Raw genomic sequence first — 110,265 nt, forward strand, 5'->3', positions numbered from 1 at the left:
CGACAACGCCGTGGTGGTGGTCGAGAGCATCTACCAGGAGCGCGAGAAGATGCCGGACCAGCCGCGGCTGGCCTCGGTGATCGGCACTCGCCACGTCGCCATCGCCCTGTCGGCAGGCACGCTGTGCCACTGCATCGTGTTCGTGCCGAATCTGTTCGGCGAGACCAACCAGATCAAGATCTTCATGTCGCAGCTCGCGATCACGATCTCGGTCTCGCTGCTGGCCTCGTGGCTGGTCGCGGTGAGCCTGATTCCGATGATCTCGGCGCGGCTCAAGACGCCGCCGACCATCAACCGCAGCACGGGCCTGATTCCTTACCTGCAGCGCAATTATGCCCGGCTGTTGCGCTGGAGCCTGGAGCACCGCGGCTGGAGCGTGTTCGGCATCCTGCTGATCATCGCGATCAGCATCTGGCCGATGACCCAGACCAAGTACGACATGTTCGGCGGCGAGGGCGGCGACAGCGCCCGCGTCTACTACCAGTGGAAGGGCAGCTACACCAAGGAGCAGATGTCGGACGAGGTCAAGCGGATCGAGGACTATCTCGACGCCAACCGCAAGAAATTCCACATCACCCAGGTCTATTCGTATTACAGCGAGGACGGCGACGCCAACACGGTCATCACCTTCGACAAGGAACTGGTCAAGAAGACCAAGCCGATCACCGACGAGATCAGCAAGGGCCTGCCGAAATCGGCGCGCGCCGGCATCGGCATCGGCGACGAGGGCGATCAGGGCCAGCAGAATCAGGTCCAGGTGCAATTGGTCGGCGATTCCAGCGCCATGCTGGAACGGCTGGGCCAGGACATCGTGCCGATCCTGGCGCGCAGCCCGCGCTTTCGCGACGTGCGGGTCGAAGCCGGCGACCGCAACAACGAGCTGCGCATCCGGGTCGACCGCGAACGCGCCGCCGCGTTCGGTTTCAGCGCCGACGAGGTGTCCAAGTTCGTCGGACTGGCCTTGCGCGGCGCCACCCTGCGCGAGTTCCGTCGCGGCGACAGCGAGGTGCAGGTATGGGCGCGCTTCGCCGGCGCCGATCAGTTCAGCACCGCCGAGATCGCGTCCTTCACCGTGCGCGCGCCCGACGGCCGCAGCGTGCCGCTGTTGAGCATGGTCGAGGTCGACGTGCATCCCTCGGCGACCCAGATCAGCCGGGTCAACCGCCAGACCACCTTGACCATCAAGTCCAACCTCGGCGACAAGGTCACGGTGCCGGAGGCGCGCAAGGAAATGGAAGCGATCCTCAAGCGGGTCGCGTTCCCGCCCGGTTATAGCTATTCCTTCGACGGCAGCGCGTTCCAGCGCGACGACGAGGCCAACCAGCAGATGCTGTTCAATCTGCTGATCGCCCTGATCATGATCTATGTGGTGATGGCGGCCGTGTTCGAATCGCTGTTGTTCCCTTCGGCGATCATGAGCGGCGTGCTGTTCTCGGTGTTCGGGGTGTTCTGGCTGTTCTGGATCACCGGCACCACCTTCGGGATCATGTCCTTCATCGGCGTGCTGGTGCTGATGGGCGTGGTGGTGAACAACGGCATCGTCATGATCGAGCACATCAACAACCTGCGCCGTCGGGGCCTGTCGCGCACCGAAGCACTGGTCGAAGGCAGCCGCGAGCGCCTGCGCCCGATCCTGATGACGATGGGCACGGCGATCCTGGCGATGGTGCCGATCGCGTTGTCGACCAAGACCAGCGGCAATATGCCGCCGTACTTCCCGATGGCGCGCGCGATCGCCGGCGGCCTGGCGTTCTCGACCGTAGTCAGCCTGCTGTTCCTGCCGACCATCTACGCCATCCTCGACGACCTGCGCAGCGGCAGCGCCAAGCTGGTGCGGCGCGCCCGCGGCGTGCCGACCGAGGCGGGCACTGCGTCACAACAGGTTTGAGCCGTGCGTTGACGCCGCTATTGCGGGTCGCTAACTCGGTGGCGCACGGCGATGGAGCCGTGCGCCACATCTCATGCAGGAAAGATGCGCAAGAAGACCTGGGCGGTTCTGACCCTGGCGGCGATGCTGACCGGTTTCGCGAGTTCGGCGTTCGCCGGCGATGGCGGTATCGGCCTGTGCCGACGCGTCAACGAAGTTTGTCGATTATCACCCTGCCTTGCGGCTGACGCGGCGAGCACCCGCCCGAAGCGTCCCCCGGCTGGTCGGGGCGCTGGTATATCCCTTCCACGGGGGGCGTGGGCGCTTCAGAGGCCGAAACCGGCCGGAACGCACGTTCCTTTTGTGCCGCGCGCAGTCCCGGCGAGGGCAGGGCGCGCGCCAATACGATTTCGTGGCAGGCTAGGCGCCTCAAAGCCACGACGACGCGCATGTACCTCGAGCACTATGGCCTGAAGGAGCCGCCGTTCTCGATCACGCCCGATCCGCGCTTCGTGTTTCTCAGCGAGCGCCACCGGGATGCGCTCGCGCACCTGCTGTTCGGTATCGGCCAGGGCGGGGGCGGCGGTTTCGTCCAGCTCACCGGCGAAGTCGGCACCGGCAAGACCACCCTGTGCCGGCTGCTGCTCGAACAACTGCCCGAGAAGACCCACGTCGCCCTGGTGCTGAACCCGCGCCTGAGCCCGGTCGAGCTGCTCGAAACGATCTGCGAGGAACTGCACCTCGATCTGGCCGGCAAGCGCGGCAGCGTCAAGGCCCTGGTCGACGCCCTCAATGCCTACCTGCTCGGCGCCTATGCGCAGGGCCTGCGGGTGGTGTTGATCATCGACGAGGCGCAAAACCTCTCGTTGGAAGCGCTGGAGCAGGTGCGGCTGCTGACCAACCTGGAAACCGACACCCAGAAGCTGCTGCAGATCATCCTGCTCGGCCAGCCCGAGCTGCGCGTCATGCTCGCGCGCCCGGACATGCGCCAACTCTCGCAGCGCATCACCGCACGTTTCCACTTGACCCCGTTGAGCGCAGACGAAACCACGGCCTTTCTGCGCCATCGCTATCGCATCGCGGGCGGCCAGCGCTTGCCGTTCACGCCCGGCGCGATCAAGCGCATTCACGCGCATTCCGGCGGCGTGCCGAGACTGATCAACGTGATCGCCGAACGCGCTTTGCTCGGCGGTTACGCTCACGACAACATCCAGGTCGACGAGAGCACCGTAAACCGGGCCGCGGCCGAAGCGCTGGCGCCGAGCCAGCGAGGCGTTTCGCACCAGCGCCTCGCCATTCTTTCTGCCGCGGCCTTAGTCGCGTTGGCGCTTGGAGCGCTGTGGTGGTGGACGCAGCCGCCACCGGCCACGGCGAACGCATCGGCGGGCCAGGCCGGGGCGGGGAACAGCGCGCTCATCGCGAAGACGCCGGCGAAGCCGGGCGGCCAGGCCGGCGCCACGGATGCGGATAAGACGCCATCGGCAGCGAAGACCGAAGCGGGCGCGGAACGGGCGGCTGTAGCGAACGACCCGACTGCAACGCCGCAGCTGGACGAGACCGCTTTCGCGCAGCGTGTCGCTGCGGCCGAGGTCGCTTCGCTGCCGGCATGGCGGCAGTTGCTGAGCGCGTGGCAGCTGCCGACGGATGAGGTCGCCGTCGCCGCAGCGTCGCGATGTGTCCCCCCTATCGCTCCCGGAGTCTATTGCCTGCGCGGTGAGGCGAGTCTGGAAAAACTGATCGAGTTCGGCCGTCCGGTGCTGCTGCATCTGCGTCTCGGCGTGCGTGATCCCTGGGTGCTGCTGAGCGGGGTGGATGCGAACAAGGTGCGTTTGTCGCTGGACGGGACTTCATTCGACACCGAGCGCGCCGCACTCGAACGTTTATGGACCGGCGAATATGCCGCTGTATGGCGCGGCCCCGAGGGCTTGGGGTCGTCGTTGTCGCCCCGCGCCGGCGGTGTGCGCGGCGAGTGGTTGCGCCAGCGGCTCGGCGCCACCGCGGCCGGCGGCGCGAGCATCGAGGACGTGCGCCGTTTCCAGACCGCACGCGGTTTGCTCAGCGACGGCGTCGTCGGTCCGGAGACCATGCTCGCGCTGTCGTCAGGCGACGAAGGCCCGCGTCTGCAGCCGGTGCTGGAGTAAACGATGTCGTTGATTCTCGAAGCCCTGCGCAAATCCGAGGCCGAACGCCGACGCGGCGAGTCGCCCGATTTGTACGCGGAACTGCCGCCGGTGACCCGCGTGCAGCCTCAAACCAAGCCGATCTGGTGGTGGCTGGTGCTCGCTGCGGTCGTCGTCGCGGCGCTCGCCTGGTGGCTCGGCAGTCGGCAGAGCCCGCCCGTCGAACCCCTCGCCGATAGCACGGGCGAAGTGGGCCAGCGCGATCGGATCGCCGATGCCGGGCCGCCTCGGATCGAAGCGCCCGCGATCGCCGAGTCGCCTGCTGCTCCGGTCGAGCCGTTGCCAGAATCAGAATCGGAACCAGAGCCAAGGCCGGCAGCACCCGCACCGGTGCCGGCGAGCCCGGCCGTCGTCGCGGCGCCAGCGCCCCTGGCGCCTGCGGATACGAAGCCGGAGAGGGAGACGAATAAAGACACTGTCGCGGTCGCGCCGCGCGCGCCGCCGGCGCCGGCGCCGGCGCCGGAGCCGGAGCTGGAGCCTCGGCCGGCGCCGCCCATCGCGGTGCCGGAACCGTTGCCGCTAGCACCGCCCGCGCCGCCGGCGCCGGTGGCCGTCGAGCGCAACGAAGGCCTGTTGCTACTCGCCGACCTTCCGGTCGCCGAGCGCAAACAGCTGCCGCCGCTCAAACTGAGCATGCACATGTGGAACGACGCACCGGCGCAGCGGTTCGTGATCATCGACGGCCAGCGCCTGTCCGAAGGCGGCCGCATCGGCGATGCCGTGCTGGTGGCGATCAGGACCGACGGTGTGGTCCTGGACTGGAACGGACGGCGCCTGAAGCTGCCGATTCGTTGAGCCTTAGCGATACGGAAGCTTCTTCATTCCGATAGCCGCTCTTCTGCCTCGATCGCCTCGTCACATTTTCCCCTTGTAATCAGGGGGCAAGGGGAGCTTGCTCTTCCACGCAGCGTCATCGGTGCAGAGGCGCCCCCGCGCTCGGTCTTCTCGTCTGCAACGATCCTGCGCCGGGCGCTTGCCCCCTTCTCAAAAGGGGGCGATAGGGTGTGACGGCGAAGCTGCGCGGCGTAAATCCGGCCCCTTAACCGACCAGCTTGCTCGCGATGCGGAACCCGGCCAGCCACACGCCGATGCCGGTGCCGATGTTGGTCAGCATGAAGTTCAGCACCACGCGGGCGACGCGGTTGCGGTACCAGCCTTTGAGCGTCTGCGCGTCGTCGCGCAGCGCCATGAAGTCGCCGTAGGCCGGCTTGCGCCGATGCACTTCGACCAGGGCGCTGAGCGCGCCGGTCGGTACGCCGGGGCGGAACGGTTTCAACGGCGCGACCACCGCGGCGGTGATGATGCTGAAGGGATGGCCGCCGGCGAGCAGGCAGCCCAGCGCGGCCAGGCCGCCGGTGAACAGCACCCATTGCAGCAGCAGGTCGGCGCCCATCGCCGCGCCGCCCTTCCAGAAGCCCCAGGCGATGCCGGCGATGATCAGCGAGGTGATCACGATCATCACCCACGGCACCTTGCTCTTGGTGGTGACCTGTTCGAGCGCGGTGCGTTGGGCGACCGGGTCTTCGGTGTCTTCGCGCAGATGCCGGGCCAGACCTTGCAGGTGGCCGGCGCCGACCACGGCCAGCACTTCGCGCGCATCGCCGTGGGTCTCGCGCAGGCGTGCGGCCATGTAGCGGTCGCGTTCGGCGATCACGGTCTCGTACAGCTCCGGGCTTTCGGCGGCGAATTCGCCGAAGCTCGATTCGAGCATGTCGCCTTGCTTGAGTTTCTCGATCTCTTCTTCGCCGACCTCGTCGGCGGCGAACAGGCCGCTGATCAGGCCGACGCCGAGTTTGGCGCGGCCCCAGAAACCGAGCTTGGAGGAGGCGCGTTTGAAGGTCAGGCCGACTTCGCGATCGATCAGGTGCACCGGCAGGTCGCGTTGCCGCGCTTCCAGCACCGCACGCTTGAGCTCGGCGCCGGGTTCGATGCCGAGCTGTTCGGCGAGCCGGCGCTGGTATGCGGCCAAGGCCAGATTGGCGGCGAACAGTGCGGTCTTGCCGGAACGGATCACCTGGATCAGGTCGAGCTTGGCCAGCGCGTCCGGATCGGTCAGGGCCTGCAGGCGCTGCGGGTCGAGTTCGACCGCGACCGCATCGAAGGCGCCGCTGCCGACCGCATCGCGCACCGCATCGACGCTGGCCTGCGATACGTGGGCGGTACCGAGCAGGGTGTAGCGCACGCCGTCGCGTTCGACCACTGCGTGCGGCTGCGTGGCGAGCACGTCCTGCAGGCCGGTGCCCGCCGGCGCCAACAACGACTCGCTCATGCGCGCAGCCCGCGCAGTCGACGGATGGACGAACTCGAGAACGGATGCATGCAGCGGCCCGGTGGCGGCCCCGGCAAACACAACGGCGCCCAAAGGCGCCGTCTTGTGCCGAAGCGGGTGGAATCGATGGGGTGAAGCCGCTCCGTTGCCGGACGGCGACTCCTACCGTATGGGGGCAGAGCTTAGAGCCTGCAACCGGGGCCGGCAATGAACGCGGTCGCGTTCACGAAACGGCCGGGAGGGCATTGCAGCGTGCCCGCCGCGGCGGCTCTCCGCGGCGGCTCTCCCCGCGAGCGATTTCCCATCGAGTCGCGGCGGCCGGTGTTCGCGGGCGCCGCTGGGCCGGGTTCAGGCGAAGCCGTAGGGCAGGTTCTCGCTGGACACCACTTTGTCGCCGACCTGTTCGCCGTGCAGGAAACGCAGGGCGGCGACGATCACGTTGCCGTCGTCGGCGATGCGGTTGTGGCCCAGTCCCTGGGTGCTGAGCAGACGCGAATCGGGCCAGTAACGCGCATAACGTTCGCCCTCGGCCCAGGGCACTTCGCGGTCGTCCAGGTCGTGCACGATCAGGGCCGGGCTGGCGATGCCGGGCGCGTTGCGGTGCGCCTGCTGCGAATCGAAGCTGATGCCGATATGCGCCTCGTAATAGGCGAACAGGCGCCGGCAGATGTCTTCGCCGACCCACAGGAAGCGGGCGAAACGCTTCACCGCCGCCACCGGGTCGGCCGCGGGCGCGATCAGCACCGCGCGTTCGGCGCGCATGCCGCGCGCCATCGCCAACAACGCCGCGGCGCCGCCGAGCGAATGACCGATCACCACCGCAGCCGGGCCGTAGTGCTGGCCGACGGCGAACAGGTGGCGGGTGAAGTCGGGCAGGGTGGCGAGGCGGCCGGCGCTCTTGCCGTGAGCGGGCTGGTCGAACGCCACCACCGCGTAGCCGGCAGCGGACAGCGCCGGTAACCACTTGGCGATGCGGGTGCCATGGCTCGACCAGCCATGGGCGAACAACACATAAGGCTGGCGCTGCGGGTCGCCCCAGACATAGGTGGCGATGCGCTGGCCGTCGACCTCCAGCGACTCCTCACGGGCGCCGTGGGTCGGCGCGGCGAGCGCGCGCGTGCGGGTCGAAGCGAACGGCGTGCAGAACAAGGTCGCCACCCGGTGCATGGTGGCGTCGGGCGCGAACCAGGCGCCGACCAGGAAACCCAAGCGCAGGCCGTACAATTTCAACATGTTACGAACGGTCGTGCTAATTTTGGCGATAAGCGGATACATGACGAACCTCGTCGGTCGCTCAGGCGGTGGGGGAGGAAGCGTAGGAACGGATCAGGCGCTCGTAGGCGCGGTGCCCGCGTTCGGTCGCGGAGTCGTAGCCGAACAGGCCGGAGTCGTGGTGCACGACCAGGGCCACGCCGTAGATTTCGAAGGCGAGTTGGGCGGTGTCGGTGTCGGCGCCGAGTTCGCCGGTGTCGATGGCCAGTTGCACGGCCTTGCCCAGCACCTGGTGCCAGCGCTTTTGCTGGTCGACCACGGCATCGCGCAGCGTGCCGGGGCGGTCGTCGTACTCGCTGACCGCGCCGAGCAGGACGCAGCCGCCTTCGGTGTGGCGCGCCCAATCGAACCAGGCATCGACGATGGCGCGCAGGCGCGGCAGGCCGCGCGGGTGTTGCAGTGCCGGCAACAGCACATATTCGACGAAACGCTGGCTGGCCATGTCCAGCACCGCCAGCTGCAAGTCTTCGCGCGAACCGAAGTGGGCGAACACGCCGCTCTTCGACATGCCGACCGCGGCTGCCAGCGGGCCGATCGACAAGCCTTCCAGCCCGGCCGACGAGGCGATGCCGTAGGCCTGTTCGAGGATCGCGTCGCGGGTGGCGGCGCCTTTGACGGTAGCGGTCAGCATCGACATGAATTCAAAATAGCACGTCCGTTCGTTTTATTGCGACCGTTCGTCGGCAATCGCTGTTCAGCTTACCGGACGAAGCCGGCCTTGCCACGGGCCTGGGTCGCAGTGCGATCCCGAGCGCTCTGCTACTGCACGTAATGAGAACTGGGACCGCGGCTATCGGCGGTCACGACCGGTCGCCCGGAGTCCGGCATGGGCATCGGCTGCGAGAGGGTTCAGACGGAGGGAACGCCAAGACCTCGATGACGGCGTGACGCGTCGAAGCCCATCGCCGGATGGCGATCAGCGCAGGCCCGGCACGCCTTCGTCGGGCTCGCCCTGGTCGCCGTCGCCGAGCGCGCGTACCAACTGCACGGTATCGAGCCAGCGGCCGTGCTTGCGGCCCAGGCCGGGGAATACGCCGCCGGGCTTGAAACCCAGGCGTTCGTGCAAAGCCACCGAGGCCTGGTTGCTGCCGTCGCCGATCACCGCGACCATCTGTCGGAAGCCGAGCGCGGTGCAATCCTCGATCAAGCGCTGCATCAGGGCGCGGCCGATGCCGCGGCCGTGGAAGTCCGGGGCGACGTAGACCGAGTTCTCGACCGTCCAGCGATAGCCGATGCGGCTGCGGTAGGCCGTCGCATAGGCATAGCCGGCGAAAGCGCCGTCGTGCTCGGCGACCAGGTAGGGATAGCCGGCGTCGACGATCGTGCGCCAGCGTCGGCGCATCTCGGCGGCATCGGGTTCGTCGTACTCGTAGGTCGCCAGGCCCTCACGCACTTCCCGCGCATACAGCGCGGTGATCGCGTCGAGGTCGGCGTCGACCGCAGGACGCAGCAAGGGCGAGGGACGAGCGTCCGCGTTCAATCGCGGTACCGCTTGAGCAGGTCGGCGTAGGCGTCGATGCGGCGGTCGCGCAGGAACGGCCAGATCCGCCGCACGTGCTCGCTGCGGCCGAGGTCGACTTCGGCCATCACGATTTCCGGCTCCTGGGTCTTGGCCTCGGCCAGGAACTCGCCCTGCGGCCCGAGCACGTGGCTGGAACCCCAGAACTGGATGCCGGAGGCGCCGATCGGTGAGGGTTCGTGGCCGACCCGGTTGACGCTGAGCACCGGCAGGCCGTTGGCGACCGCGTGGCCGCGATGGCTGAGGATCCAGGCGTTGCGCTGGCGGTCCTTCTCGTCCTGCTGGTCGTCCGGGTCCCAGCCGATGGCGGTCGGATACAGCAGCAGCTCGGCGCCGGCCAGGGCCATCAGACGGGCGCCTTCCGGGTACCACTGGTCCCAGCACACCAGTACGCCGAGGCGGCCGACCGAGGTGTCGATCGGCTCGAAGCCGATGTCGCCCGGGGTGAAGTAGAACTTCTCGTAGAAGCCCGGATCGTCGGGGATATGCATCTTGCGGTACTTGCCGGCGATCGAGCCGTCGGCCTCATAGACCACCGCAGTGTTGTGGTACAGCCCGGCCGCGCGACGCTCGAACAGCGAACTGACCAGGACCACACCGTGTTGCTTGGCCAGGGCGGCCAGGCGCTCGGTGCTCGGGCCGGGAATCGGCTCGGCCAGGTCGAACTCGGCGACCGACTCGTGCTGGCAGAAGTACGGCCCGTTATGCAGTTCCTGCAGCAGCACCAGGCGCGCGCCGCGCTTGGCCGCTTCGCCGACGCGGGCTTCGATGTTGGCCAGGTTGGCCTCGCGCGAGCCGTGGTCGCGGTCCTGGATCAGGGCGACGGGCAGGGTGGTCTTCTTCATGGGTAAGCGGTCCAGACGAGGTGCGATGTCATTGTAGACGGGACGCGTCGGACGTCCGCGCGGTGGCGGCGTCGATCACCTTCAATCGCGATTTCTTTCCTGATCGATCGCGGCGTCGCAGGCCCAGATTGCGAAGGTGGCTACGCCGCTGATGAGAAAGCCGGTAAAAGTCCATTTGAACGCATGGTCCCAACCGATCGATTTGGTCGCGATCATCAGTACCAGGCATTGCAGGCTAAGCGCTTACGCAGTCATGCCCCAAGGGCCTGTGCGCACACCGTCCTGCCAACGCGGACGGAACGGCATCAGCCGCCGCAATGACGGCGCCCACCATGCGGCCGCGATCAGGCCGAGGCAATACAGGCTGATCGCCACAGCGGTGGCGATCAGCAAGGCGATGCGCATGTCCTGCATGGAGCGGGCTCAGTCGCCCGCCACCAGCCCCTGCGGCAACTGCATGGTCACGCAATGCAGGCTGCCGTTCTGCCAGATCAGGGCGCGGCAGGGCACCGGCACGATGTCGCGATCCGGGAAGGCCTGGGCCAGCACGGCCTGGGCTTCGGTGTCGGCGGCATCGCCGTAAGCCGGCATCAGCACGGCGCCGTTGATGATGAGGAAGTTGGCGTAACTAGCCGCCAGCCTTCGGTTTTCATCGATCACCGGCTGCGCCCATGGCAACGCGAACAAACGATAGGGTTGGCCGTCGCGGGTGCGCAACGCCGCCAGTTCGGCGGCCATGGCCTGCAGTTCGGTGTAGTGCGAATCGGCCGGGTCGTCGCAGCCCTGGTAAACGATGGCGTCGGGCGCGGCGAAGCGGGCCAGGGTGTCGATGTGGGCGTCGGTGTCGTCGCCCTCGAGATAACCGTGGTCCAGCCACAGCACCCGGTTCTGCTGCAGCCAGCCGGCCAGCTTGGCGGTGATGTCCTCGCGGCTGGCCTGCGGGTGGCGCTCGTGCAGGCACTGCCAGGTACTCAGCAAGGTGCCGGCGCCGTCGGTCTCGATTGCGCCGCCTTCCAAGGCAAAATCAATGCTTTGCCGCACACTGTTCGAGAAGGTTCCCATCTCGGTGAGGCGTTCGACCAGCAGGTCGTCCTGGCTGGCGTCGAACTTGCCGCCCCAGCCGGTGAAGCGGAAGTCGAGCAGGCGGAAGCCATCGCCGTCGCGCAGGCTGATCGGACCGGAGTCGCGCAGCCAGGTGTCGTCGTAGGGCGCTTCGATGAAGCGCACCCGGGCCATGTCGATGCGCGCCGAGGACAGGCGCGCGCGGGCATAGGCCTGGACGTCGTCGTCAGCCACGCAGATCAGCACGGGCTGGTAGCGGACGATGGCCGCGACCAGGGCGATATAGGTTTCCTCGACCTCGCCCAGGCGCTCGGCCCAGTCGGTGTCGGCGTTCGGCCAAGCGATAAGCACCGCGGACTGGGGTTCCCACTCCGCGGGGAAGCGCAATACGTTTTTATTCATAGCCTCAAAGGATAGGCGGTTTCGGCCCGATTTCCTCGGCGTCGGCCTTGTTGGCGACCACGTCGATCACCCGGCTCTTTTCGAAGTAGACGGTGAAAGCCGGGTAGACCCAACGGTTGATCTGCGGCCACTGGCGCTTCTGGCCGCCGCGCGGGTCCATGCGCTGGGTCGGCTCGCCGTAGCGCGCCTTGACCTGGTCCATGCTCTGGCCACGGGCCGGCAGCAAAGCCTTGCCTTCCTCCTGCACGCGCTGGATCAGCAGAGTCTCGGCAGAGACGGCGCCGGAAAAGGCGAGCAGGGCGAGCAACAGCGGGGCAACGGCGATACGCGATTTCATGGAAGAGCCACCTCGTCAAAGGACGCGGGGATTCTAGTCACAAGCTGACGCTTAACGGCAGCGTGCGGCCGTCACGGTTTGGCGAAGCCGAGGGGTGGGCGGCAATAAGAATGAAGAAAGCCGCCTTGCGGCGGCTTTCTACTTCGAACCTCGGGCGGCGGGAGCCGCCGGCGAGCTTCAGCGCTGACGCGCTTTGACCCGGCTGGTTCGTTTCAGCGCTGACGCGCTTTGAAACGGGGGTTCGACTTGCAAATCACGAAGACCTTGCCGCGGCGGCGGACGACTTTGCAGTCGCGGTGACGGGCCTTCGCCGACTTCAGGGAGGACAGGACCTTCATGAGAGACCTCGGCAAAAATTAGGTGAAAGAAGCGGGGTGGAAAAGTTAGCCCGCGATTGTAGCGGACAAATCTTCGTCCGATCAAGTGCTTGCGTGAAAAAAATCCAGCCGGCGCCGACGAAGGGCGAAATCGCCGCGTTGGCGACGATGCGCTATGAGCCCATGGCCGCAAGGTGCAGGCTCGGGCTTGCCGGCCCGATTCGGTGGCGGCCCCGGGCCTGCGCCCTGCGGCGCCTGGCGCCGATCGGCCGCGATCGCGAGCCGAAAACCCCTGCTGCCGTCGCATAATGATACGCATGAACAGCGCATCCTCAGACAACAGCAGTATCCCGGTCCTCACCATCGACGGGCCTTCGGGCTCGGGCAAGGGCACCATCAGCCGCCTGGTCGCGCAGCGCCTGGGCTGGCATTACCTCGATTCCGGCGCCCTCTACCGTGCGGTCGGCGTCGCCGCGGGCTGGGCCGATCTCGACCTGGCCGACCCGGCGGCCCTGGTCCGCTGCGCCTTCGACACCCACATCGGCTTCCGCGACGACGAGCGCGGCGAGCTGAGGGTCCTGGTCAACGAGGTCGACGCCACCGACGAGCTGCGCACCGAAACCGCCGGCGCCGCGGCCTCGGCGATCGCCGCGATCCCGGAAGTCCGGGCCGCCCTCAAGGACCGCCAACGCGCGTTCAGGCAGGCGCCGGGGCTGGTCGCGGACGGCCGCGACATGGGCACGGTGATCTTCCCGGACGCCCCGTTCAAGGTCTTCCTGACCGCCAGCGCCGACGAAAGGGCCGAAAGGCGCTATAAGCAGTTGAAAGACAAAGGGGTTTCGGTTACTTTAGATGGTCTGCTGCGGGAGATTCTTGCCCGCGACGCCCGCGACGCCCAGCGTTCGGTGGCGCCGTTGCGTCCGGCTGAAGATGCCGTCCGCATCGATACCACCGGTCTGGGCATCGACACGGTAGTCGAACAGGTGCTGGCTTTGTTGCCTGCGCGCTGAACGGCACGAGCGCACGCGATGCATCCGCAGCGGAGGCAGTTTTAAGCAGGTGCAGTCGTAAGCAGGTTTGTAGTAGCAGGTTTTGGTTACAGATCGCTTTCGTTGCAAGAAGTTCCGTTGCAAACGTTGTTTCACAGCCCCGTCGCAATCCTGCGCCGGATCAACCAATAACACATGGTGCAGCTCCATCGCGCCACATAACGGGTGGGTCGACCACGTACTGCTTGCGTTGCCAGTCCGGCAACGATGTCAGACGGTGCGGCCCGTGTGTTTAACCGAGATATCCAATCCAATGACCGAATCATTTGCCGAACTGTTCGAGCAGAGTCAGCAATACCTCGCCAAGCTGAAGCCCGGCGCCATCGTCACCGGTACCGTCGTGGAAGTCCGCGGCGACGTGGTGGTGATCAACGCCGGCCTGAAGTCCGAAGGCATTGTGCCGATCGAACAGTTCCGTAACGACGCCGGCGAGATCGACGTTGCCGTGGGCGACGAGGTCAAGGTCGCACTCGACTCGATCGAGAACGGCTTTGGCGAAACCGTGCTGTCGCGCGAGAAAGCCAAGCGCGCAATGGTGTGGGACGAGCTCGAAGAGGCGCTCGAAAAGAACGAGACCATCACCGGCCGCATCAGCGGCAAGGTCAAGGGTGGTTTCACCGTCGACATCAAGGATGTCCGCGGCTTCCTGCCGGGTTCGTTGGTGGACGTGCGCCCCGTGCGCGACTCCGCCTACCTGGAAGGCAAGGAACTCGAGTTCAAGCTGATCAAGCTGGACCGCAAGCGCAATAACATCGTCGTCTCCCGCCGCGCGGTGGTCGAGAGCGAGTACAGCGTCGAGCGCGAACAGCTGATGGAGAAGCTGCAGGAAGGCGCGATCCTCAAGGGCGTCGTCAAGAACCTCACCGATTACGGTGCGTTCGTCGACCTCGGCGGCATCGATGGCCTGCTGCACATCACCGACATGGCGTGGAAGCGCGTGCGTCACCCGTCGGAAGTCGTGGAAGTCGGTCAGGAACTCGACGTCCGCGTGCTCAAGTACGACCGCGAGCGCAACCGCGTCAGCCTCGGCCTCAAGCAGCTGGGCGAGGACCCGTGGGACAACATCGCCCGCCGCTACCCGGCCAACACCCGCGTGTTCGGCAAGGTCAGCAACGTCACCGATTACGGCGCGTTCGTCGAGATCGAGCCGGGCGTCGAAGGCCTGGTGCACGTGTCCGAGATGGATTGGACCAACAAGAACGTCAACCCGTCCAAGATCGTGCAGGTCGGCGACGAAGTTCAGGTCATGGTCCTCGACGTCGATGAAGAGCGTCGTCGTATCTCGCTGGGCATGAAGCAGGTCACCTCGAACCCGTGGGAGACCTTCGCGGCCATCCACAAGAAGGGCGACAAGGTCGAAGGCCAGATCAAGTCGATCACCGACTTCGGCATCTTCATCGGCCTGGACGGCGGTATCGATGGCCTGGTCCACCTGTCGGACATCAGCTGGAACACCACCGGCGAAGACGTGGTCCGCAACTACAAGAAGGGCGACACGCTGGAAGCCGTGGTCCTGGCCGTGGATCCGGAGCGCGAGCGCATCAGCCTCGGCGTGAAGCAGCTCGAGCAGGACCCGATGGGTCAGTACGTGGCTTCCAACGCCAAGGGCTCGATCGTCAAGGGCACGGTCAAGGAAGTCGACGCCAAGGGTGCGACGATCGAACTGGCCGACGGCATCGAAGGCTACGTCGCCGCGCGCGACATCGCCAAGGAGCGCGTCGAAGACGCTTCGCAGTACCTCAAGGTCGGCCAGGAAGTCGAAGCCAAGATCATCGGCACCGACCGCAAGGGCCGCAGCATGCAGCTGTCGATCAAGGCCAAGGACGAGCACGAGCAGCAGGAAGCGATGGCCGATTACAACCGCCAGACCTCCGAAGCCGCCAGCGGCACCACCAGCCTCGGCGCGTTGCTGCGCGAGCGTCTGGGCGGCAAGTCCGAGTAATCGCTGCACGCGTCACGCTACAGGCAATACGGCCCGGTCGATCCGGGCCGGCAACACCGAAGTATCCGCCGAGGCGGCCCGGCATGGCCGGGTCGCCTTCGGTCTGCGGTAGGGGATCGCAGCCGATCGCGACGTCCGCACGACTCTCTCACGACCTTCCTAAGGCAAGGCCACGCTTCGTCCATGACCAAGTCCGAACTCATCGAGATCCTTTCGCAGCGTCAGGCCCACCTCAAGGGCGACGATGTGGATCTGGCGGTGAAGGCTTTGCTGGAAATGATGGGCGGCGCCCTGTCGGCCGGCGAGCGGATCGAAATCCGCGGCTTCGGCAGCTTTTCGCTGCACTACCGTCCGCCACGCCTGGGCCGCAACCCGAAGACCGGCGAGTCGGTCGCATTGCCCGGCAAGCACGTCCCGCATTTCAAGCCCGGCAAGGAACTGCGCGAACGCGTCAGCGGCGTGACGCCGCTCGACGAAGAGGCCTGAGCGCCCGCGTTCGGCCAGGTTTGTCCCGGCATCCCGCGATGCCGCCTTCCTTATATACCGTCCCGACCGCACCACCGACCTCCGGGCCGGCTTCAGGGCGGGCCATCCTCGTCCTTTCCCTTAATCCCAGCCCGCCCGGCGTCTACGCTGCGGCCGCGCCTGTCCGTTAAGCTAGGCGCGACACGCACGAGATCGTGCACGACCTCCGGAACTCTCCCATGCGCGTGATCCGTCTCCTCATCGCCCTGGCCTGCCTCGCGGCAGGGGCGATCCTCGGCGCTTTGAACCGCCAGATCGTCAGCATCGACCTCGGCATCGGTTTCGTCCCGGCGACCTCGCTCGGCATCGCCCTGATCGTCGCCCTGTTGCTCGGCGCCCTGATCGGCGGCCTGGCCATCAGCGCCAGCGTGGTCCTGCCGTTGCGTCGCCGCCTCGGCCGCGCCGAGCGCGCGGCGAACGCCGCGCCGGCGCCTGCGCTCACCGGCCCCGAGGTCTGAGCATGGAATTCATCAGCCAGTGGTTCTGGTTCTTCCTGTTGCTGCCGGTCGCGGCCGTGAGCGGCTGGGTGATCGGGCGGCGAGGGGGCGAGCGGCACAGCGACAACCAGGTCAGCCGGTTGTCGACCACCTATTTCCGCGGCCTCAACTACCTGCTCAACGAACAGCCCGACAAGGCGATCGAGTTGTTCCTGCACATCGCCGAGCTCGACAAGGACACCTTCGAGACCCAGGTCGCGCTCGGCCATTTGTTCCGCCGCCGCGGCGAAGTCGACCGCGCGATCCGCCTGCACCAGGCCCTGGTGCAACGGCCGGGCCTGAGCGATCAGCAGAAGGTCCAGGCCTTGCTCGCGCTCGGCGAGGACTACATGCGTTCGGGCTTGCTCGACCGCGCCGAGACGGTATTCAGCGATCTGGTCGCGCTGGACATGCGCGCGCCGCTGGCGCTGCGTCATTTGATCGGCATCTATCAGTCCGAACGCGACTGGGACAAGGCGATCGAGAACGCCCAGCGCTACGAAGCCGCGACCGGCGAGCCGATGGGCAAGCTGATCGCCCAGTTCGAGTGCGAGCTGGCCGACCGCTACCGCGCCGCCGGCGACACCGATGCCGCGCGCGCGGCGGTCAAGCGCGCCTACGAGGCCGATGCCAACTCGGTCCGCGCCGGCATGCTGGAAGGCCGCATCGAAGTGGAAACCGGCAACGATGCCGCGGCGATCCGCGCCTTCGAGCGCGTCGCCCGCGCCGACCCCGATTACCTGCCGGAAGTACTGCCGGCGTTGCTGAGCTGCTACGAACGCGACGGCGACGCCACCGGCGCGCGCGCCTTCCTGGCCGAGATGTGCGAGCACTATCGCGGCATCGCCCCGGTGCTGGCGCTGACCCGCATGGTCGAAGCCGAAGACGGCGTGCCGGCCGCGCGCGCCTATCTGGCGCGCCAGCTCAAGGATCGGCCCTCGGTGCGCGGCGAAGCGGCGCTGATCGACCTGACCATCGCCGAGAACGCCGACCCGCTGGCGACCCTGCACGACCTCAAGCACATTACCGACCAGTTGCTGGTGCGCAATCCGAGTTACCGCTGCAACCGCTGCGGCTTCGGCGCCCGTAGTCACCACTGGCAATGTCCGAGCTGCAAGGAATGGGGTTCGGTCAAGCCGCTGCTGAACTACGCGGTGGTCTGAGCGATGTGGCAATGGATCGCGATCTACGCGGCGCTCGGCGCCGCCGGTACTTGGCTGGCGCGCGTCTATGCGCTGCACAGCCGGCTCATCGACGAGCCCGGCGAACGCCGCAGCCATAGCGTCGCCACGCCGCGCGGCGGCGGCATCGCCATCGTCGCCGCGGTGTTGATCGCCACGGCCGCGCTCGGCATTCGCTTCCCCTCGCACGCACCGCTCGCGTTGGCGTTCGGCATCGGCCTGTTGGCGATCGCCGGCATCGGCTGGGTCGACGACCACCGCCCGCTGTCGCCGTGGCTCCGCCTGGGGGTGCATGCCTTCGCGGCGGCCTTGCTGGCGTTCGCGGTCTGGTACGTCCTGGGCAATGTCTGGCTGGCGCTGGCGGCGTTCGCCCTGGCGGTCGGACTGACCAACGTCTGGAACTTCATGGACGGCATCAACGGCATGGCCGCTTCGCAGGCGGCTTTGGTCGCGCTGGCCCTGGTCTGGCTCGGCGGGCCGGTCTGGAGCTGGCTGGCGCTGGCCTTGCTGGCGGCCTGCGTCGGGTTCCTGCCGTTCAATTTCCCGCGCGCGCGCATCTTCATGGGCGACGTCGGCAGCGGCGCAATCGGCTATGCCGTGGCTGCATTGTGTGTGCTCGCCGCGAGCGGGCTCGGCCTGCGTTCAGGCCTGTTGCTGCTGCCGCTGACCGCATTCATGGTCGACTCCGGCTTGACCCTGCTGCGGCGGGTCCGACGTGGCGAACGCTGGTGGACGCCGCATACTCAGCATGCTTACCAGGTTTGGGCCAGACGCATCGGTCACACCCGGGTGACCCTCGCCTATGCGGTTTTCACGCTGCTGTCCGTAGTCTGCGTGCGCTATGTGACCGAAGTCCGAACCGGTTTCATCTTATGTATGGGAGGCGCGTGGTATATGTCCGGCGCTTTTTTCTGGTGGTTGATCCAGAAGACCGGACGCGAAACCGGCGACCCGATCAGCTTGGACGAACCGAGCGGCCGAGCGGGCCGAACCGATTGATTTTCTTCAGTAGGGGCAGGGAATGAGTTCATTGCGCGATCGTCTGAAAAGCGGCCTGCCCCGGTTGGCGGTGGTTGCGCACGATCTCGCGATGGTCTGGCTGGTCTGGCAGGCGCTGCACAAGCTGCGCTTCGGCATCACCGCGACCCCTCCGACCCTGCCGCTGTGGTCAACCGAGATCGCCCTGGTCCTGGCCGCGCAAGGATTGGTGTTCTGGCAGGTCGGCCTGTACCGCGGCCTGTGGCGTTTCGCCGGCGTGCCCGACCTGTGGAACATCTTCAAGGCCTGCATGCTGGGCCTGTTCGCGATCGTCCTGGGTCTGTTCCTGTATAACCGCGTCGATGCCGTGCCGCGCACCGTGCTGGTGCTGTACCCGCTGGTGCTGATGGGCATGCTGGGCGCGCCGCGCCTGCTGTACCGGGCCTGGAAGGACAGCCGCATCGACAGCGCCAATGCGGTCTCGGTGAGAATTTTGATCCTCGGCGCCGGCCGCGCCGGCGAGGCCCTGGTCCGCGACCTGCGCCGCTTCGGCACCTACCACCCGATCGGTTTCCTCGACGACGCTGCGCGCTTGCGCGGCAGCAAAGTCCAGGGCGTGCCGGTGCTCGGCAACGTCGACGACGTCGCCGAGATCGCCCGCGAGACCGCAGCCAAGCTGCTGGTCATCGCCATGCCCTCGGCCGATGCCAATGCGATGCAGCGCGTGGTCATGGCCTGCGAACGCACCGGCGTGCCGTTCCGCATGGTGCCGCGCCTGCAAGATGTGCTCGAAGGGCGCTCGCTGCCCGGCGAGCTCAAGGAAGTCGCGATCGAGGACTTGCTCGGCCGCAAGCCGGTGCTGCCGGATTGGAAGGCGATTCGCGCCTGGCTCGGCGCGCGTTCGGTCCTGGTCACCGGCGCCGGCGGCTCGATCGGTTCTGAGCTGTGCCGCCAATGCGCGCGCCACGGCGCCGGGCGCATCGCCCTGATCGAGATCGACGAGCTGGCCCTGGTCACCACCGAGACCGCGCTGCGCCGCGATTTCCCCGACGTCGAATTCATTCCGATCCTCGGCGACTGCGGCGACAAGGCGCTCATCGAGTACGCCCTCAAGCTCGCCGCACCCGACGCCGCTTTCCATGCCGCCGCCTACAAGCAGGTGCCGTTGCTGGAAGCGCAGTTGCGCGAGGCGGTGCGCAACAACGTGTTGACCACCGAAACGGTGGCGCGCGCCTGCCGCGCGGCCGGCGTCGGCACCTTCGTACTGATCTCCACCGACAAGGCGGTCGACCCGGTCAACGTGCTCGGCGCGACCAAGCGTCTGGCCGAGATGACCTGCCAGTCGCTGGCCGACCAGCGCGCCACTCGTTTCGTCACCGTGCGCTTCGGCAATGTGCTCGACTCGGCCGGCAGCGTGGTGCCGCTGTTCCGCGAACAGATCCGCAGCGGCGGCCCGGTCACGGTCACCGATCCGGAGGTCACGCGTTTCTTCATGACCATTCCGGAAGCCTGCCAGTTGATCCTGCAGGCTTCGGCGATCGGCACCCACGAAGCGATCTACACCCTCGACATGGGCGAGCCGGTGCCGATCCGCCTGCTGGCCGAGCAGATGATCCGCCTGGCCGGCAAGACCCCGGGCCGCGATGTCGCCATCGTCTACACCGGCCTGCGCCCGGGCGAGAAGCTGCACGAGACCTTGTTCCACGCCGACGAGCGTTATCGCCCGACGGTGCATCCGAAGATCCTCCAGGCCGAGCCGCGCGACGTCGCGTCGGTGGCGCTGGAAAATTCCTTGCAGCAACTGCGCGAGGCGTCGATCCGCTACGACCGCGAGGCGCTCAGCACGCTGTTGCGCATCGCCGTGCCGGAGTTCCGTCCGGTCGGTGAACATCCTGATTACAAGGAATCGGCTACGGTGGTGGCATTCCCCGCCCGCAACGCCAGGAAGATTTGATGGCCGCACGTATTCGCAAGGCTGTTTTTCCGGTCGCCGGCCTCGGCACCCGTTTTCTCCCCGCGACCAAGACCGTGCCGAAGGAGATGCTGCCGATCATCGATCGGCCGCTGATCCAGTACGCCGTGGATGAGGCGATCGAAGCCGGTTGCGACACCCTGGTGTTCATCACCAACCGCTACAAGCACGCGGTCGCCGACTACTTCGACAAGGCCTACGAGCTCGAACACAAGCTCGAACGCTCCGGCAAGACCGAACAGCTCGAACTGATCCGCAACGTGTTGCCCGAGGGCGTGCGTGCGGTGTTCGTGACCCAGGCCGAAGCGCTGGGCCTGGGCCATGCGGTGCTGTGCGCCAAGGAAGTGATCGGCAACGAACCCTTCGCGGTGTTGCTGCCCGACGACGTGATCTGGAATCGCGGCCCGGGCGCGCTCAAGCAGATGGCCGACGCCGCGCAGAGCAGCGGCGCCAGTGTGATCGCCGTGCAGGACGTGCCGCGCGAACAGACCGCCAGCTACGGCATCGTCGCCACCGACGCCTTCCAGGCCCGACAGGGGCGGATTCGCGCCATCGTCGAGAAACCCGAGCCGGACGTGGCGCCGAGCACGCTCGCCGTGGTCGGCCGTTACGTGCTCAATCCGGGCATCTTCGAATTGCTCGAAACCACCACGCCCGGCGCCGGCGGCGAGATCCAGCTCACCGACGCCATTGCGACCCTGCTCGAACGCGAGACGGTCAACGCCTACCGTTTCCAGGGCACGCGCTTCGACTGCGGTACCCACCTGGGCCTGATCGAAGCCACGATCCGTTACGCCCTCGACCACGAAAAGCTCAGCGACTCGGCGCGCCAGTTGATGCAGAACGCACTCAACGAACTCGGCGTCGAAGATCTCGAGTAGTTCCGCCCGGGGGCACGATCGTACGACTCGTGGGCCGCGAATGCGGCCCACTTCGTTATCGAGCGCTGGCTGCGCTCAGCTGAGCCAGATCCAGGCCGCTACGGCCGCCGCCGCGAATGCTCCGGCGGCGCCTTGCGCGATACGGCCCAGGCGCTCGCTGCGCCGCGACCATTGCAATGCGGCCTGTTCGCGCAGTACCCGGACGTCGCGGTAGGTCTTCCAGGCGCGCGGCGGAAACCGGCCCTCCTCGCGCGCGGCCCGGCCGAGCCGGCGCAGGCTGCGCCCCCACAGGGCGCTCGGCAAGGCCGGCATGATCAGCATCGCGGCGATCGCGCCGCGCAGCCAGCGCCGCGCTTCCTGTGGCGTGCTGGCCAGCGCATGCGCCTGTACCGTCTGCAGCCAGCCGTGCAACAGCCACAACCCGATCGCGCAAACGCCCAGGAGCGCGGCCAGCAGCCACAGGCTGCGTCTGCGGTAGGCTAGGTCGGCGCGGTGGATGTCCATCGTCTGCGTCTCGGCGTTCGGTGTGGCGGCGCGGTCAGGCACCGGTCGCCGCGACGGCCGACCGGCATCATCAAACCCGTTGCGACCCGCTCATGTCCATACCCGCCGAAAGCTATTACCGCGCCAGTCTCGAACGCCAGCCTTCCTGGCCCGTGTTCGAAGGAAAGCGGCAAACGCAGGTGTGCGTGATCGGCGGCGGTTTCGCCGGGCTCAACACCGCCTTGGGCTTGGCCGAGCGCGGCCTGAGCGAAGTGACCCTGATCGAAGCGCAGGAGATCGGCCATGGCGCCTCGGGCCGCAACGGCGGCTTCGTGTTCGGCGGTTTTTCGCGCGGCGAGGACGCCTTGCTGCGCGAACTCGGTCCGCAGCGCGCCCGCGCGCTGTACGCCGGCACCACCGACGCGGTCGAACTGATCCGTTCGCGCATCCATCGCCACGGCATCGCTTGCGATGCCATCGAGGCCGGGGTGATCTGGGCCAACTGGTTTCGCGACCCCGAGGTGCTGCGCTCGCGCCAGGCCTTGTTGGCCGGCCACTACGGCGTCGACTGGCAATGGTGGTCGCGCGAACGCCTGCGCGAGCAGGTGCGCAGCGAGCGCTACCACGAGGCCTTGTTCGAGCCGCAGGCCTTGCATTTTCATCCGCTCAAGTACGCCCATGGCTTGGCGTCCTTGGCCGAAGTTCTCGGTGTCGCCGTGCACGAACGCAGCCCGGCGCTCGCGCTGGAGCGTCAGGGCTCGGCCTGGCGGATCAAGACCGAACGCGGCGAGATCGAGGCCGAGCAAGTCGTGTTGGCCTGCGGCGGTTACCTGGCCGGTCTGCGCCGCGAGGTCGATGCGGGGGTGATGCCGATCGCGACCTATGTGATGGTGACCGAGCCGCTCGGCGACCGACTCGGCGATGCCTTGCATACGCGCGCCGCGGTGTACGACACGCGTTTCGCCTTCGACTACTATCGGCCGCTGCCGGACACGCGCCTGCTCTGGGGCGGGCGCATCTCGGTGCTGGATCGCTCGCCTGAAGCGGTCAAGCGCTTGCTCTACCGCGACCTGCTCAAGGTATTCCCGCAATTGGCCGGTATCCGGATCGACTACGCCTGGTCGGGGCTGATGAGCTATGCGCGCCATCAGATGCCGCAGGTCGGACGCATCGGCGACGGCCTGTGGCTGGCCCAGGCGTTCGGCGGTCACGGCGTCGCGCCGACGACCTTCGCCGGCGAGACCGTCGCTGCGGCGATCGCCCAAGGCGACGAGCGCTGGCGCGAGCTGTCCGATTACGGCCTGGTCTCGGCGATGAAGCCCGCCGGCCTGCTGGCGGCGCAACTGAGCTACACCTGGGCGCAACTCAAGGACGCCTACAAAGAACGCAGCGAAGGAAGGGCAGGATGAGCGATACGAACGGCAACGAGACGGGCCTGATCGCGTGGAGCGACTTCGAGAAAGTCGTGATCTGCGCCGGTACCGTCACCCAGGTCGAGGAATTTCCGCAGGCGCGCAAGCCGGCCTGGAAGCTGTGGGTCGATTTCGGCCCGCACGGCCTGCGCAAGACCAGCGCGCAGATCCGTCAGCTGTATTCGGCCGAGGAACTGGTCGGGCGGCAGATCGTCGGGGTGATCAATTTCCCGCCGAAGCAGATCGGGCCGTTCGTGTCCGAATTCCTGCTGACCGGTTTCCCGACCGAGGACGGCGTGGTCATCACCACCCTCGAACGGCCGGTGCCTAACGGTACGCGGCTGGCGTAAACGCCGGCGTTCTCACGTAGTAATCCGGCTTCAAGCAAAGGTGCGGCACCTAAAACGAAAAACCCCGGATCGCTCCGGGGTTTTTCGTGCCTGGGACCCGCGTGCGGGCCGCGGCCGTTTACAGCGCTTCGAACACGCCGGCCGCGCCCATGCCGGTGCCGATGCACATCGTCACCAGGCCGTACTTCTGCTTACGGCGCTGCAGGCCATGCACGATGGTCGCGGTGCGCACCGCACCGGTCGCGCCGAGCGGGTGGCCGAGCGCGATCGCGCCGCCGAGCGGGTTGACCTTGGACGGGTCGAGATCGCTGTCGCGGATCACCGCCAGCGCCTGCGCGGCGAAGGCTTCGTTGAGCTCGATCCAGTCGATCTGGTCCTTGGTCAGGCCGGCCTGCTTGAGCGCCTTCGGAATCGCGGCGATCGGGCCGATGCCCATCACTTCCGGACGCACGCCGGCGACCGAGAAGCTGACGAAGCGGGCGAGCGGGGTCAGGCCGTAGTCCTTGACCGCCTGGCCGGAGGCCAGCAACACCGCCGCGGCGCCGTCGCTCATCTGCGAACTGGTGCCGGCGGTGACGCTGCCGCCGAACTGGCCGTTGCGGAACACCGGCTTGAGCTTGGCCAGCGCTTCCAGCGAGGCGTCCGGACGCGGGCCTTCGTCGAGTTCGATCAGGCTCTTGCGCAGCTTGATGGTATTGCCCGACAGATCCGGCACGTGCGAGACGACTTCGAGCGGGCTGATCTCGTTCTTGAACTCGCCGGCCTGGATCGCGGCGATGGCCTTCTGGTGCGAGGCCAGCGCGAACGCATCCTGGTCTTCGCGCGAGATCTTCCACTCCTCGGCGACCTTCTCGGCGGTGATGCCCATGCCGTAGGCGATGGCGACGTGGTCGTCGTTGAACACCGATGGGCTCAGGGCGACCTTGTTGCCCATCATCGGCACCATCGACATCGACTCGGTGCCGCCGGCCAGCATCAGGTCGGCGTTGCCCAGGCGGATTTCGTTGGCCGCCAGCGCCACGGCCTGCAGGCCGGACGAGCAGAAGCGGTTGATGGTCTGCGCGGCGATGGTGTTCGGCAGGCCGGCCAGCAACACGCCGATGCGCGCCACGTTCATGCCTTGCTCGCCCTCGGGCATGGCGCAGCCGATGATCGCGTCGTCGATGCGGTTGACGTCGATGCCCGGGGCCTGCGCGACCACGGACCTGAGCACGTGGGCGAGCATGTCGTCGGGACGGGTATTGCGGAACACGCCGCGCGGGGCCTTGCCGACCGGAGTACGGGTGGCGGCGACGATGTAGGCTTCCTGGATCTGTTTCATGGCTTTCTCCGAAAGCCGGGAATCGGGAATCGAAAATCGGGAATCGTCGAGGCAAAGGCCCGGCGGCATTCCGATTCGATTCTTGCTCCCGGTTTTTTCAATATGGGGACAGGAGAGGGGAGGCGGGAGAAGAAGCCGAGCTTCTTCGATTCCCGATTCCCCATTCCCGATTCTCAGTTCCGCAGCGGCTTGCCGGTCTTGAGCATGTGCGCGATGCGCTCTTGCGTCTTCGGCATCTGCGCCAGGGCGACGAAATGCTCGCGTTCGAGCTTGAGCAGCCATTCCTCGTCGACCAGGGCGCCGCGGTCGACTTCGCCGCCGCAGATCACCGTGGCGATGCGGCTGGCGATTTCGTAGTCGTGCGGCGAGATGAAGCGGCCTTCGAGCATGTTGACCAGCAGCATCTTGAAGGTCGCGATGCCGACGTCGCCGGCGACCTGGATGCGGCGGCCGGGCAGGGGCGGGCGGTAGCCGCTTTCGGCCAGCGCGCGCGCCTGCGCCTTGGCCACGTGCAGCAGCTCGAAGGCGTTGAAGACGACGCGATCGCCGTCGCGGGCGAGCTTGAGTTCGCGCGCTTCGAAGGCCGAGGTGGAGACCTTGCCCATCGCCACGCTCTCGAACGCGGTCTTGAGCTCGGCGAACACGTCGCCGCCCGGACCGGCCGCGTCGGAGGCGCGCACCGCGAACTCCTTCAGGCCGCCGCCGGCCGGCAGCAGGCCGACGCCGGCCTCGACCAGGCCGATGTAGCTTTCCAGCGCGAACACCGTACGCGCCGAATGCATCTGGAACTCGCAACCGCCGCCGAGCGCGAGACCGCGCACCGCCGCGACCACCGGCACCAGCGAGTACTTGATGCGCTGGCTGGTGGCCTGGAAGTTGGCGACCATCGCCTCGAAGCCCTTGAGGTCGCCGGCCTGCAACAGGCCCAGCGCGCCGGACAGGTCGGCGCCGGCCGAGAACGGTTCCTTCGGCTGCCAGATCACCACGCCCTTGAACTTCTGCTCGGCGATGGCGATGGCTTCCTGGATGCCGTTGAGCACGTGGTCGTTGACCGTGTGCATCTTGGTCTTGAAGCTGATCACGGCGATGTCGTCGCCGTCGTCGGCCCACAGGCGGATGCCGTCGTTCTCGAACACGGTCTGGCCCTGCGAGAAACGCTCGCCGAGCAGCGCGTCGGGGAAGCGCTGGCGCGCATATACCGGGTTGGACGAGCGCGGCACCTGGGCGTTACGGCCCGGGCTGTAGCTGCCGTCCTTGCCGTGCACGCCGTCGCGGCCGTCGAACACCCAGTTCGGCAGCGGCGCGCTGGCCATGGCCTTGCCGGCGACGATGTCCTCGGCGATCCAATCGGCGACCTGCTTCCAGCCGGCGGCCTGCCAGGTCTCGAACGGGCCGAGCGACCAGCCGTAGCCCCAGCGCATGGCGAAATCGACGTCGCGCGCGGTGTCGGCGATGGTTTCCAGGTGGAAGGCGCTGTAGTGGAAGCTGTCGCGGAACACCGCCCACAGGAACTGCGCCTGCGGATGCTCGCTGGCGCGCAGCGCGGCGAACTTCTTGGCCGGGTCCTTTTCCTTGAGCAGGGCGGCGATGTCGGCATCGAGCTCGCCGGCCGAGGCGCGGTAATCCTGCGCCTTCAGGTCGAGCACCAGGATGTCCTTGCCGCGCTTGGTGTAGACGCCGGCGCCGGTCTTCTGGCCGAGCGCACCCTTGCCGATCAGCGCCGACAGCCACTTGGGCGCCTGGAAGTACGAGTGCCACGGGTCGTCGGGCAGGGTGTCGGCCATGGTCTTGATGACGTGGGCCATCGTGTCCAGGCCGACCACGTCGGCGGTGCGGAAGGTCGCCGACTTCGGCCGGCCGATGGCCGGGCCGGTCAGCGCATCGACGGTGTCGAAGCCCAGGCCGAACTGTTCGGTGTGGTGCATGGCGGCCAGCATCGAGAACACGCCGATGCGGTTGCCGATGAAGTTCGGGGTGTCCTTGGCGATCACCACGCCCTTGCCGAGGGTGGTGGTCAGGAAGGTTTCCAGGCCTTCCAGCACCGACGCGTCGGTGGTCTTGGCCGGGATCAGCTCGGCCAGGTGCATGTAGCGCGGCGGGTTGAAGAAGTGCACGCCGAGGAAGCGGTGGCGCAGTTGCTCGGGCAGCACTTCGGCGAGCTTGTTGATGCCCAGGCCGGAGGTGTTGGAGGCCAGCACGGCGTGATCGGGCACGTAGTCGGCGATCTTCTTGTACAGGTCCTGCTTCCAGTCCATGCGTTCGGCGATGGCCTCGATGACCAGGTCGCAACCGCGCAGCTGTTCCAGGCCGGTGTCGTAGTTGGCGGCGGTCAGGCGCTCGGCCAGGGCCTTGCTGGCCAGCGGCGCCGGGCTCAGCTTGGCCAGGTTGGCGATGGCCTTGTTGACGATACCGTTGGGGTCGCCTTCCTTCGCGGCCAGGTCGAACAACACCGTGTCGACACCGGCATTGGTGAGGTGCGCGGCGATCTGGGCGCCCATGACGCCGGCCCCGAGGACCGCGGCACGGCGGACAAGCAATTGCTTAGACATCGTCTACAACTCCTTGAAGAAAAACGAGAATCTTGGATGTGGGCGAGGGGAGAGGGCGGGAGTCCAGAGGGAAATCCTGGAGGCAATCCAGGAACGACCGGCGGCGCGGGGCCGTCCGGCGATGCCGGTCCCCGCCGGGACCGGCATCTGGCGCCGCTCAGCTCTTGAAGCCGGCGGCGGCGAAACGGATCAGTTCGCGGGCGGCACGCTCACGGTGCGCCGCTTCGGTGACACCGGCGGGTCGCTTGATCAGGCCGAAATCGGCCATGGCGTAGGTCAGCGAACCGGCCAGGAAGTCCAGGCGCCAGTACAGCTCTTCCTTGCTCAGGTTCGGCACCGCGCCGGCGATGGCCTTGGCGAATTCGCGCAGGACATGGCCGTAGTGGTCGGAGAGGAACTTGCGCAGGCTGTCGTTCTTCTCGGCGTAGGCGCGGGCGATCACCCGCACGAAGGCGCCGCCGCCGTTGCGGTCCTGGGCCAGCGCCAGCGCGGGCTCGACGAAGGCGGCCAGGATCGGTTCGAGCTCGCCGGGGTGCTGTTCGACCGCGGTCTTGAGCGCACCCATGCGCTGCTCGGTCATCTCGTCCATGCGCCGGCGGAACACCTCGTTGACGAGGTTTTCCTTGCTGCCGAAGTGGTAATTGACCGCGGCGATGTTGACGTCGGCGCGGCTGGTGACCTGGCGCAACGAGGTGCCGGTGAAGCCGAACTGGGCGAACAGCTCTTCGGCGGCGCCGAGGATGCGGTCCTTGGTCGAAAAATGGGCGGTCGTGGTCATGGGGCGCGGGCTACTCCTGGACGACCGTCGCGACGGCCTGAATCAAACGCTTGTTTGATGCTAGTCCCGGTCCCCGGAATCGTCAATCTCGGTGCCGCGAAGACCCGTCGGCCGGCCGGCGGGAGGATGTAAACCAAGTGATTATTCCGTTAGAATTACCGCAGCCATATCGGCTAAACCCGCGTCCCGTCGCGGGTTTTCTGTTATTCTCGGGCCGACCGTAAAGCGGCCCGCCTACCCGGAGACTTTCCATGGCGCTGGAGCGCACCCTGTCCATCATCAAGCCCGACGCCGTTGCCAAGAACGTGGTCGGCGAGATCTACACCCGTTTCGAGAAGGCCGGCCTGAAGGTCGTCGCCGCCAAGATGAAGCACCTCTCGAAGCAGGAAGCCGAAGGTTTCTACGCCGTGCATCGCGAGCGTCCGTTCTTCGCCGCCCTGGTCGAGTTCATGATCAGCGGTCCGGTGATGATCCAGGCGCTGCAAGGCGACAATGCCGTGCTCAAGAACCGCGAGCTGATGGGCGCCACCAATCCGAAGGACGCAGCGCCGGGCACGATCCGCGCCGACTTCGCCGACAGCATCGACGCCAACGCCGTGCACGGTTCGGACAGCCTGGAGAACGCCGCGATCGAAATCGCGTACTTCTTCCCGGCCACCGACGTCTACGCGCGCTAAGCGAAACCTTAGAGCACGACAGTGAACGACATTCGCGACAACGCCAACGATCTTCCTCTTGCCGGCACCGCGCAGGCGACGGAAACCGCGGCCGCGCGCGCGGATGTCGCCGGCACCCCGGGCGCGATCCCGAGCGTGCTGATCGGTAACGCGGCGGCGCCGGCTTCGGCCGGCACCGCCGTTCCCGACAACGGCAAGACCAACCTGTTCGATTTCGACCGCGTGCAACTCGAGGATTTCTTCGAGCAGACGCTGGGCGAAAAGCGCTATCGCGCGCACCAGGTGATGAAGTGGATCCACCACCGCTACGTCACCGACTTCAACGACATGACCGACCTGGGCAAGGCCCTGCGCGGCAAGCTCGAGGCGCATGCGCAAGTGCGCGCGCCGATGGTCATCTTCGACAAGCCCTCCACCGACGGCACCCACAAGTGGCTGCTCGGCATGGACGCGAAAAACGCCATCGAGGCGGTCTACATTCCCGACAAGGGCCGCGGCACGCTGTGCGTGTCCTCGCAGGTCGGCTGCGCGCTGAACTGCCAGTTCTGCTCCACCGCGACCCAGGGCTTCAACCGCAACCTGTCGACCGCCGAGATCATCGGCCAGGTCTGGGTGGCGGCGCGTCACCTCGGCAACGTCCCGCACCAGCAGCGCAAGCTCACCAACGTGGTGATGATGGGCATGGGCGAGCCGCTGATGAATTTCGACAACGTCGTGCGCGCCATGAGCATCATGCGCGACGACCTCGGCTACGGCCTGGCCAACAAGCGGGTGACGCTGTCGACCGCCGGCATGGTGCCGATGATCGACAAGCTCGGCGAAGTCAGCGACGTCTCGCTGGCGGTGTCGCTGCATGCGCCCAACGACGAGCTGCGCACCGAGCTGGTGCCGCTCAACAAGAAGTACCCGATCGAGCAGTTGATGGACGCCTGCGTGCGCTACGCGCTGCGCAAGCGCGGCACCTCGGTGACCTTCGAGTACACCCTGATGAAGGGCGTCAACGATCAGCCGACCCACGCGCGTCAGTTGGTCCGCCTGCTGCGCCAGTTCGACAACGCGGTGCAGATGAAGGACGCCGCCAAGGTCAACCTGATTCCGTTCAACCCGTTCCCGGGCACCCGCTTCGAACGGCCGGACGAGACTGCGATCCGCGCCTTCCAGAAACTGCTCAACGACGCCGGCATGATCGCGCCGGTGCGCCGCACCCGCGGCGACGACATCGACGCGGCCTGCGGCCAGCTCAAGGGCCAGGTCATGGACCGGACCCGGCGCCAGGCCGAGTTCCGCAAACAACTGCAAGCCCAAGGCCTCGACCAGGATGTCGGCGATGCTGCTGCCTGAGTTTCCGCGCTCCACCGTATCCAACCGCCGTCCCGCTGCGCCGCGCGTCCGCGCCGCACGCACCATCGCCCTGCTCACCGTCGTCGTCCTGGCGGCCAGCGCCTGCAACCGGCTCAGCTTCATCCGCCCGAACATGGAGCGCAAAGGCTTCAAGCAGACGGCGGTGGAATACGACATCGGCGACAAGCGCGGCGGCGGCTCCGGCGGCGAAGCCAGCGCTTTGGGACGCATCCAGTCCGCGCAAAGCCATCTGATGGCCGGCGACCGCGACAAGGCCCGCTCGGAGATCAAGCAGGCCCTGCAGTTCGACCCGAAATCGGCCGAGGCCTACAGCCTGCTGGCGGTGATGGCCGAGCAGGACGGCAACAACGCCCAGGCCGGCGCCCATTACCGCAAGGCCGCCGAGCTGGCGCCCGACCGCGGCGCCGCGCTCAACAACTACGGCGTCTGGCTGTGCGCGAACCACCGCGCCAGCGAGGGCCTGACCTGGTTCGACAAGGCCCTGGCGGATCCGCGCTACGGGACTCCGGCGGTGGTGCTGGCCAACAGCGGCGCCTGCGCCGACACGCTGGGGCAGGGCGATCGCGCCGATCGCGACCTGCGTCTGGCGATCTCGCTCGATCCGACCAATGCCATGGCGCTCGGCGCGATGGCCAAGCGGCAGTTGCGTTTGGGCAATGCCTTCGAGGCGAGGGCCTTTTCTGAACGCCGGCTGGCCGTTGAGCCAATCACAGCTGAAGCGCTGATGACTGCGTCACAGATCGAACAAAAACTCGGCGACACGGCTGCCGCCGCAAGATACGTTCAGCGAATGAGGGCGGAGTTCCCTGACGCGCAGGGCTCCGGAACGGGGGATGGCGGTAGGTGAAGATGCAGTCGAACGAATTCGCGCCTGAAGGCGGCGGAAGCTGTGGCGCGCGTCTGAAACAGGCCCGCGAGGCAGCGGGGCTGTCCATCGAAGACGTCGCGGCACGGCTGAAAATGCCGTCGCGGGTAGTGCAGTCGCTGGAAAACGACGACACCGGCAGCGCCGGTGCGCCGGTCTTCGTGCGCGGCCAATTGCGCAGCTACGCGCGCCTGGTCGGCATCGACCTGGAAGACCTGCTCAGCGGCACCCCGCTCGCATCGACCGCACCGTCGGAACTCATCAGCCATACCCACACGCCGCGCTATCGCCGCGTGTTCGAACAGACCACCCGCCGCGCCATCTACATCGTGATGACCGCGGCGATCGCGGTACCGGTGATCCTGGCGACGCGGCCGCACCTGAGCAACAGCGGCAACGTGCAATCGCTGGAAATGCCCGCCAATTTGGTCGGCGCCGAGCATGCTGTGGCGCAGGCCGCAGCGCGATCGGCCACGGCCGCGGCCACGCCGCCGCAGCGCACGCCCCTGGTCGCCTCGATGGCGCCGGCGCTGTCGCAGATCCAGGCCAGCAAGACCCTGACCCTGAATTTCACCGGCGAAAGCTGGATGCAAGTGCGCGGAACCGGCGGCCAGGTGCTCGACGAGGGCACCGTCCAGGCCGGCCAGGTGCGCAGCTACAACCTCGGCGAAGTCGGCTACGTCAAGCTCGGCAACGCCTCCGGCGTGGAAGTCCGCAAGACCGGCGAGTCGGTCGATCTGGCGCCGTTCAGCCGCGGAAGCGTGGCCCGCTTTACGCTATCCTCTGACGGTTCCCTCGCGCCAGCGTCTAATTGATCCGCGCTGCGGGTTCGCGACCATCACCGGCCCGCGTTGCGGGCCGGTCCTCATTGACTTCGGCTTCGCCCTCGCGGGCGAGGACCTAGCACGGCGGCCTACGGCGTACTCATGGCGATAGACGATCTGCTCGACGAACACGAACAAAGCGAACGGGTACTGGCCTGGTTGCGCGCCAACGGTGCCGGCCTGATCGGCGGCATTGCCCTCGGTCTGGCCGCGATCGGCGGCTGGAAGTGGTGGGGCAACCACCAGCTCGAAACCCACGGCAAGGCCGCCACCGAATTCCAGACCGCGGTCGATGCGGTCCAGGCGAAGGACAAGGCCGCCGCGGCCAAGGTCAAGGCGCTGCCCCCGGGCATGTACCAGACCCTGGCCTCGCTCGACCTGGCCAAGTCGCAGGTCGACGCCGACCAGCGCGACGCCGCGATCGCCACCCTGCGCGGGATCAAGACCGAGGACGCGGCCATCGCCGAGATCGTCAAGCAGCGCCTGGCGCGCTTGCTGATCGACGCCAAGCAGCCGGCCGAAGCGATCAAGTTGCTCGACAAGTCGACCTCGCCGATGGCGATCGAAGTGCGCGGCGACGCCCAGTTCGCGCTCGGCAAGGCCGATCTCGCCCGGGCCGATTACGGCACCGCGCTCGCCAAGCTCGACGAGGCCTCGCCGCGTCGCCGCCTGCTCGAACTCAAGCTCACCGAAGCCGGCGGCACGCCGGCCAAGCCCGAGGCCAAGTCTTGATGAAGTCCGCTGAAAACAGGTTCTCCGGCCGCCCCGCCGTCCGCAATACCGCCGCGATCGTGCTGTGCGCGTTCGCGCTCAGCGGTTGCACGACCATCAAGGGTTGGTTCGGCGGCGGCAAGAAGGACGACGGCAAGCCCAACGAGCCGACCGAGCTCACCGACATCACCCCGAGCGTCAAGGTCGACAAGATCTGGTCGGCCAACGCCGGCAAGGGCGAGGAGCGCATCGGCATTCGCCAGGGCCCGGCCGTGGCCGACGGCCGCGTCTATGCCGCGGCGGTCAAGGGCGGTGTGCATGCCTACGACCTGCAGACCGGCAAGCAGGTCTGGCACTTCCAGCCCATGCGCACCGACAAGGACAAGAAGGACAAGGACATCCGTCTGTCCGGCGGTCCGGGAGCGGGCGATGGTCTGGTCGTGGTCGGCGGGCTCGACGGCGAAGTGATCGCGCTCGACGCGGCCACCGGCGCGCAGAAGTGGACCGCGAAGGTCTCCAACGAAGTGATCGCCGCGCCGACCATCGGCTTGGGCATGGTGTTCGTGCGTTCCAACGACGGCCGCGTCACCGCTTTCGACGCCGCCAGCGGCGAGCGCCGCTGGTTCTGGGTGCATGAAGTGCCGATGCTGACGGTGCGCGGCAACGGTTCGCCGACCCTCGGCCCGGGCTTCGTCTTCGTCGGCAACGACGACGGCACCGTCAGCGCCCTGTCGGCGACCGACGGCCGCCCGACCTGGGACCTGCCGGTCGCACAGCCGGAAGGCCGCAGCGAACTCGACCGCATGGCCGACGTCGACGGCACGCCGATCCTGGAAGGCACCACCCTGTACGCCAGCAGCTTCAAGAAGCAGACCATCGCCATCGACGCCCCGAGCGGCCGGCCGATGTGGGTCAGCGAACACGGCAGCGTGGGCCGTCTCGGCGTCGCCAGCGACCGCCTGGTCGTCAGCGATCCGACCGGCCTGGTGTTCGGCCTCGACAAGTCCGGCGGCAGCGCGCTGTGGCAGCAGCCTGGCCTGGCGCGTCGCAGCCTGACCGGCGCGGCGGTGCAGGGCGATTACGCCGTGGTCGGCGATTTCGACGGCTACGTGCACTGGCTCAAGCTCGACAACGGCGAGTTCGCCGCGCGTGCGCGCGTCGGCGGCAAGCTGCTGCGCGCCGCTCCGGTGGTCGCCGACGGCGTGCTGATCGTGCAGAACGTCGAAGGCGAGCTGACGGCGTTCAAGCTGCAATAAGACCGGGAATAGGGAGTCGGGAACAGGGAATCGGTGGTTCCGCGCGGTTTGCCGCTGCCGTGCCTCCGGCTAGATTCCCGGCCCTCGTTTCTTGAGTTATCGCGGCCCGGGTGGCGATCAGCCGTCCCGGGCCGTTTGTTTGAGCGGTTTCGCCCATCGTCCGCGCCCGTTCCGGCAGGCCCGGCTCCAGAGTCCGGCCCCGACCGCTCGCCGCGCCGTTTCGAGTCGCGAAAGCGCCGTCGCGGCCGGTCTGGCACTATGGCGCCCTGCTGGACGGCTTGTTTAAGGCTCGTCCCGGGGCAATCCGAAGGCCGGCGCCGCACCAGGCGGCTGCGTTGCCTGCGATTCCCGAATCCCCATTCTCCATTCCCGGCTCCAAACACATGCTTCCCTTAGTCGCCCTCGTTGGCCGCCCCAACGTCGGAAAATCCACCCTCTTCAATGCGCTCACGCGCAGCCGCGACGCGCTCGTCCACGACGAACCCGGCGTCACCCGCGATCGTCACTACGGTGTGTGCCGGCCCGAGGGCCAGCGCCCGTTCGCGGTCGTGGACACCGGTGGCATCGCCGGCGAAGACGAGGGCCTGGCCGGCGCGACCGCGCGCCAGGCGCGCGCCGCCGCCGAGGAAGCCGATCTGGTGCTGTTCCTGGTCGACGGCCGCGAAGGCGCCTCGGCGCTCGACGACGAGATCCTGGCCTGGCTGCGCAAGACCGCGCGCCCGACCTTGCTGGTGGTCAACAAGACCGACGGCCTCGACGCCCGCGCGGCGGTCAACGATTTCGCCCGCTACGGCATCCGCGATGCGGTCGCCGTGTCGTCCGCGCACCGCCAGGGCATCGACGAGTTGCTCGCCGAAGTGTTCGCGCGCTTGCCGGAAGAGGGCACCACCAGCGAACTCGATAACGACCCCTCGCGCGTGCGCGTGGCCTTCATCGGCCGCCCGAACGTCGGCAAGTCGACCCTGGTCAATCGCCTGCTCGGCGAAGAACGCATGATCGCCTCGGAAGTGCCGGGCACCACGCGCGACTCGGTCGCCGTCGACATGGAGCGCGACGGCCGTCTGTATCGCCTGGTCGACACTGCCGGCGTGCGCCGCAAGTCCAAGGTCGAGGAAGCGGTCGAGAAGTTCTCGATCATCAAGACCCTGCAGGCGATCGAGAACTGCCAGGTCGCGGTGGTCATGCTCGACGCCGGCGAAGGCGTCACCGACCAGGACGCCAGCGTGCTCGGTTATGCGCTCGACTCCGGCCGCGCCCTCGTGGTCGCGGTCAACAAGTGGGACGGGCAAACCGAATACCAGCGTCAGCAGACCGAAAACCTGCTGATGCGCAAGCTGGCGTTCGTGGAATGGGCCGAGAAGGTGCGGATCAGCGCCAAGCACGGTTCCGGCCTGCGCGAGCTGTTCAGCGCGATCCATCGCGCGCACGCCTCGGCGACCACCGAAATCGGCACCAGCGAAGTCACCAAGGCCATGGAAGTGGCCTACGAGACCAACCCGCCGCCGGTGGTGCGCGGGCACGTGGCCAAGCTGCGCTTCGCCCATCCAGCTGGCCTCAATCCGCCGACCTTCGTCGTCCACGGCACGCGCCTGCGCACGCTCGGCGATACCTACAAGCGCTATCTGGAAAACTTCTTCCGCAAGCGCTTCAAGCTGGTCGGCACGCCGATCCGCTTCGTCTTCAAGGACAGCAGCAATCCTTACGAAGGCAAGAAGAACGTGCTGACCGAACGCCAGGTGGCGAAGAAGAAGCGCCTGATCCGTCACGTCAAGCGCGGCAAGTAAGTCCACAGCCGGCGAGAGCGCCCAGGACACGCGAGGAGAGGCCATGCAGTGCATACGCGCCGACCTCAGCCTGGGTATCCTCGCTGGCGGCCGCGCCTCGCGCCTGGGCGGTATCGACAAGGCCTGGCTTCGCCGCGACGGCGAAGCGCAGGTGCTGCGCCTGGCGCGTGTGTATCGAGAGCAGGCCGCACAGGTGTGGGTCAGCGCCAATCGCGACCTCGCGCGCTATCGGGGCCATGGCTTGCAGGCGGTGAGCGATTCCACGCCCGACCTCGGGCCGCTCGGCGGCCTCGCGGCCCTGGCCGCGGCCTGTACCACGCCCTGGTTGTTCACGCTGCCGGTCGATGCGGTCGCGCTCGACGGGCGACTGTTGCCGGCGCTGATCGAAGCGCAGGACGGGCAGGGCGCCTATGCGGTCGACGACGATGGCGTGCAGCCCTTGTTCGCCTTGTGGCCTGTAGCGGCCCTGCGCACGGCCTTGGCCCAGGCCTTCGCGCAACGGCGCCTGGCGGTGCGCGAGTTGCAGGCCGGACTCGGCATGGCGGCGCTGCGCCTGGATGGCCTACGCTTCGGCAACCTCAACAGCCCCGAGGATCTGCTTGCCCACGGTTTCGTCGCCGACGACGCGCCGGGCCGCTGATCCGCCCCTCCCTGCGAGCGATACCCCATGAGCGATTTCCCGAGCGGCCTGTTGTTCGACGAGGCGATGGCGATCGTCGCCGAAGTCGCCGCCGCGCACCGGCTCGAAACCGAAACCTTGGCTTTGTCGCGTTGCCACGGACGCGTGCTCGCCAGCGACGTCGATGCGCCGCTGTCCTTGCCGCCGTTCGACAACAGCGCGATGGACGGCTTCGCCTTTCGCCATGCCGACCTGACCGGCGAGCAGACCGTACTGAGGTTGATCGGCGAGCAGTTCGCCGGCCTCGACGGCGCTTGGTCGCTCGGCGCCGGCGAATGCCTGCGCATCACCACCGGCGCGCCGCTGCCGGCCGGCGCCGATACGGTCGCGATCAAGGAGAACGTCGTCGTCGACGGCGAGCGGGTGAGCGTGCCGCGCGTCGCGCTGGGCCAGAACGTGCGCTACGCCGGCGAAGACGTGCGCGAAGGCGAACGCGTCCTGCACGCTGGACAATTGCTGACTCCGGCGCGGGTGTCGCTGGCGGCCTCGCTCGGCCTGTCCTCGTTGCGGGTGCGGCGCAAGCCGACCGTGGCGGTGTTCACCAGCGGCGATGAGCTGGTCGAGCCCGGCATGAGCCTGCAGCCGGGGCAGATCTACGACAGCAACCGCGATCTGTTGATGGGGCTGTTGCGCGCCGACGGCCTGGAGCCGACTGCGTGGCCGCGCCTGCCCGACGACCCGAAACAGGTCGAGATCGCCCTGCGCGATGCCGCCTGCGCCTTCGATCTGGTGTTCACCTGCGGCGCGGTGTCGGCCGGCGAAAAGGACCATATCCCGGCGGTGCTGCGCGAGTTCGGCCGCATCCACCTGTGGAAGGTGAAGATGCGCCCGGGCATGCCGCTGCTGTTCGGCAGCATGGACCAGGCGCGCATGCTGGGGCTGCCCGGCAACCCGGTCTCGGTGATGGCGACCTACATGACCTTCGGCCGTGCCCTCATCGACGGCCTGCAAGGCCGCAGCGAGGCGCGCCCGCGTTTCCGCGCGCGCCTGGTCGGCTCGATCGACAAGACCCATCCGCGCCGCGAATTCATCCGCGCGCGGTTGTTCAGCGACGACCAGGGCGTGCTGCGGGTCGACCCGAACCCGGCCACCGGTTCGCACCGTTTGCGCGCCGCGGCCGATTCCGATGCCCTGATGGTGGTGGCGGAAGGGCCGCAGGCGCTGGCCGAGGGGGCGGTGATGGAGGTCCTGCCGTACTGACGGCCGGCGCAACACAGCATCGCCGCAGGCGCGACCGATCCGCCTGCGCGCGAGCATCCGAAAGCGGATAATCCGCGCATGAGCATCGAACAGATTTCCCCGGCGCAGGCGCGCCGGCGGCAACAGGCCGGCGCGGTCCTGATCGACGTGCGCGAGGCCCACGAACGTGCCGGCGGCCAGGCCGAACACGCGCGCGGTATCGCCAAGGACGCGCTCGAATCCGAGCCCACGGCGTTCTTGCCCGACCGCGACACCGAGATCCTGCTGATCTGCCAATCCGGCGCGCGTTCGTTGCGCGCCGCGCAAACCTTGATCGAAGCCGGCTATGCGCGCGTGGCCTCGGTCGAGGGCGGCACTTCGCGATGGATCGCCGAGCGCTTGCCGCTCGCGGTGCTGGAGCAGTCCGACGAAGAGCGCGATTTCTACGACCGCTATTCGCGCCATCTGCGCTTGCCCGAAGTCGGCGAGGCCGGGCAGCGCAAGCTGCAGGCCGCGCGCGTGGCGATGGTCGGCGCCGGCGGCCTCGGCTCGCCGGCGGCGTTCTATCTCGCCGCGGCCGGCATCGGCACCCTGGTGCTCGCCGACGACGACGTGGTCGATCGCAGCAACTTGCAGCGGCAGATCCTGCACACCGAGGACCGCATCGGCGTGTCCAAGGTCGAATCGGCGCGGATCGCGCTGGCGGCCTTGAACCCGCGCGTACGCGTGGAAACTTTCGCCGAGCGCATCGGCGCCGACAACGTCGAGCGGCTGATCGAGGGGGCCGACGTGGTCTTCGACGGCGCCGACAATTTTCCGGTGCGCTATCTGCTCAACGATGCCTGCGTGAAACTGGCCAAGCCTCTGGTCTACGGCGCGATCCATCGCTTCGAAGGGCAGGTCAGCGTGTTCGACGCCGGCCGTCGGCGCGGCGTGCGTCCCTGTTATCGCTGCCTGTTCCCCGAGCCGCCGCCGCCGGAAGCGGCGCCGAACTGCGCCGAGGCCGGCGTGCTCGGCGTGTTGCCGGGCGTGGTCGGGCTGGTCCAGGCCACCGAAGTCATCAAGTTGATCCTCGGGCTGGGCGAATCCCTGGCCGGGCGCCTGCTGCATTTCGACGCCCTGGGCATGCGCTTCCGCGAAACCCGGCTGGCGCCCGACCCGGACTGTCCGGTGTGCGCGGCGGGTCGCGAGTTCCCGGGTTACATCGACTATCAGGCGTTTTGCAGTGCGCACTGAGCTCGCCGCGATCGCCCTGGTCCTGGCGGCGTGTTCGGGCGCCGTCGGCGCGAAGCAACCGACCCTGCCGGCCTTGACCCGCTTGGCCGAGCTCAGCGCCCAACGCCTGCTGCTCGCCGATACGGTGGCGGCGAGCAAGCGCCAGTCCGGCAAGCCGGTCGAGGACGCCGCACGCGAGAGCGAGCAACTCGAACGCCTCGGCGCGCAAGCCGCCGCGCATGGCCTGACCCAGGCCCAGGCCACGGCGTTCTTCAAGGCGCAGATGGAAGCCAACAAACTGATCCAGTACCGCTTGCTGGCCGAGCCCCGTTTCGTGCGTCGAGCGTCCGCCGCGGTCGACCTGGGACCGGTGCGCGAGCGCCTGGACCGTATCAACGTCGAGCTGTTGGATACGCTCGCACCGGCCGTGCGCGAAGCGCAAGGCGAGGGCTGCGTGGTGCGCGCCGACCGCGCGCAGCGGCTGGCGGCGCGGCGTCATCGACTGGATGCCTTGCACCGCACCGCGCTGGTACGGGCCTTCGGCGATCTGTGCCGGATGCCGTAAGGCTCAGTCGGCTGCGATCGCCTCGATCTCGACCAGCCAGCCTTCTTCGTACAGACCGGTGATGATCACGGTCAGCGCCGGCGAATGTTCGCCGAGCAGCTCGTGGCGAATCTCGTAGTTGCGTTGGCGATGGCGGCGATCGGTCAGAAAGGTCGTGACCTTGACCAGATGGCTGTAGTCCATGCCGGCAGCCGCCAATTGGCGCGCGACATTGGCCCAGGCCTGGCGGCATTGGCCGTCGAAATCGTCTGCGAGCGCGCCGTCGTCGCTTTGCGGAATCTGGCCGCTGACGAACAGCATCCGCTTGAAGTCGCCGATCTCGTACGCCTGTGCGTACGAGACCGCGGTCGGGTGAATGGCGCGTCGCTGCATGGCCGCGTCCTCAGTCCATGAACTCGCGCAGCGAGTCGCCGTAGGCCGGGTAGGTGCCGATGTTGTGGTGATCGGCGCCTTCCAGTTGCACCACGTCGACGCCTTGCGGCCGGGTCTGCAGCGAATGGATCAGGCGTTGGGTGTTCGGCGCCGGAATCACGTCGTCGGCGGTCGCGCGCACCACCAGGACCGGGCCGAAATAGCTGCGCAGGTGGGTCACCGAGTCGTAGCGGTCCTTGACCAGCCAACGCGTCGGCAGCCAGCGGTAGTGCGCCTGCGCGGTCTCGCGCAGGCTGTCGAACGGCGTCACCAGCGCCAGGCGTTCGACCGGGCGATGGCCGGCCACGTAGCTGGCGACGCCGCTGCCGAGACTGCGGCCGACGATGGCGACCGGCTGCCCCGGGTGTTCGCGCGCGACCTGATCGAACACCGCCAGCGCATCGGCGAACAGCGCCGATTCCTCGGGGCGGCCGTCGCTGGCGCCGAAACCGCGGTACGAGATCAGGTAAATGGTGCGGTCGGGAAACCACTGCGCCAGGGACTCGCGCATGTTCTCGATGCGTTCGGCGTTGCCGCCGAAATAGATCAGCGCCTTGCCCTGACCGGAATTAAGCCGCCAACCGCGCAGCACGACGCTGCCGTGCTTGACCGTGTAGTCGGTCATCGCCGCGCCCAGGCGCGTGTTCTGCGGGAAATACAGCAAATCGCGCTGCTTGAAGTAGAGCCAGCCGCAGACGCTGAGATAACCGGCCGCGGCGACGCCGGCGAGCATGGTGAAGGACTGGAGCAGACGCGGATTACGAGCCATCGATGCGGAGCCTTCCAAGGCGGGCAAGGGAGCGCGGGCGTTGGATTGCGCGCGCGCGGTGCGATCCGGAGGACGATAACCCGCGGCGTCGGTTTCTCGCCAGCGCTGCCGCTATCACACGACTTGCACAGACGATCCATAGGCTGGGCAAGGGCGGCCGATTGATCGATCATGCCGCCACCCCACGCGGCGTCGTCGTTCGACGGACCGTACCGTCGTTTCGCCGTGCCGCACGGCACCGCCTTGGAGAAGTGCCGATGTTCCGTTCGCTCGTGTTCGCCTGTCTGTGGCTGTCGGCGGGCGCCGCCGTCGCCGCCGATGCCTGTCCGGCATTGCGCGGGCAGACCGCGGCGCCGGATGCGGCGACCCGCATCGCCGCGGCCGCCTGCACCGAGAACCTGCAGTGGTTCCGCCCCTTCATCGACGTGCAGGGGCGGCTGGCCAGCGCGACCCTCAGCGAAGCCGAGACCAGCCGGCTCGAGGACGGCGCCACCGAGACCTGGCGCCGCACCGTCAGTTACTGGCGCGATACCGGCCTGCTGCAGCGCATGGCCGGTTTCGCCGGCGCCAACCAATGCAGCGATCCCTACGGCGGCAGCTATCCGGCGGTCGCCTGCCGCGCCTTCCTGGTCGACAACCCCTGGTCGGCGGCGTTCGTGTCTTACGTGATGATGAAAGCCGCGGTCCCGGGGTTCCGGCCGTCGGCCAGCCATTACGACTATGTCCGCGATGCCTACCGCACGCCCGACCAGAGTCCGTTCCAATACCTGGACCCGAGCACCGCGCGCCCGGCAGCGGGCGACCTGCTGTGCGCGGTGCGTTCGGGCAACCGCGTCTACGGCTACGAAGGCCTGGTTGCCGCGCTCGATGGCGCCAGCGGCGCGCTCAACATGCATTGCGACATCGTCGTTGCGGTCAATCCCAACAACGACGGCAAGGCCTATCTGATCGGCGGCAACGTCCAGCAGGGCGCGACGATGCGGATCATGGCGGTCAACCGCAACGGCGAATTCTGGCCCTTGCCGCGTCGCAGCGAGACCCAGGTCGAGTGTTCGCCCGACACGGCTTCGGCCTGCGACATGAACAAGTTGGACTGGGCGGCACTGCTGAAGCTCAAGCCCGAGGCCTCGCTGGCCCAGCTCGCGCCTGCGATTCCCTTGTATGCCCCGCAGATGGCGCCGCCGGCGTCGACCCCGCAGGGCTGCTGCGTGCAATGCGTGGTGGGCTCGGGCGTGCCGCGTTGCCCGAATCCGAATGCGCCCGGGGTGCGGCCGCAGCAGCAATAAGCGCCAATGCCCCTATAGGAGCGGCGTGAGCCGCGACCGCGGGGCTCCAAGTCGGCGCGGTCTATTTCTTTGTCACGGCCTTGGCTGTTGCTGTTGCTGTGCGCAGCTTCGCACTAGCGAAGGCGATAGAAGACCCGGAGGGCGGCGCGCAAGGATGCGCGCCGTTTTTCATCGGGACAGGGATGTCCCGTATGAAAAAGCCCCGCGTATGCACCGCTCGCGCGGGCTTGTGATTCAAAGCAAAAGCATTTTTCTTTGGTGACTTTCTTTTGTTGCTTTAGACAAAAGAAAGTTACCCGCCGCTTTAGTGGCGGAAGCTTTTATCGTTTGATCTTGCTTGTATGAAAGCCACAAGCAAGTGCAGAGCTTCCGTCCGCTACGCGGCCGGGTTACTTTCTTTTGCTGGCCCAAAAGAAAAGTAACCAAAGAAAAGGGCTCTCCTTGCAAGGGCACAGGCCACGAGTGCGATGCCGGCGCCGGGATTTTTCGATAAGACGTCCCTGTCTTATCGAAAAACGGCGCACGTCCTGTGCGCCGCCCTCCGGGTCTCCATTGGACCGGTAAAGCGGCAAAGCAGATCAAAATCTCTGCAACTGCAACTGCAACTGCAACTGCAACGACGACGCCGCTCTTGGGTAGGCGCGGCGCAAGCCGCGACCAAACGAAGAGGTTTAATGCCACGTCGCTGTCCGAAGCCCTGCTGCGCAGTGCGGAGCCGGAAAGTCTCGGCCCCGGTCATTGCGCTTGCGTTCGTCGCTTCGTTTGGTCGCGGCTTGCGCCGCTCCTACCCCTAAAGGCAACGCCGCCCAAGCCGGCGGCCCGGAGCCGCCGATCGGGATCAGCCGTGCTGCTTCTGCGCGGCCTCGAATGCGGCCAACTGCTCCGGGGTGGTGTCCTTCTGATGCTGGGCCTTCCACTGCGCGAACGGCATGCCGTACACGGCCTCGCGGGCTTCGTCCTTGCTCATGGCGATGCCGCGCGCGTCGGCGGCTTCGCGGTACCAGTCGGCCAGGCAGTTGCGGCAGAAGCCGGCCAGGATCATCAGGTCGATGTTCTGCACGTCGCTGCGCTCGTGCATCAGGTGGGCGATCAGGCGCCGGAAGGCGGCCGCCTCGATCGCCAGGGTTTCGTGGTCCTGAGGGGGATGGTCGGGGGGCAGGGTGTGGCTCATGGCGGCGCTCGCGGTGACCCGGCAAAAAACGCGGGTGGGAATAGGGGATAATGCGCGGCCTCGACTCTACCGCAGCGCATCCGACCTCGCATGACGTCCACACCCCATTCGGCGCATCCGGCCCGCATCCTCGACGGCAAGCGCATCGCCGAGGATCTGCTCGACAATCTCAAGGCCCAGGTCGATGCGCGCATCGTCGCGGGCCAGTCGCGGCCGGGTCTGGCAGTGGTGCTGGTCGGCAACGACCCGGCGTCCAGCGTCTACGTGCGCAATAAGCGCCGCGCCGCGCAGAAGGTCGGGATCCGCGCGATCGACTACGACCTGCCGGCCGATACCAGCGACGAGCAGTTGCTGGCCCTGATCGACCGTTTGAACGCCGATCCCGAGGTCCACGGCATCCTGGTCCAGCTGCCGCTGCCGGACCGCCGCGACGCCACCGCATTGATCCACCGCATCGACCCGCGCAAGGACGTCGACGGCTTCCACCCGGAAAACGTCGGCCACCTGGTCCTGCGCCAGTTCGGCCTGCGCCCGTGCACGCCGCGCGGCATCACCACCTTGCTGGGCTATACCGACCGCCCGGTGCGCGGGCAGAGCGCGACCATCGTCGGGGTCAGCAATCATGTCGGCCGGCCGATGGCGCTGGAGCTGATGATCGCCGGCTGCACCGTCACCAGCTGCCACAAATTCACCCCGCCGCAGGTCCTGGAGGCCTCGGTGCGCGGCGCCGACATCCTGGTGGTCGCGGTCGGGCGTCCGCAGCTGATCCCGGGCGAATGGGTCAAGCCGGGCGCGGTGGTCATCGACGTAGGCATCAACCGGCTCGACGACGGCCGCCTGGTCGGCGACGTCGGCTTCGATGCCGCGGCCCAGCGCGCCAGCTGGATCACCCCGGTGCCGGGCGGGGTCGGGCCGATGACGGTCGCGACCCTGATGCAGAACACCCTGGAAGCGGCCGAGGCCGCCGATAAGGTCGGTTGAAGGCACTGCTTCGCAGGCACCGGACGGGCCGGAGCTCCACTCCAAGGCGTCATTCCCACGAAGGCGGGAATCCAGAGACTTCAGCTGGCGGTTTCCGGAGGCCTGCAGTCGAAACGGCCGGACCTTAGTGGTTCTTGCTCGAGAGCCCTGGATTCCGCCTGCGCGGGAATGACGGTTGCAGACCGCCTCGCCCGGTCTCAAGCGAGGCTTAATGGCCACCTTCCCCCCACCCGCAGAACGCCTCTTTCTGCTGGCGCAGCGGGCAGGCAGGGGGTGTTTCGGGTTAGAATGGCGCGCTTCATCCTCCCGGGCCCGCCCATGCTGCGCATCCAGGCTGAAGCGCTTACTTACGACGATGTGTCCCTCGTCCCCGCGCATTCGATCGTCCTGCCTAAGGACGTAAACCTCTCGACCCGCCTGACCCGCGACCTGTCGATCCGCCTGCCGATCCTGTCGGCGGCGATGGACACCGTCAGCGAGGCCCGCCTCGCGATCGCGTTGGCCCAGCTCGGCGGCATCAGCATCATCCACAAGAACATGAGCCTGGAAGCGCAGGCCGCGCAGGTCGCCCAGGTCAAGAAGTTCGAGGCTGGGGTGATCCGCGAGCCGTTCACCGTCGGTCCGGAAACGACCATCGGCGAAGTGCTCAAGCTGACCCGTGCGCGCAACATCTCCGGCGTGCCGGTGGTCGACGGCGGCCAGTTGGTCGGCATCGTCACCAGCCGCGACATGCGATTCGAGACCAAGCTCGACGACCCGGTGCGCCACATCATGACCAAGCGCGACCGCTTGATCACGGTGCAGGAAGGCGCCAGCGACGACGAAGTGCTGCAACTGCTGCACCGTCACCGCATCGAGAAGATCCTGGTGGTCAACGACGGCTTCGAGCTGCGCGGCCTGATCACGGTCAAGGACATCCAGAAGAAGACCGACAACCCCAACGCCGCCAAGGACAGCGCCGAACGGCTGCTGGTCGGCGCGGCGGTCGGCGTCGGCGGCGACACCGAAGCGCGCGTCGAAGCCCTGGCCGCGGCCGGCGTCGACGTGGTCGTGGTCGATACCGCCCATGGCCATTCGCAGGGCGTGCTCGACCGGGTCAAGTGGGTCAAGACCCGATTCCCGCAGTTGCAGGTCATCGGCGGCAACATCGTCACCGGCGACGCCGCATTGGCGCTGATGGATCACGGCGCGGACGCGGTCAAGGTCGGCGTCGGCCCCGGTTCGATCTGCACCACGCGCGTGGTCGCCGGCGTCGGCGTGCCCCAGGTCACCGCGGTGGCGATGGTCGCCGAGGCCCTGCAGGACCGCATCCCGCTGATCGCCGACGGCGGCATCCGCTATTCGGGCGACATCGGCAAGGCGCTGGTCGCCGGCGCCTCCACGGTGATGGTCGGCGGCCTGTTCGCCGGCACCGAAGAAGCCCCGGGCGATATCGAACTGTTCCAGGGCCGCAGCTACAAGAGCTATCGCGGCATGGGCAGCCTCGGCGCGATGGAGCAGGGCTCCAAGGACCGCTATTTCCAGGACGCTTCCGACGCCGACAAGCTCGTGCCCGAAGGCATCGAAGGCCGCGTGCCGTACCGCGGCCCGCTGCACGGCGTGGTGCACCAGTTGGCCGGCGGTCTGCGCGCGACCATGGGTTACGTCGGCTGCGCGACCATCGAGGACATGCGCAAGAAGCCCAGCTTCGTGCGCATCACCAACGCCGGTGCGCGCGAAAGCCACGTCCACGATGTGCAGATCACCAAGGAACCGCCGAACTATCGCGCCGGCTGATGCCGGCGCGCGGGATTCGGGAGTAGGGATTAGGGATTTGTCGTAATCCGCTCGTATCGCCGCCGCTTCGCTTTGGCTTTAACCGAATCCCGAATCCCCCCTCCCGAATCCCGGCACCATGACCGACATCCATAGCGACAAGATCCTGATCCTCGACTTCGGCGCGCAGTACACCCAGCTGATCGCCCGCCGCATCCGCGAACTCGGCGTGTACTGCGAAATCTGGGCCTGGGACCACGATCCGGCCGAAATCGCCGCGTACGGCGCCAAGGGCATCATTCTTTCCGGCGGCCCCGAATCGACCACCGAGCACGGCTCGCCGCGCGCGCCGCAGCAGGTCTTCGACGCCGGTCTGCCGATCCTCGGCATCTGCTACGGCATGCAGACCATGGCCAAGCAGCTCGGCGGCGACACCGAGGCCGCCGACCAACGCGAATTCGGCCATGCCGAAGTGTCGCTGGTCGCGCACTGCCGTTTGTTCGACGGCCTGAAGGATCACCCGGGTTCGCCGCCGCGCCTGGATGTGTGGATGAGCCACGGCGACCACGTCTCCAAGGCCCCGGACGGCTTTACCGTCACCGCCAAGACCGACCGCATCCCGGTCGCCGCCTTCGCCGACGACGCGCGCCGCTGGTACGGCGTGCAGTTCCATCCCGAGGTTACCCACACCAAGCAGGGCCAGACCCTGCTGCGCCGCTTCGTGGTCGACATCTGCGGCTGCCAGACCCTGTGGACGGCCGCGCACATCATCGAAGACCAGATCGAGCGCGTGCGCGCCCTGGTCGGCAGCGACGAGGTCATCCTCGGCCTGTCCGGCGGTGTCGATTCCTCGGTCGTGGCCGCACTGTTGCACAAGGCGATCGGCGACCAGCTGACCTGCGTCTTCGTCGACACCGGCCTGCTGCGCTACAACGAAGGCGACCAGGTCATGGCGATGTTCGCCGAGCACATGGGCGTCAAGGTCGTGCGCGTCAACGCCGCCGACCGCTACTTCGACAAGCTCGCCGGCGTCAGCGACCCGGAAGCCAAGCGCAAGATCATCGGCAACCTGTTCGTCGACATCTTCGACGAAGAGTCGAACAAGCTCGCCAATGCCAAGTGGCTGGCGCAGGGCACGATCTACCCCGACGTGATCGAGTCGGCCGGCAGCAAGACCGGCAAGGCCCACGTCATCAAGAGCCATCACAACGTCGGCGGCCTGCCCGAGCACATGAAGCTCGGCCTGGTCGAGCCGCTGCGCGAGCTGTTCAAGGACGAAGTGCGCCGCCTCGGCGTCGAACTCGGCCTGCCGCGCGAGATGGTCTATCGCCATCCGTTCCCGGGCCCGGGCCTGGGCGTGCGCATCCTCGGCGAAGTGAAGCGCGAATACGCCGATCTGCTGGCCAAGGCCGACCACATTTTCATCGACGAACTGCGCAAGGCCGGCCTGTACGACAAGACCAGCCAGGCCTTCGCGGTGTTCCTGCCGGTGAAATCGGTCGGCGTGGTCGGCGACGCGCGCGCCTACGAGTGGGTGATCGCGCTGCGCGCGGTCGAGACCATCGACTTCATGACCGCGCATTGGGCGCACCTGCCGTACGATTTCCTCGGCACGGTCTCCAACCGCATCATCAACGAACTGCGCGGCGTCTCGCGCGTGGTCTACGACATCAGCGGCAAGCCGCCGGCGACGATCGAGTGGGAATGAGTCGTCGCTGAGTCCGTCGGGGCCGTCGCCCCGACGACCGGGGTCTTGCCGCAAGCGCGGCAAGGTCCCGACGCGGTCTTATCGGTCGAGGCATGCGCGGGCCACGTCCGCGCCGGCTGGGTAAAGCCGAGTCGACTCTTGCAGGAACGGGTGGCGTTGGCCGCAGTTCGCGCATCTTCCTGTTTACTCCCAACCTGTTTACTCCCAAGAGCGTCTCGAAGAGAGCGGCAGCGAAGCATCGTGCCGGCGCCTGCCGTTCGGTTTCTAAGCGGCTGTCCGAGCGCGAGCCATCCTATCGGCGACGCATCAACCCAAGCTTTGATAGTGCTGCCTTCCGACGCTGGCGTCGGGGCAGGCAGCCCGCGCCCATTCCCGAGTGCGGTTGTGTGATTCGCAACGCGTTTCCGCGGGCCTGACGCCGCTAGGGTGCGAACGGCATCCGGGTATCGGCCCGGGCCGCCAGGGGACACAAGGATGTCCGCACCCGCTTGGATGGGCTGCCTCATTACCGTCGTGTTTCGCGAAGCCGACGCGCGGCCGGGGTGGTCGTCGCGCCGCCGCGAACCGCCATGTTCCTGTTTTCGGGCGCCGGCGCCGACCGGGCCCGCAGCTGGTCTGTCCGCCATTGAATCTTCGACATCGCCGGTCTGCACGACCGATGCGCATGAGCGTCATCCGCCTGCTCAGGGCTTGAAGACTGTTGCGACGAAGCGCGTGCCGCCGTTGGTGCGCGCTCGCTCCGTCGAGGAGCGAGGCGAGCAAGCACTGCGAAATACGAGCTCGCGACGGCGAAACGCCGCATCGCGGGACCGATTGGCTGCGGAAGGAGTCGCGGCGAACCCGCGCTGGACGGCATCCGCCGTCGGCGTCCGAGACGGCGGGGAAGGAGAGCTCCGGTCGTCCCATCACCATAGGAGAAGGCGATGAATAGGAAGTCCCGTACCAAGGTATTGCTGGCCTGCTTCGCGTTCGGCTTGGGTCTCAGTGTCAGCCTCAGCGCGTTCGCGCGGCCCTGCTGCAGCAGCTGCGACCCGGACGATCCGGATTCGCGTTGCTGGGCGATCTGCACGCCGGGCTGCTGATTCCGGCACAGGGAAGGGGCGGGTTCACCGCCCCTTCCTTCGATCCACGAGGACCGCGGCTTTGGCCGCTGTTCGCAGCCGATGCCGGCCTCGGCAAGCGAAGCTCCCCACCACAGATCCCAGAGCCGAGCCCGGCGCACTCGCCGGCGCCGCCGAGTGCCTGCGACACCCAGTCACGTCCGATGGATAACTGCGTCTCGGATCATGACATCGCCGCAGTGGCGTCTTCGATTTAGGACAAAGCCAGTCCGGAATGGGGCGTAGTTTCGCCGCATGACGATGTGTCCCGGGGCCCCGATTCGGGCGGCTCACGGGCATCCGTTTGCGCGCAGAAGCCGGGTACGTCGAGCCGCCTTTCGCGTTTGCGCGTGATCGCTGTCGATTTTGGAGTGCTCGACTCGTCGTTTCTTCAGTGCCGGCCGATCCAGGCAACCGCCGTGGCCGACCTGCATGAGGAACGACCTTGATAAGGAGAGGTTCGATGTCGAGATATCTGCCGGTGGTGGCGGCCTTGCTGGCCTTGCCGCATCTGATCGCGGCCGCGTCTGCGCGGACCGAATCGGATGCGGCGCGCAGCGAACATGCGATCGAGCTGGAACGGGCCCGCTGCGACGCGCTTTACCGGAAACACCCCGTGGCGACACCCAGAAAGACCGCGAAGCCAATCGTGGCCTCGCCGCGATCGCTCGGTGCGCACTGAGCGCGCCAGCGCGCTTGCTTCAGGCTGAGGGCCAGGCGCGCATCGCGATGCGCACGACCTGCGCCAGCTGCGCCGTCGTCGCACCGTCGCGTGCCTGGATCGACAGGCCCTGGGTCAGGGCGGTGAGGAACTTGGCCAACGCTGCCGCATCGGTATCGGCCGGCAAGTCGCCCACGCGCATACCGCGTTCGATGCGCAGCAGGAATTGGCTCTCGAGCGCGCTGCGATAGCGCGCGAGCTCTTCGCGCAGTTCGGCCGGCAGGCCGCCGGCCTCGGCCGCGATCAACATGCAGCCGGAGCGCTGTTCGGACTCGACGAAACTCTGCCCGATCGCCTCGAAGAAGGCCTCGAAGGCCTGGCGTGTGCTCATGCTTTCGTCGGCGAGCACGCTTCCGCCGTTGCAGCGGTAGCCGTCGATGTAGCGGGCGATGGCGGCGCGGAACAATTGCTCCTTGCTGCCGAACGCGGCGTACAGGCTGGGGGCGGCGATGCCCATCGCGGCGGTGAGCTCGCTCAGCGACGTCGCTTCGTAACCCTGGCACCAGAACAAGCGCATCGCCGTTTCCAAGGCCTGCTCGCGGTCGAACACCCGCGGCCGGCCGCGTGGGCGGGGCGCTTGCTTGCAGCTGTCCGAGGCCTCGGCGAGGGGCTCGGGTTTCGCAACGGGTATTTCCATAGCGATCGATAATAAAATCGTTGACCCGGCCGGGGCAAGCGGCCAGAATCCCGCTCGCATTCCTTAGCGGTCGCTACATTAAGCTTCCGGCCGGGGATCGCCACCGCTTATGTGGCGCGAGCTGGCGCCGTGCAGTCGGTTCCGATCCATCCGCAAGCAGCTCACCGGCGCGCCGTCCGACGGCGGCGCGTTCGCCACCACGCCACCCAGAGAATCCCCATGAATCTATCCTTGTACGACATCTCGGTACCGAGCCTGTTGCGCGGTCTCGACACGCTCTCGCACTTGCTCGACAAGGGTGCGGCGCATGCGCAGGAGCAGGGCATCGAGGTCGGGCAGTTGCTGGGCGGCCGTCTCGCCCCCGACATGTACACGCTGACCCGCCAGGTGCAGGCGGCCAGCGATGCGGCCAAGTTCGGCGCCGCGCGCCTGGGCGGCATCGCGCCGCCGAGCTTCCCCGATACCGAAACCACCCTGGACGAGCTGCGCGAGCGTATCGCCCGCACCCAGGAGTTCGTACGCAGCGTGCCGCGCGAGAGCATCGAGGGCCAGGAGCAGCGCGAGATCGTGATCCGTCCGCCCAACGCACCGGAGCTCAAGTTCGTCGCCGCCGACTACATCCGCTTCTTCGTGCTGCCGAACTTCTATTTCCACCTGACCACCGCCTACGGGATCCTGCGTCACCAGGGCGTGGCCCTGCGCAAGCCGGACTTCCTCGCCGCCGGCTCGATCTGAGCCGCAGCGACCCCGCACGCAGGCGCACCGGCACGGCCGGTGCGCCGCCGCCGCGCGTCGGCGATAATCGCCGCTTTCCACGAGCGGGACCCGCGCCGAGTGAGCGAGCTGGCCGACATCGACGAACGCTGGATGCGGCATGCGCTGGCGCTGGCCGAACGCGCCGAACGCGAAGACGACGAAATCCCGGTCGGGGCGGTGTTGGTCTCGGCCGGCGGCGAGGTGCTCGGAGAGGGCTGGAACCGCAACATCGGCAGCCACGACCCCAGCGCGCACGCCGAGATCGTCGCCCTGCGCGAAGGCGGCCGGCGGCTCGCCAATCACCGTCTGATCGGCACGACCCTGTACGTGACCCTGGAGCCTTGCGCGATGTGCGCGATGGCGATGGTGCATGCGCGCGTTGCGCGCGTGGTGTTCGGCGCCGGCGACCCCAAGACCGGCGCGGCCGGCAGCGTGTTCGACCTGTTGACCGATCCGCGCCACAACCATCGCATCGAGGTGCGCGGCGGGGTGCTCGGCGAAGAGGCCGGCGCGCGTCTGACCGCGTATTTCCGCCGCAAGCGCGGCAAGCCGATCGCAGGGGCGTAGCTCGCATCCAGCGAGTTTCTGGCGCGGGCCGGGTAAACGCCGACTTGTGCGAGGCCTTCGCTCTCAACGCGTGTCGTCGCGCATCAGCGCCGCTTCTGGCGCCCGTTGTCGCGGTCGAATTCGCGCTTCACTTCGGCATCGAGCATGCTCACGCTCATGCGCGCTTCCCGGCCCATGTTGATCGACGCGGCGAGTACCAATAGCACGCCGCACATCGCCAGGCCGGTCGGCACGCCGCGCAGCCGGTAGTCGGTGAACTGGTCGATGCCGATCGCCAGGCTGGTGGCGACGAAGGCGGTCATGGCGCCGTACAGCAACTGCAGGCAGATCAGGATCAGGCGCACGCGTCGGCGGTGCAGGATGATGCGCGCTTCCAGATAATCGCGGGCCTGCTCGTCGACGGTGTCTTCGAGCTGGTTCAGTTGCTGGCGCATGCGGTCGACCACGCGCGCCAGGCGGTTGTTCGAGGACACCAGCAGCGAGGCGGTGGCGGTCAGGAAGAACGCCGGCGTGATCATCGCCGAGACCACGGTGTAATGGCTGCTCAGTTGCAGCAGAGGGTCGGCCATGACGGGCTCCAGGATCGATGCGCGCGAAACCCGATGATGCCGCAAGCCGGGCCGCAGCGGTTCATGCGCGCGGCTTGGACCAGCGCTTCATCGCGGTGATGTGGCCGTGGTCCATTTCCTCGTTGACCGCCTCGACCGCCAGCGAGGATTCGCGCGCGAGCAGCAGGCTGGCGGCGAACATCGCCAGCACCCCGAGCGCGGCGAGGATCGTCGGCACCGCGCCGAGCCGGTAGCCGAGGAAGGCGTCGCCGGCCACGCTCAGGCTGGTGCCGACGAAGAAGCTGATCGCGGTGTAGAGCAACTGGCTGCCGCGCAGGATGATCTTGCTGCGCTTCTTCTGGCGCAGGATGTGGCGTTCGAGCTGGTCGCGCTCCTCGGCGTCCTCGGTCTCGGCCAGTTCCTTCAGCAGGACCCGGGCGCGGTCGATCACCCGCGCCAGGCGGTTGTTGGCCGACAGCAGCAGCGAGGCGGTCGCGGTCAGGAAGAACGCGGGGGCCAGCATCGCGGTGAGGATCGCGTAGTGGGCGAAAGAGGCGGCGTTCTGGCTCATTGCGGTACGGCAGCGGGGAAGGGGGCTGGGCTATCATGCCGCGACACGGGCACGACGGCGAGGCTATGAGCGACAAGACAGGGCAGGAGCACCGGCTGATCTGGATCGATCTGGAGATGACCGGGCTGGATACCGACCGCGATTCGATCCTGGAAATCGCCACCGTCGTCACCGATGCGCAGCTGCAGGTCCTGGCCGAGGGGCCGGAACTGGCCATCGCCCATCCGCTCGAACGCCTGCAGGCGATGGACGAGTGGAACCGCCATCAGCACGGCAAGTCCGGCCTGTGGAAGCGCGTGCTCGAACAGGGCGTGGCGATGGAAGAGGCCGAAACCCGGACCCTGGAATTCCTCGCCCAGTGGGTGTCGCCGAACACCTCGCCGATCTGCGGCAATTCGATCTGCCAGGACCGCCGTTTCCTGCACCGTTGCATGCCGCGGCTGGAGAAGTACTTCCACTATCGCAACCTCGACGTCAGCACGATCAAGGAGCTGGCGCGGCGCTGGGCCCCGGACGTGCTGGCCGGGTTGAGCAAGGACAGCAAACACACCGCCCTGAGCGACGTCATGGACTCGATCGCCGAGCTCAAGCATTACCGCGCGGCGATGGGCAAGTTGGGCGGCTTGGGCTGAGGCTGCCCTGACACCGCGCGGCCTTTTGTAGGAGCGGCGTAAGCCGCGACCAACCGAAGAGGCCGAATACCACGCCATCGTCCGAAAGTCCGCTGCCCGCCGGTCCAGGCCCGGATATCGGGGCTTCGGTTCCTGGCGCTTGCGTACACCATTTCGGTTGGTCGCGGCTTACGCCGCTCCTACCCTAAGGCACCGCCTCGGGGATCGGCGAAGCGGCTGCGGTCAAGCCTTCGGCTTGACCACCGGCTGGGCCACATCGCCGTCGTCGGCGATGGCCTTGGTCAGCACTTCGGTCAGCGGGCGGCCGTCGGCGTCGTGGTGATACACGTGCAGATCGCGCTGCGGGTAGGGGATGTTGAGGCCCTTGCCGATCAGCTCGTTGCGGATGCCCTCGACCAGGTCGCTCTTGGTCCGCATCAGGTTCGCGGTCTTGACCCAGGAGCGCAGCTCCAGGTTGACGCTGCTCTCGGCCAGGGCCGTCACCAACACTTCCGGCGCCGGGTCCTGCAGCACGTTCGGATGCGCGGTGGCCAAGGCCAGCAGGGTTTCCTTGGCGACCTTGAGGTCGTCGTCGTAGCCCACGCCGACGGTCAGGTCGATGCGGCGCTTGGGGTTGGCGGTGAAGTTGATGATCGCCGCGGTGGTGATCAGGCTGTTCGGCAGCACGATCACGCGGTTGTCGATGGTGCGCAGGCGGGTCTGGAACACGCGGATCTGTTCGACCGTGCCCTCGATGCCGGCGGCCTGGACATGGTCGCCGGCCCGGAACGGGCGCAGCACGATCAGCATCACGCCCGAGGCGATGTTGGACAGCGAGTCCTTCAGCGCCAGGCCGATGGCCAGGCCGGCGGCGCCGAGCACGGCGAGCACCGAGGTCATCGGCACGCCGAGCTGCTGCAGGGCCGCGACCGCGACGATCACGATCATCGCCGCGTAGGCGATGTTGCGCAGGAAGCCACGCAGGGTGACTTCCATGTTGGCGCGGGTCATGACCCGCTCCAACGCGCGCGACAGCCACTTGGCCAGCCACAGGCCGATCAGCAGGATCGCCAGGGCGCTGATCAGGACCAGGCCCTTGGTCTGCGCCCAGGCGAGCAGCTTGTCGATGTCGAAGCCGGCCTCAAGCCCCAGCAGGGACTTGGGGACCAGCGCCTGCACCGCGTCCTTTTCCGTCATCGTGCGCTCAGGCCTGGGCCTTGGCTTTCGCCTTGGCCAGACGCAGCCAAGTGTCGACCACGGTGTCCGGGTTCAGCGATACCGACTCGATGCCCTGATCCATCAGCCATTCGGCCAGGTCGGGGTGATCGCTCGGGCCCTGGCCGCAGATGCCGACGTACTTGCCCTTGGCGCGCGCCGCCGAGATCGCCATCGCCAGCAGCTTCTTGACCGCCGGATCGCGTTCGTCGAACAGGTGGGCGACGATCGCCGAGTCGCGGTCCAGGCCCAGGCTGAGCTGGGTCAGGTCGTTGGAGCCGATCGAGAAGCCGTCGAAGATCTCGAGGAACTCGTCGGCCAGCAAGGCGTTCGAGGGCACCTCGCACATCATGATGATCTTCAGGCCATTCTCGCCCTTGCGCAGGCCGTTCTTCTCGAGCACTTCCAGCACGCGGCGGCCCTCGTCGAGGGTGCGCACGAACGGGATCATGATCCAGCAGTTGGTCAGGCCCATTTCCTCGCGCACCTTCAACACCGCCTGGCATTCCAGGGCGAAGGCGTCGGAGAAGCTCGGATCGACGTAACGGCTGGCGCCGCGGAAGCCGATCATCGGGTTCTCTTCGTGCGGTTCGTAGCGGGTGCCGCCGATCAGGTTGGCGTATTCGTTCGACTTGAAGTCCGACAGGCGCACGATCACCGGATGCGGCGCGAACGATGCGGTGATGGTGGCGATGCCTTCGGCCAGGCGGTCGACGTAGAACTGCACCGGGTCGTTGCCGTAGCCGGCGATCTTGGCGTCGATCTTCTTCTTGGTATCGGCGTCCTGCGAGGCGTATTCGAGCAGCGCCTTGGGATGGATGCCGATGTGGCTGGCGATGATCATCTCCAGGCGCGCCAGACCGACGCCGGCGTTCGGCAGCATCGCGAAATCGAACGCGCGCTCCGGGTTGGCGACGTTCATCATCACCTTGAGCGGCGCCGGCGGCATCTTGTCGAGGTCGGCGACGTGCCGCTCGAAGGGCAAGCTGCCGTCGTAGATGAAACCGGTGTCGCCTTCGGCGCAGCTGACCGTGACGACCTGGCCGTCCTTGATCGTCTCCAGGCCGTTGCTGGTGCCGACGACCGCCGGCACGCCGAGTTCGCGGGCGATGATCGCCGCGTGGCAGGTGCGGCCGCCGCGGTTGGTCACGATCGCCGCGGCGCGCTTCATCACCGGCTCCCAATCGGGGTCGGTCATGTCGGCGACGAGCACGTCGCCCGGCTGCACGCGGCTCATGTCGTCGAGGTTACGCACCACGCGCGCCACGCCGCTGCCGATCTTCTGGCCGATGGCGCGGCCTTCGGTGATGATCTCGCCGCGCTTTTCGAGCTGGTAGCGCTCGATCTGGGTGGCCTTGCCGCGCGACTTCACCGTCTCCGGACGCGCCTGGACGATGAACAGCTTGCCGCTGACGCCGTCCTTCGCCCACTCCACGTCCATCGGACGGCCGTAATGCTTTTCGATGACCAGCGCCTGCTTGGCGAGCTCGTGCACGTCGGCATCGTTGATCGAGAACGTCGCGCGCAGTTCGGCCGGGGTGTTCTCGGTGCGCACGCGCTCGCCGGGCTGGTCGGAATAGACCATGCGCAGCTGCTTGGCGCCGACCGAGCGGCGCAGGATCGCCGGCTTGCCCTGTTGCAGAGTGGGCTTGTAGACGTAGAACTCGTCGGGGTTGACCGCGCCTTGCACCACCATCTCGCCCAGGCCGTAGCTGGAAGTGATGAAGACCACGTCGCGGAAGCCCGACTCGGTGTCGAGGGTGAACAACACGCCGGAGGCGCCGACGTCGGAGCGCACCATCAACTGCACGCCGGCCGACAGGAACACGTCCTCGTGCTTGAAGCCGTGGTGCACGCGATAAGCGATCGCGCGGTCGTTGTAGAGGCTGGCGAAGACTTCCTTGACCTTGCGCACCACGTCGTCTTCGCCGGTGACGTTCAGGAAGGTTTCCTGCTGGCCGGCGAAGGACGCGTCGGGAAGGTCTTCGGCGGTGGCCGAGGAGCGCACCGCGACGGCGACGTCGCCGCCGCCGTTCTCGTTACAGAGCTTGCGGTAGGCGGTGCGGATGTCCTGGTCGAGATCGTCCTGCAGCGGCGACTCGATGACCCAGCCGCGGATCTCGGCGCCGGCGGCGTTCAGCGCCGGCACGTCTTCCACGTCCAGCGTCGCCAGCTTGTCGAAGATGCGCTGGTGCAGGTTGTTATGGGCGATGAAGGCCTTGAAGGCTTCCGAGGTGGTGGCGTAGCCGCCTGGCACCGATACGCCGAGGTTGGCGAGGTTGCCGATCATCTCGCCGAGCGAAGAATTCTTGCCGCCTACGCGGGCGAGATCGTTGAGGCGTAACGCGTGCAGCCAGAGGATGTTCTCGTTCAAGACACACAATCTCCGAGGGGGGAGGACACGTCAGGGGCGCGGCCAAGCGGCTATGATCGCCCGGGCGTCGGGTGCATACAAGCTTGATCCGACGGGCTTTTTCGTATTGGTGCAGCTTCGAGACGGGGTGGGCGATGGCAGGAACAAGACCGGTTTTCTACGTTTCCGACGGTACCGGCATCACCGCCGAGACCATCGGTCACAGTTTGCTGACCCAGTTCACCGAGACCCGGTTCGTCACCGATCGCATCGCTTTCGTGGACAGCGTCGAGCGCGCCCAGGACGCCGCGGCCAAGATCCGCGAGGCCGCGGTGGTCCACGGGGTGCGGCCGGTGGTGATCAATTCCTGCATGGACGGGGAGGTCGGCGCGGCCCTGGCCGAGAGCGGGGCCCTGATGCTGGACGTATTCGCGCCGTTCATAGAACCGCTGGAGCGCGAGCTGCACGAGACCCGCCAGCGCCGGGTCGGCCAAGCCCACGGCATCGCCGACTTCGAGACCTACCACCGCCGCATCAACGCGATGAATTTCGCCCTGACCCACGACGACGGGGCCAGCGTCGACTACGCCGAGGCCGACCTGATCCTGGTCGCGGTATCCCGGGCCGGCAAGACCCCGACCTGCGTTTATCTGGCGCTGCATTACGGCGTGCGCGCGGCCAACTATCCGCTGACCGAGGAAGACCTCGAGCACGACCGCCTGCCGCCGCGCCTGCGGCCCTACCGCAACAAGCTGTTCGGCCTGACCATCGATCCGATCCGGCTGCAGCAGATTCGCCAGGAGCGACGGCCGAACTCGCGCTACGCCCAGTTCGAGACCTGCAAGCGCGAGGTCGCCGCGGCCGAGATGATGTTCCGGGCCGAGCGCATCCCGACCCTGAGCACCACCCACACCTCGATCGAGGAAATCTCGAGCAAGGTGCTGACCACCCTGGGCATCCATCGCGAAATGTTCTGAGCACGGACCTGCGCCGCGCCGCCGTGCGCGGCGCGGGTGCGGACGCGCGAATGCGCGAGCACGGATGGGGCAGGGCGGGCCCTGAATGCGATGCGGAGCAGGGAAGGCGGCGAGGCGATGGCTCGCGGATGAGCGCATGAACCGGGGCGTAGGACCACGCGCCGCAGTGGGGTTCGGGGCTTGAATTCCGGAGCGCGTTCCCCAGCGTGTTTCCGGTCCCGTTCGCCTTGGCGAAGAGCCTACAAATTAAGGCTTTTTCGCCATTGCGTCAATGCTGCCGCGCGCTGCGCAAGGCGTGTAGGATCGCGAACATGAGCACCGCCGCCTCCCGCTTCGCGCGCCTTCCCAAACTCAGCCGTTTCGGCTGGTTGATGGGCTTGTACGCGGAGAATCACGATCGTCTGTCGCGCCTGTTTTCTCCGGCCGAGCTCGCGCGCGGCGTGTACCTGTCCGATGTCGGCGACGGCCTCGACCTGCGCCTGGACGTGATCGAGCAGCATCGCTATACGACCGAAATGCGCTTGACGTATGCGCTGCAGGACCCCCTGACCGGCGAGCCCGACCCTTCCGCGTATCTGCGCCTGTATCACGACGCGCACCAGGTCGAAGCCACCCATTGCTATGTCGGCCGGCGCTGGCAGGACGTCATCGGCATGTACCCGCCGCCGGCGGAGGTGATCGGCCACCGCATGCGCATGAATACTTTTTTAGGAAAGTGGCTCGAGTATCTAGCGGAACGGGGTCATGGCATGGCAACATTGCGCCCGGTCGAACACGACCCCGCGCAGCCCGATCCATTCGGCCCAGGCGACGCGGGACCGGGAAAAAATTTAGCGATGAATGCTTGACGACATCGCTGAACGCCCGCTAAGATGTTCGTCTTTCCAGCACGTGGGGCCATAGCTCAGCTGGGAGAGCGCTACAATGGCATTGTAGAGGTCGCCGGTTCGATCCCGGCTGGCTCCACCACTCTTCGGAACTGAAAGGGTTTCCGGACGAGTTAGCTGCAAGAACAACAAGTTTTGTCCCCATCGTCTAGAGGCCTAGGACATTACCCTTTCACGGTAGCGACCGGGGTTCGAATCCCCGTGGGGACGCCAAACACGAATCAGGGCTCGGGAAACCGGGCCCTGATTTGTTTTGCGTGTCTGTCGTTCGCACGCGCCGAATCGGCCGGCGAATCACTTAGAGAATCTCCCTTCCGAGTTACGAAGCTAAGTCGCTCGATCTCGATGATCGAACGCATGTCGAAGCATTCGCCATATACGCATCGCGTTTCGATCGCGCGATGCCCAGCGGTCGATATGCGATGGCAACGGCGGCGATCGCGCGTCGCCGCACACGAACTTACTCCGCGCTCTTCTTCAACATGCCGTCGGTAACCACATCGATGACGTCGGCGTAGCTGCCGGTTAGCCACGGCTGGCCGTTGCCGCCGTAGAGATTGAGCACGCCGTCGATCTCGCGCGTGCCGGCGGCGGTTTCGAACGAGCGACGGTAGCGGTCGAAACCGTCGACCAGGAAGTCGGTGGTGACGGCTTTCGGATCGTCGTTTTCGCTCGCCAGCAATTGCTCGATGCTCTGGTCGAGCACCGGCACTTTGCAGCGATAGGCGACTTTGGCGATGCGTTGGTTCTCGACCGCGTCGTTCGCAGTTTCCTCGCGCGACAGCGCGCGGCATTCGGCGCCGGCGACGGCGGCATGCTGGGCCAGCATCGCGGCGACGATCGCCGGTTTGGCGCGCGCCGGGTCGACCTTGGGCAAGGATTTGAGCAGGGTGTCGGCGTACTCCTCGTACATCGGCTGCATGAGGCCGGGCACGGTCGCCAGGTATTCGATGTTCAGCGCTTCCTTGCCGTCGAATGCGGGCTGCAGGTAGTCGTTGAGTCGCTTGCCGGCCTCGACGTCGTTGCGCAGGGCGAGGCGCAGATAGAGTTCGGCCACCCGTTCGGGTGTCATCTCGGCGTTGGCCGAGGCCGGCGCCGCGTAAACAGGGGTAGCGAGGACGGCTGCCGCGAGTGCGGCGGCGAGGGCGAGCTTCGAGGTCCATCGTGACGGCATGGCGCTTCCTTTGCGTGGATCGGGCGGATGGGTCAGGCCGGCCGTGCGACACCGAAACCACGGGGCGAGCCCGCGAATGCGGGAATGCGTTCGAGCACGCCGCCGGCGTAGTCGCGCTGGAACGGCAGGTCGGGGCGATGCGCGTAGCCGATGTAACAGTCGCAACGCGAGTTCGGACAGCTGCGGGCGCGCAGTTGCGCGGCGTAGCTGCCGTCGTACAGGTTGCCGAGCGGTTCGGCGACGAAGTGGCAGCGCTTGACGTTGCCGTCGCCGTCGACCGAGACCACGCTTTCGCCGGTCAGGCAGGGCGCGCCGAGACTCGGCGCCGGGTCGAGGTTGTAGCGGAAGTGCGGGTCGATGCATTGCAGGCGCTCGATCTGAGCCTCGTCGTAGTAACCCGGCGGACGCTCGTCATAGGCGTTGAGCCACAGCGGCGTGTGCGCCGGTAGTTCGGCCCGCAGCGCTTCGATTTCGTCCAGGTGCTCGTGCAGGGCGACCATGCCGACGCTGTGGCGCACGCCGCGGCGCGCGAGTTCGCGGCAGCGGGCGAGGAAGGCCGCGCGGCTGACCTGGGTCGGGTGATAGGTGCACCACAAGGCGAGCGTGCGGGTATCGACGTCGTCGAGCCAACGCATGCCGACGCACAGGTTGGTCTGGATGGCGACCCGGCGCACCTGCGGCAGGTGGCTCAAGCGGGTCATCGCGTCGCGGTAGTGGCGGCGCACCAGGCCTTCGCCCCAGGGCGTGAACAGGATCGACAGGTCCATGCGCTGCTGCGTCGCCCAATCGACGAAACGCGCCAGGTCGTCGGCGTCGCGACGCAGGGCGGCGCGGCTGTCGTAGGTCTTCGCGAACGGGCAGTAAGCGCACTCGTAGTTGCAACTGCTGAGCCGGCCGCGATAGAGCAGGGACAGGTGCATGCGCTCAGCCGAGACGGTAGTCGTGCATGCGCTCGGCGATGCGCGCCGAGGTCAGCCAGGGGCCGATGGTGTCGGCGCGGGCGAGGCCGGCGTCGGTGAGGGCGAGCATCGTCTCGTCGCCGTGGGCCAGGTCGAGGTCGAGCAGATCGCGCAGCTGCGGCAAGTCGTCGAGGCAGTCGGCGCCGAAACGGCGGCGGTAGTCGTCGCGGTCCAGGCCCGGGCGGATCAGCAGGGATTGGATGACGTGGCGGCGCCGGCGTTCGTCGTCGTCGAGCTCGATGCCGTAGTCGGCATAGGCGAACGAGGCCGGGTCGCGGGCGAGGTAGTGGTCGAGGATCTCGGCGACGCTGCGCCGGGCTACACCGTACTCGCTGGAGTAGTGCAGGGTGCCGGTGTACGAGCGCGCACCGCAGCCGACCCCGACCATGCCGTCGCTCTGGCAGCAATAAACCGGCGCGGCGATGTCCGGCGAATGCGGGGCGCGGAACATGCGCATCGAGACCTGGGTGTAGCCGGCTGCGAGCAGATGGTCGCGGCCGGCCTCGTACAGCGCCAGGCGCGTGTCCAAGGGTTCGGGTTGCAGGGCGAACCCGGGCTTGGCGCCGGCCTTGGCCTCGATCCGGCCCAGGCCGGTCAGCGGCCGCACGTACAGCGGATACAGATAGATCTCCTCGGGCTGATGCGCCAGGGCACTGTCGATCGAGGCGAGAAAACTCGTCACCGTCTGCCCGGCGATGCCGTAGATCAGGTCTAGGTTGAGGATCGGGAAGGCCTCGGCGCGGATCGTCGCGATCGCGCGCTCGACCACCTCTCGCTGTTGCGGCCGCACCAGCGAGCGCACCTCGGCATCGCTGAAGCTCTGGATGCCCATGCTGACCCGGTCGATGCCGGCTTCGCGGCAGACCCGCAGCTTGTCGGCATCGACGGTTTCCGGCGACACCTCAATGCCGGCCGGCGTGGTCTTCAAGTCGATCGAGGCGTGGCGCTCGACCATCGCGAATACCCTGCGCAACTGGTCGACGTCGAGGTAGGTCGGGGTGCCGCCGCCGAGCGCGAAACGCACGAAACGGTGATCGCCGAGCGCCCGCGCGGTGGCCTGCAGCTGCCGCTCCATCTGGTCGAGATAGGCGTCGACCTTGGCCGGTTCCGGCCGCGCCAGCGCGAACAGATTACAGAAGCCGCAGCGGTAGGAGCAGAACGGGATGTGCAGGTACAGAAACAGCGCATCGCGGCGTTCGCCGGCCCACAACTGCGACAAGGGCTGCGCCGGTTGGATCGGGCGATAGGCGGTCTTGTGCGGGTAGGAATACGAGTACGCCTGGTAGGGCGGCAAGTTGAGCAGGTCGGCGAGGCCGGGCGAAGCAAGGGGAGCGGTCATGGCGTGAGTATGAAATGCGCGTAGGGCACGGTCATCACCACTTCGTGGGCGAGGCGATGGCCGTGGTAGCCGTCCTCGCCGTAGGCGGTGCCGTGGTCGGAGCAGGCGATGACGAAGGCGCGTCCGCGTTCGCGCAAGGCGGCGAACAAAGGCGCGAGCGCGGCGTCGACGTAGCGCAGGGCGGCGCAATGGCTGTCGTAGCCGTCGTGCTCGGCGCCGGCGAGGTAATGGCGATTGGGCTGGTGCAGGGCGGAGACGTTGATGAAGACGAAGCAGCGGGTATCGCGCAGTTCCTCGCTGAGCAAGCGTGCGCAGGCCAGCGCGACCTGGCGCTCGGTGGAGTCCACCGCGGTGACGCCGAAACCCGGCTCCCAGTGGCTCTCGTCGAACAAGCCCGGCAGTTGCGAACCGAGCGGGTTGCGCTTGTTGAAGAAGCCGACCCCGCCGATGCAGATCGTGCGATAGCCGGCGTCGCGCAGGCCGGAGACGATGTCGGCGCGGTCGCGGAACACGTAGGTGTGGGCGGCGGTGGTTTCGCTGCCTTCGAAGTCGAGCGCGAACAAGCGCGGATGCGGGCCGGGCGAGGCCGGGGTCGGCAGGAAGCCGGCGAAGAACGCCGCGTGCGCGGCATAAGTGAAGCTGCCCGGCGTGTGCCGGCGCTCCCACCCGCCCGGAGGCAAATGCGGTCCGAGCACCGGCAGTTCGCCGCGCTCGAAGCAGGCTTGGGCGGCGTCGTAGCGCAAGGTGTCGAGGGTGATCAGGACCAGGTCGTGATCGCCGACGATGGCGCGCATGTCGGGCAGGGCATCAGGCATGGGCGAGGCTTCGTTGCGGGCCGGTCGTGGTGTGCGGCGAGGGCGTCAGCGCGGCCTGATCGTCGTAGGTGCCGCGACCCTGCCACAGCAGGTTGGGCAGCAGGTCGCCGAAGGCATTGGCTTCGAGCAGCCAACTGCGGTGGCCGCGCAGGATCAGGTCGAAGCCGATCATGCGGCTGCGCGGGAACACGCCGGCGGCACGCTCGCTCGCGCTTTCCAGCGCCTGCATCGAGTCCGTATCGAGCCAGGCCTCCAGCGCGCCGCGGCGGTTGCCCAAGTGCAGATTGGTCAACGGCCTTCGGCTGACCCGGGCGACGCGTTGCCGTGGCTGGCCGTCGAGAGCGACTACGCGCAGGTCGTAGTGTCCGCCGAGGGCATCGGGCGCGCGCGGCTTCGGTATCCAGCGCTCGGCGTATGCGTCTTGTGCGGCGAGGCGGTCGACAAGGCGGGCGATGTCGCGCGTGGCGGTGTAACGACGCGGGCGCAGCGAATTGAACACGCGGACATGCCCGCCGCTTTCGACCAGTTCGGCCGAGCCGTAGGCGATCTCGCGGCCGGCGCGGTTGCGCCGATACGCCAACACGCCGGCGCCCGAGGAACCGTAGCGCGCCTTGACGAAGGCCTGGTCGCAGCCGGTATCGCGCAAACGTTCGCGCAGTTGCTCGTAACCGGCGATCGGACCGAGCAGCGGCGGCACCTCGATCCCGGCCGCGATCAAGCGCTGCTGGCAGGCCAGTTTGTCGCTCATGCAGGCGATGTCGTCGGGCGGGTTGAGGTAGGCGGCCTCGGCCGGCAGCGAGCGCAGCAGATCGGCGAAGCCGGCGTACCAGTAATGCTGATAGGCGAGTTCGCCATGTTCGAGCGGTTGCGGCGCCGGGCCGGGCGCGCCGAGCCGATGCCAGCCGCGTTCGATCAGGGCGGCGTGCAGGGTCGGCGTTTCGCCGGGCGATTCCAGCTTGACCATAGCGCCGCGATGGCCGCCGATCGCCTCGGCGGCGCGTTCCGGCGCGCTCAGCAGGGTCTGGTAGTCGACGACCTCGGCCGCAGGCAGGCCGCGCTCGCGTAAGGCCTGCTGCAATCCCTGGACCCGGCGGCTGGTGCGCGGGCCGAACAGCAGCCAGGGGGTGGCGGACACGTCTTACTCGGCGACTGCGACGTAGCGCTCGCCGTCGTCCTCGTCTTCATGCTCGTCGAGCACCACTTCGCAGGGCAGGCTGGCGAGTTTCTGCTGCCATTCCGGCGAGATGTAGTGGTGGCTCAGGTTGATGCGTTCGATGCCGCCGAGGTTCGGGCTTTCGAACAGGGCCTGCGCACCGACGTCGCCGATGGTGCCCAGTGACAGGTCGAGGGTCTGCAAGCCGCCCAGCCAGGGCTGCGCGGCCAGCCATACGGCAAGCTCGTCGCTGATGCTGGCGTTGCGCAGGCCCAGGTAACGCAGGCGCTCGGGCTGGATCGCGGTGAACAGGCGCTGATAGGTCGCTAGGTCGCCGTCGTAGCCGTAGTTGTCGTCGCCGAGCCACAGTTCGAGGTGGTGCAGCGCGGGCAGCTTGGAGCCGGCGAGGGCGTCGACGATCTTCGACGGCAGGCCGCCGCATTCGATCGCCAGTTCCTGCAGGTGCTCATGCTCGAAGGCCTGCAGTTCCAGGCCGCTGGAACCGCGGATGCGCAGGGATTCCAGCGCCGGATAGGCGGCGAGCAGGGCGTTGTACGAGGTCTGGATGATCCAGGAGATCTCGCAGTCTTCGTACGTCATGTCGCCCACGAACAGCCCCTTGAGCGCGGGCAGTTCGGCGCGGCGTTCGATCAGCAGGTCGAGATAGCCTGACGGGCCTTCGTCGTGGGCTTCGCTCCAGGGGCCGATGACCAGTGCATCGAGCGTGCCCGGGTCGACCTGCGACAGCAGACTGCCGAGCAGATCGCCCTGGCTTTCGGCGCTGTCGTAGTCCTGGTGCAGGCGGTAGACGACGTCGCCGCCGGCGGGCGTCTCGCCCATGCTGAAGTTGACGATGCGCTTGCCGCGGTAGATCTGCGAATACTCGCCAATGGCCACGAGTGGCTCCTTGCCTGAATGTGCCGCAAGCATACCCAAGCCCGGGCCGACCGCGTAGCCGCGCGCAGTTTGCGCATCGCGGCGGTCGGCACAGCATCGGCGCATCGACCGGCCCTCATCGCGCGGCCGTGCTGCCGACACAGCGCGCAGCAACAGGCCGTTGCTATGATCGGATCAAATCATGGAGGCGGCGATGGCGAATTTCGGTTTCGGCTCGACTAATCCCGGCGATTTCGGCGCCGGCCCCGATCTGGATGCACTGGCGCGACAGTACTGGAGCGCATGGGGGCAGATGATGCGCGGTGCCGGCGCGCAGCCGTCGCAGCCGTCGGTTCCGGGTTGGAACGAGGCCGTGAACTGGTGGTCGCAACTGGCCAAGGGCGCAAGCCCGCAAGCCGACGAAACCCTGGACCGCTTCAACAGCCAGGCGCGCGGCTGGTTCGGCGAAATCCAGAAGTTGGCGGCGCAGTTCGCCGGCAGCGACGCCTCGGCCGGCGACATCGCCGGGGCCTGGAAACGCGCGCTCGGCGGCAATGCCGCCAATCCCTTCGCCGACGTGTTCGGGGCGATGCGCGGCCCGGGCCAGCAGGATCTGTCGCGTTGGGTCGAGCAGGTCGCGCCGTTTCTGGAGCGCCTGCAAGGCCAGGGCCCATCGATCCTCGGCCTGCCCGCGTTCGGTTTCGCGCGCGAGCACCAGGAGCGCCTGCAGGCGCTGGCCCAGGCGCACGTCGATTACCAGAAGCAAAGCCAGGCCTACCACGCCTTGATGGCCGAAGCCGGCCAGGATGCGTTCTCGCGTTTCGAGGACAAGCTGGCCGAGCGCAGCGAGCCCGGTCGTCAGCTCTCCAGCGCACGCGCGCTGTTCGATCTGTGGATCGATGCGGCCGAGGAAGCCTATGCGCAGATCGCCTTGTCGCCGCGTTTCCGCGACGCGTATGCGGCTCTGGTGAATTCGCAGATGCGCCTGCGCGCCGGCGTGCAGAAGGAAGTCGAGCAGGCCAGCGGCGGCTTCGGCATCCCGACCCGCACCGAGATCGACGCCGCGCACCGCAAGATCGCGCAACTCGAACGCGAATTGCGGCGCCTGCGCGATGAAGTGCAGCAGGCGCGGTCCGCCGGCGCGAACGAGGCGCCGCGCCGGGCCGCGGAAGCGCCGCCCGCATCGGCCCAGCCGGCGGCGAAGCCCGCAGCAAAATCAGCGGCAAAGTCGGCCAAGCCCGCGCCGAAGAAAACCGTCAAGCCGCGCCCGGCCCAGGCCGCGGCGGCCGCCGCCAGCAAGTCGGGCGTTGTGTCGCCGGGCAAGCCCAAGCCGGCGAAGAAGACCGCGATCGCCCGTCCGCAACCGCCGGCCCGGCCCAGCGCCGCCGCCGCGGTGAAGCCGGCCAAGACCACGAAGAAGGCGCGCTGACATGACCTCACCGATCAATTTCAGCGCCGAATACCTGGCCCAGGAAGCGATGCAGGCGCAGAACAAATTGCGCGCCGGGCTGGACTCGCTGCACCAGGTCGGCAACATCGACTACGGCGCGACCGAGCGCGAGGAAGTCTGGCGCGACGGCAAGGTCGTGTTGTATCGCTTCCGCGGCGACAAGGCGCCGACCGCGAAAGTCCCGCTGCTGATCGCCTACGCCCTGGTCAATCGCCCCTACATGGTCGATCTGCAGGCCGACAAGTCGATCGTGCGCGGCCTGCTCGAACGCGGCGAAGACGTCTACATCCTCGACTGGGGTTATCCGGACCGCTCCGACCGCTATCTCGAACTCGAGGACTACATCCAGCGGTTCCTCGGCGGCGCGGTCGACCACCTGCGCCGCGAGTACCGCATGGACGCGATCAACCTGCTCGGCATCTGCCAGGGCGGCGCGTTCTCGCTGTGCTATTCGGCCTTGAACCCGGGCAAGGTGCGCAACCTGATCACCATGGTCACGCCGGTGGATTTCCACACCGACGACAACATGTTGTCGAACTGGACCCGCGGCCTGGACATCGACCAGTTCGTCGACACGCTCGGCAACGTCCCGGCCGACGTCATGAACTGGTGCTACCTCACCTTGAAGCCATGGCGCTTGTTCGTGCAGAAGTACGTCGGCCTGATCGACATCCTCGACGACAAGCGCGCGCTGGAAGACTTCCTGCGCATGGAAAAGTGGATCTTCGACTCGCCCGACCAGGCCGGCGAAGCCTTCCGCCAGTTCATCAAGCAGTTCTACCAGGGCAACGGCTTCGTCAACGGCGGCATCGACATCGGCGGCCGCGCAGTCGACCTGGCCTACATCGGCATGCCGGTGCTGAACATCTTCGCCGAGCAGGACCATCTGGTGCCGCCGGCCGCGTCGCGGGCGCTGGCCAAGTTGGTCGGCACCGAGGATTATTCGGAGCTGTCGTTCCGCGGCGGCCACATCGGCATCTACGTGTCCGGCCGCGCCCAGCGCGAAGTGCCCCAGGCGATCCACGACTGGCTGGCGCAGCGCTCGCGCTGAGGCAGTCGAAAGAACGACAGCGCCCTCGCTACGCGTCGCGAACCGCTCCCTCTCCCGCTGGCGGGAGAGGGCCGGGGTGAGGGCAGGCGAGTCCTGCGCATCGGCCGCCAAGATGCATCGTCCCGCCGGGACGTTTAGTCTCGGCAACTCGTCAGTCAGAGAACGCCCATGCGCCGCATCCTGTTTCCCTTGCTGCTGGCCCTGCTTTGCGCCTGCGCCAGCACCGCGCCGACACCCGAGGCCGCAACGACGCCCGCAGCGGTTCCGGCTGCTGCAGAAACCGCTCCGGCCAGCACCGATTCCAGCCGCTGGGAAACCGACATCCAGGCTTTCGAGCGCGAGGACGCGGTGGTCCGCCGCCGACCCGGCAGCATCGTCTTCGTCGGTAGTTCGTCGATCCGTTACTGGCAAAGCCTGGATACGGATTTCCCCGGCGTGGCCATCATCAATCGCGGCTTCGGCGGGTCGCGCGTCTACGATTCGCTCTACTACGCCGACCGCATCGTCACCCCGTACCAGCCGCGCGCGGTCGTGTTCTATGCCGGCGACAACGACTTGTCCGAAGGCCGCACGCCGGTGCAGGTGCGCGACGACTTCGCCGCTTTCGTCGAGCGCGTGCGTGCCGCCGCGCCGCAGGCGCGGATCGGCTTCATCTCGATCAAGCCCAGCCCCTCGCGCGCGGCCTTGCTGCCGCAGGTGCGCGAAGCGAACGCCCTGGTGCGTGCTTATGCGCAACAAGCCAAGGGCGTGGACTATCTCGACGTCTATACGCCGATGATGCAGGCCTCCGGCGCGCCGCGTCCCGAGCTGTTCCTCGAAGACGCTCTGCACATGAACCGCGGCGGCTACGAAATCTGGACCGACGTGGTCGGCGCCTGGCTGCGTACGATCTAATGTGCCGCATGGACATCGCCCGCACCCGCTTCCGCCTTCCCTTGATCCGCGCCCTGGCCACGGTCGCCTTGCTCGTCGGCTTCGGTGCCGCCCAGGCTGCGCCATCGGCCCAGGCCGAGCGCGAGATCGAGCAGCTGATCCAGGCGCTCGGCAGTTCCTCCTGCCAGTTCGAACGCAACGGCAGCTGGCACGACGCCAAGGCGGCGCAGGCGCATCTGCGCAAGAAGCTGGCCTACCTGCGCAAGCGCGACCTGGCCGACACCGCCGAGCAGTTCATCGAACGCGCGGCCAGCGAAAGCAGCCTCAGCGGCCAGGCCTACCGGGTCCGCTGCGGCGGCGCCCCGCCGGTCGCTTCGGCCGCCTGGCTCAAGGCCCGCCTCGTTCAGCTGCGCGCCAAGCCGGCGACGACGCCATCACCCTGACGCGCTAGACTGATTCCGGGCCCGCAGGAACCCGGAGCACGCCCGGATGAGCAGTACCACGCGAACGTTCTGCCGCTCGCGCCACGATCGCATGATCGCCGGCGTCTGCGGTGGCATCGCCTTGCGGATGCATTGGAATCCGGTGCTGGTGCGCGGCGCTTTCGTCGTCCTGGCCCTGGCCACCTTCCTGCTGCCGGTCGCGCTGCTATACCTGATCCTGTGGCTGTTGATGTCGGAAGAGGGCTGCTGACTGGCTGGCCTGTTGCGAATCGCCGGCGGCACGCTCGGCATGCTCTGGACCTCGCCGATCACGGCGCTGGGTCTGCTCGCCGGCGTCGTCGGCATGCCGTTCGGCGCGCGCCTGCGTTTGCGCCGCAGCGACCTGGCCCTGGTGTTCCAGCATTGGCCGTGGGGGCCGGGCGGGGCGATCACCCTGGGCAACGTCATCCTGCACACCGGCGACAGCCTCGATTCGCCGTGCTTCACCTATGCCCACGACGCCGGCCATGGCGACGAGCCGCCGATCCTGCTCGCCGATCACGAGCGTGCCCATGTCTATCAGTACATGGTGCTGGGGTTGTTGTTCGTGCCGCTGTATCTGATTTGCGGCGGCATCAGCGTGCGCAATCCGTTCGAGCGCGCCGCCGATCGCTACGCCCAGACCGGCCGCGGTTGGTGGCCTTGGTCGAAGTGAATCAGGCGAGGAACGAGTGGTCAGGAGCGAGGAATGAGTAGGTGCCCAGGCTGCGGGCGATCTCTCTCACTCCTGGTTCCTAGCTATTCGTCCCGACTGCTGAACGCGCCGCCGAGCGTCCTGAACAGGTGCGCGTCAGATTTCGCTTACGAAAATTTGATCGGCCGGTAACGCCGGCGGCGGTAACTTACGCCCATCGGAGAACAACCAACGGACGAAAGTCCGATGCAATCGCTCCGATACGGAAGGCCCGGACACCCGAGGAAATCTCGAAGGCCCGGGTCTTCTCATTGCGCGTTTGGTCAGTGCGCGCGCCCGCAACTCAGCTGCGCGGCGACAACGGCAACAGCGTCGCCGATTCGCCGCCGGCCGCGCCATTCGGGCCGAAGCGACGCTCGACGAAGGCGATCGAATCGGCATCGATCAACACCACCGTGCTGCAACGCGTGCCGTAACGCTCGCCCAGCACGAACGGCGGCGACAGCATGCGTTCGAGTTCCAGCCCCACGCCGGTATCGGGCAGAGCCTCGTCGGGCGCGGGCGTGGAGTCGGCAAGCGCCGACAACAGCATTTCCAATTGGTCGGTGCCCGATTGCGGCAGGGTCGATGCCGACGAGTCCAGCCATGACGACAAGGCACGGGTGGCGTGAGTGCTCTTCGGCCACGGTGCGTCGAAGGCGCCGTTCGACATCGCATGCACGCCGGGCGCGACCGGCCCGGCGACGAAATGCGGATGATTGCTGGCGAACATCAAGGCCTCGCCGTCCCATAGCAGCAGATTGAAACGGCCGAACTCGGCCGCGTCGGGACGCAATGCCTCGAGATAATCGGCTGCGCCGATGCGGTCGCGCACGAACTCGCGCACCAGTCCGCCGCGCGATCGCGGTGCGGCCTCGGGATTGAGCCCGGCGCGCACGTTGGTGACCGCGGCGAAGCGGCCCGCGCTCGATGCCATCAGCCAACTGCCGCCCTGGAGCAGGTCGCGGCCGCCGTAGACCTCGGGACTGTCGGGGTCGGGCCCCGCGGCCGCGGTCGGGCGTTGATGGGCCTCGTCGCGATTGGCGATCAAGGCCAGGCGATAGCGGGGGTGATGTTGCCAGGCGAGGGCGATCAGACACATAGCGCCATTCTAGCCGTGCCCGCGCCGCCGCATCGCTCACGGTCGGGGGCGATGCGCAAGCGGCAAGCGTCGCAGCGCCGCCAAGACGAATGGCAGGGGCGTCGCGGCGGACCTGGCCATATTCTGGCCATCGTCTCATCGGCTGAGATCGCTCCGCGTTCTGCTAGCTGGCGCAGAAGGGGAGACGTGTCGATGAATCGTGGTGCCAGGATGTTGCTGCAGTTGTTCGCGCCGGCCTTGGTGATCGCCGCCGGCGGCATCGCGGCCGGTACGGTACTGCTGGAACTGGGCGATACGCCCGCCGGTGCGGCGTTCGCACCGATCGCACGATCGTTGCAGCTCGGCAGCGTATGCGCCGGCTTCACGATGATGATGTATTCATTCTGGCGTCTGTGGCGCTGGGAACGCGGCTTGGAGCCGCAATGCCCTTGTGGCGGTCTGTTGTCGCGGCCCGCGTCGGGCCGTCGTGGCCACACCCGGCGATGCCTGGGCTGTCGTCGAACTCATTCAGAAAACTGATCCCCATGCTCGCAACCGCCGCCGCCATCCGATGCACCGTGACCGCCTGGCAGGCGGCGGCGCGGATGAGCACGGCGGAGCGCGCGGAGTCGGTGGCGGAGCCGCAAGAAACCGGCGATGCCGCGGCCGCTTCGATGACCGCGGCGTTCGGCGCCGAGGACGATGCCGGCGAGCCGAACTGAGTCTCGGTCTGGCGTCGCGATTGGGTGAGCAAGGCAAATTCGCCCGCCTTCTTTCAAAGGGGAGGCTTCAGTGGAGGTCATCGCCGCGAACAGACCTGTGCTGTTCCCCCCTTGATAAAGTGGGGCAGGGGGATTTGCTGTTGTTGTTTGGCTCGCGTGGAAGACGACGGCGAAGCCGAAGCCGGCCCCTTGCCACCCGAGCGGCCGTCGCGCTCCGCGCCCCTTGCCGAACGCGTGTCGGGCTTTGCGGCATCCAACCTCATCAAGACGTGCAGACGCGGAGCGTTTGCCTGGGTATACTGCGCAGCCGCTGCCGGAGTGGCGGAATCGGTAGACGCAGCGGACTCAAAATCCGCCGCCCTTAAAAGCGTGTGGGTTCGAGTCCCACCTCCGGCACCATGAAAAACAAGGGCTTAGCCGCAAGGCTAGGCCCTTTGTTTTTGCCCGCCCCTCGCGCATCGACGGCGGTGCCTAGGCCGATGCCCATGCCGATCCGGCTGCAGTGTCGGGCCCGACGTGGCCCGCCTGCGAGGTGCATCGGGATCGGCAGCCGCGGTGAGGCTGTAGCGGTCTTCAGAAGCCGCCGTAGCGCGCCATTGCCGCGGCCAGCACGAAGATCGTCGCGATCAGGACCAACTCGAAGCGCACGATGCCGCGCATCTTCGCCACTTCGCCGGCATCCGGCAGATAGCCCGGGTCGAGCGACCAGGCCTTGCGCCAGCGCAGGAAACGCACGGTCGGCAGGATCGACAGCAGGCCGACCAGGACGTAGGCGCCGAGCTTGGCGTGGAACCACGGGTTGTGCAGATAGAAATCGTGACCCTTGACGCCGTACCACACGCGCGCCAGGCCGATCAGCAGCAACAGGCCGGCGCAGCCGCCATAGGCGGAGTCGAGACGGGCCAGGCGTTGCAGCACGCCGCCGTCGATGGGGCCGCGCAACAGGATCGATTCGGCGACGAGCATCGACACCAGGGCGAAGATCAGCAGGTGGTGCGAGGCGGCGAGCAACAGGTCGGTCAGCATCGTCTGATCTCCGGGCGGCGGCTGAGAGAGGCAAGAAGCGAACGCGCGAATGCTACCCGGTGCCGGGCGCGCCGGCATGGGCCATCAGCAGGTTGTGTGCGGCGCCGTGAGGGGCCGATGGCGCGTGTGCGCGCCGCTATCAGGCCTGCGGGCGATGCGGTGGTGCGGCGCCGCGGTGCGGCGCACGGCGGCTCAGGCCGCTTCGTCGGTTTCCAGCGATTTGTCGACGCGGCGGAACCACTCGCCGTCGCGCGGCACGAACATCGAGCAGGCTTCCATCGGCGCCTTGTAGATGTGCAGGGACACGGCAACCGAGTCGTTACTGGCGTTGCGGATGGTGTGGTACTCGTGCGGCGGGATCAGGCTGCCGGCGCTGCCCGGGCCGGCGTGCATGCCGCCGGCGGCGCGGAAACGGAAGTTTTCGCCGTTGCGTTCGAGCAATTCGAACTGAGTGATTTCGAGCTCGCCGTCCCACACGCCTTCGACGCACCACAGGCCGCTGTGGTCGTGCATCGGCGTGCCCTGGCCTGGGCCCCAGGTCATCGCCACGACGCTGTAGCCGAGCTGCGGGCTGCGGTAGATCTCGCGCCGGGCGTAGTGATCGTCGATCGGATCGAACACGCAGTCGGGCAGGTGTACGTCGCGGTCGCGGATCATCTTGCACAGGGTGTTGCGCAAGGCGGCGGTGACCGCGTGTTCGTCGCCGGAAGCGACGGCATCGTCGATGGCGGCGACCAGTTTGTCGTGGCCGGGGAAGTCGAGGTCGGGCAGGGCGTCGGTGGCGTTCATGCGGTCCATTCTACGTCTGTCCTAGCGTCCCCGCAGCTCGGCCAGAAATCCTGCGATGGCCGGCCCAAAACGGCCGATGTCGACCAGGAAGGCATCGTGCCCCTGCGGCGATTCCAGCGGCAGGAAGCGCGAATCGGCGCCGCCGGCGCGCAGGCCCTCGGCGATTTCCTGCTGTTGCTGCAAGGGGAACAGGATGTCGGTCTGGACGCCGATCGCCAGGGCTTTCTCGACCCGGATCGCGGCCAGGCCGAGCCGCACCTGTTCATCATTGTCGGCGAGGGTCTGGCCGCAGTAATCGCCCAGGTCGAACCAGTCCATCGAGCGGCTGAGATACAGATAGCAGTTGGGGTCGAAACGGCGGACGAAGCGGCGGGCGTGGCCTTCGAGGTAGCTTTCGACTTCGAATTCGAGCCCGAACGGTTCGTCGTCGGCGCGGTCCGATTCCAGGCGCACGCGGCCGAAGCGGCCGTCCCATTCCAGCGCCGAACGATAGGTGATGACGCCGAGCTTGCGCGCCATGCGCATGCCCGACTCCGGGTAATGCTCGTCGTCGTAGCGGCCCTGGTTCCACTGCGGGTCCAGGCGGATCGCCTCGCGCTGCAGCGAGCGGATCGCGATCGAGAACGGCAAGGCGCGGGCGGCGCCGGAGATATTGATGTGGTTGCGCGCCAGGCCCGGATGACGGATCAACAAGGCCAGCGCGGTCATGCCGCCCATCGAATTGCCGATCACGCAGGCCAGGTGCTCGATGCCGAGCGCGCGCACGACATGGGCGGCCGCATCGGCGCCGTCTTCGACCGACAGCTCGGGGAATTCGAGGCGGTACAGCTCGCCGGTGACCGGGTCGACCGAAGCCGGGCCGGTCGAGCCCTTGCAACTGCCCAGCGAGTTCACGCAGATCACGAACCAGTGCTCGCTGTCGATCGGCTTGCCCGGGCCGAGCATGGCTTCCCACCAGCCCGGTTCCGGATTGCCGGCATTGGCCGCGGCATGCGCGTCGGGCGACAGGCCGGTGACGATCAGGATGGCGTTGTCGCGGGCGGCGTTGAGCTCGCCCCAGGTTTCGTAAGCGATGCGGGCGCCGTGCAGCGCGCCGCCGCGCTTCATCGGGAACGGCGACGGCAGGTCGATGTGGCGGGTGCCGGGCGGTATGAATTCGGTCATGCCTTGCGCTCGTCTGGCCGGCCGTGGGCCGGTGTCCTTGGGGTCGGAGGGGAAGGGCGGAGCGGGAAGCGGAGGCTGGCGAAGTTCGTTTCCTCCGCTCGCCCGCATCGATCGCCGTGCAGCCTAAACCATTGTTTCGGCGTCCGTGGCAGCATCATCCGTTCTGTCGTCATGCGCCCGTTCCGGGGGCGAAACAGGCCTCGTTTCGAGGCCGGGTCCGGACAGGCCCGGCCGCGATCATTCGACCACGCGATCGATCACGATCTCGACCGTACCGCTGTCGGCCACACGCACAGTCGTCGGCGCGGAGGCGAGGTCGCCGGGCTGCGGAATCGCATTGCCCGACGCCGAGACGCGGGCGAGCACCTGAACCTCGCTGAGCTGGGACAGTTTCATGGTCGGCATCGGGCTGTCGCCGTCGTCGAGCCGGACTTCGATCGGGAAATCCTTGGCCGCATGTTTCTCGACCGCGACCGGCATCGGCGCGCCGTTGGTCTGGCGGGCCAGCACGAACAAGCTGGCGTTGGCCGGCAGCTTGGCCGCCAGGGTCGGCGCCAGGCTGACCTTGATCGCGATGCCGGGGCCCGCGCTTGCGGCCACGGCCGTCTTGGCCGGCGCTTGCATCGGTTCCAGCCCGGCCTCCAGGCGCGCGCCGTTGATCTGTTCGAGCAGGCTCGCGGCGGTGCGAGCATCGACCACGGCGAGCAGCGGCTCCCAGGTCTTCGCCGCTTCGGCCGGTTGCTCGGCCTGGCGCTGGGCGATGCCGAGGAACCAACGTGCGCGCTGGTGCATCGGCTGCTGTTGCAAGGCGTGTTGCAGCATGGCCACGGCTTCGGTGTCGAAACGCCGGTCCGGCATCGCCAGCGCACGCGCCTCGGCGGCTTCGGCGAGCAGGTCGGGGTTGTCGGGGGCCAGCTTGACCGCGCGCGCATAGGCATCGCGCGCTTTCGCGCTCAAGCCTTCGGCGGTGTAGGCGCTGGCGAGCAGGCGCCAGCCTTCGATCTGGTTCGGATCGCGTTCCAGCTCGGCTTCGAGCTGGGTCACCGCTTCGGCGAGGGTCTGGGGTGCCTTGACCTGCTGCGGATTGAGCGCGGCCGGCGTGCCGATCGCGAGGTACAGCGCCGCGGTCACCGCCGCCAGCGCCAGGCCGACGCCGGCACCGAGCCACGGTCGCGAGCGCCACAGCGGATACAGGGCGAATCCGAGCGCGAACACGACCAGGGTCGTGCCCGCCACCACGAACATCGTCATCGAGGTCGAACCCATCGCCACGGCCATCACCACTCTTGCTCGTCGTCGTTCGGCGCGGGCGTCGACGCCGCGCTGCGCTGGCGCACGATGCGCGCGACCACGAAGCCGCCGGCCAGCAGCACCAGGGCCGGGCCGAACCATAGCAACCAGGTCTTGGATTCGACCTGCGGCCGGTAGAGCACGAACTCGCCGTAACGCGCGACCAGGAAGTCCTTGATTTGCGCGTCGTCCTTGCCTTGGCGCATCAGGTCCAGCACTTCGCGGCGCAGATCGTGGGCGATCTGCGCGTTGGAATCGGCCAGCGACTGGTTCTGGCACATCACACAGCGCAGCTCGGCGACGAGGGCATGGAAGCGCCGTTCTTCGACGCTGTCGTTGAAGCTCAACGGCACCGGGTCGTTGGCGGGCTGCGCCGTCAGTGGAGCGGCAAGGGCCAGGGTCAGCAGCAGTGCGAGCGAGAGGGGGCGTGCGATTTGGCGCAGCGAGCGGGCGAGGACGGCAAATCCCCCCCGGCCCCCCTTTTTCAAAGGGGGGAGATCTTCGGTGGAGAGCGTCGTCACGGGCGAGACAGGAATGCGTCGGGAGACTGAGTCGGCACCAACGAACCCGTGCTGTCCCCCCCTTTGAAAAAGGGGGGCCGGGGGGGATTTGCTCTTGCGCTCGAAACTCATCGCGCCTTCTCGACTTCCGCCAGCTTCGGCAGCAATTCGTCGCGGATGGTGGCGTCGGTCAGCGGGCCGACGAACTTCCAGCGCACGATGCCCTTACCGTCGACCAGGAAGGTTTCCGGCGCGCCGTAAATGCCCCAATCGATCGCCGACTTGCCTTCGAAATCGGTGACCACGACCCAGTAGGGATTGCCGAACTGCTCCAGCCAACGCAGGGCGTCGGCGTGTTCGTCCTTCCAGTTGAAGCCGATCACGCGCACGCGCTTGGTCTCGGCGAAACGGGTCAGCACCGGATGTTCGTCGCGGCAGGCCGGGCACCAACTGCCCCAGACGTTGAGCAGGTAGGGCTCGCCGCGCAGGTCGTCGGACGAGAGCAGGCGGCCGGCTTCGTGCAGCACCGGCAGCGAGAATGCCGGCGCCGGCTTGCCGATCAGCGGCGACGGCAGCGCTTCGCGGTTCGGCTTGCGGCTCAGCCAAACGCCGGCGGCGAGCAGCACGGCCAACGCAGCGAATACCGCCAACGGCAACCAGCGGCTGTTGTTGCCGCGCGGGGTGGGGGTATTCATGCCTGTTCTCCTGCAATGGATCCTGCGACCGCGGCGGTCGCAGTGGACACGGCCGGACGCGGTTCGGGCGAACGTTCGCCCCCCTCGCGCGCATCGGCCTTGACTCGGAAACGCCGGTCGGCCGCTGCGACGAAACCGCCGAGCATCATCAGCAAGGCGCCCAGCCAGACCCAGCGTACGAAGGGTTTGATGTGCACGCGTACCGCCCAGGCGCCGTCGCCCAGCGACTCGCCGAGGGCGACATACAGATCGCGGGTGATGCCGCGTTCGATCGCCGCTTCGGTCATGACCTGGCCGCCGCTGGCGTAGGCGCGTTTTTCCGGGTGCATGACCGCGAGCACTCGCTCGCCGTCGAACACGGTGACGGTGCCGTAATCGGCTTCGTAGTTGGGCCCGACACGATGGTCGACGCTGTCGAAGCGGAACGCGTAGCGGCCGAGGTCCAGGCTCTTGCCCGGCGTCAGCGCGACTTCGCGCTGCACGCTGAGGCCTTCGACCAGCAGGGCGCCGACCAGGAACACGGCGACGCCGAGGTGGGCCAGGGTCATGCCGAGCATTTCGGCGGTGTAACGGGTGCCGTTGCCGCGCACGCGCGTCCACACGAAGCGCAAAGTGCCGGCCGCGACCCACACCGCGCCGCCGACGCCGGCGGCGACTTTCCACGGCCCCTGCGGCGCGAGGAAATAGGCCGCGATGGCCGCGCCGAGGGCGAGACCGGCCCAGGGCACCAGCATCGCCAAGGGGCGCGAGGGCTGCTCGCGCTGCCAGCGGAACAAGGGGCCGAACGGCAGCAACAACACCAGAGGCGTCATCAGCAGCACGAACATCAGTGAGAAGTACGGCGGGCCGACCGAGATCTTGCCGAGTTCCAGCGCATCGGCCAGCAAGGGATACAAGGTGCCCAGCAGGACCATCGCGCAGGCGGTGGCGAGCAGCAGATTGTTGGCGAGCAACAGGGTCTCGCGCGAACTGAGCTCGAACGGCTTGCCGCCGTCGTCGTCGCCGGACGGCACGCGCAGTGCGTACAGCAGCAGCGAGCCACCGATGACGATGCCGAGGAAGATCAGCACGAACAGGCCGCGCGAAGGATCGGCGGCGAAGGCGTGCACGCTGGTCAGCACGCCGGAGCGGACCAGGAAGGTGCCGAGCAGCGACAGCGAGAACGCGGCGATCGCCAGCAACAGGGTCCAGCCGCGGAAGCTGCCGCGCTTTTCGGTGACCGCCTGCGAATGCAGCAGGGCGGCGCCGGCGAGCCAGGGCATGAAGCTGGCGTTCTCGACCGGGTCCCAGAACCACCAGCCGCCCCAGCCGAGTTCGTAATAGGCCCACCACGAACCCAGGGCGATGCCGAGAGTGAGGAAGGCCCAGGCGATGTTGGTCCACGGCCGCGTCCAGCGCAGCCAGCGCGCGTCGACCTTGCCGTCGAGCAAGGCGGCGATGGCGAAGGCGAACGGCACCGAGAAGCCGACGTAGCCGATGTACAGCATCGGCGGATGGATGATCAGGCCGGGGTCCTGCAGCAGCGGATTGAGATCGCGGCCTTCGGCGACCGCCGGCAGCAGGCGCGCGAACGGATTGCTGGTGAAAATCAGGAACGCGAGGAAGCCGACGCTGATCACGCCCATGACCGCGAGCACGCGCGAGATCACCTCGGGCGGCAGCGCCCTGGAGAAGCGCGCGACCGCCGCGGTCCACAGCGCCAGCACCAGCGCCCACAGCAGCAACGAACCTTCGTGCGCGCCCCACACCGCCGAATAGCGATACGCCATCGGCAGCAGCGAATTGCTGTTCTCGGCGACGTAGCGCAGCGAGAAATCCTGAGTGACGAAGGCTTCGGTCAGGATCAGGAAGGCGAAGCCGACCAGGATCAGCTGCGCGTACGCCGCCGGCCGCGCGATCGCCATCCACGGCGCGATGCCGCGATGCGCGCCGAGCATCGGCAGGCTGGCCTGCACGATGGAGATCAGCAGGGCGAGGATCAGGGCGATCTGGCCGAGTTCAGGCAGCATGGTAGGCGCCCTTGCAGAAAATCAGGGATGGGGCAACAGCAACGGCAAATCCCCCTCGGTCCCCCTTTTTCAAAGGGAGAAGACCAGCGGAGTTATCAAAGCGAGTAGATCCCCGAGAGCCAGTCCGCGCTGTTCCCCCCTTTGAAAAAGGGGGGCAGGGGGGATTTGCTCTCGCTACCGCAACGGTCACTGCGATCAACGCGCCGGCTCCGCGCCGCCGGGGGCAGCGACGTCGTGCTTCTTGTGCGCCGCGCCCATCTTGTCGGCGACTTCCTTCGGCATGTAGGTCTCGTCGTGCTTGGCGAGAATTTCCTCGGCGACGAAGGTGTCGCCCTGCATGCGGCCGGTCGCGACCACCGCCTGCTTCTCGCGGAACAGGTCGGGCAGGATGCCGGTGTAGGCGACCGCCAACTCGGCGTCGCCGTCGGTGACGCGGAACTGCGAATCCAGGGTGCCCTGGGTGCGCTTGAACGAACCCGCCGCGACCATGCCGCCGAGGCGGAAACGCGCGCGCTCGCTGGCTTCGCCGCGCAGGATCTCGCTCGGCGTGTACAGATAGGCGACATTGCGCTGCAAGGCGGTGGCGACCAGGGCGGTCGCGGCGCCGGCGGCGGCGACCAGTCCGACCACCCAGAGCAGGCGGCGACGGCGAGTGGGGTTCATCGGCTCAATTCACTTGTCTGGCTACGCGCTGCGCCGCGGGCCGCGCGCGCGCGCGCCAGGCGCAATTCGCGGCGGATCTGCAACCGGCCGGCGACGAAGTCCCAGCCCAGCACGATGGCGAAAACCGCATACGCGGCGATGATGTATTCCTGGTATTCCATTATCGGCGGCCCTCGCTCGTGGCACCGGCGAGTTCGGCGACCCAGGCCTTGCCCTGTTCGCGGCGCAGGTTGTCGGCGCGCGCCCGGGTCAGCAGGGCGCCGATGAACCACAGCTTGGTGCCGACGATCATCCAGATCAGCGGCGCCATCATGCTCGGGTCCATGCTCGACTTGCCGAGCAGGCTGATGGTCTGGCCCTGGTGCAGCGAGTTCCACCACACCACCGAGTAACGGATCACCGGTAACAGCGCCACCCCGACGATCGCCAGCAAGGCGGCGGCGCGCGCGGCGGCGCGGCGGTCGTCGATGGCGTTGTACAGGCCGATCACGCCGAGATACAGGAACAGCAGGATCAGCTCGGTGGTGAGGCGCGGGTCCCAGTCCCACCAGGTGCCCCACATCGGCTTGCCCCAGATCGAGCCGGTCGCCAGCGTGATGACGGTGAAGCCGGCGCCGATCGGCGCGCAAGCCATGGCCAGGATCTCGCACAGCTTGATCCGCCAGACCAGGGCGATGGCGGCATAGAACGCCATCAGGGCGAATACCGCCATGCTCATCCAGGCGCTGGGCACGTGGATGTAGAGGATGCGGAAGCTGTCCTTCTGTTGGTAGTCGGCCGGCACCAGGAACAGGGCCGAGTACAGGCCCCAGGCCATGACCAGCAGGCCCAGGCCGTAGCCCCAGGGCGCCCAACGCGCGGCGAAGCGGTCGAAGTAGGGCGGCGAGCCGAGTGTGTGGAACCAGCGGACGAGGGGATTCATTCAGTGGTTCGTTCGGGGTCTGGGTGTCTGGGTCGCGAGCGGCCTGGAGCGGTGGGACGCGGCCAAGCGGCGGCCGCGCAGGATCTGTTCGGTGCGATCAGTTCAATGCGATGCGGATCGCCGCGGCGGCCGCCAGCGGCGCCAGCAACAGGGCGACCACCAATCCGGCGGCCAGCAACAGCAATGCGCCAACCGGGTCCAATCCCTGGGCCGAGCGAGCCACGCTGCCCGCCCCGAACACCAGCACCGGGACATACAGCGGCAGCGCCAACAAGGCCACAAGGATACCAGAGCGCCGCATCCCGACCGTCAGCGCGGCCACCACCGCGCCGAGCAGACTCAGCAGCGGCGTGCCCAGCGCGAGCGAGGCCAGCAGCACCGGCAATTGCTCGCGCGGCAGGTACAGCAGCTCGCCGAGGAAGGGGGTGGCGACCAGCAGCGGCAGGGCGGTGGTGGCCCAGTGCATGAAGGTGCGCACCGCGACCAGCCAGCCCAGCGGCACCGGCGCCAGCATCCATTGCTCCAGCGATCCGTCCTCGGCGTCGCCGCGGAACAAGGTGTCGAGGGCGAGCAGGCCGGCCAGCAGCGCCGACAGCCACAGCACCCCGCCGGACACCTTCGCCAAGGCCTGCTTCTCGCCGCCCAGGGCCAGGGCGAACAGCACCACCACCAGCAAGGCGAACAGCGCCGGCTGCAGGGCGTCGCCGCGGCGGCGCCAGAGCAGGCGCAGGTCGCGCGCCATCAGGGCGCGGGCCGAGCCGATCAGGCCGGGCGTGGCGGCGGCCAGGCTGGGATTGCGTTGGCGCGCGCTCATACCGCCTTCTCCATGACCAGCATGCGCGTGCGCACCGGCGGCGCGGCATAGGCGCCGTGGGTGGTGACCAGGGCGGCGCCGCCCTCGCGCAGGTGAGCCTGGACCATGCGATTGACCAGTTCGATGCCTTCCAGGTCGAGATTGGCGTAGGGCTCGTCGAGCAGCCACAACGGCGCCGGCGCCATCCACAGGCGAGCCAGCGACAGGCGTTTCTTCTGTCCGGCCGACAACTGACGGGCGAGGGCATCCTCGTAGCCGGCCAGACCGACGATGGCCAGGGCGTTCTCGGGCAGCTGGCCGCGCCGGCGCCCCTGTAGGCCGCACAGGAAGTTCAGATTTTCCATCGCGCTGAGGTCGGCCTTCAGCCCGGGCAGGTGGCCGAGGTAAGCGATCGCCCGGGCGCGGCGCGCCGGGTCGGACGGTTCGCCGTCGAGTTCGATCTCGCCCCCGTCGGCCCGCAATAGACCGGCCAGCACCCGCAGCAGCGTGGTCTTGCCGGCGCCGTTGTCGCCCTGCACGAGCAAGGCCTCGCCGGCGTCGACCGCGAAGTCGAGCGGCCCGAACACGGGCTCGTCGTTGCGCGCAAAGCGCAGTCCGCGGGCTTGCAACAGCGGCGGGGCAGTACGTTCGTGTGAGGTCATCGGTCGGGTGCGGGCGCCCGGTCGGGCCGCGGAGCGCGCATTTTATGCGAGTCCGCCGCCAATCCCCCATGAGAGAGCAAGGGCGAGAGCGAGGGCGGGGGCGACGACGGCCGCGCCGGCCCGGATCGCGCCCGACTCAATCGCCGAGCCAGTCGGTGTATTCCGAGCGCTCGGCATTGGCCGGGCGCGCGATCAGCATGCGCAAGCGCACCGGCTCGCCACGGCGCCAGGCCAGCACCCCGGCCTGGCCGAAGTCGCGGGCCAGGGCATGGGCGAGGCTTTCGTCGAGGTCGGCCAACAACCAGCCCGGCTCGCGCCATTCGCCGGCGCTGTCTTCGGCCCAGGCAGCGTGGCGTTGCACCCCGGCGGCATCCAGGCGCGCCACCAGTCGTTCGTCGGCGGCGCGGTTGGCGCTGTCGGAGTGCGGTTCGGACGCCGGGTTCCAGGCGGTCACGAACATATAATGAGTCGCCGGCCAGTACGCTTCCAGGTCCCGGGCCGGGCGGCCGACCCGCAAGGGCAGCGCGTCTCCGTCCAGGGCCACCGCATAGTCCGCGGCGGCGTAAGCGACCGCCAGTTCGGCAGCATTGACGACTTGTAGTTCGCGCATGGGCGTCAGTGTCCCGAGCCTGGACGGACAGTGCAATGCCCGTTGATCGGCGGCTGTCCAATGGGTCGGGCGCATATCGATATGTCGACTCGGACGGCTTGCGGCCGGATGCGATCTAACGGCCTGCAACACCGCACCGTTACACTCGATGCCCCGTACGCGATCCGTTCCCGGCCCATGACGCTCGAAACCAAGCTGCCGAAAGTCGGCACCACCATCTTTACCGTGATGTCGCAGCTCGCCCTCGAGCACCAGGCGGTCAATCTGGGCCAGGGCTTTCCCGACTTCGAGGTGCCGGCGCGGCTGGTCGAGTCGCTGGCGCGGGCGATGAAGGACGGCAAGAACCAATACGCGCCGATGACCGGCATCCCGGCCTTGCGCCAGGCGATCGCCGCCAAGACCGAGCGTTGCTACGGCTACCGTCCCGACGCCGACGCCGAGGTCACCGTGGTGTCCGGCGCCAGCGAGGCGATCTTCGACGCGGTCCAGGCGGTGGTCCGCCCGGGCGAAGAAGTGATCGTGCTCGATCCTTGCTACGACAGCTACGAGCCGGCCATCGATCTGGCCGGCGGCCGCGCCGTGCATGTCCCGCTCGACCCGCAGACCTTCGCCGTCGACTGGGACCGGGTGCGCGCCGCGATCACCGCCAAGACCCGGCTGTTGATGATCAACTCGCCGCACAACCCGTCCGGGGCCATGTTCGATGCGAACGACATCGCGCGCCTGAGCGAGCTGTTGCGCGAGCACGATATCTGGCTGTTGTCGGACGAGGTCTACGAACACATCGTGTTCGACGGGCTGCGCCACGAATCGATCCTGCGCTACCCGGAGTTGCGCGCGCGCGCCTTCGTGGTGTCGAGCTTCGGCAAGACCTACCACTGCACCGGCTGGAAGATCGGCTACTGCATCGCGCCGCCGGCGTTGTCGGCCGAATTGCGCAAGGTCCACCAGTACAACAGTTTCTGCAGCTTCGCCCCGGCGCAGTGGGCTTTCGCCGAGATGATCGAGGCCGAGCCGGAGCACTACCTGGGCCTCGGCGATTTCTACCAGGCCAAGCGCGATCGGTTTCGCGAGCAGCTTTCGACCACGCGCCTCAAGCCCCTGCCGGTGCCGGGCGGCTACTTCCAACTGGTCGACTACTCGGCGATCAGCGACCTCGACGACGCGGCCTTCTGCCGTTGGCTGACGATAGAGAAGGGCGTCGCGGCGATTCCGCTGTCGCCGTTCTACGAGTCGCCGCCGACCGGGCAACGATTGGCGCGCCTGTGTTTCGCCAAGAACGAAGCGACCCTGGACGCGGCGATCGAGCGCCTGGCCAGACTTTGAGTCGCAACTCTAGATTGCACTTTTTTCGTCGACCCACTTGCCGAAAGCTTTGACTTCGGTCTAATCTTGGTCTACGAGTGTCGTCAGACACACGTTTAACGGTACTACCGTGCTGTAGGGGAGTTCATGGACAGAACGATGATTACGCGTCGCGCGTCTCGCGCGGCCTTACTTTCGCGACCCGTTGCAGAAAGGGCAGGCGTGTTACGCACTGCCGCTGCAAAGGTGTCCGCCGTCTCATTTTGGCCGGCTTCGGTCCAGCAAATCCGTTACCAACAATGACCGCGGCGGGGCCAGTCGCGACGCACTGGCGAGTCCAGGCGTGGCTGGCGGCCTCAGCGGCGATTTCGTGCGTCAGTTCAATCAAATAAAGCCGGGGAAAGCGTGAGACATACAACTGCAACCAGCCCTCGTTTGTGGGTCGCGATTTTGCTGGCGATTGCGCTGGCAGGCTGCGCCACTCGACCCGCGCCGGATTTCGGCGGCCGCTGGAAGCCGGTCAACCGGTATTCCGAGGCACCGAGCGAAATTCCGCTGCACCAGTCCTACGTGTTCTATCCGTCGCCGATGGACGGCACGTTGAAGAACATGCTGACGCGCTGGGCGACGGATTCGAATATGACCCTGGATTACCAGCATTATTCGGACTTCACCCTGCACCAGGCGGTGTCGCTGATCCACACCACCAGCCTGCCCGATGCGGTTTCGCAGCTGAATTCCGCGTATGCGGCGCAAGGCGTGGTGATCGCCCGCGAAGGCGACAAGATCGTGGTGCGCTCGGCCGTCGCCGCGCCTGCGCCGGGTCCCGCCGCGGCGCTGCCCGAGCCGGAGTCGAAGGCTGCCCATCACGCCAAGACCAAGAGCGAGGCGGCCCCGGCCGAATCGCCCTCCGCGGATGCGGCGCCCTCGTCGGTCTCGACGACGGCGGTCGCGCAAGCCGCAGCTCCGACGCCTTAACCATCGAACGGCTAACGCCGACCCGCCTGAGCGATCCGGTCTGCGTGCGCGAGCACGCCCGGTCGCCGGCAACGATTCCATAGTTATGGATGCAACATAAGATGTTCGGAAAAAAGCCCGTAACTCCGCAGATCGAGAACGCCGTCGCCAAGGCGGCCAACTACGAAGTCACCGTTGCCGACATAGCGCGACGCAGCGAGCGCCGCGCCTGGATGGTGGCGTTCGCCTCGTTGGTGATGTCGCTGATCCTGGCCGGCGGATACTTCTACTTCCTGCCGCTCAAGGAAAAGGTGCCGTATCTGGTCATGGCCGACGCCTACACCGGCACCTCGACCGTGGCCCGCCTGCGCGACGACTTCGTCAACCCCAGCATCAGCACCAGCGAAGCGATCAACAAGAGCAACATCTCGCACTTCGTGATGGCTCGCGAGTCCTACGACCACTCGCAGATCGGCGAGCGCGACTGGAGCACGGTGTTCGCGATGGCCGCCCCGTACGTATCCAGCGGTTATTCGCAGCTGTACGGCAACACCAATCCGAACAATCCGATCACGATTTTCGGCAAGGCCAAGGCGGTTCGGGTCAAGATCCTCAGCATCCAGCTCAACGGCGAGCAGAACACCGGTCCGAAGCCGAAAGTCGCCACGATTCGTTTTCAACGCAGCGTGCTGAACAAGGACACCGGCGGTTCCGAGCCCCTGGACAGCAAGATCGCCACGATCGAGTACCTGTACAAGTCGAATCTCAAGATGGACGAGCGCAATCGCGTGCTCAATCCCTTGGGCTTCCAGGTCACCAGCTACCGAGTCGACAACGATTACGCCGCTTCGCCGCCGATCCAGAGCGAGTATCCGACCACGCCGGGCGCCGCTCCTGCTCCCGCGGCTGCGCCGCAGGGCCAGCTCATGCCCGACGGCACGATGGCGCCGGCGCCCGCTTATCCCGGCGCGGCTCCGGCCGCTCCCGGCGCCGCCCCAGGCTACCCGCCGACGGCACCGGCCCAGCCGGGCCAGCCCGGCGCGCCCGTTCCCCCCAATCCCGCCGCCAATCCGGCAATGACGCCGGCGGCACCCGCACCTGCACCGACTGGCAATGCGAATGGAGTCAGCAACCGATGAACTGCCTGCGTAAACACCGCTTGGCCGCCCTGCTGTTTCTGGCGGTTTCCGGCCTCGCGCTACCTGCCACGGCCCAGGTTATCCAGGAATACGAATACGAAGCCAACCGTATCTATCCGGTGCGTACCGGCCTGGGCATCACCACCCAGATCGAGCTGAGCCCGAGCGAGAACATCCTCGACTACAGCACCGGCTTCAGCACCGGCTGGGATCTGAGCCGCCGCGACAACGTCTTCTACATCAAGCCCAAGAACGTCGACGTCGACACCAACATGATGATCCGTACGAGCACGCACTCGTACATCTTCGAGTTGAAGGTCGTCGCCACCGACTGGCGCGTGCTCGAGCAGGCCAAGCAGGCCGGCGTGCAGTACAAGATCAAGTTCGTCTATCCGAACGGCACCGAGTTTTCCGGCGCTCAGGAGACCAAGGTCGAGCCGGTTCCGGAGTTGAACACGACGCTCGACAAGAACCGCGTCTACAACTTCGACTACCAGTATTCGACCCGCAAGAAGCCGTCCTGGCTGGTGCCGACCAACGTCTACGACGACGGCCAGTTCACCTATATCAAGATCAGTGGACTGAAGAGCCTGCCGACCGGCAATTTCCCGGCTGTGTTCGGTCGCGAACGCGAAGGCAGCGAGGATTTCGTGGTCAACACCACGGTCGAGAACAACACGATCGTCGTCCACGGTACCTATCCCTACTTGATCATCCGGCACGGCAATAACGTCGTCGGTCTGCGCAGGAAGAAGCAGAAATGAGCCAGAACATGCCGCCCAACCCGCCTGGCCGCCCCGAGGACAACCCGGGCACGTCGCAAGAAGGCAACTACGGCTACGCCGGTGCCAATCCCTATTACGGCCAGCAGGCCAGCGGCCCCGCGCCGGACCTGGATGCCGGTACCCCGACCCTGAAGTCGGCCGAAGCGCAGAAGCTCAACCGCAAGGCGCTGCTGTTCCTCGGTGGCATCGTGCTGTTGTTGATCATCGCCGCGCTGTGGATGTTCAACCGCGCGACTTCGGACGAAGACGACACCAAGAAGGTCAAGGAAGAGGAAATCAGCATCCCGGCGCTGCCGAAGCCGATCGAGGCGCCGTTGCCTCCGCCGGAGCCGATGCCGCCGATGCCGCCCTTGCCGATGGCCGAGCCGATGCCGCCGCCGCAGCCGCAGATGAACCAGCAGCCGCAGGAACAGATCGAAGCCGGTCCGCGCGGCCCCAGCCTGATGGAACGCCGCATGGGCGAAATGGCCGGGCAGGGCGGCGGTAGCGGTGGACAAAGCCAAGAGGACCGCGTCGCGGCCCAGATCGCCGCGGCCGAAGCCCGCCTCAACCCGAAGCCGGCCGTCGTCGAGCCGCCGAAGGAAGTCGCCTTCGCCCAGCCGATCTACAACCCCGATACCTTGCTGGTGCGCGGTACGTACATCCGCTGCGTGATGGAAACGCGAATCGTCACCGATCTGCCGGGCTTTACTTCGTGCATCGTCACCGAGCCGACCTACTCGATCAACGGCCGGCGTCTGCTGCTGCCGAAGGGCTCGAAGATCTCCGGTCGCTACCAGAACGAGAACATCAACGGCCCGCGCGTTTCGGTCATCTGGGATCGCATCACCACCCCTAACGGCATCGACGTCAACATGGCCAGCCCGGGTATCGACAACCTCGGCGGTGCCGGCCACCCCGGCGATTTCAACGCGCACTGGGGCAGCCGTATCGCCTCGGCCCTGATGATCAGTCTGATCAGCGACGCGTTCAAATACGCAGCGGCCAAGAACGGTCCGGAAAGCACCACGATCACCAATAGCGGCAACGAGATCCAGCAGCCGTACGAGAGCAACACCGCCCGTGCGATGGAGCGCCTGGCCAACCAGGCCCTGGACAAGAGCATCAACCGTCCGCCGACCGTGACCATCAACCAGGGCACGATCGTGAACGTCTATGTCGCCAAGGACGTCGACTTCTCGTCGGTCCTCAGGTGATATCGACCACAGTGGTTAGTTGAGAGAAATGGATACAGACAATTCACCGATCGCCCAGGTATCCAACGCGTTCCTGGAATACCAGTACCAGGTGCTGGGCATCCACGAGTACATGAGCTCGCCGGATGTGACGGAAATCTGTATCAACCGGCCGGGGGAGCTCTATCTGGAGACCCGGTCGGGCTGGAACCGGATCGAAGTGCCGGGCCTGACGTTCGATCGGGCCCGGCAGTTCTGCACCGCGGTCGTCAACGAGAGCAACACCGGCCAGCGCATCACCGATGCCGACCCGGTGGTCTCGTTGACGTTCCCGACCGGCCAGCGCGCCCAGTTCGTGATCCCGCCGGCCTGCGACGCCGGCAAGGTCTCGATCACGATCCGTTTGCCGTCCAAGCACAGCAAGACCCTCCAGCAGTACGAGGAGGACGGCTTCTTCGCCCAGGTCGTCGAGCAGACGCACGTGCTGAGCGAGCACGATCGCGAGCTGCTGGAGCTGCGCGCGTCGAGGAACTACGCCGAATTCTTCAAGAAAGCCGTCCAGTACAAGAAGAACGTCGTCGTCGCCGGCGCTACCGGCAGCGGCAAGACCACCTTCATGAAGTCGCTCGTCAACCACATTCCGGCCTACGAACGGCTGGTGACGATCGAGGACGCGCGCGAGCTCTTCATCGAGCAGCCGAATGTGGTGCACTTGCTCTACTCAAAAGGTGGACAAAGCACGAGCAACGTCACGGCCAAGAGTTGCATGGAGGCCTGCCTGCGTATGAAGCCCGACCGGATCATCCTGGCCGAGTTGCGTGGCGACGAATCGTTCTACTTCATTCGTAACTGCGCCTCGGGCCACCCGGGATCGATCACCAGCTGCCACGCCGGCAGCATCACCCAGACCTGGGATCAGCTGGCGTTGATGGTGAAGGCTTCGAACGAGGGCTCGGGATTGGAATTCGCGGTCATCAAGCGTTTGTTGATGATGACCATCGACATCGTCGTGCACATCAAGGCCCACGCCGGGCAGCGCTATATCACGGGCATCGATTTCAATCCGGAACGCGCGCACGCCGAATAGGTGCGCTGCGTTCGCGAAATTCGTGAAAAAGTGACGTAAGTGTGCATAGCCATTGACAATCCTGGCTCCAACATGAATCATTGCGGCGCCGTTCCAACTGCTAGCAACCTATTCATTTTTGGTCTGTTTACAGGAGGTCGGCGCCAAGGTCGGCAGGGGGGATCAAGGAATGTTGCCCGGAATTGAGCTGATGAACTGCCCGGGCTTGGCAGTTCCACATGAAGTGATGCACCACGTCGTGCGCGTGGAGTCGTCCTTTAATCCCTACGCCATCGGCGTCGTGGGCGGCCGTCTCGTGCGCCAGCCCAAGAATCTTCCCGAAGCGATCGCCACCGTGCGCATGCTCGAGCGCCGCGGCTACAACTTTTCGCTCGGCGTCGCCCAGGTCAACCGCTACAACCTCGGCAAGTACGGCCTGGACTCCTACGAGAAGGCCTTCGAGGCCTGCCCGAACCTGCAAGCCGGTTCGCGCATCCTGGCCGAGTGCTATAGCCGCTCCAACAACGACTGGGGCAAATCTTTCAGCTGCTACTACTCCGGCAACTTCGTCACCGGTTTCCGGCACGGCTACGTGCAGAAGATCTATGCCTCGATCAACCGGGCCGCGAGCGAAGTCTCCGACGGCCAGGCCATCGCGGTGATCAGCAAATCGCCGCGTGCCGAGCCCGTTGGGGCGAGCGTCGCCGCGGCCGCCAAGCCGGTCTACGCGCCAGGCCGGCAGTCCGGCCCCCAGCGCCTGGCCGCCGCGCTGGCGACTTCGCAGCCGGCCCCGGCCCCGCCGCCGATGGCCGCGCCGATGCCCCAGTTACCGTTATCAGCTACACCAACGCCAATTTCTTCACCGTCTGCGGTCCAACCCGTTTCGATGGGCGTGGCCGCACTGACCCTGCAAGCGTCTCAACCGGTAAGAGTCATGCCGATGAACGCTGCCGCGGGGCCAGCCGCTGCGGCTGCTCCGGCCAAGGAGCCGTCGCCGGGAGACCAGGCCTTCGTTTTCTGACCACCGATCCACCAGCGCCAAACCCCTAGCTCCAATTCCCTAGCTTCAATTCCCTAGCTCCATCCCTAGACCCACGATTCTTCTCCACCACCTTTGTCCACTCGCGAACTAGAAGGGATCTCTTCATGAACAACACCATCCTCAAGAACTTCGTCTCTGCCTTCGGTATGGCGGCTCTCTTCGTCAGCATGCTGGTCCTGCCGGAACTGGCGTTCGCTCAGCCGGGCGGCGGTGCCAATGCGGAAGAGCGCGTCAGCGGCTTCATCAACAACCTGAACTCGCTGCTCAACATCGCTTCGATCGCGGTCGTGACCATCGCCGTGATCTTCGCCGGCTACCAGATCGCCTTCGCTCACAAGCGCATCGCCGACGTCGCTCCGGTCCTGATCGGCGGCTTCCTGATCGGCGCCGCTGCCCAGCTGGCCAACATGGTGATCCCGGAAGACGTCGGCCAGAACGTGATGGTGATGACGGCCCTGTCCTCGTATGCATAAGAACGCGTTGTTTCGTGGCTGTACGCGCCCGCCGATGTTTCTCGGCGTTCCGTACATTCCCTTCGCCTTCGGCGCCGGGACCTCGATGCTGCTGACGTTCTATATCGATATGTGGTGCATCTTGTTGCTGCCGGTGGTGATTTTCATCATGCGGCAGATGACCCGACGAGATGAGCTGATCTTCCGCTTGCTGGGTCTGCGCTTCCAGTTCCGCACCCGTGTGCGGAACCTGGAGCATCACCAGGGCATGTGGGTGTTCACGCCGAACCTGTATCGCAGTCCCAGCGACAAGAAAGCGAAAAAATGAAGTCCCGGACGTCATTGCGGCTTGCCCGCAATGACGTCCGGTTTTGCCGGCGGCGGTTCGCCGCCAACTGCTAGCCCAGTTCGCTGTTAGCCGAGTTCATCGATCGGTCCCGCCGTCCCAGCCGTCCAGCCTCAAAGCCGCTACATCCACCCCAGAAGGCACGTACTCACCCTATGTTGACGCCCGACGCTCCCATCAGCGAGTTCATCCCGCTGTCCACCCACGTATCGCCGACGGTGCTGAAGACGACCGGGGGCGACTTCCTGTTGGTGTGGCATTTGGGTGGGTTGCCTTTCGTCGGGCGCGAGGAGTGGGAGCTGGAGCACCGCCACAACACGTTCAACCGGATGCTGCAGACCTTGCGTGCGCCGGACTTCGTCAACGTGGCGTTCTGGGTGCACGACATCCGTCGTCGCCGCCGCGTCAGCACCAAGAACCAGTTCGACCAGGTCTTCAACCAGGAATTGTCGGACGGCTACTTCGCGTCGCTGTCCAGTCAGAAGCTCATGCAGAACGAGCTGTACCTGACGATGATTTACCGCCCGATCGTGTCGGGCAAGCGCTTCGTCGAGAAGTCGACGAGTGTCGAGCAGCTGAAAGAAGAGCAGGACCAGGCGATCGGCAAGCTCATGGAGCTGGCCAGCAACGTCGAGGCGGTCCTGAAGGACTACGCGCCGTACCGCCTGGGCATGTACGAAGCCAAGAACGGCCTGGTGTTCTCCGAGGCGCTCGAGTTTTTCGGCTATCTCCTCAACCGCATCGACGAGCCAGTGCCGGTGCTGCCGGCGCCCGTTTACAACTACCTGCCGGTCAGCCGGCACATGTTCTCGAGCAAGTCGGGCGACTTCGTCATCAATACGCCGAACGGCGTGAATCATTTCGGCGCGATCCTCAACATCAAGGAATACACCGACGCCACGTACCCGGGCATTCTCAACGGCCTGAAGTACCTGGACTTCGAATACGTCGTGACGCATTCGTTCAGCCCGATGGGGCGCCAGGACGCGCTGAAGGCGCTCGACCGCACCAAGGGCATGATGATTTCGTCCGGCGACAAGGCGGTCAGCCAGATCATCGAGCTCGACATGGCGATGGACCAGCTCGCCTCGGGCAACTTCGTGCTCGGCGAGTATCACTTCACCTTTACGGTGTATGCCGACAGCCAGGAAAAACTCGCCCAGCACCTGGCCATGTCGCGCGCCGAGTTGTCCAACGCCGGCTTCATTTCGGCCAAGGAAGACCTGGCCGTGGCGTCCTCGTTCTACGCCCAGTTCCCGGGCAACTGGAAGTACCGCACGCGCCTGGCCAATGTCAGCTCGCTGAACTTCCTCGGCCTGTCGCCGCTGCATAACTTCGCCACCGGCAAGAAAGAGAACAATCCCTGGGGCGACTGCGTCACCACCTTGCAGACGACCAACGGCCAGCCGTATTACTTCAATTTCCACGCGACCCATCCGGCCGAAAATTCGCTCGGCGAGAAGGCCATCGCCAATACCATGGTGATCGGTAAGTCGGGTACCGGTAAGACCGCGCTGATCAACTTCCTGTTGAGCCAGGTGCAGAAGCTCAAGCCGGTGCCGACGATCTTCTTCTTCGACAAGGATCGCGGCGCCGAGATCTTCGTGCGCGCCTGCGGCGGCAATTATCTCGCCCTCGAGAACGGCCAGCCCACCGGCTTCAATCCGTTCCAGTGCGAAAACAACGAAACCAATACCCAGTTCCTGTCGGACCTGATCAAGGTGCTGGCCGGCAAGACCGTGTATTCGGCGCGCGAGGAAGAGGACATTTTCCGCGCGGTCGAGAACATCCTCGACACGCCGCCGCACCTGCGCAGCATGACCAACCTGCAGAAGAGCCTGCCCAACATGGGCGACGACGGTCTGTATGCGCGCCTGCGCAAGTGGACCGCGGGCAATTCGCTGGGCTGGGTGTTCGACAACCCCGTCGACACGATCAATCTCGAGAAAGCCAGCATCATCGGCTTCGACTACACCGACGTGATCGACAACCCCGAAGTGCGCGTGCCGGTGATCAATTACCTGCTGCACCGCCTCGAAGAGCTGATCGACGGTCGTCCGCTGATCTACGTCATGGACGAATTCTGGAAGATCCTCGACGGCAGCGGCGGCCTCAAGGAATTCGCCAAGAACAAGCAGAAGACCATCCGTAAGCAGAACGGTATGGGCATCTTCGCGACCCAGAGCCCGGAAGACGCCCTGGCCAGCGACATCTCGGCATCGCTGATCGAACAGACCGCGACGCTGATCCTGCTGCCGAACCCGAACGCGAGCCGCGAAGACTACATCGAGGGCCTCAAGCTCACCGATGCCGAGTACCAGGTCGTGAAGGGTCTCGACGAGCGTTCGCGCTGCTTCCTGGTCAAGCAAGGCCACTCGGCGGTCGTCTGCCAGCTCAACCTGCGCGGCATGGACGACGCCTTGGCGGTCATTTCCGCTTCGACCGACAACATCGACATCATGCACCATGTGCTCGAGAAGGCGGCCCACAAGAAGGGCGTGACCCAGGACGACCTCGTTCCCGCCGATTGGCTGCAGGACTTTTTCGACAACCGCAAGGGTTCGGGCAAGGGCCCGGCCAAGAAGGCGGTTTCCGATTCCGCCGCGGCCTGAGCCTGGCGAACCGTTTATTCAGCAGTATCTGACGTCAACCATCAGATCAGGAGAAGGAAGATGAAATCGAACATTGCCAAGCAGGCGCGCACTAAGAAACTGGCTGTCTGCGCACTGGCGTTCAGTAGCGTGATGGCGGTCGGAAGCGTGAATGCGCAATGGGTGGTTACCGACCCTGGTCATACCGTTCAGAACGTCGTCCAGCAGATTATGGTCTCGGGCGAGCGTGCGATAGAGTTCGGCAAGCAGATTGACGAGTGGAAGAAACAATACGAGCACTTTCAGCAGCAGCTCATCAAGTTCCAGAGCTTCCTGAACAATCCGATCGCCTTGCCGAATTCGGAGCCCTGGGTCGAGTTGAACAAGGCCGAGGTCGTCAAGCAGAAGTGCGGCGATGCCGGCGGCAGCCTGCTGGGCCGGCTGATGGACAGCGTCGGTTTGCAGCTCAACGGCGACCTGGCCAAGCAGCAGTTGCAGGTGTGCGTGAACATCGAAAGCGCCAAGGTCGACAAGTTCAACTACACCGTCAAGTTCGCTCGCGACTCGGTGCCGCAGATGCAGAGCCTGCTCGGCAAGATCCAGGGCCAGCGCGGGACCAGCAGCAGCCAGGGCAACATCCAGGGCGTGGACAGCGAATCGATGCGTCTGGCGAACGACCTGGACATCAAGTACCAGTCCTGGCAGGCGCAAATGAAGACTTACGATGCCTACATCGCCGCGATGATGGATAAACAGAACACCTTGGCCACGCGCGCGCTCAAGGGCGAACCGAGCATGCTCGGCCAGGCGCTCAGCACCGCGGCCATGGCGGGCGCGCTGCAGTAAGTCGGGCTCATGAATCACTGATCGGCAATGCCAGTGGCAACTATCGGATCGGGAGAGGGAAGATGAAAACGAATGCCAAGCAGGCGTACAAGAAGAACCTTGCGGTTGGCGTCCTGGCGCTGGGCTGTGTGATGGCGGCCGGCAGCGTCAACGCGCAATGGGTCGTCACCGATCCGGGGCATATGGCCGCGAACATCGGTCAGCAGATCAAGACCAGTGTCGAGCGCGCGGCAGAGTTCGGCAAGGAAATGGCCGAGTGGAAGAAGCAGTACGACCACTTCCAGCAGCAGCTCATCAAGTTCCAGAGTTTCCTCGACAACCCCATCGCCTTGCCGACCTCCGAGCCCTGGCGCGAGTTGGATAAGGCGCAGGTGGTCGAGCAGCGCTGCCGCCAGACAGGCGGCGGCAGCATTCTGGGCAATCTGATGTCCCGTGTGGGCCTGAACCTCGACGGCGACTTGTCCGAGCAGCAGATGCAGATCTGCGTGAACATCGAGAGCGCCAAGGTTGAGAAGTTCAACTACACCGTCAGGTTCTCGCGCGACACCGTACCGGAAATGCAGCGCTTGCTCGGCCAGGTGCAGAGCCAGCGCGGGACCAGCAGCGATCAGGGCAACGTGGAAGGCGTCGACAGCGAATCGATGCGCCTGGCGAACGATCTCGATATCAAATACCAGATGTACCAGGCGCAGATGGCTATCTACGACGCCTACATCGTGGCGATGGTCGACAAGCAGAACACGCTCGCCAAGCGCGGCCTGAAAGGCCAGCAGACGCTGATCGGCTCGGCCATCAGCACGGCGGCGATGGCAGGGGCTCTGCAATGACAAGGGCGAACGGCGACGTTCGAATCAAGGCCGCTCTCCGCATGCGGATGAGCCGGGCCGGCAACAGCGATTCCAGGGATAGCGGGTGCAGCGATGATTAAGGGACTTAACCTCACCGGCGGCTGGCTGCCGAATTCCAGTCCGTTGGACTGGCTGAACCTGCGTGTCGATTCGGTGGGGGACTTTATTTTCTTCCGCCTGATCCTGACCTACTTGCGTCGCGAAATCCAAAAGTTCGGCCTCGACCTGATGGGCAACGCCATGCAGTGGGTCGGCGGTATCGCGCTGACCCTGATGACCTTGTGGATCCTGCTGCAGGGCTATCGCATCGTTACCGGCATGTCGCGCGAACCGATGATGGCCTTGGTGACCAATTCGTTGCGCGCGACCTTCATCGTCGCCATCGCTACCTCGATGGGCGTGTTCGGAACCGACTTGCACGAATTCCTGACCGACGACGTCAAGAAGGAAATCAACTGGGTCGTCACCGGCGACCGGAATTCCACCCCCGAGCAACAGATCGACAAGAACCTGGGGTGGATGCAGTTGGCCTGGTCGAGCATCGACGCGATGCAGGTGGTCAGCGATCCAGCCTTGACCGACGAAAAGACCCGGGCGATGTGGGCGGTCGGTTTCGGCACCGGCGGGCCTGCGATTACCGCGGGTATTTCCCTGCTGCTTTATGAAATTGCGATGGCTTTGTTTATCGGATTGGGACCGATATTCATATTGTGTTTGCTCTTCGACCAGACAAAGCAACTGTTCAGCAAGTGGCTGTACTATGGCATCGGAACCATGTTTTCGATGGCGATGTTGAGTGCGATGGTCGCGATTGCCATGGAGATGGTCGCCAAGGTGGCGGCGGTTTTCTGGGGCACTGCGATCGCTGGTGCGATTTTGGGTTCCCAGTTCACCTCGGGCATGTCGAGTCAGGCGTTGCAGCAGGGCGGCTTGGGTTTGATCCTGACGGTGCTCATCATCAGCGCACCGCCGATGGCCGCGATGTTCTTCCAGGGCGTGTTGGGTCAGTTCAGTTCGTACAACCAGTTCCAAGGTCAGACCGGTCAGTCGGGTTCGCCGGGCGCGGGCATTCCGCCGCATTATAGCGGTGGTGGCGCGGGTGCTCCGCAGATGCAAGGACGAGAGACGTCAAGTCATAGCGGTTCCAGTGGCTTTGGTGGTGGCGCTCCCTCGCCAGGTACTCAGGTCGGTGGCGCCGCTGGCAGCTATCAAGGCAATGCCAGTAATTTCAATGCGGATGTGACAAAAACCGAGCCTCGGCGTTCTCGCGAGTGAGTGAACTAGTTTGGGAGGTCATGCTGTGAAAGCTGTTTATCTTGTAATGCTCGGCTTTCTAGCGATCAGCTTTGACGCCAATGCTCAATGCCCGGCAGGCATACCGTCCGGTGGCAATCCTTCGTGCATACCTCCCAGTGCTTGGCCGCAGAATGCTCCAGCTCAGCAATCCGCTCCGCAGGAACGCTGGGAGAGCCGTTGGGGAGCTATCGCTACGGATGCCCCTAACGCTGCACTCGGTACATCGACAGGAATGAGATCCAAGCGCCAAGCCGAAAGGCAGGCACTGTCGGAATGCAAAAAAAAGGGCGGAAGCAAATGCATACTAGATGTCTCGTATTTTGACCAGTGCGCAATTCTTGTTACCGGCGATAAGAAATACAGTGTGCATACCGCTATATCGGTTGAAAGGGCGTCGGAAATAGGTATGCGGCAATGCAGCAATGACGACACCAATTGTCGTGTGTATTACACCAATTGCAGCGTGCCGCAGCTTGTTCGATAAGTCAGTCGCCATTTTTACCCTGACGACCCACGCCATTCGGTGTGGGTCGTTTCGTTTTTAGCTGGATAAAAACCTATTCGATGAGTCGTTTGCGCCAGTGGAGCAAAGTGACAGGGAGTGTTGAAATGAAGACGATATATCTAACGGGACTTGTCGTCTTTTGTACGCTGTGGGGCCGGGCTGCTTCGGCACAATGTCCGGCAGGCATACCCGCCGCGGGTAATCCTCAATGCATCCCTCCGAGCGCATGGCCGCAGAATGCGCCAGCCTCACAGGCGGCACCGGTCGGGCCTCACTGGGAACTGACTTGGGGCGCGATCGCCATTGACCTCGATAGCGGTGATGTTGGCACTGCGGTCGGCAAGCCGAGCAAGAAGAAGGCGGAGCGCGAAGCTCTGGATCGTTGCGAGGCCAGTGGCGCGAAAGGCTGCCGGCAGGTGTTGTTCGCATATGAGAACCAGTGCGCGGTGATCGCCTGGCCTTCGGTGGTCGGAGTAGGCGCGGGGGTGATCGCGCAAAGCGCGGCCACGGTCGAGGCCGCTAGCCAGATCGCGCTCAAGCGATGCGTCGGTACGAGCGTCGGCGACAGCGGCGGTTGCCGGGTCGTCTATTCGGAGTGCTCGGAGCCGGTACTCGTGCAGTCTTGATCAATACGAATTGAGCGCGATAGCGGCGGCTCGAGCAAGCTCGAGACCCGTCTGCAGGGTTGTCGATCTTCGACGCCCGGTCTCCGTCGTCACGGATGCCTCACCGATGAACAGGGCACGGCGACATAGCATCGTGGCATGCCTCCGAAGCAACCGACTTTGCCTCGTTCATCGGCTTCACCCCGGCCCGATTCCGTCGGGTCCGCAGGCTGTCCGAGTGCGTTTGCGGCTGTGCTAACCTGCGGTTCTGGACTGCAAAGGAGTCGCAGTGAAGCCGAATCGAATCATCCTGTTGCTGTTGGCCGCCTCGCTCTGCGCATGCAGCGCGGACTCGGGCCGGGGACAGGCGGACGCGGCGCCAGCGGTCAAAGCACAAGCGCAAACCGACAGCGCTGCGCCTATGGAGAACGCGATGGATAGCAACGCTTCCGAAGCCACGGCCGAAGCGGTCGTCGCCAAGAGCCCGACCCGCTCGTCGACCGAGTTGCAGGCCGCCTTCAAGAAGGACATGGCCTACGCCGATCTTCGCAAGCTGGTGCTCGAGGGCGGCTGGACCCCGGTGGTGGAGCCGGCCTGCAAGAAAAATGTGGGCGGCGAAGCTGAAATTTGTGATCTAATTCCCGAATTGGATGCTTGCAGCGGCGACGGCTACTGCATAATGCACTTTGAAAGCGTCAGCAGCGGCGAGAAGTTGGACGTGACGACCTATGGAATGGTCGAGGACTGGAACGTCGCTGGTGAGGATTCGCGCTTGAACGTTACCGAGTGGGGCTTCGCGAAAGCCTCCAAGGGCTGAGGACTGGCCAGGAGGCCGCTCCAGCTCGCAAGAAATCGTGGCGCAGATGCGCCATTGCGGTCCCGGGTCTGCAAGTGCCCGGTCCGTAAAGTCGAAGTCGGCTCCGGCCGGTTTCGCATGGCCTGGAAAGATTCAGGATGAATCGGTTTTCCAGGTAACCATCGACTTACTTGCTTGAGCTGGAGGCTCACTACAAAATGGGAAACAGACTAGGCGACCTCATCGCGCAAGGTGAGGGCGGATACAACTCATACAATCGCGGAAGCGCGGGCGACGCCCGTGGCGCCACGATTGATTTTTCGCGCATGACCGTCGGCGAGCTGCAAGAAGCGCAGCACCTGCCGCGACGCGATCCCGACCGCCTGTTCGCGGTCGGCAAGTACCAAATCATCCCCAGCACCATGGACGGCGCAGTCCGCGGGCTTCGGCTCGACCCGGACCAGCGCTTCACCCCTGAGCTGCAGGAGCGGATCTTCTCCGACTACCTGATCGTCCAAAAGCGCCCCGACATCCACGGCTACATCACCGGCAAGCCCGGCGTGTCGCTGCACGATGCGCAGGAAGCGATGGCGGCCGAATGGGCCAGCGTGGCCGACCCGGACACCGGACGCAGCCGTTACGGCGGAATGGGGGGAAATCGCGCCTCCATCTCGGCCGAGCGGGCCGGCGAAGCGCTGCAGGCGATGCGGGCCGAGTACAAGGCCGCGATCGACCAGGGCCTTACTCCGCAAGCCGCCTGGCGGGCCGTCAACGACGCATCCCCGACCCAGGGCCAGACCCAGACGACGCCGCGCGCACCCGAAAGGGATGCGATGGCCGATGGCGTGTTGAAGCGTGGCGAGCATGGCGCGGAAGTGCGCGGCATGCAGGAAACGCTCAACAAACTCGGCTACCGCGACGCGCAAGGGCAGCCGCTCAAGGCCGACGGCGACTTCGGCGATCGCAGCAAGCAAGCGCTGCAGGCGTTCCAGCAGGCCCATGGCCTGAAGGACGACGGCATTGCCGGCCCCAAGACGCTGGAAGCGTTGAAGAAGGCCGAGCAGGCGCCCTTGTTGTCGAATGCGGCGCATCCGGACCATGCGATGTTCAAGGGCGCGGTGGACGGGCTGGAAAAGCTCGGTCCGCAGGCGTTCCACAATCGCCAGGAACTGGAGCGCGCCGCGGCGACGCTGACGTACGAGGCCAAGGTGAGCGGTCTGAACCGGATCGATCACGTGGTGCCGAATGCGGACGGAAGCGGGCTGTTTGCGGTCCAGGGCGGCTTGACCGACCCGGGCAGCCAACGCGCCCACGTCAACAAGGCTCAGGCGGCGAACCAGCCGGTCGAGCAGTCGACGTTCCAGGTCCAGCAGGATGCACCGCAGCAGGCCGCGTCGACGCAAGAGCACAAGCCGAAGGTCCTGACCGCCTAAGCATGCGGCGCTCCGTTCGCACATGCGATCGGAACGCCGTCTTGTTCGGTCGGCGTCGCCTCGTGCCCGTCGTTGCGTGCGCGCAAGCGTGCGTGCCGGCGCAGTGGTGGTCGCGTCCGTTCGGTGGCTCCCAGTTCTTTCGTCCTCGTGCGTGCGCCGGTCTGGCCAGGCCGTCCCGGTCGTGCCCGTATCAGCGACTTTCTTTCAGCCAGCCGGGCCCGGCCAGCACTGCGAACGCAGTCTGTTCCGCTGCTGCGTTCGGCGATTGAATGCCGGTTCAATTGAATGCGAATCCAATTGAGCACGGATCCAATTGAGCACGGGTCCAATCGAATACGGATCCACCCGCGACACCCCGTTACCTCGATCAGTCAAGGAATTGCTATGAAATCTGTGAATCTCTTGGGCATCGCACTGTTGACCGTGTTGAGCGGCTGCCAGGGCGGCACCGCGGCGAACGGCGAAACGTCGGCAGCGCCGGCGGCCGCGACCACCGCTGCGACCGAGACGGCATCGCAAGCACCGGCCCCGGCAACCGCGGCTCCCGCAGCGCCGGCACCGGCTGCGACCGCAGCGCCCGCCGGCGACGGCCGTTCGCTGTGCGCGGCCGACGAGGACGTGGTGATCTCGTGCACCCTCGCCGGCGCCGAGAAGAAGCTCGCGTCGCTGTGCGCATCGAAGGGCGTGACCGACCAGTCGGGCTATGTCTACTTCGCCCAGGGAACCGCAGGTCATAACGATTACGTTTACCCCGCGGACAAGTCCGCTCCGGCGCGTCGCTTCAAGCGCACGCAACTGGGTTTTGCCGGCAACACCGGCGGTTACGCCTATTCGTTCGAGGACGGCGGCCGCAAGCGCATCTTCTATTCGGTGTCCGGCGAAATGGGGCTGGAAGAGCAGGGCGTGATGGTGGTGGCCGACGCGGCCGCGAAGCCCGAGACCGCGCTGAGCTGCGAGAAGGACAGCGTGATCCGCAACGAAGACAACGTCCTGTTCAAGTTCACCCGTAGCTGGGACCGCGACGCGCAGCTCGATAAGCGCGGCCTGCCGCCCAGGAATTAATTCATCGGCCGGACCGGGTCCGGCCGCTATCAAAGATCCATCAAGGAGGAATTATGTCGACCCCAAGCAATCGTGATTTTCTGCTGCTCCGCGCCTATGAAGCGGGCATCCGCGATCCGAAGGAACTGGCCGGGTTCATGGGCCAGATGCAGGTCGAGTCCGGCGGCTTCAAGAGCATGCACGAAGGGCTGGGCTACAGCAGCGAGCGCCTGCTCGAAGTGTTCCCGGGCCGCAACGGCATGGACACCAAGGCCGAGGCCGACGCGATCGTCAGCGGCGGCCGCGATGCGATCGCCAATGCGATCTACGGCGGCGCCTGGGGCCGCGAAAACCTCGGCAACACCGAGCCGGGCGACGGCGCGCGTTTCCACGGCCGCGGCTATGTCCAGCTGACCGGCCGCGACAACTACGAGCGCGTTGCGCGCGAGATCGGCATCGACGTGGTGCGCAACCCCGACCTGGCTTCCGATCGCGAGAACGCGGCCAAGATCGCCGTGCACTACTGGCAGGGCCGGGTGGTGCCGAACGGTCACCAGACCAATGTTCGCGAGGCCACGCACGACATCAACGGCGGCTACAACCACCTCAAGGAACGCCGGGAAGCGGTGGAGCAGTGGGAACGCGCGCTGACTCCGGAAGTGATGGAACGCTTGGCGCGCGGCGAAGTGGCGCTGCCGGCCGCCCCGGGACAGCGCGATGCGATGGCCGACGGCGTGCTCAAGCTCAACGAGCGCGGCCCGGCGGTGCAGCAGATGCAGGAGCAGCTCAAGCGCCTCGGCATTCGCGACGGACAGGGCAACGAGATCAATCCCGACGGCCATTTCGGCGCCCACACCAAGGAAGCGCTGCAGACATTCCAGCGCGAACACGGCCTCAAGGATGACGGCATCGCCGGCAGCAAGACCCTGGAAGCGCTGCGCAACGCGCAGCCGAACCAGCAGCAGGGCGCCCGCGACGGCGCTCAGCCGGCTGCGCAGGATCGCGCCCAGCAGGAGACCACCCAGCAAGGCCGCGCCACGCCGACGCCGCAGCAGGCCGATCCGGCGCGCGCGCCGTTGCTGTCGGACCCGGCCAACCGCGACAACGCGATGTATCGCCAGGCCCTCGAAGGCGTGGAGCGCCTGGGCCCGCAGGCCGGCTTCCGCAACCGCGAGGACATGGAGCGCGCCGCGGCCAGCCTGACCTATGAAGCGCGGGTCAGCGGCCTGAGCAAGATCGACCACGTCGTGCCGAGCGCGAACGGCACCGGTCTGTTCGCGGTTCAGGGCGAACTCGCCGATCCGGGCAACCATCGCGTGCACGTCGACGGCCGCCAGGCGCGCCAGCAGACGGTCGAGCAGTCGAGCCAGCAGTTGCAGCAGGACGTGCAGCAGCAGGCACCGCAGACGCAGGAAGCGCGTCAGCAGCAAGCCAGGCCGATGATGGCCTGACCGAGTGGCCCTTCGCTCCCGCAGGACGCGGGAACGTGGGGCGGTGGGGTCTGGTGCGTCCGCCGCCGATACGGCGGGCGTGCCAGACCGGCTCGTGTAGTGCGCCCCGGGCGGTGTTCGTCGCCCGCGGCTTCAATCACTGGACTTGTTGGACCGGCTCATGACGACGAACCCGTACACCGCATTGCTCGCTGTATCCGCTCTTACTCTCGCGCTGGCTGCGTGCAGCGCCGATCCGGCCGCTAACGCGTCGGTGTCGACGCCGCAGCCGCTGGCCTCGGCGGCGAACGACGGCGTGCCGAGCGACGCCCGGGCCAAGAGCACCGATATCCCGCCGGGGTTTTCTTCCTATGCCTCGGAATCGATCGGCGACAACAAGCAATGCGTGGTCGGTGCGGCGGTCGACGACGACGGCATGAACCAGCGTCCCGTGGCCTACGTCGCCGAGACCTCCGGCAAGGCCTTGTGGACGCGCACCCTGGAGTTGCCGAGGCAGACCTACCAGAGCCGCGCGACCCATTGCGTGCGCGAAGCCGATTCGGTGTACGTGTTGTTGCAGTCCGACACCCAACCGCAACAGGCCTCGTCGCAGACGCTGTTGCGCGTGGTCAGGCTCGCGCTCGGCGACGGTGTAGTGCAAGGCCAGGCGGACGTGCCTGTGCCGGGCGTCAAGGATCCCGTCTCGGCCTGGGTCGAAGAGGGGGCGCAGGGATTGCGCTGGAGCAATGGCGGCCTGATCGTTTCCGGCCAGTACTACCGTCTCGACGACAGCGATCGGCGCAACACGTTCCAAGTGGGACTGAAACCCGATCTGAAGTCGTAGGCGGCAGGTTCGGAGCCTTGCCCTCGATCCGCACGGAAGCGGCAGCAAGGAACCGGGCATGGACCAGGAGCATCAGCAGGGCCACGGAAGGTGGCAGCGGCGCAGGCGCCGCTCGACGGGGGCCGATGGTCGGCCCGCTGCGACAGGCCGTAGTGTTTGGGGAAGCAAGATGAACTGCAAGAAAGTAGTACTGCTGACAATGCTGGTGTGGCTGGGGGGATGCGAAGTCGCCTCCAGAGGCCCGGGCGCGACGGCGCCTGCGGATAAAGCCGCGGCCCCGGCCAAGACCGCGGCGGCTGCCGCCGGCAAGACCGGCGTGGCCTGTCCTTCGCAGCAATTCGACGCCTTCCTGGCCGCGTTCATGGAGGACGTCGCCATCCAGAAGGCCTTTACCGCAAGTCCGCTGCAGAGCGAGACGGTCGATGCGAACGCCGATCCGGAACCCAGGCCGGTCACGACGATGCTCGACGCGACTGCCTTGCGCTTCCCGGTAATGCCGGGCGCGCAGCAGCAAAAGCGCGATGGACTCGTGCTCAGTCAGACCGAATTGAACGGCGACAAGGAAGTGATGCTGGCCAAGCCGGACACCGACTACCAGATGTCGTTCTTCTTCAAAAAGGGCGAATGCTGGACCTTGTACCGCACGCGCGACGACTCCCTGTGAGCGCCGCCCGATGCAAGCCAAGCCCATGAGGAGAAGCTGACATGTCGTACCAGGACACCATGAACGTGATCCTGCCGCCGCAACACGGACGCTCGGCGCACATCACCGGCCATTACGGCGAACACCGCGACAACGGCGCCCACGGCGGCTCCGACTTCAATTACGTCGGCGGCCAGGCCGGCGTCAACCTGACCCATCCGACGATTCATTCGCCGGTCGCCGGCACCGTCGAATTCGTCGGCGGGCGCTACGGCACCATCAGCATCCGCGATGCCGAAGGCAACAGCCATCAGCTGCTGCATACGCAGAGCCAGTCGGTGGTGGTGGGGCAGCGCGTCGAACCCGGCACCGAGATCGGCACCATGGGCGGCCGCGGCCCGCGCGGTTCCGAGCAGTACGCCCAGCACGTCCATTACCAGATGAAGGACAGCGAGGGCCGCAACCTCAACCCGGAAACCTTCTGGAATCAGCGCCAGACGGTCGGCGCGCGCGGCGGCCAGGCCACAGCCGACCGGCCTGCGCTCGACGACGGCGTGCTGCGCCAGGGCGAGCGTGGCGCCGACATCCGCGCGATGCAGGACCACCTCAACAAACTCGGTTATCGCGACGCCCAGGGACGGCCGCTGCACGCCGACGGCGATTTCGGCGAGCGTACCCGCGAGGCCTTGCTGGCGTTCCAGCGCGACCAGGGTTTGAAGGACGACGGTATCGCCGGCAAGCGCACGCTCGACGCGCTCAAGAAGGGCGAGCCGTCGAACCTGTTGTCGAACCCGAACAACCCGCATTACGCGATGTACCAGCAGGCGCTCGGCGGGCTGGAAAAACTCGGGCCGCAGGCCGGCTTCCGCGGCCGCGAGGATCTCGAGCGCGCCGCGGCGAGCCTGACCTACGAGGCGAAGGTCAGCGGTCTGAACAAGATCGACCATGTCGTGCTCAGCACGAACGGCAACGGTCTGTTCGCGGTGCAGGGCGGGCTCAACGACCCGGCCCATCACCGCGTGTTCGCCAACAAGGACATCGCGATGAACCAGTCGCTCGAGCAATCGACCCAGAAGCTGCAACAGGACTTGCCGCAGCAGGCCCAGACCGCGCAGCAGCAGGCCCAGGAACCGCGTCAGCAGCAACAGCCGCCGAGGATGCACACGATCTGAGGGCGGGCACGGCCGATCCGCGCCCCGCATCGGCCCTGCCGCCATCGATCTCCACGCTCCTCGCAAAGCACCCCCGCAAGATCCTCCCGCAAAGATCGCCATGCACCGATCGCCACGCACAAGGAAGACAGGCATGAATCTCCCCCGGTTTCTGGTAATCCCGTTGACCCTGGCGCTCGTCGCTTGCGGCGCGAGCTCGGGCGACGCCGCGCAGTCGGAATCGCCGTTCAAGGAACTCGAAGGCGCGAGCTCGAATGCGGTGCCCGCAACGCCGGCGGTCGGCGCGACGGCGACGCCATCGACACCCGCTGCGGCGGCCCCTGCGGCTGCGGCCGCGTGCCCCGCGCAGGGTTTCGACGATTTCCTCAAGGCCTACGCACGCGATGCGCAGACCAAAATCCGTTTCACCTTGCCGACGGTCAAGGTCGTCGACCTGGTCGACGTCGGCGAAGACACCCAGCAACGCACCGAACAGGTGCCGGGCAAGGACTACACCGGCTTCAACCTCGCTTATCGCGACGACGGTTTCCATGTCGTCGACAGCGCCGGCGCGGTCGATCCCAAGCCGGTCGCGGTCGAGGTCAAGGCCGAGCCGGCCGACGCCTATTTCGTCCGCTACCAGTACGGCATGTCGGAAGGTAATTCGTACCGCTTCGTCAAACAGGAAGGTTGCTGGTTCCTCGCCGAGGACCCGGAACCGTCCGCCCCCTGATCACGAGTTCAGCACCCTCTCAATCACTCAATGGAAGGACTCTCATGAGCCGCTATCGCATTACGGAAAGCGTGGGCCGCCGCGTCGAGCACGTTCACAGCTACGACGACCTCGACATCCATCACCCGAGCCGCAACGCGCGCGGCCTGCAGACCGGCCGCGACGCCGACTTCGAGCACGGCCGCGACCATGCGCGCGTCGACGGCGAGTTCGAGGAAATCCGCCGCACCAACGACGGCCGCACCCTGGTCAAGAAAGACTTCATCCTCAGCCAGGACAGCCCGGGCCGGGTGCAGATTCCGGCGCCGGTCGAAGGCTATGTGCACTACCTGCCGAACGACCCGACCGCCGCGCTGCGCATCTACGACCGTCCGCACGATCAGCCCGGTGCCAAGCTGGTGGGTCAGGTCCTGCACATGGACCCCCACTCGTTCAAGCTCAAGGAAGGCGCGCACGTGCAATACGGCCAGCCGCTCGGCGCGATGTCCGACACCGGCACGCCCGGTTCGGTGCACGCGCACGTCGAAGTCGAGGCCGATCAGTTCAAGCGCTATATCCAGGACATCGACCGTGGCGTGATCACCCCGGACCGTTATCCGGCCAAGAACGGCCAGACCGCCGAAGCGCCGGCGCGCGAGGACGTGCATCGCGAAGCCGGGCATCGCGAAGCGACGCCGCGTCCGGCCAGCCGCGGCGCCGCTGCCGACGGCGTGATTCGCGAAGGCGAACACGGCCGCGACGTGCGCCTGCTGCAGGAGCAGTTGAACAAGCTCGGTTACCGCGACGGTCACGGCCATGCGCTGAAGTCCGACGGCGACTTCGGCGATCGCACCCGCGAAGCGGTCAAGGCTTTCCAGCATGCGCACGGTCTCAAGGACGACGGCATCGCCGGCCCGAAGACGCTGGAAGCCTTGAAGAAGGCCGGCGAGGCGCCGCTGCTGTCGAATCCGGTGCACCCCGACAACGGCATTTACCGCCAGGCCGTGGCCGGGCTGGAGAAGCTCGGGCCGAACGGCGGCTTCGGCAATCGCGAGCAGATGGAGCGCGCTGCCGCTGCGTTGACCTATGAAGCGAAGGTCAGCGGCTTGACTGCGATCGATCACGTCACCCGCAGCGCGAACGGCAACGGCCTGTTCGCGGTGCAGGGCGAACTCAACGATCCGAGCCAGAACCGCGTCCACGTGGAAAAGAAGTACGCGGCCGAGCAGCCGGTCGAACGCTCGACCTTCCAGGTGCAACAGGACGCACCGACGCGCGAGCAGGCCCAGGCGCCGCAGAAGGAAGCTCCGAGGATGCAGATGGCTTGACCCTGGGCCGGCGCACAACTCTGGTGGAGGAGAGCGCCGATCCGGATCGGGGACATCGCAGGCAAGGGATTGCGTTGCAACCACTGCGATGTCCGGACAAGGACGTCGTCGCTTCGCCCGCAGGGGCGGAGCGGGCAGGGCAGGCTCGATCGCTAGGGAGATCGAGCCTGTCGCTGCCGCTTTGCCGCCCGCCCGCGATCGGGCGGGCGGACACGGCCGGCGACGGCGGGGTTGGGATACCAGTGTTTCCGACCAGGCCGGGCTGCGCGCACCGGCCCGGGCGCCTCGCCCTTGTGGGGTTTCCGCTATTGCGCGAGCATGACGATTCGGTTCCGGCCGGAGGTGCAACGATGAACGGAAGCACTCAGGAACAGCAATTGAAGGTCGATGGCCAAGCCACGACCCAGACGCTGGACGACATGCGCCGCGCCGAGCAGCGCTCGCTGCTCAGCAGCCCCAGCCATCCGCATCACGACCTGTTCTCGCAGGTGCGCGTCTGCCTCGACAAGCAGGACATGGGGCTCAAGGACTATTCCGGCGATCAGCGCGACAACCTGGCCGCGGCCCTGGCCCTGGAAGCGCGCACCGGCGGCCTGCGCAGCGCCGACCACGTGGTGCTGAGCAAGGACGGCTCGCGCGCCTTCGTGATCGAGGGCGAGCTGGATTCGCCGAGCCGGCGCATGAGCTATGTCGACACCGCCCAGGCGGCGGCGCAATCGATGGAACGGAGCAGCCAGCAGCTGGCCCAGCTCGATCGCGAACAGGAACTCCAGGACCGGCAACGGCAGGACGAGCGTCAGGCCGAACGTCAGGCCGAACACCGCGGCGAGCGCGAGCCGTCGCTGGCCCGGGCCCTGTTCAAAGACAAAGACTGAAACGCCCGCGTCGCCATAGCGCGCGCGAAGGCATCGGAGGCCTGCAATGAACGAATACCGTCATCACATCCTGACCCGCGGTCGTTACCAGATCGTGGCCCTGACCCCGGACCCGCAGTTCGAGAGCGACGACATCTACGCCTATGCGGTGATGTCCTCTTCCGGGCTCAAAATGCGTCAGGAACTGACCCTGACCGACGCCCGCAACTGGCTGGAATTCTGGATCGAGCAGGAAAGAGCCTCCAGCGGAGGCTCGTCGCCGGATATGATGGAGCCATCGCCTCCGGGGGAGCCTTCCAGGCTGCAGGCCGCCCGCAAGCGACGCTGACCGACAGCGGGTTCGGGGAAACCAAGCAGGAAACATGACGTGAAAGGGAAGCTGATTTTTGCCCTGGCGGTACTGGTACTCGTACTGGCCGCGGGGACGTATCTGTCGGGATACGTGACGTTGATGTTGATGAAGATCGACACCAGTGCGCTGAAGTGGACCACCTACCTCGATTACCTCAAGGTATTGGACGTCCCGCAGTACAAGCCCTACGTGGGCAAGATCAAGGCCGGCGGCTTCATCGGCTATGGCCTGCCGATGGTCGGCTATCTGATCCTGACCGTGCTGATGCTGAAGCCGAAGAAGAAGTCGATGCACGGCGACGCGCGTTTCGCGCGCTCCGGCGACCTGTCGGCCAAGGGCATGTTCAAGTCGACCCCGACCAGCATCGTGGTCGGCAAGTTCAACGGCCAGCTGGTGCAACTCAGCGGCCAGCAGTTCGTGATCCTCGCCGCGCCGACCCGTTCGGGCAAGGGCGTCGGCATCGTCATTCCGAACCTGCTGAACTACCAGGGCTCGATGGTCGTGCTCGACATCAAGCAGGAAAACTTCGACCTGACCAGCGGCTGGCGCGCCGAGCAAGGGCAGGAGATCTTCCTGTTCAACCCCTTCGCCGAGGATCGCCGCACCCATCGCTGGAACCCGCTGACCTATGTGTCCAGCGATCCGGCGTTCCGCGTCTCCGATCTGATGAGCATCGCCGCGATGCTCTATCCGGACGGCTCGGACGACCAGAAGTTCTGGGTCAGCCAGGCTCGCAACGCCTTCATGGCCTTCACCCTGTACCTGTTCGAGGCCTGGGAAGACGCCAAGAAGGTCGGCTTCCCGTTCGGCACCATCCCGACCCTGGGCGCGGTGTACCGCCTGTCTTCGGGCGACGGCAAGACCGAGCTCAAGCCGTTCCTGCAGGGCCTGTCGCAGCGGCCCTTCCTCAGCAGCAACGCCAAGTCGGCGTTCGCCAACATGCTGTCGCAGGCCGACGAGACCTTCGCCTCGATCCTCGGCACTTTCAAGGAACCGCTCAATCCCTGGATCAACCCGGTCCTGGACGCGGCCACCAATACCGACGATTTCCTGCTGACCGACCTGCGCAAGAAGAAGATGACGATCTACGTCGGCATCCAGCCCAACAAGCTGGCCGAAAGCCGTCTGATCGTGAACCTGTTCTTCAGCCAGATCATCAACCTCAACACCCGCGAGCTGCCGCAGAACAACCCCGAGCTCAAGCATCAGTGCCTGTTGCTGATGGACGAGTTCACCTCGATCGGCAAGGTCGACATCATCGCTTCGGCGGTGTCGTACATGGCCGGCTACAACCTGCGCCTGCTGCCGATCATCCAGAGCATGTCGCAGCTCGACGCGACCTACGGCAAGGACATCTCGCGCACCATCATCACCAACCACGCGCTGCAGATCATCTACGCGCCGCGCGAGCAGCAGGACGCGAACGACTACTCCGACATGCTCGGCTACACCACCGTGCGCAAGGAGAACATCACCCGCGGCCGCGAAGTCTCGCGCAGCGAGTCGGAAGAGCGCCGCGCGCTGATGCTGCCGCAGGAGCTCAAGGCGATGGGCTTCGACAGCGAGGTGTTCCTGTACGAAGGCATCCCGCACCCGGTGAAGTGCGACAAGATCAAGTACTACCAGGACAAGCTCTTCACCCAGCGCCTGTTGCCGAAGGTATCGGTGCCGGTGCTGGACATCGGCACCGGCTGAGCCGGATGAGTCGTGCGTCGCGTTGCCGGGCACCGGCCCGGCAACCGGCGCGGCTTCGCGGGCATAATGTCCGCAGACCCCCTGTTCGGTAGCTCGTATGCGCGACCTTCGCATCTCGCTCGTCCAAGGCGCCACCCGCTGGCACGACCCGGCCGGCAACCGCGATTACTACGGCCATCTGATCGCTTCGCTGCGCGGCATCACCGATCTGGTACTGCTGCCGGAGACCTTCACCAGCGGCTTCAGCAACGACGCCATCGGCGACGCCGAGACCATGGACGGGCCAACCGTCGCCTGGATCCGCGACCAGGCGGCCAAGCTCGGCGCCGCGGTCGCCGGCAGCGTGCAACTGCGCACCGACGAGGGCGTGTTCAACCGCCTGTTGTTCGCCACGCCCGACGGCGAGTTGCAAACCTACGACAAGCGCCATCTGTTTCGTTACGCCAAGGAACACGAACGCTACGCCGCCGGCCGCGAGCGCCTGACGGTGGAGTGGAAGGGGTGGCGGATCTGCCCGATGGTCTGCTACGACCTGCGTTTCCCGGTGTTTTCGCGCAACCGTTTCGACGTCGAGCGCCCCGGCGCGCTCGATTTCGACCTGCTGCTGTACGTCGCCAACTGGCCGGCGGCGCGCGCCTACCCGTGGAAGACCCTGCTGCGCGCGCGCGCGATCGAGAACCTGTGCTACGTCGCCGGGCTCAACCGCGTCGGCAGCGACGGCAACGGCCTGAGCTATTCCGGCGACAGCGCGGTGATCGATTTCCTCGGCCACCCGATCAGCGAATGCACCGACGAGGAAGTGGTGGTGACCACGACCCTGCAGGCGGCGGAGCTGGCGGCGCACCGCGAGCGTTTCCCGGCCATGCTCGACGGCGACCGTTTCGAACTGCGCTGAGCATCTCGAGCGTTGGCGGCGCCGCCGTCGTTGCTCTTGGGTAGGAGCGGCGTAAACCGCGACTGCGCAGCTGGCGGTTGCGACGCCTCTTACCGCAGAGCGGTAAGGCAACATCTAAAGCTTCCGTCTGCTGACGCGGCCGGGTTACTTTCTTTTGCTGGCGCAAAAGTCCGTCTGGATTCCCTTCGGTCAAAGCTGACCGAAGGGAGGCCCTCCTTGACGAAGCTTTCCTG

Annotated in this window: 113 protein-coding genes, 3 tRNA genes and 1 pseudogene (1 of these 117 running past the window's edge); 74 read left to right on the forward strand and 43 right to left on the reverse strand. The window is 66.5% G+C overall.

From position 1 onward, the window contains the following. The 3 genes from ACKN61_RS11030 to ACKN61_RS11040 all read left to right on the forward strand — a co-directional run. Nucleotides 1-1,888, forward strand: the 3' portion of a protein-coding gene (locus ACKN61_RS11030; RefSeq protein ID WP_408953489.1) for an efflux RND transporter permease subunit. It extends 1,190 nt beyond the left edge of the window; the window shows 1,888 of its 3,078 coding nt (coding positions 1,191-3,078); its start codon lies off the left edge, out of view; it ends in the stop codon at nt 1,886-1,888. A gap of 428 nt (nt 1,889-2,316) precedes the next feature. Continuing rightward, entirely contained in the window at nt 2,317-4,008 is a 1,692-nt protein-coding gene (locus tag ACKN61_RS11035) for an AAA family ATPase (RefSeq protein WP_408953490.1), read from the forward strand. Between the two features lie 3 nt (nt 4,009-4,011). Beyond that, a complete protein-coding gene (locus ACKN61_RS11040) occupies nt 4,012-4,842 on the forward strand; it encodes a general secretion pathway protein GspB (RefSeq protein ID WP_408953491.1) in 831 nt (276 codons plus the stop codon). Between the two features lie 244 nt (nt 4,843-5,086). On the opposite strand, the gene ACKN61_RS11045 is transcribed toward ACKN61_RS11040, so the two are convergent. The 10 genes from ACKN61_RS11045 to ykgO all read right to left on the reverse strand — a co-directional run bounded on the left by ACKN61_RS11045 (nt 5,087) and on the right by ykgO (nt 12,091). Then, nucleotides 5,087-6,316 (reverse strand): TraB/GumN family protein, encoded by a 1,230-nt coding sequence (locus ACKN61_RS11045; RefSeq protein ID WP_408953492.1) that lies wholly within the window; start codon nt 6,314-6,316, stop codon nt 5,087-5,089. A 348-nt stretch (nt 6,317-6,664) separates the two neighbouring features. Next, nucleotides 6,665-7,549: an alpha/beta hydrolase gene (locus tag ACKN61_RS11050; RefSeq protein ID WP_408953493.1), complete on the reverse strand. Its 885-nt coding sequence runs from the start codon at nt 7,547-7,549 to the stop codon at nt 6,665-6,667. 61 nt (nt 7,550-7,610) lie between these two features. Beyond that, nucleotides 7,611-8,219: a TetR/AcrR family transcriptional regulator gene (locus ACKN61_RS11055; RefSeq protein ID WP_408953494.1), complete on the reverse strand. Its 609-nt coding sequence runs from the start codon at nt 8,217-8,219 to the stop codon at nt 7,611-7,613. A 285-nt stretch (nt 8,220-8,504) separates the two neighbouring features. Next, entirely contained in the window at nt 8,505-9,068 is a 564-nt protein-coding gene (locus ACKN61_RS11060) for an N-acetyltransferase family protein (protein WP_408953495.1), read from the reverse strand. Continuing rightward, nucleotides 9,065-9,952, reverse strand: coding sequence for a carbon-nitrogen hydrolase (locus tag ACKN61_RS11065; RefSeq protein WP_031371672.1), 888 nt, complete (start codon nt 9,950-9,952; stop codon nt 9,065-9,067). The genes ACKN61_RS11060 and ACKN61_RS11065 overlap by 4 nt, the downstream gene beginning before the upstream one ends. A gap of 81 nt (nt 9,953-10,033) precedes the next feature. Continuing rightward, nucleotides 10,034-10,168 carry a hypothetical protein gene (locus tag ACKN61_RS11070; protein ID WP_408953496.1) on the reverse strand — a complete coding sequence of 45 codons (135 nt, stop codon included), beginning with the start codon at nt 10,166-10,168 and terminating at the stop codon, nt 10,034-10,036. A gap of 27 nt (nt 10,169-10,195) precedes the next feature. After that, entirely contained in the window at nt 10,196-10,366 is a 171-nt protein-coding gene (locus ACKN61_RS11075) for a hypothetical protein (RefSeq protein WP_408953497.1), read from the reverse strand. 9 nt (nt 10,367-10,375) lie between these two features. Beyond that, nucleotides 10,376-11,416 carry an agmatine/peptidylarginine deiminase gene (locus ACKN61_RS11080; RefSeq protein ID WP_408953498.1) on the reverse strand — a complete coding sequence of 347 codons (1,041 nt, stop codon included), beginning with the start codon at nt 11,414-11,416 and terminating at the stop codon, nt 10,376-10,378. Nucleotides 11,417-11,420: 4 nt separating this feature from the next. After that, on the reverse strand, nt 11,421-11,753 hold the full coding sequence (locus ACKN61_RS11085; protein WP_057917761.1) for a hypothetical protein: 333 nt from the start codon (nt 11,751-11,753) through the stop codon (nt 11,421-11,423). A 212-nt stretch (nt 11,754-11,965) separates the two neighbouring features. Further along, entirely contained in the window at nt 11,966-12,091 is a 126-nt protein-coding gene (gene ykgO / locus ACKN61_RS11090; RefSeq protein WP_010342887.1) for a type B 50S ribosomal protein L36, read from the reverse strand. 296 nt (nt 12,092-12,387) lie between these two features. On the opposite strand from ykgO, the gene cmk reads away from it, so the two are divergent. The 8 genes from cmk (at nt 12,388) to galU (ending at nt 21,074) form a co-directional block, all read left to right on the forward strand. Next, nucleotides 12,388-13,080 (forward strand): (d)CMP kinase, encoded by a 693-nt coding sequence (gene cmk / locus ACKN61_RS11095; RefSeq protein WP_031371668.1) that lies wholly within the window; start codon nt 12,388-12,390, stop codon nt 13,078-13,080. A 292-nt stretch (nt 13,081-13,372) separates the two neighbouring features. Next, nucleotides 13,373-15,061: a 30S ribosomal protein S1 gene (gene rpsA / locus ACKN61_RS11100; protein ID WP_031371667.1), complete on the forward strand. Its 1,689-nt coding sequence runs from the start codon at nt 13,373-13,375 to the stop codon at nt 15,059-15,061. A gap of 183 nt (nt 15,062-15,244) precedes the next feature. Continuing rightward, complete coding sequence (locus ACKN61_RS11105) at nt 15,245-15,547, forward strand: integration host factor subunit beta (protein WP_031371666.1); 303 nt, start codon at nt 15,245-15,247, stop codon at nt 15,545-15,547. Between the two features lie 218 nt (nt 15,548-15,765). After that, nucleotides 15,766-16,044, forward strand: a complete 279-nt coding sequence (locus tag ACKN61_RS11110) for a lipopolysaccharide assembly protein LapA domain-containing protein (protein ID WP_408953499.1) — start codon at nt 15,766-15,768, stop codon at nt 16,042-16,044. Nucleotides 16,045-16,046: 2 nt separating this feature from the next. After that, the gene (lapB, locus tag ACKN61_RS11115; RefSeq protein WP_031371664.1) at nt 16,047-17,225 is read left to right on the forward strand and encodes a lipopolysaccharide assembly protein LapB; all 1,179 of its coding nucleotides are present in this window, start codon (nt 16,047-16,049) and stop codon (nt 17,223-17,225) included. Between the two features lie 3 nt (nt 17,226-17,228). Further along, on the forward strand, nt 17,229-18,242 hold the full coding sequence (locus tag ACKN61_RS11120) for an MraY family glycosyltransferase (RefSeq protein ID WP_408953500.1): 1,014 nt from the start codon (nt 17,229-17,231) through the stop codon (nt 18,240-18,242). Between the two features lie 22 nt (nt 18,243-18,264). Further along, nucleotides 18,265-20,175 (forward strand): polysaccharide biosynthesis protein, encoded by a 1,911-nt coding sequence (locus ACKN61_RS11125; protein WP_408953501.1) that lies wholly within the window; start codon nt 18,265-18,267, stop codon nt 20,173-20,175. Next, nucleotides 20,175-21,074, forward strand: a complete 900-nt coding sequence (gene galU, locus ACKN61_RS11130) for a UTP--glucose-1-phosphate uridylyltransferase GalU (RefSeq protein ID WP_057917765.1) — start codon at nt 20,175-20,177, stop codon at nt 21,072-21,074. Before ACKN61_RS11125 ends, galU begins: the two co-directional genes overlap by 1 nt. Before the next feature lie 75 nt (nt 21,075-21,149). Here galU and ACKN61_RS11135 read toward each other — a convergent pair whose 3' ends face one another. Further along, on the reverse strand, nt 21,150-21,578 hold the full coding sequence (locus ACKN61_RS11135; protein ID WP_408953502.1) for a hypothetical protein: 429 nt from the start codon (nt 21,576-21,578) through the stop codon (nt 21,150-21,152). Between the two features lie 92 nt (nt 21,579-21,670). On the opposite strand from ACKN61_RS11135, the gene ACKN61_RS11140 reads away from it, so the two are divergent. Continuing rightward, nucleotides 21,671-22,966: an NAD(P)/FAD-dependent oxidoreductase gene (locus ACKN61_RS11140; protein ID WP_408953503.1), complete on the forward strand. Its 1,296-nt coding sequence runs from the start codon at nt 21,671-21,673 to the stop codon at nt 22,964-22,966. After that, nucleotides 22,963-23,319, forward strand: coding sequence for a tRNA-binding protein (locus ACKN61_RS11145; protein WP_408953504.1), 357 nt, complete (start codon nt 22,963-22,965; stop codon nt 23,317-23,319). Before ACKN61_RS11140 ends, ACKN61_RS11145 begins: the two co-directional genes overlap by 4 nt. A gap of 118 nt (nt 23,320-23,437) precedes the next feature. Here the strand turns inward: ACKN61_RS11145 and ACKN61_RS11150 are convergent, their stop codons facing one another. The 3 genes from ACKN61_RS11150 to ACKN61_RS11160 form a co-directional block, all read right to left on the reverse strand. Continuing rightward, nucleotides 23,438-24,640, reverse strand: a complete 1,203-nt coding sequence (locus ACKN61_RS11150) for an acetyl-CoA C-acyltransferase (RefSeq protein ID WP_031371657.1) — start codon at nt 24,638-24,640, stop codon at nt 23,438-23,440. Nucleotides 24,641-24,813: 173 nt separating this feature from the next. Next, nucleotides 24,814-27,189 carry a 3-hydroxyacyl-CoA dehydrogenase/enoyl-CoA hydratase family protein gene (locus ACKN61_RS11155; protein ID WP_408953505.1) on the reverse strand — a complete coding sequence of 792 codons (2,376 nt, stop codon included), beginning with the start codon at nt 27,187-27,189 and terminating at the stop codon, nt 24,814-24,816. 157 nt (nt 27,190-27,346) lie between these two features. Then, nucleotides 27,347-27,967 carry a TetR/AcrR family transcriptional regulator gene (locus ACKN61_RS11160; RefSeq protein WP_031371655.1) on the reverse strand — a complete coding sequence of 207 codons (621 nt, stop codon included), beginning with the start codon at nt 27,965-27,967 and terminating at the stop codon, nt 27,347-27,349. A gap of 251 nt (nt 27,968-28,218) precedes the next feature. On the opposite strand from ACKN61_RS11160, the gene ndk reads away from it, so the two are divergent. The 11 genes from ndk to aroQ all read left to right on the forward strand — a co-directional run bounded on the left by ndk (nt 28,219) and on the right by aroQ (nt 39,084). Then, nucleotides 28,219-28,644, forward strand: a complete 426-nt coding sequence (gene ndk, locus ACKN61_RS11165; protein ID WP_031371654.1) for a nucleoside-diphosphate kinase — start codon at nt 28,219-28,221, stop codon at nt 28,642-28,644. Nucleotides 28,645-28,779: 135 nt separating this feature from the next. Continuing rightward, nucleotides 28,780-29,985, forward strand: coding sequence for a 23S rRNA (adenine(2503)-C(2))-methyltransferase RlmN (gene rlmN / locus ACKN61_RS11170; protein WP_051884819.1), 1,206 nt, complete (start codon nt 28,780-28,782; stop codon nt 29,983-29,985). Next, nucleotides 29,963-30,853 carry a type IV pilus biogenesis/stability protein PilW gene (gene pilW, locus ACKN61_RS11175; protein WP_408953506.1) on the forward strand — a complete coding sequence of 297 codons (891 nt, stop codon included), beginning with the start codon at nt 29,963-29,965 and terminating at the stop codon, nt 30,851-30,853. Before rlmN ends, pilW begins: the two co-directional genes overlap by 23 nt. 2 nt (nt 30,854-30,855) lie before the next feature. Further along, on the forward strand, nt 30,856-31,686 hold the full coding sequence (locus ACKN61_RS11180; RefSeq protein ID WP_408953803.1) for a helix-turn-helix domain-containing protein: 831 nt from the start codon (nt 30,856-30,858) through the stop codon (nt 31,684-31,686). Nucleotides 31,687-31,797: 111 nt separating this feature from the next. Then, nucleotides 31,798-32,427, forward strand: a complete 630-nt coding sequence (locus ACKN61_RS11185; protein WP_408953507.1) for a YfgM family protein — start codon at nt 31,798-31,800, stop codon at nt 32,425-32,427. Beyond that, nucleotides 32,427-33,662 (forward strand): outer membrane protein assembly factor BamB, encoded by a 1,236-nt coding sequence (gene bamB, locus ACKN61_RS11190; RefSeq protein ID WP_081930775.1) that lies wholly within the window; start codon nt 32,427-32,429, stop codon nt 33,660-33,662. The genes ACKN61_RS11185 and bamB overlap by 1 nt, the downstream gene beginning before the upstream one ends. Nucleotides 33,663-34,045: 383 nt before the next feature. Then, the gene (gene der, locus ACKN61_RS11195) at nt 34,046-35,446 is read left to right on the forward strand and encodes a ribosome biogenesis GTPase Der (RefSeq protein WP_031371648.1); all 1,401 of its coding nucleotides are present in this window, start codon (nt 34,046-34,048) and stop codon (nt 35,444-35,446) included. Nucleotides 35,447-35,489: 43 nt separating this feature from the next. Beyond that, complete coding sequence (locus tag ACKN61_RS11200; protein ID WP_408953508.1) at nt 35,490-36,086, forward strand: molybdenum cofactor guanylyltransferase; 597 nt, start codon at nt 35,490-35,492, stop codon at nt 36,084-36,086. A 27-nt stretch (nt 36,087-36,113) separates the two neighbouring features. Further along, complete coding sequence (gene glp / locus ACKN61_RS11205; protein ID WP_408953509.1) at nt 36,114-37,325, forward strand: gephyrin-like molybdotransferase Glp; 1,212 nt, start codon at nt 36,114-36,116, stop codon at nt 37,323-37,325. 78 nt (nt 37,326-37,403) lie between these two features. After that, a complete protein-coding gene (gene moeB / locus ACKN61_RS11210; RefSeq protein WP_408953510.1) occupies nt 37,404-38,540 on the forward strand; it encodes a molybdopterin-synthase adenylyltransferase MoeB in 1,137 nt (378 codons plus the stop codon). Then, nucleotides 38,530-39,084, forward strand: coding sequence for a gamma subclass chorismate mutase AroQ (aroQ, locus tag ACKN61_RS11215; RefSeq protein WP_408953511.1), 555 nt, complete (start codon nt 38,530-38,532; stop codon nt 39,082-39,084). The genes moeB and aroQ overlap by 11 nt, the downstream gene beginning before the upstream one ends. A gap of 3 nt (nt 39,085-39,087) precedes the next feature. Here the strand turns inward: aroQ and ACKN61_RS11220 are convergent, their stop codons facing one another. Then, on the reverse strand, nt 39,088-39,456 hold the full coding sequence (locus tag ACKN61_RS11220; protein WP_408953512.1) for a RidA family protein: 369 nt from the start codon (nt 39,454-39,456) through the stop codon (nt 39,088-39,090). Nucleotides 39,457-39,466: 10 nt separating this feature from the next. After that, nucleotides 39,467-40,264, reverse strand: a complete 798-nt coding sequence (locus ACKN61_RS11225; protein ID WP_408953513.1) for an alpha/beta hydrolase — start codon at nt 40,262-40,264, stop codon at nt 39,467-39,469. A 257-nt stretch (nt 40,265-40,521) separates the two neighbouring features. Between ACKN61_RS11225 and ACKN61_RS11230 the strand changes: the two genes are divergently transcribed. After that, nucleotides 40,522-41,550, forward strand: coding sequence for a DUF2272 domain-containing protein (locus tag ACKN61_RS11230; protein WP_408953514.1), 1,029 nt, complete (start codon nt 40,522-40,524; stop codon nt 41,548-41,550). Nucleotides 41,551-41,784: 234 nt separating this feature from the next. On the opposite strand, the gene ACKN61_RS11235 is transcribed toward ACKN61_RS11230, so the two are convergent. Both ACKN61_RS11235 and ACKN61_RS11240 read right to left on the reverse strand, forming a co-directional pair. Beyond that, complete coding sequence (locus ACKN61_RS11235) at nt 41,785-42,231, reverse strand: hypothetical protein (protein ID WP_408953515.1); 447 nt, start codon at nt 42,229-42,231, stop codon at nt 41,785-41,787. A 157-nt stretch (nt 42,232-42,388) separates the two neighbouring features. Next, nucleotides 42,389-42,721 carry a DUF1244 domain-containing protein gene (locus ACKN61_RS11240; RefSeq protein ID WP_408953516.1) on the reverse strand — a complete coding sequence of 111 codons (333 nt, stop codon included), beginning with the start codon at nt 42,719-42,721 and terminating at the stop codon, nt 42,389-42,391. A gap of 90 nt (nt 42,722-42,811) precedes the next feature. Here ACKN61_RS11240 and folD point away from each other — a divergent pair, with 90 nt between their 5' ends. From folD to ACKN61_RS11265, 5 genes are all read left to right on the forward strand, one after another. Then, nucleotides 42,812-43,702, forward strand: a complete 891-nt coding sequence (gene folD / locus ACKN61_RS11245) for a bifunctional methylenetetrahydrofolate dehydrogenase/methenyltetrahydrofolate cyclohydrolase FolD (protein ID WP_408953517.1) — start codon at nt 42,812-42,814, stop codon at nt 43,700-43,702. Between the two features lie 318 nt (nt 43,703-44,020). Further along, complete coding sequence (gene guaB / locus ACKN61_RS11250) at nt 44,021-45,478, forward strand: IMP dehydrogenase (RefSeq protein ID WP_031370694.1); 1,458 nt, start codon at nt 44,021-44,023, stop codon at nt 45,476-45,478. 118 nt (nt 45,479-45,596) lie between these two features. Next, a complete protein-coding gene (gene guaA, locus ACKN61_RS11255) occupies nt 45,597-47,165 on the forward strand; it encodes a glutamine-hydrolyzing GMP synthase (protein ID WP_408953518.1) in 1,569 nt (522 codons plus the stop codon). A gap of 923 nt (nt 47,166-48,088) precedes the next feature. After that, nucleotides 48,089-48,247 carry a hypothetical protein gene (locus ACKN61_RS11260; RefSeq protein WP_408953519.1) on the forward strand — a complete coding sequence of 53 codons (159 nt, stop codon included), beginning with the start codon at nt 48,089-48,091 and terminating at the stop codon, nt 48,245-48,247. A gap of 481 nt (nt 48,248-48,728) precedes the next feature. After that, nucleotides 48,729-48,947: a hypothetical protein gene (locus ACKN61_RS11265; protein ID WP_408953520.1), complete on the forward strand. Its 219-nt coding sequence runs from the start codon at nt 48,729-48,731 to the stop codon at nt 48,945-48,947. 19 nt (nt 48,948-48,966) lie between these two features. Here the strand turns inward: ACKN61_RS11265 and ACKN61_RS11270 are convergent, their stop codons facing one another. Further along, the gene (locus ACKN61_RS11270; protein WP_408953521.1) at nt 48,967-49,623 is read right to left on the reverse strand and encodes a TetR/AcrR family transcriptional regulator; all 657 of its coding nucleotides are present in this window, start codon (nt 49,621-49,623) and stop codon (nt 48,967-48,969) included. A 219-nt stretch (nt 49,624-49,842) separates the two neighbouring features. On the opposite strand from ACKN61_RS11270, the gene ACKN61_RS11275 reads away from it, so the two are divergent. Both ACKN61_RS11275 and tadA read left to right on the forward strand, forming a co-directional pair. After that, entirely contained in the window at nt 49,843-50,358 is a 516-nt protein-coding gene (locus tag ACKN61_RS11275) for a DUF1993 family protein (protein WP_408953522.1), read from the forward strand. 132 nt (nt 50,359-50,490) lie between these two features. Then, complete coding sequence (gene tadA, locus ACKN61_RS11280) at nt 50,491-50,946, forward strand: tRNA adenosine(34) deaminase TadA (protein WP_408953804.1); 456 nt, start codon at nt 50,491-50,493, stop codon at nt 50,944-50,946. A gap of 83 nt (nt 50,947-51,029) precedes the next feature. Here the strand turns inward: tadA and ACKN61_RS11285 are convergent, their stop codons facing one another. Both ACKN61_RS11285 and ACKN61_RS11290 read right to left on the reverse strand, forming a co-directional pair. After that, nucleotides 51,030-51,515: a DUF2721 domain-containing protein gene (locus ACKN61_RS11285; protein ID WP_051884431.1), complete on the reverse strand. Its 486-nt coding sequence runs from the start codon at nt 51,513-51,515 to the stop codon at nt 51,030-51,032. 61 nt (nt 51,516-51,576) lie between these two features. After that, nucleotides 51,577-52,065 carry a DUF2721 domain-containing protein gene (locus tag ACKN61_RS11290; protein WP_051884433.1) on the reverse strand — a complete coding sequence of 163 codons (489 nt, stop codon included), beginning with the start codon at nt 52,063-52,065 and terminating at the stop codon, nt 51,577-51,579. 65 nt (nt 52,066-52,130) lie between these two features. Here ACKN61_RS11290 and orn point away from each other — a divergent pair, with 65 nt between their 5' ends. After that, nucleotides 52,131-52,697 (forward strand): oligoribonuclease, encoded by a 567-nt coding sequence (gene orn, locus ACKN61_RS11295; RefSeq protein WP_031370702.1) that lies wholly within the window; start codon nt 52,131-52,133, stop codon nt 52,695-52,697. Between the two features lie 222 nt (nt 52,698-52,919). Here the strand turns inward: orn and ACKN61_RS11300 are convergent, their stop codons facing one another. Both ACKN61_RS11300 and ppsA read right to left on the reverse strand, forming a co-directional pair. Continuing rightward, complete coding sequence (locus tag ACKN61_RS11300; RefSeq protein WP_051884435.1) at nt 52,920-53,873, reverse strand: mechanosensitive ion channel family protein; 954 nt, start codon at nt 53,871-53,873, stop codon at nt 52,920-52,922. A 7-nt stretch (nt 53,874-53,880) separates the two neighbouring features. After that, nucleotides 53,881-56,265, reverse strand: a complete 2,385-nt coding sequence (gene ppsA, locus ACKN61_RS11305; RefSeq protein ID WP_408953523.1) for a phosphoenolpyruvate synthase — start codon at nt 56,263-56,265, stop codon at nt 53,881-53,883. A 134-nt stretch (nt 56,266-56,399) separates the two neighbouring features. Between ppsA and ACKN61_RS11310 the strand changes: the two genes are divergently transcribed. The 4 genes from ACKN61_RS11310 (at nt 56,400) to ACKN61_RS11325 (ending at nt 58,321) form a co-directional block, all read left to right on the forward strand. After that, nucleotides 56,400-57,221 carry a pyruvate, water dikinase regulatory protein gene (locus ACKN61_RS11310; protein ID WP_408953524.1) on the forward strand — a complete coding sequence of 274 codons (822 nt, stop codon included), beginning with the start codon at nt 56,400-56,402 and terminating at the stop codon, nt 57,219-57,221. A gap of 311 nt (nt 57,222-57,532) precedes the next feature. After that, on the forward strand, nt 57,533-58,069 hold the full coding sequence (locus ACKN61_RS11315) for a DUF1249 domain-containing protein (protein WP_408953525.1): 537 nt from the start codon (nt 57,533-57,535) through the stop codon (nt 58,067-58,069). Nucleotides 58,070-58,114: 45 nt separating this feature from the next. Beyond that, nucleotides 58,115-58,190: transfer RNA gene (locus ACKN61_RS11320), tRNA-Ala, on the forward strand. Nucleotides 58,191-58,245: 55 nt separating this feature from the next. After that, nucleotides 58,246-58,321, forward strand: a tRNA-Glu gene (locus tag ACKN61_RS11325). A 247-nt stretch (nt 58,322-58,568) separates the two neighbouring features. On the opposite strand, the gene ACKN61_RS11330 is transcribed toward ACKN61_RS11325, so the two are convergent. Genes ACKN61_RS11330 through ACKN61_RS11355 form a run of 6 tightly spaced genes read right to left on the reverse strand, consistent with a single transcriptional unit; the run spans nt 58,569 to nt 64,445 of the window. Then, nucleotides 58,569-59,282, reverse strand: coding sequence for a hypothetical protein (locus ACKN61_RS11330; RefSeq protein WP_408953526.1), 714 nt, complete (start codon nt 59,280-59,282; stop codon nt 58,569-58,571). 32 nt (nt 59,283-59,314) lie between these two features. After that, nucleotides 59,315-60,202, reverse strand: a complete 888-nt coding sequence (locus ACKN61_RS11335) for an STM4011 family radical SAM protein (RefSeq protein WP_408953527.1) — start codon at nt 60,200-60,202, stop codon at nt 59,315-59,317. A gap of 4 nt (nt 60,203-60,206) precedes the next feature. Next, nucleotides 60,207-61,580, reverse strand: a complete 1,374-nt coding sequence (locus ACKN61_RS11340) for an STM4012 family radical SAM protein (protein WP_408953528.1) — start codon at nt 61,578-61,580, stop codon at nt 60,207-60,209. Further along, entirely contained in the window at nt 61,577-62,395 is an 819-nt protein-coding gene (locus ACKN61_RS11345; protein WP_408953529.1) for an STM4013/SEN3800 family hydrolase, read from the reverse strand. Before ACKN61_RS11345 ends, ACKN61_RS11340 begins: the two co-directional genes overlap by 4 nt. Further along, complete coding sequence (locus ACKN61_RS11350; protein WP_408953805.1) at nt 62,388-63,509, reverse strand: STM4014 family protein; 1,122 nt, start codon at nt 63,507-63,509, stop codon at nt 62,388-62,390. The genes ACKN61_RS11345 and ACKN61_RS11350 overlap by 8 nt, the downstream gene beginning before the upstream one ends. Before the next feature lie 24 nt (nt 63,510-63,533). After that, nucleotides 63,534-64,445, reverse strand: a complete 912-nt coding sequence (locus ACKN61_RS11355; RefSeq protein ID WP_408953530.1) for an STM4015 family protein — start codon at nt 64,443-64,445, stop codon at nt 63,534-63,536. Nucleotides 64,446-64,638: 193 nt separating this feature from the next. Here ACKN61_RS11355 and phaE point away from each other — a divergent pair, with 193 nt between their 5' ends. The 6 genes from phaE to ACKN61_RS11385 all read left to right on the forward strand — a co-directional run bounded on the left by phaE (nt 64,639) and on the right by ACKN61_RS11385 (nt 68,935). Continuing rightward, complete coding sequence (gene phaE / locus ACKN61_RS11360) at nt 64,639-65,853, forward strand: class III poly(R)-hydroxyalkanoic acid synthase subunit PhaE (RefSeq protein ID WP_408953531.1); 1,215 nt, start codon at nt 64,639-64,641, stop codon at nt 65,851-65,853. Nucleotide 65,854: 1 nt separating this feature from the next. Then, nucleotides 65,855-66,925 (forward strand): class III poly(R)-hydroxyalkanoic acid synthase subunit PhaC, encoded by a 1,071-nt coding sequence (locus tag ACKN61_RS11365; protein ID WP_408953532.1) that lies wholly within the window; start codon nt 65,855-65,857, stop codon nt 66,923-66,925. 168 nt (nt 66,926-67,093) lie between these two features. Continuing rightward, nucleotides 67,094-67,819, forward strand: coding sequence for an SGNH/GDSL hydrolase family protein (locus ACKN61_RS11370; protein WP_408953533.1), 726 nt, complete (start codon nt 67,094-67,096; stop codon nt 67,817-67,819). Nucleotides 67,820-67,827: 8 nt separating this feature from the next. After that, a complete protein-coding gene (locus tag ACKN61_RS11375; RefSeq protein WP_408953534.1) occupies nt 67,828-68,241 on the forward strand; it encodes a DUF5329 domain-containing protein in 414 nt (137 codons plus the stop codon). A 46-nt stretch (nt 68,242-68,287) separates the two neighbouring features. Continuing rightward, nucleotides 68,288-68,491 carry a PspC domain-containing protein gene (locus tag ACKN61_RS11380; protein WP_408953535.1) on the forward strand — a complete coding sequence of 68 codons (204 nt, stop codon included), beginning with the start codon at nt 68,288-68,290 and terminating at the stop codon, nt 68,489-68,491. A gap of 39 nt (nt 68,492-68,530) precedes the next feature. Then, nucleotides 68,531-68,935: a hypothetical protein gene (locus ACKN61_RS11385; RefSeq protein ID WP_223619621.1), complete on the forward strand. Its 405-nt coding sequence runs from the start codon at nt 68,531-68,533 to the stop codon at nt 68,933-68,935. A 322-nt stretch (nt 68,936-69,257) separates the two neighbouring features. Here ACKN61_RS11385 and ACKN61_RS11390 read toward each other — a convergent pair whose 3' ends face one another. Next, complete coding sequence (locus ACKN61_RS11390) at nt 69,258-70,055, reverse strand: NRDE family protein (RefSeq protein ID WP_408953536.1); 798 nt, start codon at nt 70,053-70,055, stop codon at nt 69,258-69,260. A gap of 51 nt (nt 70,056-70,106) precedes the next feature. On the opposite strand from ACKN61_RS11390, the gene ACKN61_RS11395 reads away from it, so the two are divergent. From ACKN61_RS11395 to ACKN61_RS11405, 3 genes are all read left to right on the forward strand, one after another. Beyond that, nucleotides 70,107-70,574 carry a hypothetical protein gene (locus ACKN61_RS11395; RefSeq protein ID WP_408953537.1) on the forward strand — a complete coding sequence of 156 codons (468 nt, stop codon included), beginning with the start codon at nt 70,107-70,109 and terminating at the stop codon, nt 70,572-70,574. A 5-nt stretch (nt 70,575-70,579) separates the two neighbouring features. Beyond that, nucleotides 70,580-70,756, forward strand: coding sequence for a hypothetical protein (locus tag ACKN61_RS11400; protein WP_408953538.1), 177 nt, complete (start codon nt 70,580-70,582; stop codon nt 70,754-70,756). Nucleotides 70,757-71,068: 312 nt separating this feature from the next. Further along, nucleotides 71,069-71,155: transfer RNA gene (locus ACKN61_RS11405), tRNA-Leu, on the forward strand. Between the two features lie 174 nt (nt 71,156-71,329). Here ACKN61_RS11405 and ACKN61_RS11410 read toward each other — a convergent pair. From ACKN61_RS11410 to ACKN61_RS11470, 13 genes are all read right to left on the reverse strand, one after another. After that, nucleotides 71,330-71,782, reverse strand: coding sequence for a DUF2214 family protein (locus ACKN61_RS11410; RefSeq protein ID WP_408953539.1), 453 nt, complete (start codon nt 71,780-71,782; stop codon nt 71,330-71,332). A 192-nt stretch (nt 71,783-71,974) separates the two neighbouring features. Continuing rightward, a complete protein-coding gene (locus ACKN61_RS11415) occupies nt 71,975-72,571 on the reverse strand; it encodes a cysteine dioxygenase (RefSeq protein ID WP_408953540.1) in 597 nt (198 codons plus the stop codon). 21 nt (nt 72,572-72,592) lie between these two features. Then, on the reverse strand, nt 72,593-73,735 hold the full coding sequence (locus ACKN61_RS11420; protein ID WP_408953541.1) for a homoserine O-acetyltransferase: 1,143 nt from the start codon (nt 73,733-73,735) through the stop codon (nt 72,593-72,595). A gap of 237 nt (nt 73,736-73,972) precedes the next feature. Then, nucleotides 73,973-74,986 carry a tetratricopeptide repeat protein gene (locus ACKN61_RS11425; protein WP_408953806.1) on the reverse strand — a complete coding sequence of 338 codons (1,014 nt, stop codon included), beginning with the start codon at nt 74,984-74,986 and terminating at the stop codon, nt 73,973-73,975. A 26-nt stretch (nt 74,987-75,012) separates the two neighbouring features. Then, nucleotides 75,013-75,459, reverse strand: a complete 447-nt coding sequence (locus ACKN61_RS11430; protein ID WP_408953807.1) for a cytochrome c-type biogenesis protein CcmH — start codon at nt 75,457-75,459, stop codon at nt 75,013-75,015. A 194-nt stretch (nt 75,460-75,653) separates the two neighbouring features. Continuing rightward, a complete protein-coding gene (locus ACKN61_RS11435) occupies nt 75,654-76,220 on the reverse strand; it encodes a DsbE family thiol:disulfide interchange protein (protein ID WP_031370726.1) in 567 nt (188 codons plus the stop codon). Continuing rightward, entirely contained in the window at nt 76,217-78,229 is a 2,013-nt protein-coding gene (locus ACKN61_RS11440; protein WP_408953542.1) for a heme lyase CcmF/NrfE family subunit, read from the reverse strand. Before ACKN61_RS11440 ends, ACKN61_RS11435 begins: the two co-directional genes overlap by 4 nt. A 195-nt stretch (nt 78,230-78,424) precedes the next feature. Then, nucleotides 78,425-78,892, reverse strand: a complete 468-nt coding sequence (gene ccmE / locus ACKN61_RS11445) for a cytochrome c maturation protein CcmE (protein WP_031370728.1) — start codon at nt 78,890-78,892, stop codon at nt 78,425-78,427. After that, on the reverse strand, nt 78,889-79,053 hold the full coding sequence (gene ccmD / locus ACKN61_RS11450; protein WP_408953543.1) for a heme exporter protein CcmD: 165 nt from the start codon (nt 79,051-79,053) through the stop codon (nt 78,889-78,891). Before ccmD ends, ccmE begins: the two co-directional genes overlap by 4 nt. Continuing rightward, nucleotides 79,053-79,814 carry a heme ABC transporter permease CcmC gene (gene ccmC / locus ACKN61_RS11455; protein ID WP_408953544.1) on the reverse strand — a complete coding sequence of 254 codons (762 nt, stop codon included), beginning with the start codon at nt 79,812-79,814 and terminating at the stop codon, nt 79,053-79,055. The genes ccmD and ccmC overlap by 1 nt, the downstream gene beginning before the upstream one ends. A 97-nt stretch (nt 79,815-79,911) precedes the next feature. Further along, on the reverse strand, nt 79,912-80,628 hold the full coding sequence (gene ccmB, locus ACKN61_RS11460; RefSeq protein ID WP_408953545.1) for a heme exporter protein CcmB: 717 nt from the start codon (nt 80,626-80,628) through the stop codon (nt 79,912-79,914). Beyond that, a complete protein-coding gene (gene ccmA, locus ACKN61_RS11465; RefSeq protein WP_408953546.1) occupies nt 80,625-81,269 on the reverse strand; it encodes a heme ABC exporter ATP-binding protein CcmA in 645 nt (214 codons plus the stop codon). The genes ccmB and ccmA overlap by 4 nt, the downstream gene beginning before the upstream one ends. A gap of 136 nt (nt 81,270-81,405) precedes the next feature. Then, entirely contained in the window at nt 81,406-81,879 is a 474-nt protein-coding gene (locus ACKN61_RS11470) for a DUF3293 domain-containing protein (RefSeq protein WP_051884444.1), read from the reverse strand. A gap of 177 nt (nt 81,880-82,056) precedes the next feature. Here ACKN61_RS11470 and ACKN61_RS11475 point away from each other — a divergent pair, with 177 nt between their 5' ends. The 28 genes and pseudogenes from ACKN61_RS11475 to ACKN61_RS11610 all read left to right on the forward strand — a co-directional run bounded on the left by ACKN61_RS11475 (nt 82,057) and on the right by ACKN61_RS11610 (nt 110,032). Continuing rightward, nucleotides 82,057-83,205, forward strand: coding sequence for a pyridoxal phosphate-dependent aminotransferase (locus tag ACKN61_RS11475; protein ID WP_408953547.1), 1,149 nt, complete (start codon nt 82,057-82,059; stop codon nt 83,203-83,205). Between the two features lie 414 nt (nt 83,206-83,619). Continuing rightward, nucleotides 83,620-83,982 (forward strand): annotated as a pseudogene (locus ACKN61_RS11480) (hypothetical protein); the annotation flags it as partial. Nucleotides 83,983-84,263: 281 nt separating this feature from the next. Beyond that, nucleotides 84,264-85,280: a virB8 family protein gene (locus ACKN61_RS11485; RefSeq protein ID WP_408953548.1), complete on the forward strand. Its 1,017-nt coding sequence runs from the start codon at nt 84,264-84,266 to the stop codon at nt 85,278-85,280. Next, nucleotides 85,277-86,044 (forward strand): TrbG/VirB9 family P-type conjugative transfer protein, encoded by a 768-nt coding sequence (locus ACKN61_RS11490; protein WP_031370737.1) that lies wholly within the window; start codon nt 85,277-85,279, stop codon nt 86,042-86,044. The genes ACKN61_RS11485 and ACKN61_RS11490 overlap by 4 nt, the downstream gene beginning before the upstream one ends. Beyond that, nucleotides 86,041-87,261 (forward strand): TrbI/VirB10 family protein, encoded by a 1,221-nt coding sequence (locus tag ACKN61_RS11495; RefSeq protein ID WP_408953549.1) that lies wholly within the window; start codon nt 86,041-86,043, stop codon nt 87,259-87,261. Before ACKN61_RS11490 ends, ACKN61_RS11495 begins: the two co-directional genes overlap by 4 nt. A gap of 28 nt (nt 87,262-87,289) precedes the next feature. Further along, the gene (virB11, locus tag ACKN61_RS11500; protein ID WP_031370739.1) at nt 87,290-88,327 is read left to right on the forward strand and encodes a P-type DNA transfer ATPase VirB11; all 1,038 of its coding nucleotides are present in this window, start codon (nt 87,290-87,292) and stop codon (nt 88,325-88,327) included. A 181-nt stretch (nt 88,328-88,508) separates the two neighbouring features. Continuing rightward, the gene (locus ACKN61_RS11505; RefSeq protein WP_408953808.1) at nt 88,509-89,327 is read left to right on the forward strand and encodes a lytic transglycosylase domain-containing protein; all 819 of its coding nucleotides are present in this window, start codon (nt 88,509-88,511) and stop codon (nt 89,325-89,327) included. Between the two features lie 125 nt (nt 89,328-89,452). Beyond that, the gene (locus ACKN61_RS11510) at nt 89,453-89,821 is read left to right on the forward strand and encodes a TrbC/VirB2 family protein (protein ID WP_408953550.1); all 369 of its coding nucleotides are present in this window, start codon (nt 89,453-89,455) and stop codon (nt 89,819-89,821) included. Next, the gene (locus ACKN61_RS11515; RefSeq protein ID WP_223619589.1) at nt 89,814-90,128 is read left to right on the forward strand and encodes a type IV secretion system protein VirB3; all 315 of its coding nucleotides are present in this window, start codon (nt 89,814-89,816) and stop codon (nt 90,126-90,128) included. The genes ACKN61_RS11510 and ACKN61_RS11515 overlap by 8 nt, the downstream gene beginning before the upstream one ends. Before the next feature lie 173 nt (nt 90,129-90,301). Then, the gene (locus ACKN61_RS11520; protein WP_408953551.1) at nt 90,302-92,758 is read left to right on the forward strand and encodes a VirB4 family type IV secretion/conjugal transfer ATPase; all 2,457 of its coding nucleotides are present in this window, start codon (nt 90,302-90,304) and stop codon (nt 92,756-92,758) included. A 60-nt stretch (nt 92,759-92,818) separates the two neighbouring features. Next, nucleotides 92,819-93,583, forward strand: a complete 765-nt coding sequence (locus ACKN61_RS11525; protein ID WP_408953552.1) for a hypothetical protein — start codon at nt 92,819-92,821, stop codon at nt 93,581-93,583. Nucleotides 93,584-93,645: 62 nt separating this feature from the next. Continuing rightward, nucleotides 93,646-94,410, forward strand: a complete 765-nt coding sequence (locus ACKN61_RS11530; RefSeq protein WP_408953553.1) for a hypothetical protein — start codon at nt 93,646-93,648, stop codon at nt 94,408-94,410. Between the two features lie 93 nt (nt 94,411-94,503). Beyond that, nucleotides 94,504-95,706, forward strand: a complete 1,203-nt coding sequence (locus ACKN61_RS11535; RefSeq protein ID WP_408953554.1) for a type IV secretion system protein — start codon at nt 94,504-94,506, stop codon at nt 95,704-95,706. 253 nt (nt 95,707-95,959) lie between these two features. Continuing rightward, nucleotides 95,960-96,211, forward strand: coding sequence for a DUF4189 domain-containing protein (locus ACKN61_RS11540; protein ID WP_408953809.1), 252 nt, complete (start codon nt 95,960-95,962; stop codon nt 96,209-96,211). A 125-nt stretch (nt 96,212-96,336) separates the two neighbouring features. Then, nucleotides 96,337-96,858, forward strand: coding sequence for a DUF4189 domain-containing protein (locus ACKN61_RS11545; RefSeq protein ID WP_408953555.1), 522 nt, complete (start codon nt 96,337-96,339; stop codon nt 96,856-96,858). Between the two features lie 268 nt (nt 96,859-97,126). Continuing rightward, the gene (locus ACKN61_RS11550; protein WP_408953556.1) at nt 97,127-97,654 is read left to right on the forward strand and encodes a hypothetical protein; all 528 of its coding nucleotides are present in this window, start codon (nt 97,127-97,129) and stop codon (nt 97,652-97,654) included. 305 nt (nt 97,655-97,959) lie between these two features. Then, nucleotides 97,960-99,066, forward strand: coding sequence for an XVIPCD domain-containing protein (locus ACKN61_RS11555; protein WP_408953557.1), 1,107 nt, complete (start codon nt 97,960-97,962; stop codon nt 99,064-99,066). Between the two features lie 384 nt (nt 99,067-99,450). Continuing rightward, nucleotides 99,451-100,128 (forward strand): hypothetical protein, encoded by a 678-nt coding sequence (locus ACKN61_RS11560; RefSeq protein WP_408953558.1) that lies wholly within the window; start codon nt 99,451-99,453, stop codon nt 100,126-100,128. A gap of 53 nt (nt 100,129-100,181) precedes the next feature. Then, entirely contained in the window at nt 100,182-101,558 is a 1,377-nt protein-coding gene (locus ACKN61_RS11565; protein WP_408953559.1) for an XVIPCD domain-containing protein, read from the forward strand. A 160-nt stretch (nt 101,559-101,718) separates the two neighbouring features. Beyond that, complete coding sequence (locus ACKN61_RS11570) at nt 101,719-102,381, forward strand: hypothetical protein (protein WP_408953560.1); 663 nt, start codon at nt 101,719-101,721, stop codon at nt 102,379-102,381. Between the two features lie 58 nt (nt 102,382-102,439). After that, on the forward strand, nt 102,440-103,045 hold the full coding sequence (locus ACKN61_RS11575) for a hypothetical protein (RefSeq protein WP_408953561.1): 606 nt from the start codon (nt 102,440-102,442) through the stop codon (nt 103,043-103,045). A gap of 41 nt (nt 103,046-103,086) precedes the next feature. After that, nucleotides 103,087-104,196 (forward strand): XVIPCD domain-containing protein, encoded by a 1,110-nt coding sequence (locus ACKN61_RS11580; protein ID WP_408953562.1) that lies wholly within the window; start codon nt 103,087-103,089, stop codon nt 104,194-104,196. 133 nt (nt 104,197-104,329) lie between these two features. Next, the gene (locus tag ACKN61_RS11585) at nt 104,330-104,908 is read left to right on the forward strand and encodes a hypothetical protein (protein WP_408953563.1); all 579 of its coding nucleotides are present in this window, start codon (nt 104,330-104,332) and stop codon (nt 104,906-104,908) included. 44 nt (nt 104,909-104,952) lie between these two features. After that, nucleotides 104,953-106,215 carry an XVIPCD domain-containing protein gene (locus ACKN61_RS11590; RefSeq protein WP_408953564.1) on the forward strand — a complete coding sequence of 421 codons (1,263 nt, stop codon included), beginning with the start codon at nt 104,953-104,955 and terminating at the stop codon, nt 106,213-106,215. Between the two features lie 350 nt (nt 106,216-106,565). Continuing rightward, nucleotides 106,566-107,090 (forward strand): XVIPCD domain-containing protein, encoded by a 525-nt coding sequence (locus ACKN61_RS11595; protein WP_408953565.1) that lies wholly within the window; start codon nt 106,566-106,568, stop codon nt 107,088-107,090. A gap of 46 nt (nt 107,091-107,136) precedes the next feature. Continuing rightward, nucleotides 107,137-107,418, forward strand: a complete 282-nt coding sequence (locus ACKN61_RS11600; protein ID WP_408953566.1) for a hypothetical protein — start codon at nt 107,137-107,139, stop codon at nt 107,416-107,418. A 39-nt stretch (nt 107,419-107,457) separates the two neighbouring features. Further along, nucleotides 107,458-109,137: a type IV secretory system conjugative DNA transfer family protein gene (locus ACKN61_RS11605; RefSeq protein WP_051884462.1), complete on the forward strand. Its 1,680-nt coding sequence runs from the start codon at nt 107,458-107,460 to the stop codon at nt 109,135-109,137. A 97-nt stretch (nt 109,138-109,234) separates the two neighbouring features. Further along, on the forward strand, nt 109,235-110,032 hold the full coding sequence (locus ACKN61_RS11610; protein ID WP_408953567.1) for an amidohydrolase: 798 nt from the start codon (nt 109,235-109,237) through the stop codon (nt 110,030-110,032). Nucleotides 110,033-110,265: the final 233 nt, after the last annotated feature.

The sequence above is a fragment of the Lysobacter sp. Hz25 genome (genome assembly GCF_046097045.1).
Lineage (GTDB): Bacteria > Pseudomonadota > Gammaproteobacteria > Xanthomonadales > Xanthomonadaceae > Lysobacter > Lysobacter antibioticus_B.

Excerpts from the sequence above, each read along its gene's own strand:
- ACKN61_RS11035 (WP_408953490.1), top strand. The coding sequence starts at position 2,317 with ATGTACCTCGAGCACTATGGCCTGAAGGAGCCGCCGTTCTCGATCACG.
- ACKN61_RS11040 (WP_408953491.1), top strand. The coding sequence starts at position 4,012 with ATGTCGTTGATTCTCGAAGCCCTGCGCAAATCCGAGGCCGAACGCCGA.
- ACKN61_RS11045 (WP_408953492.1), bottom strand. The coding sequence starts at position 6,316 with ATGAGCGAGTCGTTGTTGGCGCCGGCGGGCACCGGCCTGCAGGACGTG.
- ACKN61_RS11050 (WP_408953493.1), bottom strand. The coding sequence starts at position 7,549 with ATGTTGAAATTGTACGGCCTGCGCTTGGGTTTCCTGGTCGGCGCCTGG.
- ACKN61_RS11055 (WP_408953494.1), bottom strand. The coding sequence starts at position 8,219 with ATGCTGACCGCTACCGTCAAAGGCGCCGCCACCCGCGACGCGATCCTC.
- ACKN61_RS11065 (WP_031371672.1), bottom strand. The coding sequence starts at position 9,952 with ATGAAGAAGACCACCCTGCCCGTCGCCCTGATCCAGGACCGCGACCAC.
- ACKN61_RS11070 (WP_408953496.1), bottom strand. The coding sequence starts at position 10,168 with ATGATCGCGACCAAATCGATCGGTTGGGACCATGCGTTCAAATGGACT.
- ACKN61_RS11075 (WP_408953497.1), bottom strand. The coding sequence starts at position 10,366 with ATGCAGGACATGCGCATCGCCTTGCTGATCGCCACCGCTGTGGCGATC.
- ACKN61_RS11080 (WP_408953498.1), bottom strand. The coding sequence starts at position 11,416 with ATGAATAAAAACGTATTGCGCTTCCCCGCGGAGTGGGAACCCCAGTCC.
- ACKN61_RS11085 (WP_057917761.1), bottom strand. The coding sequence starts at position 11,753 with ATGAAATCGCGTATCGCCGTTGCCCCGCTGTTGCTCGCCCTGCTCGCC.
- ykgO (WP_010342887.1), bottom strand. The coding sequence starts at position 12,091 with ATGAAGGTCCTGTCCTCCCTGAAGTCGGCGAAGGCCCGTCACCGCGAC.
- cmk (WP_031371668.1), top strand. The coding sequence starts at position 12,388 with ATGAACAGCGCATCCTCAGACAACAGCAGTATCCCGGTCCTCACCATC.
- rpsA (WP_031371667.1), top strand. The coding sequence starts at position 13,373 with ATGACCGAATCATTTGCCGAACTGTTCGAGCAGAGTCAGCAATACCTC.
- ACKN61_RS11105 (WP_031371666.1), top strand. The coding sequence starts at position 15,245 with ATGACCAAGTCCGAACTCATCGAGATCCTTTCGCAGCGTCAGGCCCAC.
- ACKN61_RS11110 (WP_408953499.1), top strand. The coding sequence starts at position 15,766 with ATGCGCGTGATCCGTCTCCTCATCGCCCTGGCCTGCCTCGCGGCAGGG.
- lapB (WP_031371664.1), top strand. The coding sequence starts at position 16,047 with ATGGAATTCATCAGCCAGTGGTTCTGGTTCTTCCTGTTGCTGCCGGTC.
- ACKN61_RS11120 (WP_408953500.1), top strand. The coding sequence starts at position 17,229 with ATGTGGCAATGGATCGCGATCTACGCGGCGCTCGGCGCCGCCGGTACT.
- ACKN61_RS11125 (WP_408953501.1), top strand. The coding sequence starts at position 18,265 with ATGAGTTCATTGCGCGATCGTCTGAAAAGCGGCCTGCCCCGGTTGGCG.
- galU (WP_057917765.1), top strand. The coding sequence starts at position 20,175 with ATGGCCGCACGTATTCGCAAGGCTGTTTTTCCGGTCGCCGGCCTCGGC.
- ACKN61_RS11135 (WP_408953502.1), bottom strand. The coding sequence starts at position 21,578 with ATGGACATCCACCGCGCCGACCTAGCCTACCGCAGACGCAGCCTGTGG.
- ACKN61_RS11140 (WP_408953503.1), top strand. The coding sequence starts at position 21,671 with ATGTCCATACCCGCCGAAAGCTATTACCGCGCCAGTCTCGAACGCCAG.
- ACKN61_RS11145 (WP_408953504.1), top strand. The coding sequence starts at position 22,963 with ATGAGCGATACGAACGGCAACGAGACGGGCCTGATCGCGTGGAGCGAC.
- ACKN61_RS11150 (WP_031371657.1), bottom strand. The coding sequence starts at position 24,640 with ATGAAACAGATCCAGGAAGCCTACATCGTCGCCGCCACCCGTACTCCG.
- ACKN61_RS11155 (WP_408953505.1), bottom strand. The coding sequence starts at position 27,189 with ATGTCTAAGCAATTGCTTGTCCGCCGTGCCGCGGTCCTCGGGGCCGGC.
- ACKN61_RS11160 (WP_031371655.1), bottom strand. The coding sequence starts at position 27,967 with ATGACCACGACCGCCCATTTTTCGACCAAGGACCGCATCCTCGGCGCC.
- ndk (WP_031371654.1), top strand. The coding sequence starts at position 28,219 with ATGGCGCTGGAGCGCACCCTGTCCATCATCAAGCCCGACGCCGTTGCC.
- pilW (WP_408953506.1), top strand. The coding sequence starts at position 29,963 with ATGTCGGCGATGCTGCTGCCTGAGTTTCCGCGCTCCACCGTATCCAAC.
- ACKN61_RS11180 (WP_408953803.1), top strand. The coding sequence starts at position 30,856 with ATGCAGTCGAACGAATTCGCGCCTGAAGGCGGCGGAAGCTGTGGCGCG.
- ACKN61_RS11185 (WP_408953507.1), top strand. The coding sequence starts at position 31,798 with ATGGCGATAGACGATCTGCTCGACGAACACGAACAAAGCGAACGGGTA.
- bamB (WP_081930775.1), top strand. The coding sequence starts at position 32,427 with ATGAAGTCCGCTGAAAACAGGTTCTCCGGCCGCCCCGCCGTCCGCAAT.
- der (WP_031371648.1), top strand. The coding sequence starts at position 34,046 with ATGCTTCCCTTAGTCGCCCTCGTTGGCCGCCCCAACGTCGGAAAATCC.
- ACKN61_RS11200 (WP_408953508.1), top strand. The coding sequence starts at position 35,490 with ATGCAGTGCATACGCGCCGACCTCAGCCTGGGTATCCTCGCTGGCGGC.
- glp (WP_408953509.1), top strand. The coding sequence starts at position 36,114 with ATGAGCGATTTCCCGAGCGGCCTGTTGTTCGACGAGGCGATGGCGATC.
- moeB (WP_408953510.1), top strand. The coding sequence starts at position 37,404 with ATGAGCATCGAACAGATTTCCCCGGCGCAGGCGCGCCGGCGGCAACAG.
- ACKN61_RS11220 (WP_408953512.1), bottom strand. The coding sequence starts at position 39,456 with ATGCAGCGACGCGCCATTCACCCGACCGCGGTCTCGTACGCACAGGCG.
- ACKN61_RS11225 (WP_408953513.1), bottom strand. The coding sequence starts at position 40,264 with ATGGCTCGTAATCCGCGTCTGCTCCAGTCCTTCACCATGCTCGCCGGC.
- ACKN61_RS11230 (WP_408953514.1), top strand. The coding sequence starts at position 40,522 with ATGTTCCGTTCGCTCGTGTTCGCCTGTCTGTGGCTGTCGGCGGGCGCC.
- ACKN61_RS11240 (WP_408953516.1), bottom strand. The coding sequence starts at position 42,721 with ATGAGCCACACCCTGCCCCCCGACCATCCCCCTCAGGACCACGAAACC.
- folD (WP_408953517.1), top strand. The coding sequence starts at position 42,812 with ATGACGTCCACACCCCATTCGGCGCATCCGGCCCGCATCCTCGACGGC.
- guaB (WP_031370694.1), top strand. The coding sequence starts at position 44,021 with ATGCTGCGCATCCAGGCTGAAGCGCTTACTTACGACGATGTGTCCCTC.
- guaA (WP_408953518.1), top strand. The coding sequence starts at position 45,597 with ATGACCGACATCCATAGCGACAAGATCCTGATCCTCGACTTCGGCGCG.
- ACKN61_RS11260 (WP_408953519.1), top strand. The coding sequence starts at position 48,089 with ATGAATAGGAAGTCCCGTACCAAGGTATTGCTGGCCTGCTTCGCGTTC.
- ACKN61_RS11265 (WP_408953520.1), top strand. The coding sequence starts at position 48,729 with ATGTCGAGATATCTGCCGGTGGTGGCGGCCTTGCTGGCCTTGCCGCAT.
- ACKN61_RS11270 (WP_408953521.1), bottom strand. The coding sequence starts at position 49,623 with ATGGAAATACCCGTTGCGAAACCCGAGCCCCTCGCCGAGGCCTCGGAC.
- ACKN61_RS11275 (WP_408953522.1), top strand. The coding sequence starts at position 49,843 with ATGAATCTATCCTTGTACGACATCTCGGTACCGAGCCTGTTGCGCGGT.
- tadA (WP_408953804.1), top strand. The coding sequence starts at position 50,491 with ATGCGGCATGCGCTGGCGCTGGCCGAACGCGCCGAACGCGAAGACGAC.
- ACKN61_RS11285 (WP_051884431.1), bottom strand. The coding sequence starts at position 51,515 with ATGGCCGACCCTCTGCTGCAACTGAGCAGCCATTACACCGTGGTCTCG.
- ACKN61_RS11290 (WP_051884433.1), bottom strand. The coding sequence starts at position 52,065 with ATGAGCCAGAACGCCGCCTCTTTCGCCCACTACGCGATCCTCACCGCG.
- orn (WP_031370702.1), top strand. The coding sequence starts at position 52,131 with ATGAGCGACAAGACAGGGCAGGAGCACCGGCTGATCTGGATCGATCTG.
- ACKN61_RS11300 (WP_051884435.1), bottom strand. The coding sequence starts at position 53,873 with ATGACGGAAAAGGACGCGGTGCAGGCGCTGGTCCCCAAGTCCCTGCTG.
- ACKN61_RS11310 (WP_408953524.1), top strand. The coding sequence starts at position 56,400 with ATGGCAGGAACAAGACCGGTTTTCTACGTTTCCGACGGTACCGGCATC.
- ACKN61_RS11315 (WP_408953525.1), top strand. The coding sequence starts at position 57,533 with ATGAGCACCGCCGCCTCCCGCTTCGCGCGCCTTCCCAAACTCAGCCGT.
- ACKN61_RS11330 (WP_408953526.1), bottom strand. The coding sequence starts at position 59,282 with ATGCCGTCACGATGGACCTCGAAGCTCGCCCTCGCCGCCGCACTCGCG.
- ACKN61_RS11335 (WP_408953527.1), bottom strand. The coding sequence starts at position 60,202 with ATGCACCTGTCCCTGCTCTATCGCGGCCGGCTCAGCAGTTGCAACTAC.
- ACKN61_RS11340 (WP_408953528.1), bottom strand. The coding sequence starts at position 61,580 with ATGACCGCTCCCCTTGCTTCGCCCGGCCTCGCCGACCTGCTCAACTTG.
- ACKN61_RS11345 (WP_408953529.1), bottom strand. The coding sequence starts at position 62,395 with ATGCCTGATGCCCTGCCCGACATGCGCGCCATCGTCGGCGATCACGAC.
- phaE (WP_408953531.1), top strand. The coding sequence starts at position 64,639 with ATGGCGAATTTCGGTTTCGGCTCGACTAATCCCGGCGATTTCGGCGCC.
- ACKN61_RS11365 (WP_408953532.1), top strand. The coding sequence starts at position 65,855 with ATGACCTCACCGATCAATTTCAGCGCCGAATACCTGGCCCAGGAAGCG.
- ACKN61_RS11370 (WP_408953533.1), top strand. The coding sequence starts at position 67,094 with ATGCGCCGCATCCTGTTTCCCTTGCTGCTGGCCCTGCTTTGCGCCTGC.
- ACKN61_RS11375 (WP_408953534.1), top strand. The coding sequence starts at position 67,828 with ATGGACATCGCCCGCACCCGCTTCCGCCTTCCCTTGATCCGCGCCCTG.
- ACKN61_RS11380 (WP_408953535.1), top strand. The coding sequence starts at position 68,288 with ATGAGCAGTACCACGCGAACGTTCTGCCGCTCGCGCCACGATCGCATG.
- ACKN61_RS11385 (WP_223619621.1), top strand. The coding sequence starts at position 68,531 with ATGCTCTGGACCTCGCCGATCACGGCGCTGGGTCTGCTCGCCGGCGTC.
- ACKN61_RS11390 (WP_408953536.1), bottom strand. The coding sequence starts at position 70,055 with ATGTGTCTGATCGCCCTCGCCTGGCAACATCACCCCCGCTATCGCCTG.
- ACKN61_RS11395 (WP_408953537.1), top strand. The coding sequence starts at position 70,107 with ATGCGCAAGCGGCAAGCGTCGCAGCGCCGCCAAGACGAATGGCAGGGG.
- ACKN61_RS11400 (WP_408953538.1), top strand. The coding sequence starts at position 70,580 with ATGCTCGCAACCGCCGCCGCCATCCGATGCACCGTGACCGCCTGGCAG.
- ACKN61_RS11410 (WP_408953539.1), bottom strand. The coding sequence starts at position 71,782 with ATGCTGACCGACCTGTTGCTCGCCGCCTCGCACCACCTGCTGATCTTC.
- ACKN61_RS11415 (WP_408953540.1), bottom strand. The coding sequence starts at position 72,571 with ATGAACGCCACCGACGCCCTGCCCGACCTCGACTTCCCCGGCCACGAC.
- ACKN61_RS11420 (WP_408953541.1), bottom strand. The coding sequence starts at position 73,735 with ATGACCGAATTCATACCGCCCGGCACCCGCCACATCGACCTGCCGTCG.
- ACKN61_RS11425 (WP_408953806.1), bottom strand. The coding sequence starts at position 74,986 with ATGACGATGTTCGTGGTGGCGGGCACGACCCTGGTCGTGTTCGCGCTC.
- ACKN61_RS11435 (WP_031370726.1), bottom strand. The coding sequence starts at position 76,220 with ATGAATACCCCCACCCCGCGCGGCAACAACAGCCGCTGGTTGCCGTTG.
- ACKN61_RS11440 (WP_408953542.1), bottom strand. The coding sequence starts at position 78,229 with ATGCTGCCTGAACTCGGCCAGATCGCCCTGATCCTCGCCCTGCTGATC.
- ccmE (WP_031370728.1), bottom strand. The coding sequence starts at position 78,892 with ATGAACCCCACTCGCCGTCGCCGCCTGCTCTGGGTGGTCGGACTGGTC.
- ccmD (WP_408953543.1), bottom strand. The coding sequence starts at position 79,053 with ATGGAATACCAGGAATACATCATCGCCGCGTATGCGGTTTTCGCCATC.
- ccmC (WP_408953544.1), bottom strand. The coding sequence starts at position 79,814 with ATGAATCCCCTCGTCCGCTGGTTCCACACACTCGGCTCGCCGCCCTAC.
- ccmB (WP_408953545.1), bottom strand. The coding sequence starts at position 80,628 with ATGAGCGCGCGCCAACGCAATCCCAGCCTGGCCGCCGCCACGCCCGGC.
- ccmA (WP_408953546.1), bottom strand. The coding sequence starts at position 81,269 with ATGACCTCACACGAACGTACTGCCCCGCCGCTGTTGCAAGCCCGCGGA.
- ACKN61_RS11470 (WP_051884444.1), bottom strand. The coding sequence starts at position 81,879 with ATGCGCGAACTACAAGTCGTCAATGCTGCCGAACTGGCGGTCGCTTAC.
- ACKN61_RS11475 (WP_408953547.1), top strand. The coding sequence starts at position 82,057 with ATGACGCTCGAAACCAAGCTGCCGAAAGTCGGCACCACCATCTTTACC.
- ACKN61_RS11485 (WP_408953548.1), top strand. The coding sequence starts at position 84,264 with ATGTTCGGAAAAAAGCCCGTAACTCCGCAGATCGAGAACGCCGTCGCC.
- ACKN61_RS11490 (WP_031370737.1), top strand. The coding sequence starts at position 85,277 with ATGAACTGCCTGCGTAAACACCGCTTGGCCGCCCTGCTGTTTCTGGCG.
- ACKN61_RS11495 (WP_408953549.1), top strand. The coding sequence starts at position 86,041 with ATGAGCCAGAACATGCCGCCCAACCCGCCTGGCCGCCCCGAGGACAAC.
- virB11 (WP_031370739.1), top strand. The coding sequence starts at position 87,290 with ATGGATACAGACAATTCACCGATCGCCCAGGTATCCAACGCGTTCCTG.
- ACKN61_RS11510 (WP_408953550.1), top strand. The coding sequence starts at position 89,453 with ATGAACAACACCATCCTCAAGAACTTCGTCTCTGCCTTCGGTATGGCG.
- ACKN61_RS11515 (WP_223619589.1), top strand. The coding sequence starts at position 89,814 with ATGCATAAGAACGCGTTGTTTCGTGGCTGTACGCGCCCGCCGATGTTT.
- ACKN61_RS11520 (WP_408953551.1), top strand. The coding sequence starts at position 90,302 with ATGTTGACGCCCGACGCTCCCATCAGCGAGTTCATCCCGCTGTCCACC.
- ACKN61_RS11525 (WP_408953552.1), top strand. The coding sequence starts at position 92,819 with ATGAAATCGAACATTGCCAAGCAGGCGCGCACTAAGAAACTGGCTGTC.
- ACKN61_RS11530 (WP_408953553.1), top strand. The coding sequence starts at position 93,646 with ATGAAAACGAATGCCAAGCAGGCGTACAAGAAGAACCTTGCGGTTGGC.
- ACKN61_RS11535 (WP_408953554.1), top strand. The coding sequence starts at position 94,504 with ATGATTAAGGGACTTAACCTCACCGGCGGCTGGCTGCCGAATTCCAGT.
- ACKN61_RS11540 (WP_408953809.1), top strand. The coding sequence starts at position 95,960 with ATGAGATCCAAGCGCCAAGCCGAAAGGCAGGCACTGTCGGAATGCAAA.
- ACKN61_RS11545 (WP_408953555.1), top strand. The coding sequence starts at position 96,337 with ATGAAGACGATATATCTAACGGGACTTGTCGTCTTTTGTACGCTGTGG.
- ACKN61_RS11555 (WP_408953557.1), top strand. The coding sequence starts at position 97,960 with ATGACCGTCGGCGAGCTGCAAGAAGCGCAGCACCTGCCGCGACGCGAT.
- ACKN61_RS11560 (WP_408953558.1), top strand. The coding sequence starts at position 99,451 with ATGAAATCTGTGAATCTCTTGGGCATCGCACTGTTGACCGTGTTGAGC.
- ACKN61_RS11565 (WP_408953559.1), top strand. The coding sequence starts at position 100,182 with ATGTCGACCCCAAGCAATCGTGATTTTCTGCTGCTCCGCGCCTATGAA.
- ACKN61_RS11570 (WP_408953560.1), top strand. The coding sequence starts at position 101,719 with ATGACGACGAACCCGTACACCGCATTGCTCGCTGTATCCGCTCTTACT.
- ACKN61_RS11575 (WP_408953561.1), top strand. The coding sequence starts at position 102,440 with ATGGACCAGGAGCATCAGCAGGGCCACGGAAGGTGGCAGCGGCGCAGG.
- ACKN61_RS11580 (WP_408953562.1), top strand. The coding sequence starts at position 103,087 with ATGTCGTACCAGGACACCATGAACGTGATCCTGCCGCCGCAACACGGA.
- ACKN61_RS11585 (WP_408953563.1), top strand. The coding sequence starts at position 104,330 with ATGAATCTCCCCCGGTTTCTGGTAATCCCGTTGACCCTGGCGCTCGTC.
- ACKN61_RS11590 (WP_408953564.1), top strand. The coding sequence starts at position 104,953 with ATGAGCCGCTATCGCATTACGGAAAGCGTGGGCCGCCGCGTCGAGCAC.
- ACKN61_RS11595 (WP_408953565.1), top strand. The coding sequence starts at position 106,566 with ATGAACGGAAGCACTCAGGAACAGCAATTGAAGGTCGATGGCCAAGCC.
- ACKN61_RS11600 (WP_408953566.1), top strand. The coding sequence starts at position 107,137 with ATGAACGAATACCGTCATCACATCCTGACCCGCGGTCGTTACCAGATC.
- ACKN61_RS11610 (WP_408953567.1), top strand. The coding sequence starts at position 109,235 with ATGCGCGACCTTCGCATCTCGCTCGTCCAAGGCGCCACCCGCTGGCAC.